This is a genomic window from Streptomyces sp. NPDC001700 (assembly GCF_053596435.1).
Map to the genome: position 1 here is coordinate 281,853 of NZ_JBSFGE010000003.1, position 111,438 is coordinate 393,290.

The window sequence follows — 111,438 nt, forward strand, 5'->3', positions numbered from 1 at the left end:
TGGCCTGTCCGTCTTCGCTCTCGGGACCTCGGAGTTCATGCTCTCCGGGCTGTTGCAACCCGTCGCCCGGGACATGGGGGTGACGATCCCCACGGCCGGGCTGCTGATATCGGCGTTCGCTATCGGGATGGTGGTTGGGGCGCCGCTGCTGGCAGCGGCCACGTTGCGGTTGCCGAGGCGTACGACGCTGATCGCGTTGCTCGCCGTCTTCGGGCTCGGGCAGGTCGCGGGGGCGGTGGCGCCGTCGTATGGGGTGTTGTTCGCGTCGCGGGTGGTGAGCGCGCTCGCGTGTGCCGGGTTCTGGGCCGTGGGGGCGGCGGTGGCCGTGTCGTTGGTGCCGGTGAACGCGCGGGCGCGGGCCATGGCGGTGATGGTCGGCGGGCTCAGCGTCGCGAACATCGCCGGGGTTCCGGCCGGGGCGTTCCTGGGCCAGAACGCGGGATGGCGCGCCGCCTTCTGGGCGGTCGCCGGGCTGTCGGTGCTCGGGCTGATCGGCGTGATCGCGCTCGTACCGCGTACGGAGGTGCCGACCGGGGAGGACCGGCCGCGGCTCCGGGCCGAGCTGCGCATCTACCGCGACCGGCAGGTCTGGCTCGCGCTGGTCACCACCGCGCTGAGCGGAGGCGCGGTCTTCTGCCTGTTCTCGTACCTCTCGCCGCTACTCACGGACGTGGCCGGGCTGGACGAGGGCTGGGTGCCGACCGTGCTGGCGCTGTTCGGGGTCGGCGCGCTGATCGGTACGGCGGTCGGCGGGCGCATCGCGGACGCGCACCTCTTCGGGACGATGTACGGCGGCATCACCGCCTCGACGGTCGTGCTGACGGTCCTCGCGCTGACCGCGCACAGCCCGATCGCGGCCGTGGGCCTGGCGCTGATGCTCGGCTTCACCGCCTTCTTCACCGCGCCCGCGCTCAACGCCCGTATGTTCAACGTCGCGAACGCCGCCCCGACGCTCGCGGGCGCGACCACGACGTCCGCCTTCAACATCGGCAACACGGTGGGCCCCTGGCTCGGCGGCCTGGTCATCGACGCGGGCTGGGGCTACCCGGCGGTGGCCTGGACGGGCGCGGCCCTGGCCGGTACGGGCATCGTGACGACGGCCCTCGCGGCCCGGCTGCATCGTACGGAGGGGGCCTCGCGGGTGATCGCCTCCGGTCAGGCCGCCACCCCCGCACACGAGACGGTCCGGTAAGACGAGCGAGACGGTCCGCCCTCAGCCCCGCGCCACCGGCTTACGGCGACGCAAGCCCGCCGCCGTAAGCCTGCGCAGCAGCTCCTTGCTGCCCACCTCCTCCGCCCCCGCCCGCACCGCCCGCGCGTAGAGGTCGCTCGGGACGTCGTAGTGGTCGCGGTCGAAGCCGCGGCGCGGGGCGCCGATGCGGGTGGCGAAGGCGTGGAGTTCGTCGTACGAGACGTCGCTCACCAGGTGGGACCACATCCGGCCGTGGCCCGGCCAGGAGGGCGGGTCGATCAGTACGGCCATCAGATCAGCCCGGAAAGAATCAGCGCCGCCATCAGAGGGTGGTCCCCAGCGAGCCCACCGGCGCCACCGCGACCGCCGTCTTGCCGCACACCCAGTGCGGATCGGGGCCCAGTTCGGGTTCCACGTCGAGGGCGTGGAGGTCGCCGCCCCGGGTGCAGACGGGGCACAGGGGCCAGCGGCCGTAGCGCTCCAGCAGGGCGTCCTGGACGTCCTGGGCGACCAGCCCGGACACGAAGGCCACGCCTTCCGGCCATTGCTCGACCCACCAGCGGCGGTGCGCGATGGCGTCCTCGACGAGCGAGACGATGTCGGCCTGGGCGACGTCTCCCGCCGCGAGGTCGGCCAGGACGAGCGCCCGTGCCGCGTGCAGTGCATGTTCGAGCTTCATGGGTCCCATTGTCACCTTTGCTTCGTCGCGCCGCCTTCCCGCGTACGGAATGGCATCGCGCGCGGTCTTGACTGACCTCGTGGCCGGAAATAGTTTTCAGATGTGAGCAGTAAGTTGAAGGAAACTTTCACTCCCCTCACCGACCCCGCCGTGCCCGCCCCCGCCGCCCTCGCGGCGAAGGTCCGCACCCTGGGCCCGTCCATGACCCGCTCGATGCAGCGCGTCGCCGAGGCCGTCGCGGGCGATCCGGCGGGCTGCGCGGCGCTCACCGTCACCGGTCTGGCCGAGCGTACGGGCACCAGCGAAGCCACCGTCGTCCGTACCTCCCGACTGCTCGGCTACCCCGGATACCGCGATCTGCGCCTCGCGCTCGCCGCGCTCGCCGCGCAGCAGGCGGCGGGCCGGGCACCGGCCGTCACGGCGGACATCGCGGTCGACGACCCGATCGGGGACGTGATCGCCAAGCTCGCCCAGGAGGAGCAGCAGTGTCTGGCCGACACCGCCGCCGGGCTCGACCCCGGCCAGGTCGAGGCCGCGGTCGCCGCGGTCGCCGCCGCCCGCCGGATCGACGTATACGGCGTGGGCGCGTCGAACCTGGTCGCCCAGGACCTGGCCCAGAAGCTGCTGCGGATCGGTCTGATCGCGCACGCGCACGCCGATCCGCACCTGGCCATCACCAACGCCACCCAGCTGCACTCCCGCGACGTCGCCCTCGCGATCACCCATTCGGGGCGGACGACGGACGTCATCGAGCCGCTGCGCGTCGCCTTCGAGCGCGGGGCGACCACCATCGCGATCACCGGCCGCCCGGACGGCGAGATCGCGCAGTACGCGGACCTCGTGCTCACCACCTCCACCGCGCGCGAGAGCGAGCTGCGCCCGGCGGCGATGTCCAGCCGCACCAGCCAGCTGCTGGTGGTGGACTGCCTGTTCATAGGCGTGGCGCAGCGCACGTACGAGAGTGCGGCGCCCGCCCTGTCCGCCTCGTACGAGGCCCTCGCGCACCGGCACGACCCCCGCCCCAGCCACCGCTGAGCCGGGTCCCGCCGAGGGACCCGCGCCCGCACCGCCATCCCCCACCGTCACGCTTACGTAGGGAAGAGCCGCTTCGCCATGACTTCCGCCGCCGATGAGCAACAGCAACAACAGCAGCAGCAGGAACGACAGGAGCAACAGCTCCGCGCCCAGCTGGAGACCCTGACCACCGAGGCGTTCCGCCCCGAACTCGCCGAGATCGACCGGCTCGACACCGTCGAGATCGCCCGCATCATGAACGCCGAGGACGCCGGGGTCCCCGCCGCCGTCGCCGCCCAGCTACCCCGGATCTCCGCCGCCATCGACGGCATCGCCGCGCGCATGGCGGGCGGCGGGCGGCTGATCTACGCGGGCGCGGGCACCGCCGGGCGGCTCGGGGTGCTCGACGCGAGCGAGTGCCCGCCCACCTTCAACACCCCGCCGGACCGGGTGGTCGGCATGATCGCGGGCGGGGCGGACGCCGTGGTGTCGTCCGTCGAGGGCGCGGAGGACAGCGCGGAGCTGGCCGCCGAGGACCTGGACCGGCTCGGGGTCGGGCCGGGCGACGCGGTCGTGGGCGTCTCGGCGTCCGGCCGCACCCCGTACGCCGTGGGCGCCGTCGAGCACGCCCGCCGCCGGGGCGCGCTCACCGTCGGGTTGTCGTGCAACACGGGCTCGGCGCTCGCGGCGGCCGCCGACCACGGCATCGAGGTCGTCGTCGGACCGGAGCTGCTGACCGGGTCCACCCGGCTCAAGGCCGGTACGGCGCAGAAGCTCGTGCTCAACATGATCTCGACCATCACCATGATCCGGCTGGGCAAGACCTACGGGAATCTGATGGTCGACGTGCGCGCGTCGAACGAGAAGCTGCGGGCGCGCACCCGCCGCATCGTCGCTCTCGCGACCAGCGCGACCGACGCGACCAGCGCGACCGACGCGACCAGCGCGACCGACGCGACCAGCGCGACCGACGCGACCGACGCGACCAGCGCGACCAGCGCGACCAGCGCGACCGACGAACAGATCGAGAGCGCGCTGACGGCCACCGGCTGGGAGGCCAAGAACGCCATCCTCACCATCCTCGGCGGCGTGGACGCGCCCACCGCCGAGAAGCTGCTCGCCGAGGCGAACGGCCACCTGCGAGCCGCCCTCGAAGCGGCCACAGAATAAGAAACGGCGGCGGGGCGGCACCCCTTGGGAGAAAGGGTGCCGCCCCGCCGTCGTCAGTGGACGGTATGACCGACCGGCGCGCGGGGCGCCGAAGCCGATCAGAAGTCCATGTCACCGCCCGGCATGCCGCCCGGGGCGCCCGCCGGAGCGGACTTCTCGGGCTTGTCGGCGATGACGGCCTCGGTGGTGAGGAACAGCGCGGCGATCGACGCGGCGTTCTGCAGCGCGGAGCGCGTGACCTTGGCCGGGTCGATGATGCCCTCGGCGATGAGGTCGATGTACTCACCGGTCGCGGCGTTGAGGCCGTGACCCGGGGTCAGGTTGCGCACCTTCTCCACCACGACGCCGCCCTCAAGGCCGGCGTTGACGGCGATCTGCTTCAGCGGGGCCTCCAGGGCCAGGCGCACGGCCTGGGCACCGGTGGCCTCGTCGCCGTCCAGCTCCAGCTTCTCGAAGACCGAGACGGTCTGGAGCAGGGCCACGCCACCACCGGCGACGATGCCCTCCTCGACGGCGGCCTTGGCGTTGCGCACCGCGTCCTCGATGCGGTGCTTGCGCTCCTTCAGCTCGACCTCGGTCGCGGCACCGGCCTTGATGACGGCCACGCCGCCCGCGAGCTTCGCCAGGCGCTCCTGGAGCTTCTCGCGGTCGTAGTCCGAGTCCGAGTTCTCGATCTCGGCGCGGATCTGGTTGACGCGGCCCTGCACCTGGTCGGTGTCGCCGGCGCCGTCCACGATGGTGGTCTCGTCCTTGGTGACGGTGACCTTGCGTGCGCGGCCGAGCAGGTCGAGACCGGCGTTCTCCAGCTTGAGGCCGACCTCCTCGGAGATGACGGTGCCACCGGTGAGGATGGCGATGTCGCCGAGCATGGCCTTGCGGCGGTCACCGAAGCCCGGAGCCTTGACGGCGACGGACTTGAAGGTGCCACGGATCTTGTTGACGACCAGGGTCGCCAGCGCCTCGCCCTCGATGTCCTCGGCGATGATCAGCAGCGGCTTGCCGGACTGCATGACCTTCTCGAGCAGCGGGAGGAGGTCCTTCACGCTGGTGATCTTCGAGTTGACGATCAGGATGTACGGGTCGTCGAGCGACGACTCCATGCGCTCCATGTCCGTCGCGAAGTACGGGGAGATGTAGCCCTTGTCGAAGCGCATGCCCTCGGTCAGCTCAAGCTCGAGCCCGAAGGTCTGCGACTCCTCGACCGTGATGACGCCTTCCTTGCCGACCTTGTCCATCGCCTCGGCGATGAGCTCGCCGATCTGGGTGTCGGCGGCGGAGATGGAGGCGGTGGAGGCGATCTGCTCCTTGGTCTCCACGTCCTTGGCCTGCTCAAGGAGCTGGGCGGAGACGGCCTCGACGGCCTTCTCGATGCCGCGCTTGAGGGCCATCGGGTTGGCGCCCGCGGCTACGTTGCGGAGGCCTTCCTTGACCAGCGCCTGGGCGAGGACGGTCGCGGTCGTCGTGCCGTCACCGGCGACGTCGTCCGTCTTCTTCGCGACCTCCTTGACCAGCTCGGCGCCGATCTTCTCGTACGGGTCCTCGAGTTCGATCTCCTTGGCGATGGAAACACCATCGTTGGTGATCGTGGGGGCGCCCCACTTCTTCTCGAGGACGACGTTACGGCCCTTGGGGCCGAGGGTGACCTTGACGGCGTCGGCGAGCTGGTTCATCCCGCGCTCGAGGCCGCGCCGCGCCTCCTCGTCGAACGCGATGATCTTGGCCATGTGAAGTGGTCCTCCCAAGACGGGGTGGATTGCTCCGGACCGCGCCTGGCGCCCGCGACGGACGGCCTGCCTGCCGTGCGGTTCCTTGCCCCGCACGACGTCGGCTTGCCTCACCGACCCGATCCTTCTGTCACTCTCACCTTCAGAGTGCTAACGCAATAATTAGCACTCGCCCCATGAGAGTGCAAGCGCCCGAGGGGCGTCAAGAGAGCCGACCGGGAGGGGCGGAGGGGGCCCTCGCGGACATGCCAGAGGGCCCGCCCCCTCGCGGGGTGCGGGCCCTCCGGCGTTTCAGTCAGCTGCCTCGCGTTCGGCGCGTCAGCCTACGGCCACGCGGACCATGTCCGCCTGCGGGCCCTTCTGGCCCTGCGAGATCTCGAACTCGACCCGCTGGCCTTCCTCGAGGGTGCGGTAACCGTCCATCTGGATCGCACTGTAGTGGACGAACACGTCCGCACCACCGTCGACCGCGATGAAGCCGTACCCCTTCTCCGCGTTGAACCACTTGACGGTGCCCTGAGCCATTCCTAACTCCCCTATTGCTGGCCCTTGCGCAGGACCGCACTCCGCGGACCCGGGTCAGACCTCACCCCCCGAGTCGAGGGGGGTGTGCGCCGGAACGCGTCGACCGCCGCTGAATGTATCCGTCCCAACGCCCTCTGCAACAGGTCAATTGGACGAGAATTCTGGGCACGGCCGATCGGTAAAAAGTGGAGAATTCCCGTGAAGCTCGGGCAAACCCGGCGGGACATAGGGCGCCAACCCGACAAATCGCGCACACACTTTGCGCACAAGTTGACGAGTTCTCATATGCGGTTCCGGCGCCGGGGCGGATGAGGTAGCCCGGGCCCATTGAGGGAAGCGGGGCAACTCTATCGCGATTCCAAACACGGAATCGCCCCGTCCGCTTTTCCCGGACGGGGCGATTTCCTGAGGTGAGCGGGGTGATGGGGCGTCAGCAGACACCCATCACCGCGGGGTCAGCCACCCGCGACCGCGGGGATGATCGACACCCCGGCGCCGTCCGGCGTGGCCGTGTCCAGGCCCTCGGCGAAGCGCACGTCGTCGTCGTTGACGTAGACGTTCACGAAGCGGCGCAGCTTGCCGGTGTCGTCCAGGACGCGGGCCGCGATGCCCGCGTGGTTCTTCTCCAGGTCCGTCAGAACCTCGGAGAGGGTCGCGCCCTCGGCACTGACCTCGGCCTGGCCGCCGGTGTAGGTACGCAGGATGGTCGGGATTCGGACGTTGACGCTCATGCGAGGCCTGCCTCTCGGAACGAGTCAAGGGTGGGGCGGATGATGGCGGAGGGGCCCGTGGTGGGGGCCACCGCGTCGAGGGTCTTGAGGCCGTCGCCGGTGTTGAGGACAACGGTCGTCAGGGACGGGTCGAGGAGCCCGTCCTCGATCAGCTTCTTGGTCACGCCGACGGTCACGCCGCCCGCGGTCTCCGCGAAGATCCCCTCGGTGCGGGCGAGCAGCTTGATCGCGTCGACCACCTGCTCGTCGGTGACGTCCTCGACCGCCCCGCCGGTGCGGCGCGCGATGTCGAGGACGTACGGGCCGTCCGCCGGATTGCCGATGGCCAGCGACTTGGCGATGGTGTTCGGCTTCTGCGGGCGCACCACATCGTGGCCCGCCTTGAAGGCGGCGGAGACCGGGGAGCAGCCCTCGGCCTGGGCGCCGAAGATCTTGTAGGGCTTGTCCTCGACCAGACCGAGCTTGATCAGCTCCTTGAGCCCCTTGTCGATCTTGGTGAGCTGGGAGCCGGAGGCGATCGGGATGACGATCTGGTCCGGCAGCCGCCAGCCGAGCTGCTCGCAGATCTCGTACGCCAGGGTCTTGCTGCCCTCGCCGTAGTACGGCCGCAGGTTGACGTTGACGAAGCCCCAGCCCTCGCCCACGGGGTCGCCGATCAGCTCGCTGCAGAAGCGGTTGACGTCGTCGTACGTGCCCTCGATGCCGACCAGCTCACCGCCGTAGACGGCGGCCATGACGACCTTGCCCGCCTCCAGGTCGTGCGGGATGAAGACGCACGAGCGGAAGCCGGAACGCGCGGCCGCGGCGCCCACCGCACCGGCCAGGTTGCCGGTGGAGGAGCAGGAGAGGGTGGTGAAGCCGAAGGTGCGGGCCGCCTGGACGGCGATGGCGACGACCCGGTCCTTGAAGGAGTGGGTCGGGTTGCCGGAGTCGTCCTTGACGTGCAGCTCGCCGGTGACGCCCAGCTCACGGGCGAGCCGGTCGGCCTTGACGAGCTGGGTGAAGCCCGGGTTCAGACTGGGGAGTGTGGCCACGTCCGCGGGGACGGGCAGCAGCGGCGCGTAGCGCCAGATGTTGTCGGGGCCGGCCTCGATCTGCTTCCGCAGCCCCTCCGGGTCGCCGCTCGGCAGCTCGTACGCCACCTCGAGCGGCCCGAAACACGATCCGCACGCGAAGATCGGGCCGAGGTCGAAGCGCTCACCGCACTCGCGGCAGGACAGGGCGACGGCGGGGCCGAAAGCGGCGGAGGCGGCGGAAGTGGTTGAGCTTTCGACAGATTGCACAGCCATGGAGGCGAGGCCCTTTCTCCTCATCTTCCTCGGGACGCATTTCGCCACGAGACGGAATTGGCACCTTCCCGAGCTGGGAGCCTCGCTACAGAACGCGAGACCAGCTGGATGGTTGCCGGGGCTTCAACGGGCCGTTCCCTCTGCCCCTCTGGATGAGCGGTATGGCCGCCGGGCCGGACCCGGGGCGTTTGTCCGCACGGTGCCCCCGACATACGAAGGTCATGTGCGCTGTTCAAGACTGTAACCGACGGCCCGGAGGGTTGAGCCAGCCGTCCGAACCGCGAGATGGATCACAACGATCATCACGACGATCATCACGACGATCACGCCGAGCGATCACAGCAGGGAGACGAAACAGGTGCTGGATGAGGTGGAGCGCTGGCTGGAGCACCGCTCCTGGTCGGCCGACGACCGTCCGCTGGACCGCCTGCTGGCCGCGAAGCGCGACACGGCGACGGCGGGGACGGCGACGGCGGGGACGAGCGTCAGCGTGGTGCTGCCCGCGCTGAACGAGGAGGCGACCGTCGGCGAGATCGCCGCCGCGATCCGCCGCGATCTGATGACCGAGGCCGTGCCGCTCGTCGACGAGCTGGTGGTGCTGGACTCCGGTTCCACCGACCGCACCGCCGAGGTCGCCGCGGCCGCCGGGGCGCGGGTGGTGCACCGCGACGCGCTGCTGCCCCGGCTGCCCGCGCTGCCCGGCAAGGGCGAGGTGCTGTGGCGGTCGCTGCTGGCGACCAGCGGCGACATCGTCTGCTTCATCGACGCCGACCTGCGCGAATTCGACGCGCGCTTCGTCTCCGGGATCGTCGGGCCGCTGCTCACCGACCCCGGGGTGCAGCTGGTCAAGGGCATGTACGACCGTCCGCTACGGGATACGGCGGGCCAGGGCGGGCGGGTCACCGAGCTGGTCGCCCGGCCGCTGCTGAACCTGCACTGGCCGCAGCTGGCCGGTTTCGTCCAGCCGCTCGGCGGCGAGTACGCGGCCCGGCGCTCGCTGCTGGAGCGGCTGCCGTTCCCCGTCGGGTACGGGGTCGAGCTGGGCCTGCTCGTCGACGCGCTGCACACCGTCGGGCTCGACGCCCTCGCCCAGGTCGACATCGGCGTGCGCAAACACCGCCACCAGGACGGCAAGGCGCTCGGCCGGATGGCCGCGGCGATCTACCGCACCGCCCAGCTGCGGCTGGCCCGCGGCCATCTGGTGCGGCCCCGGCTGACCCAGTTCGAGCGCGGCGAGAACGGCTTCGAGCCCCGGACCACGGCGGTGGACACGGAGGAGCGGCCGCCGATGATCGAGATCCCGGAGTACGCGGAGCGGCGCGCCGCCTGAGTCCGCCGACTCTTCCGGGGCAAGAAACCGTACGTACGTTTGCGCGGCATGCCCGATGGCTAGGCTCGCGACATGGCCGTTGAGCGCGCCGTCGAGCGCAGCGCACCGATCCTCGTCGCGTCCAACCGCGGCCCGGTCTCGTACGCGCTGGGCGCGGACGGTTCGCTCACCCCCAAGCGCGGGGGCGGCGGGCTGGTCTCCGGGCTGAGCGCGATCGGGCCCGACGCGGGGGCCGTATGGGTGTGCGCCGCGCTCGGCGACGGCGACCGCGAGGCCGCGCGCCGCGCCGGGGCCGGGCACTTGACCTCGGCCGACACCGGCGGGCAGCAGGTACCGCCACACCGGACACCCCCGCAGGACCGGACCGGCCATCTGCCCACCGCCCACACCGGCGGCCAGCAGGTGCGGATGCTGGACATCGCGCCGGACGTCTTCGCCGCGGCGTACAACGGCGTCGCGAACTCGGTCCTGTGGTTCGTCCACCACCTGCTCTACCAGACCCCCATCGAGCCGGTCTTCGACGCGGAGTTCGCCGCCCAGTGGGAGGCGTACGAGACGTACAACGCGGCCTTCGCCGACGCGCTCGCCCAGGAGGCGGCCGAGGGCGCGGTGGTGCTGGTGCAGGACTACCACTTGGCGCTGGTCCCAGGACTGCTCCGGGCGCGCCGCCCCGACCTGCGGATCGGCCACTTCTCGCACACCCCGTGGGCGCCCCCGGACTACTACCGGCTGCTGCCGGACGACGTCGCGGCGGGCGTGCTGCGCGGCATCCTCGGCGGCGACCGCGCCGCCTTCCTGACCGGGCGCTGGGCCGCCGCGTTCGCCGACTGCTGTGCGGCAGTGCTGGGCGCGGAGGTCGTCCGCGCGGCCGACGGTTCGGCGGCCGCCGTGCGCTTCGAGGGCCGGGAGACCCGGCTCGGGGTGCACGGCCTCGGCGCCGATGCCTCCTTCCTGCTGGAGCGGTCGCGGGCGGCCGATGTCGGCGAGCGGCTGAGCGCGCTGCGCGAGCAGATCGGACCGGACCGGAAGACGATCGTCCGAGTGGATCGCACCGAGCTGTCGAAGAACATCGTGCGCGGGCTGCTGGCCTACCGCCGCCTGCTGGAGACCCACCCCGAGTGGCGCGAGCGCGTCGTCCACGTGGCCTTCGCCTACCCGTCGCGCCAGGACCTCGCCGTCTACCGCGACTACACCGAGCGGGTACGGGTCCTCGCCGACGAGATCAACGCGGAGTACGGGACGGAGGGCTGGCAGCCGGTCGCGCTCCATGTGAAGGACGACTTCGCCCGCTCCCTGGCCGCCTACCGGCTGGCCGACGTGGCCCTCGTCAACCCGATCCGGGACGGCATGAACCTGGTCGCCAAGGAGGTCCCGGTCGTCTCCGAGCGGGGCTGCGTGCTGGTGCTGTCGCGGGAGGCGGGGGCGTACGAGGAGCTGGGCGCGGATGCGGTGGTGGTGAACCCGTACGACGTGGAGGCCACGGCCCGCGCCCTGGACGAGGCCCTGCGCACCCCGGACGGCGAGCGCGCGGACCGCACCAAGCGGCTGGCCGCAGCGGCCACAGCCCTCCCACCCCGAGACTGGTTCCTGGCCCAGCTACGGTCCCTGCAAGAGGCCTAGAGTCCCCCACCCCGCCCCTTCCCGAACCGGGGACTCCGCCCCGGACCCCGACCCGGCACCCATCCCCAGGGCTCCGCCCTGAACCGCTGCGGGCGAGCGGGGCGCCGCCGACGCGCCCCCCCCGGCGACCTCCCCGACGCCGGGGCGCCGTACGCGGCTCCGCCCCGACCCGCCCCGAGCACACCGGCCCGCGCACCGCTCACCGGGCTTCGCCACCAGCCCCCGCGTCCCGGCGCTCCGCCACACCCGGGCGCCCTTCGCGGGCTCCGCCCCGCCCGCCGGGCGCACCGACCCGGGCACCGTTCCGCAGGATCACCACCCCACTCGGGGGCCGCTCACCGGGCTCCGCCCTGAACCGCTGCGGTCGGGGCGCGCCCGCCGGGGCCGCGCCTTCCCGTCGGCGTTGCCGCGCCTCGACGTCGGGGATGGCACACCGCCGACCGGTGGGCCGGGGGTCCAGGGGGCTTGCCCCTGCCACGCGGCGGAGCCCCACGCGGCGGAGCCGCACATCGGGTGCTGCTCGGATGCTGCGGGAAGGGGCGAGGTGGGGGACTCTCAGCGCAGCGCCGCCGCCAGGGACTCCAGCAGGGCCACCACCCCCGCCGGGCCGTCGACCACCAGGTCCGCCCGCTCCGCCAGCGCCGTCACCTCCGTGCTGCCGCTGCACACCAGCAACCCCGGCACCCCCTCCCCCCGCAACCGCTCCACGGCCGCGAACGCGGCCAGATCGCCGAGGTCGTCGCCCGCGTACAGCACCGCGCCCGCGGCGGTCTCGCGCACGTACTCCAGCAGCGCGACGCCCTTGTCCATGCCCGGCGGGCGCAGTTCCAGGACCAGCCGCCCCGGTTCGACGATCAGGCCGTGGCGCTCGGCCAGCGCCCGCAGCGGGGCGCGGAGCTGGTCGAAGGCGGCCTGCGGGTCCTCGGTGCGGCGGGTGTGGACGGCGACCGCACGGCCCTTGTCCTCGGTCCAGGTGCCCTGCCAGGCACCGTTCGCCTCCAGGACGCCCGGCAGTTCGGACCGCACGGCGCCGATGCCGGGGTGGGGTTCGGGGGTCTGGACGGCGCGGCTGGACGCGTCCCAGCGCTCGGCGCCGTACAGGCCGAGCACCACGAGGTTGGCCGGGGCACCGCTGTCCCCGAAACCCCCGTAGCGGACGGCGACTTCGGCCGGGCGGCCAGTGATCACCGCGAGGGAGCGCAGCCGGGGGCCCAGCGCGGCGAGGGCCGGGACGGCGCCGGGGTGGGCGCGGGCCTGGTCGGGGTCGGGGACGATGTCGGCGAGGGTGCCGTCGAAGTCGACCCCGAGGACGGCCCGGTCGGGCCGTTCCAGGAGGGCGGCGAGGCCCTGACGTCCGGCGGCGGTGGCGGGTACGGGGAGGGGGTGGCTGCCCATGCGGCGACCCTACCCGGCCCCGCCGACAGCCACCCGCAGCGGCGAACGGCGTCAGCCACTCAAGGGAAAGTCCCACCCCACAAAAACTCAGCGGCGTTCGCGCCGCTCCGCCCGCACGCGGCGCAGCCGGTTGACCGTCACCGGGTCGTGCTCCAGCGCGCGCGGGTCGTCCAGCAGAGCGTTGAGCAGCTGGTAGTAGCGGGTCGGGGTGATCCCGAGCCGCTCCCGTATGGCCCGCTCCTTGGCGCCCGGGCCCGGCCAGCCCTCGCGCTCCACGGCGAGCACGGCCAGGTCCTCCTCGGAGAGTGGTTCGGTCGTCACGGCTTGGCCGTCTCCATGGCGTCCGCGGCCCGCTGGATCTCGCCGAGGACGCTCGCCGGGTCGCCGCCGTCGGCCACCGTCGAGCCGATCTTCTCCTTGACCATCTGGCTGATGGACGCCCACGAGGTCTTGTCCGCCGGGTAGAACTGGGCTCTGTCCATCTGGTCGAGGAAGCGCCACAGCTTCTTGTGGTCCTCCTCGCGGCGCATCGTCGCGGAGACGGACGTGGTGACCGGCAGCAGGTCGTACTGGTCGGCGAAGTCGAGCACGTTCTTGTCCTCGTAGACGAAGTCGAGGAACTCGCCGATCTGCTTCCGCTTGCCGTTCGCCTTGAAGGCCATGAGCCAGTCGGCGACGCCCATCGTCGAGGACGACTTGCCGTTGCGGCCGGGCAGCGGGGCGGTGGCGTAGTCGATGTCGTGCCCGGCGGCCTGCTGCATCAGCGTCGGGTGGCCGTTGAGCATGCCGACCTCGCCACGGGTGAAGGCGTTGAAGACGTCCTGCCGGTTGGTACGGGCCGGGGAGCGCGAGCCGGTGAGGCCCTCGCCGACCAGCTCGTCCCGCAGCCACTGGAACGTCTCGATGTTGGCGTTCGAGTCGATCGTGTAGCTGCCGTTGGTGTCGGTGTAGCCGCCCCCGCCGCTGAGCATCCACATCAGGGTCTCGGCCTGCGACTCCTCGGGGCCGAGCGGCAGCCCGTACGGGATCTTCACCCCGGCCGACTTGAGCTTCCGCGCGGCGTCCTTCAGCTCCGCCCAGCTCTCGGGCGCGGAGGATATGCCCGCCTCGTCGAACAGCTTCTTGTTGTAGAAGAGCAGCCGCGCGCTGGAGACGAAGGGCAGCCCGTACAGCACCCGGCTGACCTCGCCCGCCTGGGCGATCGAGGTGATGAACGAGGCCTGGGTGGGGATGGAGAGCATCTGGTCGGCGCGGTAGAGCTTGCCCGCGGCGGCGTAGTCGGCGTACGCGCCGATCTGCGCGATGTCCGGGCTCTCGCCGTCCTTGACCATCTTGGCGACCTTCTTGTCGACTTCGGTCCAGCTGTAGACCTTGACGTCGACCTTCATACCCCCGTGCTTGGCCTCGAAGGCCCGGGCCAGCTTGTCCCAGTACTTCTGGGAGGTGTTCTCGCCGCTGTCGCCGTAATCCGCCGCGATCACCTTCAGGGCGTTCCCGTCCGATGCGGAGCTGTCGTTGCCGCACGCGGACAGCGTGGGCATCGCCACCGCCGTCGCGGCCCCAGCCGTCGTCAGACTCAAGAACCGTCGCCGCTGCACTGCGTTTTCCCACCCTATGGCTTGATTCATCCTCCGCGATGCTTCTCGCGAAGGTCGAGCGAGTCTGCCTTGCAAACCTCCACAAGGTCTACACCATGGGCGTATCGCTTCGGTATCGGACCTCTCCTTGCCAGGTCAGACGTATCGCACACCCCTACGTGGCGTGTGTCACGTCATCACAACTCGCTTACCTGCGAAGAAGAACCGCCGGGCGAGTGGACTAGACCTCTCACGGCCGAACGCGGGAGACTGTCCCCTGTGAGACACGTCATCGCCCTCGATGTGGGCGGCACCGGCATGAAGGCCGCCCTGGTCGGGGCGGACCACACGCTCCTGCACGAGGCCAGGCGGCCCACCGGGCGGGAGCACGGACCCGAGGCCGTGACCGCCGCGATCCTCGACTTCGCCGCCGACCTGCGCGCCCTCGGCGAGCGGCGGTTCGGCGAACCGGCCGCGGCCGCCGGGGTCGGCGTGCCCGGCGTACTGGACCAGGAGCGCGGCGTCGTCGTCTACGCCGCCAACCTCGGCTGGCACGACGTACCGCTGCGCGCGCCGCTGTCCGAGCGGCTGGGCGGCATCCCCGTCGCGCTCGGGCACGACGTCCGGACGGGCGGGCTGGCCGAGGGGCGGATGGGGGCGGGCCGGGACGCCGACCGGTTCCTGTTCGTCTCGGTGGGCACCGGGATCGCGGGCGCCATCGGCATCGAGGGCCGTCTCGAACCGGGGGCCACCGGCTCCGCCGGCGAGATCGGCCACGTCGTCGTACGCCCCGGCGGCCCCCGGTGCAGCTGCGGCCAGTACGGCTGCCTGGAGACGCTGGCCTCGGCCGCCGCCGTCGGCCGCGCCTGGGCGGCGGCCGGTGGCGGGCCGGGCGCGGACGCGGCCGACTGCGCCAAGGCCGTCGAGTCCGGCGACCCGCGGGCCGAGGCGGTGTGGCGGGAGGCGACCGGCGCGCTCGCCGACGGCCTGGTGACCGCGCTTACCCTGCTCAACCCCGAGCTGATGGTCGTCGGCGGCGGGCTCGCGGAGGCCGGGGACACGCTGTTCATCCCGCTGCGCGCGGGGGTGGAGGAGCGGGTCACGTTCCAGCACCTCCCCCGTATCGTCCCGGCCGCGCTCGGGGACACCGCCGGATGCCTGGGCGCGGGCCTGCTCGCCTGGGACCTCGTCGCGGAGCAGGCCGAGCAGTCCGAACAGGCCGAACAGGCCGAACAGGCCGAGCAGGCCGAGCAGGCCGGGCAATCCCCTACCACGGAGGTATCCGACTGATGGCCCAGCGAACGGTTCTCACAGGCGCCCGGGTGGTGCTGCCGTCCGGGGTCGTCACGGACGGACGGCTGACGATCGAGGGCACCCGCATCGCCGGTACGGACACATCCCCCAGCGACACCGTCCGCGACCTGTCCGGCTGCTGGATCGTCCCCGGCTTCATCGACCTGCACCTCCACGGCGGCGGCGGAGCCTCGTTCACCACGGGCACCACCGAAGAGGCGGTGACCGTCATCCGGGCGCACCGCGCGCACGGCACCACCACGATGCTCGGCTCCACCGTCACCGGCGACCTCGACGACCTCGCCCGGCAGGCCGCCGTCCTCTCCGAGCTGACCGAGCAGGGCGAGCTGGCGGGCGTCCACTTCGAGGGACCGTTCATCTCCCCGCACCGCTGCGGCGCCCACCAGCCGTCGCTGCTGCGCGACCCCGACCCGGCGGACGTACGGAAGCTCATCGACGCGGCGCGCGGCACCGCGCGCATGATGACGCTCGCGCCCGAGCTGCCGGGCGGGCTGGAGTCCGTCCGCCTGCTGGCCGACAGCGGCATCCTGGCGGCCGTCGGCCACACCGACTCGACGTACGAGGCGACCCGGGAGGCCGTGGAGGCGGGCGCGACCGTGGCGACCCACCTGTTCAACGCGATGCCGTCGCTGCTGCACCGCGAGCCCGGGCCGGTGGCCGCGCTGCTGGAGGACGAGCGGGTCACCGTCGAGCTGATCAACGACGGGACGCATCTGCACCCCGCCGTGCTGCAGCTGGCCTTCCGGCGCGCGGGCGCGGACCGGGTCGCCTTCATCACCGACGCGATGAGCGCGGCGGGCATGAGCGACGGCAGCTACGCGCTCGGCCCGATGGGCGTCGAGGTCAAGGACGGCGTGGCGCGGATCAGCGACGGGCCCACGGCCGGTTCCATCGCGGGCTCCACCCTCACCCTCGACCACGCCTTCCGGCGGGCCGTCACGGTCGACGGGCTCGGCGTGGACCAGGCGGTCCGGGCCCTGTCCGCGACTCCCGCGAAGGTGCTGGGTCTGGACGACCGGGTGGGGTCGCTGGAGGCGGGCAAGGACGCGGATCTCGTCGTCCTCGACGCGGACTTCCGGCTGCGGGGCGTGATGCGGCGCGGCGACTGGGTGGTCGACCCGCGCTAGAGCCACCACCCCTCCCCCCTCACCGGCCCCGCTGATCCCAATTGGCCGATTTCGCACCATGATTGGGCGTCCCGGTCATCCCAAAGGGGTGGGCCGGGCGCCGAGCCTTTGGCATGATCGCTCAGGCGCGGGCGCCGCTCGGCCCCCAGCCACACGCTTTCAGCACAGGAATCTCCGTCCGGCGGGGGGACGGGAGAGGAGATGCCGGGTGATCCTGACGGTCACGCTCAACACCGCCCTCGACATCACCTACCGGGTGCCCCGACTGCGCCCGCACGCCAGCCACCGCGTGACCGAGGTCACCGAACGGCCCGGCGGCAAGGGCATCAACGTCGCGCGCGTCCTCGCCGCACTCGGCCACCACACCGCCGTCACCGGCTTCGCCGGAGGGGTGACCGGCACGGTGGTCCGTGAACTGCTGGCCGGTGATCAGGACACAGCCTCGGGCGGCGGCCGGATCACCGACGCGCTGGTGCCGATCGCCGGGACCACCCGGCGCACCCTCGGCGTCGTCGACACCGCGTCGGGCGACTCCACCCAGCTCAACGAGCCGGGCCCGGCCGTCACCGCCGCCGAGTGGGCCGCCTTCATGGACGCCTACGCCACGCTGCTGCGCGAGGCCTCGGCGGTCGCGCTGTGCGGCAGCCTGCCGCCCGGCGTCCCGGTCGGTACGTACGCCCAGCTCATCCGCGAGGCCCGGGCCGCGGGCGTCCCCACCCTGCTGGACACCAGCGGCGAACCGCTGCGCCGAGGCGTCGCCGCCCGCCCCGACATCGTCAAGCCCAACGCCGAGGAGCTGGCCGGGCTCACCGGCTCCACCGAGCCGCTGCGCGCCGCGCGCGACGCCCGGCGGCGCGGGGCGCGCGCGGTGGCCGCCTCGCTCGGCGCGGACGGGCTGCTCGCCATCACCGCCCAGGGCGCCTGGCGCGCGGCCCCGCCGGAGCGCCTGCCGGGCAATCCGACGGGCGCCGGGGACGCGGCGGTGGCGGGGCTGCTGTCCGGTCTGGTGGACGAGGTGCCCTGGCCCGAGCGGATCGCGCGCGCGGTGGCCCTGTCGGCGGCGGCCGTACGGGCACCGGCGGCGGGCGAGTTCGACCGGGCGGTCTACACGGAGCTGCTGGACCGGATCGAGGTCACCGAGCACCCGGCGGCGGCCTGAGTGAAGGAAGAGAGGGTGGCGGCGCGGAGGCGCCGCCACCGTCGCGCTCTCAGCCCCGCTTCAGCCACATCTGGTCGAGATTGACATCACACTTGTCACCGTCGCCGCAGGACAGGGTGATCGTGTTGCTGCCCTGGCTGAGCTGGACGATGGACCACGAGTACGTCCAGCCCTTCTCGAAGTCGCCCTTGGGCGCGTTCGAGAAGTTCTTCATGCTGATCGGCCGGTCCGACTTCTTGCCGTTGACCGTCAGCGACAGGCTCTGGTCCTCGCCGGGCACGCCGTAGCGCACGTACAGCTTGTACGCCTTGGCCCGGTCGACGTCCACGTCCCAGGTGGCCGAGGAGCCGGGGCTGTTGAAGCCGCCGACGTAGGTGCCGCCGTCGCCCTTGGCGCCCTTGATGTCGCTCGCCGGGGCCGCGCCGCCGCCGAGCTGCATCTTGGCCGCGTCCTCCTTGGGCAACCTGGTGGCGGGCTTCTTGGAGGGCTCCGGCTTCTCGCTGGGCTCCACGCTGGACGCCGCCGTGGGCTTGCCGCCCGCCTGGTCGCCCTGGTCCTTCTCGTCGTCACCGTTGGTGAGCATCGCCACGCCGATGCCGATGACGACCACCGCGACCACGGCGACGGCGCCGATCAGCAGCCCCCGGTTGTTGGGGCCGCGGCCGCCACCGCGCGGGGCGGGGGCGGGCTGGCGGGGGCCACCGCCGCCGGGCAGCGTCTCGGGGGCGGCGTAGTGGGCGTTCTGCTGCCCGTAGCCCTGCTGACCCTGCTGGCCGTAGCCCTGCTGCTGCTGGTTCGGGATCTGCTGGCCGTAGTTGCGCTCACCGACCGCGCGGACGTGGTTGTACGAGGTCCGGGGCACCCCCGGCTGCTGCGGTGCGGCCGGACCGGGGTAGCCGTACCCACCGGTGCGTGCGGAACCCGGCTGACCCGACTGGCCGCCCTGCCCGCCCTGATCGCCCTCCGAGCGGTACAGATAGGCGAACGGGTCGTCGTTCTCCGGTGTGTCCGAGCCGTTGTTGCCGGCCGTCATCCCTGGTCACTCCCCTATGCATATGGCCATCGGCGCTCAGGTGTGCGTACGCGCCACGACAGCTCATATCAGGGCCGACAGGGCCTCAACAGGGCGTGGGCTGTCCGGATGGCCAATATTCATGATCGGTTCACTGTCGGCGGCAGGGCCGCATCGACGCAGCGTACCTCGATCGGGGCAGGGTGGGCTGCCGCCCGTCTCGGCCACGGCCCGCCCGGCCCTTATCCGGCCCGTCTGCGCTCCTTCGAACGGGATCGCTTCTCGACGTACATACGCTGGTCGGCGGAGTGCAGAACCTCCTCGGCCGACATGCCGCAGCCCGCCCAGCCGATCCCGAAACTGGCCCCTACCCGGACCGCCCGGCCATCGACCCGGATGGGCGGCAGGATCGCGTTGCGCAGCCGGACGGCCAGGTCCTGGGCGTCCGCCCGGCCGAGGCCGTCGGCGAGGACGACGAACTCGTCACCGCCGAGCCGGGCGACGGTGTCGCCGTCCCGCACCCCGCTGGTGAGGCGGCGGGCGACCTCGATGAGGACCGCGTCGCCCGCGTGGTGGCCGAACCGGTCGTTGATCGACTTGAAGCCGTCGAGGTCGCAGAAGAGGACCGCGAGCCCCTTGTGGCCGTCGTCGACGGCGTCGTCCTCGTTGGGCGCGAAGGTGTGCACATGGTGGTCGAACTGGACGCCGCCCGCGGCGAGCGGGGGCAGCGGGCCGAAGCCCTCGAACTCGTCGAAGCCGGGCGGGAAGCCGCTCGCGGCCGGGACGGCCGGGGCGCCCGGACCGTCGCCGCCGTCCGCTCCCGGCGGCCTGTCCAGCCCGCCCAGCCCGTCGGGGAACTCCGCCCGGCCTCCCGGCGGCGGATGGGCGCACAGCCTGCTGCCGAGCCGGGCGCGCAGCTCGGCGCTGTTGGGCAGACCGGTCAGCGAGTCATGGCTGGCGCGGTGGGCGAGCGCCAGCTCATGGCGCTTGCGCTCCTCGATGTCCTCGACGTGGGTGAGCAGGAAGCGCGGGCCGTCGGCGGCGTCGGCGACCACCGAGTTACGGAGCGACACCCACACGTACGTGCCGTCCCGGCGGGCGAGCCGCAGCTCGGAGCGGCCGCCCTCGTGGGAGGTGCGCAGCAGGGTGCCGATGTCCTCGGGGTGGACGAGATCGGCGAACGAGTAGCGGCGCATCGCCGAGGCGGGGCGGCCCAGCAGACGGCACAGGGCGTCGTTGGTGCGCAGCAGATGACCGTTCTGATCGGCGCCCATCTCGGCGATGGCCATGCCGCTGGGGGCGTACTCGAACGCCTGACGGAAGGATTCCTCGCTGGCCCGCAGGGCCTGCTGCTCGCGCTCCAGCCGCAGCAGGGCGCGCTGCATGTTGCCGCGCAGCCGGGCGTTGCCGATCGCGATGGCGGCGTGGAAGGCGTACATCTGCAGCGCCTCGCGCCCCCACGCGCCGGGGCGCCGCCCGTTGCGCGGCTTGTCGACGGCGAGGACGCCGATCAGCTCTCCGCCGGAGCCGCCCGCCGCGTGCAGCGGGGCGAACAGGCGGTCCATGGGGTGCCACTCGTCGGCGAAGCGGGGCGCGGGGCCGGGGGTGTGCCACTGCGGCACGTCGTCATCGTCGAGGACCCAGCCCTCGGTGTGCGGGATGAAGCGCAGCTCACCCCAGCTGTCCCCCATCGACAGCCGCCGGTCCCATGAGGTCCGGGAGCCGACCCGCCCGGCCATCAGCGCCTCGGCGCCCGCGCTGCCGCCCACGGCGGCAACGACGAGGTCACCGTCCGGACGGACCAGATTGACGGCCGACAGCTCGTAGCCGAGCCCGGCTATGACGCCGTCGGCGACGGTCTGCACGGTGTCGGCGAGGCTGCGGGCGGTGTTCAGATCGGCGACCACCTGATGCAGCTGCCGCAGGGTCGCAAGGCGGATATAGGGCTCCGACTCGGCCTCCATCGCTCGCACTCCCCCGAGACCTCGACAGCAACTCCTGGCTTCCTGTGTCGTCCGATTGCCAACGGCCACTGAATCACAGCGAGCTGCCCACCCGGTACACAGGGTCAACAATTACTGGCTGCTGTGACTCATGTCACAGACCGTGTTCGAGGCCCATCAGAACCGCGTGGGAGCGCTCCTACTTTTTCTGAAAGCAAATCCGCAAGCGGTCCGCCTACGTCCGGAGACCTACGTCCGCACTGGTCCGGCGGCCCGATGCGGAGGGCGGCGCGACGCGGCTAGCGTGTAGAACGTGTTTCAGACGAAGCCTTCCGCTCCCACTCCCGCCCACGACCCGACCGGACCCGCCGTCCCGCATGCTGGTGGGGTGAGTGAGGACGACTTCCGCGCCGCCCTGGCGCGACTCGCGGCCGGTGTGGTGCTGGTGACCGCGCACGACCCGGAGGAGGGGCCGAGCGGTGAGGACGTCGGCATGACGGCCACCGCGTTCATGTCGGTGTCACTTGACCCGCCGCTCGTGATGGTGAGCGTTCGCAACGAGTCCCGGCTGGACGAGCTGCTCGAACGACAGCCGCTCTGGGCGGTGTCGGTCCTGTCGGAGAGTCAGCGGACCACAGCGGGACGATTCGCCATGAAGGGGCGCATCAGCGACCGGCTGCTGTTCGCGGACATGGCGGTGACGCACGGCGCGGAGTCGGGCGCTCCGCTGGTGTCCGGGGCGCTGGCGACACTCGAATGCCACACCGAGCAGCGGGTGACGGCCGGGGACCACACCCTGGTGGTCGGCCGGGTGCTGTCGGCGACGACGCCGAGCGCGGAGGGCGGGCCGCTGATGTACTTCCGCGGCCGCTACCGCACGCTCGAATAGACCGCTCTCTCGAAGAGAACGCGCACAAAGAAAAGAGGGGCCGAGCGCTCAGCCCCAGTCGCGCCCCGAGCGCCCGCGCTTGGTGTCGCTCTGCCGCTTCTTCTCCCGCAACCGCCGCTCATTGATGCCGCGCGGGATCCGGGTCGGACGGCGCGGCCTGGGCGGCGGCGCGGTCGCCTCGGCGAGCAGCGAGGCGAGCCGGACGGCGGCCGTCTCGCGGTTGCGCCACTGGGAGCGGTGCTCGGACGCCCGTACGGTCAGCACCCCGTCGGCCAGCCGCCCGGCCAGCCGCTCCAGCGCGCGCTCCTTCCATACGGGCGGCAGCGCGTCGGTGGTGGCGAGGTCGAAGCGCAGCTCGACGGCGGTGTCACTCGTATTGACGTGCTGCCCGCCGGGCCCGGACGACCGGGAGAAACGCCAGATCAGCTCGGCCTCCGGCAGGGAGACCGAACCACGGATGACATAGGGGCCGGACATGGCTCCATGGTCACCTGCCGACCCCCGCGCCGTCATCCCGTTTTGCCGGGCGCCGGGGCGGGCGCCGGGGCAGGCACCGGGCGCGGCCCCAGGGACGGCCATCAGGGTTTGGCAAAGAAAGTAAAGGTACCTGGAACCTGTGGGTGCCCTGATGGCGTTGTGGAGGATGACGGCGACTTCGCCCGGAGCCAATGGACGAAGCCCGCCGCCTCGAACCATCGAGACCACGAAAGGGACTCCCCATGGCTGTAAGCCTGTCCAAGGGCGGCAACGTCTCGCTCACCAAGGAGGCACCGGGCCTGACCGCCGTCACGGTCGGCCTCGGCTGGGACGTCCGCACCACCACGGGCACCGACTTCGACCTGGACGCGAGCGCCATCGCCGTGAACACCAACGGCAAGGTCTACTCCGACCAGCACTTCGTGTTCTTCAACAACAAGGCCACGCCGGACCAGACCATCGTCCACACCGGTGACAACGTCACCGGTCAGGGCGAGGGCGACGACGAGCAGATCAACATCAACCTGGCGGGCCTGCCCGCCGACATCGAGAAGATCGTCTTCCCGGTCTCGATCTACGACGCCGAGACGCGCAGCCAGAACTTCGGCCAGGTGCGGAACGCGTTCATCCGGATCGTCAACCAGGCCGGTGGCACCGAGATCGCCCGCTACGACCTGAGCGAGGACGCCGCCACCGAGACCGCCATGGTCTTCGGCGAGCTGTACCGCAACGGCGCGGAGTGGAAGTTCCGCGCCGTCGGCCAGGGCTACGCCTCGGGCCTGGTCGGCATCGCGCAGGACTTCGGCGTCAACGTCTGAGGTTCCACACTCGGCGCCCAGCGCTGAGCGCTCCACGCGGCGAGGGCCGCCCCCACCAAGGGGGCGGCCCTCGCCGTGTTTCTGAGCACATCCCCCTCAAAGGGACATTGCCGCAGCATGCCTCACTGACCGAATTTTGCCCTGTTATAACAACGGACGGTCAAATTCTTGTTACGTGCCTATCCGAACGGATCGTTCGATGACAATCTCTGCTCGGCTCGCCGCGCGTCGCATCTGACTCCGCGGTAAGTCCTGGTTCCGCGCGCACAGCGGCGCGGGACCCAGCGCTTGGCACCTCACGCACCACTCCTGCTCTACCGGGCAGCCCCACCCAAGGCTGCCCGCACCCCCTACGCAGGGCCGCGAGCCAGCGGCCCCTCAGCAAGGAGACCGAGTGAGACCTCACGCTTCCTCTCCCCGTAAGCAGGCCATCCGTGCGGCCGCGTTAGTCGCCTCCGCCGCCATGGTCGTCATCGGCGTCCAGACCGGCTCGGCCAGCGCCCAGCCGGACAACGCCCGCGAGGCCGGCGCGACCGCGCTGCAGCTGACCCCCGCGGAGCGCACCGCCTCGATCAAGGCGGCGCAGGCCGACGCTTCCGCCCAGGCCGACCACCTGGGGCTCGGGGCCAAGGAGAAGCTCGTCGTCCGCGATGTCATCAAGGACGCCGACGGAACCGTGCACACCCGCTACGAGCGCACCTACGACGGGCTGCCCGTCCTCGGCGGCGACCTGGTCGTCCACGAGAAGACCAGCGGCGCCCGCACCGTCACCAAGGCGACCAGCGCGAAGATAGCCGTGCCCGGCACGGCCGCCGAGGTGTCCGCCTCCGCCGCCTCCAAGGCCGCGCTGAAGGCCGCGACCACGGCCGACTCCGGCGAGAAGGCCACGTCGCCGCGCAAGGTGGTCTGGGCCGAGAGCGGCAAGCCCGTGCTGGCCTGGGAGACCGTCGTCACCGGCACCCAGAAGGACGGCACGCCGAGCGAGCTGCACGTCGTCACCGACGCCGCCACCGGCAAGAAGCTGGCCGAGAACGAGACCGTCCACACCGGGACCGGCACCAGCAAGTACAGCGGCACGGTGCCGCTCGGCACCACCAAGAGCGGCACCACGTACAACCTCACCGACGGCGCCCGCGGCAACCACAAGACGTACGACCTGAACCAGGGTTCGTCCGGCACCGGCACCCTCTTCACCGACGCCGACGACGTCTGGGGCGGCAGCCGCCAGACCGCCGGGGTGGACGCCCACTACGGCGCCGCCGAGACCTGGGACTTCTACAAGGAGGTCCTGGGCCGCAACGGCATCAAGAACAACGGCGTGGGCTCGTACTCCCGCGTCCACTACGGCAACAACTACGTCAACGCCTTCTGGCAGGACTCCTGCTTCTGCATGACGTACGGCGACGGCTCCGGCAACGCCAACGCGCTCACCTCGATGGACGTGGCCGGCCACGAGATGAGCCACGGCGTCACCGCCGCCACCGCCAACCTCAACTACAGCGGCGAGTCCGGCGGCCTCAACGAGGCGACCTCCGACATCATGGCCACCGCCACGGAGTTCTACGCCGCGAACGCCTCCGACGTGGGCGACTACCTCATCGGCGAAAAGATCAACATCAACGGCAACGGCACCCCGCTGCGCTACCAGGACAAGCCGAGCAAGGACGGCGCGTCCCGCGACTACTGGTCCTCGACGCTCGGCAACATCGACGTCCACTACTCGTCCGGGCCCGCCAACCACTTCTACTACCTGCTGTCCGAGGGCAGCGGTGCGAAGACCATCAACGGCGTGAGCTACAACAGCCCGACGTACGACGGCTCGACGGTCACCGGCATCGGCCGGGACAAGGCCACCAAGATCTGGTACAAGGCCCTGACCACGTACCTCACCTCCACCAGCAAGTACGCCCAGGCCCGCACCGCCACCCTCAACGCGGCGTCCGACCTGTACGGGTCGACGAGCACCGAGTACAAGGCGGTCGCCGCGGCCTGGACCGCGATCAACGTGAAGTGACTGACTGATCTGCCGTAAGACGCGGTAAGCGGAACGGGCCGCACCGGCGATTCCGGTGCGGCCCGATGCGGTCACCCAGAGTTCCTGTCGTAGCCCCTGATCGGCGCTTACGCTGCTCCCATGACTCAACACGTACGCGGCGTGGTGGCCCCCGGCAAAGGCGAACAGGTACGGATCGAGACGATCGTGGTGCCGGATCCCGGCCCCGGCGAAGCGGTGGTGAAGGTCCAGGCGTGCGGCGTCTGCCACACCGACCTGCACTACCGGGAAGGCGGCATCAACGACGAATTCCCGTTCCTCCTCGGGCACGAGGCGGCGGGCGTCGTGGAGTCCGTGGGCGACGGCGTCACCGAGGTGGCCCCCGGCGACTACGTCATCCTCAACTGGCGTGCGGTGTGCGGCCAGTGCCGGGCCTGCCGCCGCGGCCGCCCCTGGTACTGCTTCGCCACCCACAACGCGTCCCAGCCCATGACGCTCACCGACGGCACCGCCCTGACGCCCGCCCTCGGTATCGGCGCGTTCGCCGAGAAGACGCTCGTCGCGGCGGGCCAGTGCACCAAGGTCGACCCGTCCGCCTCCCCGGCCGCCGCCGGGCTGCTCGGCTGCGGGGTGATGGCGGGCATCGGCGCCGCCATCAACACCGGCAACGTGGGGCGCGGCGACTCGGTCGCCGTCATCGGCTGCGGCGGGGTCGGCGGCGCGGCGATCGCCGGATCCCGGCTCGCCGGTGCCGCGAAGGTCATCGCGGTGGACGTGGACGACCGGAAGCTGGAGCAGGCGCGCTCGCTGGGCGCCACCCACACCGTCAACGGCAAGACCGCCGACGTGGTCGAGTCCATCCGCGGCCTCACCGACGGCAACGGCGCGGACGTGGTGATCGAGGCGGTCGGCCGCCCCGAGACGTACCAGCAGGCCTTCTACGCCCGCGACTTGGCGGGCACCGTCGTCCTGGTCGGCGTGCCCACCCCGGAGATGAAGCTGGAACTGCCGCTGCTCGACGTCTTCGGACGCGGCGGCGCCCTCAAGTCCTCCTGGTACGGGGACTGTCTGCCGTCCCGCGACTTCCCGCTGCTGATCGACCTCTACCAGCAGGGGCGGCTCGACCTCGACGCCTTCGTCAGCGAGACCATCGGGCTCGACGACATCGAGGCGGCGTTCGACAAGATGCACCGCGGCGACGTCCTGCGCTCGGTGGTGATGCTCTGATGACCCCTGGTGGTGACTCCGCGATGACCCCTCCGCCCGTCCCTCCGCCCGTCCGTATCGACCATCTGGTCACGTCCGGCACCTTCTCGCTGGACGGCGGCACCTGGGAGGTCGACAACAACGTCTGGCTGGTCGGCGACGACCACGAGGCGTACGTCATCGACGCCGCCCACGACGCGGACGCGATCGTCGAGGCCATCGGCGACCGCCGCCTGCTCGGCATCATCTGTACGCACGGCCACGACGACCACATCGACGCGGCCCCGGAGGTCGCCGACCGCACCGGCGCCCCGATCCTGCTGCACCCGGACGACGAGGTGCTGTGGCGAATGCGCCACCCCGACCGCGCCCCGGACAAGCCACTGGCCGACGGCGACGTGCTCACCGTCGGCGGTACGCAGCTGCGCGTCCTGCACACCCCCGGCCACTCCCCCGGCGCGGTCTGCCTGCACGCGCCCGCGCTGACCACGGTGTTCTCCGGGGACACCCTCTTCCAGGGCGGACCGGGCGCGACCGGACGCTCGTACTCCTCTTTCGAGACGATCATCGAGTCGATCCGGGAGCGGCTGTTCGCCCTGCCGCCGCAGACCGTCGTCCGCACCGGGCACGGCGACCCGACGCTGATCGCGGACGAGGCGCCGCACCTGGAGGAGTGGATCGCGCGCGGCCACTGAGGCCCGCTGAGGCTACGCGCCGTAGGGCGCCCGGGCCCGATCCCGGCGCCCTACCCCCTCTCCCCCAAACCCCCCGATCCCCCATGACACCATCAACTCGTGATCGACCTGGGCTACTCCCTCTCCCGCCGCTTCCCGGACCCGCCGCAGACGGACTACCGGAGCGCGGACACCCGCGCGCTGCGCCACGACCTCTTCTGCGGCGACGTCTATGTCGCCGACACCGTGGCTGACCGCGAACTGTCCACAGCCTGGGGATGGGTGCCGGTGCTCGACTTCGCCTGGGCGCTGTGCGACATCGTGGAACGGCTGGACCGCGACCCGCGCGGCAGCCGCTCCCACCGGCGCATCAACGAGGAGCTGGACTTCACCGAATCGGCCGACCGCATGCTCTTCGAGCGCCGCTTCGGCTGGGTCGACATCACCGCCGACTGGGTACCGCTCGAAGAGCCCCCGCTGACCTTCCAGCACCGCGCGCTGCGCCGCGAGGCCCGCGACTTCCTGCAGGACCTGATCGCCGACTTGGTCGACATGCACGAGGGCCTGGGCGACAACCCGGCGATCTGGGACCTCCAGGCCCGCTACCCCCGCGTCTGACGGCTCGGCCCCTGCTCCGGCCTACTTCGCGCTGGCCGCGACATCGTCCAACACGGCGTCCGTCAGCAGCCCGGTGTCCTCCAACACCTCCATGTGGTCCATCACGGTCTCGTTGGTGATCTTGGCCAGCCGCCGGACCGTGTGGTTCTTGGTGGCGGCGCGGACCTCGCCGATGACGATGAAGATCTTCCCGTGCGCGGCGCGCAGCAGATCCACGAAGAGCTGGTCGAACTTCTCGCCCTTCGCGTTCTTCATCTGCTCGACCCACTGCTGCTGTTCGGCCGATGCTTCGTCCGGTATGGACGAGGACAGCGCCTTGGCGTCCTCGCGCACCAGCTGGTCGAGCCTGCTGTGACCGTCGAGCAGATGCGTCCCGGCCCGCTTGATCGCCTCGCTCGACGCCTGGGTCTGCGCCATCCGCCCGGCCGGGATCTCCCACAGCCCGGCCTGCCGGACCTTGACCATGAACGTCTTGTCCAGCTCGCTCAACGGCCCCGAGTTGGCGGCCTCCGACCCCGACGCGGCCGCGGCCCCGGCGTCCCCGAGACCGCCCTGCGCGGACGGCATCCCGCTGTCCGCCACCGACTGGCTCCCCCCGTCATCCGCCTGGGAGACCCAGATCCCCGCCCCCGCCACCACCGCCGCCAATGCGACGCCGACGGAGATCATGCGGGTGCGGTTCGACGCCGCGCCGTGACTGTTGCGCCCATGAGTGGTCATCGTGCCTCCAGGTGGGGGTGCGGGGAGTACGCGAAACACTAAACTTTGCCTGCTGCAAAAAACTGCGTTCGTCAGGAGTGCACAAATCCACCCGCGCCCAGCGCGAATTCCCCCTACACTCCCCCGCCCACACGGTTTTTCGACCGCATGGCTCCGCGAGGCGCGTACCTACGAGATGGGCACCTACGAGACGCGTGACTACGAGATGGGCGCCTACCGCCCCACCGCGGGCGTCTCCCGATGCGCCGCGTCCATGATCTGGCGCATCTCGGCCAGCGCCGACCCCAGGGCCTCCCGGTCCGTGGCCTCCTCCGCCACGACCTCCAGCTCCCGCAGCCGCGCGGCCCGCTCCGGAAACCGCTGAATGGCGACGAACTCGCCCCACCACTGCAGGAAGGTGCGCAGCGGAGCGATCGTGCCGTTCCGCGCGGCCTGCTCGACCGCCCGGTCCAGATGCTCGACGAAGGACGACAGCTCCCCCGGAGCGATCCGGGCGACCGCCGCCCGCAGCGCGGACGGCGTGAGCGCGGGCATCGGGATCAGGGGCCCGTCCTGGGCGGAGGACTGCTCGGTCATCTCTACGCTCCTGACACACCGGGATCTGCGCCCACGACACTCGACGGCGCGAAGCCGCGGCGAGCCTACGCCCGCGTCCCACCCGCCACTCGCCCCTGACCTCTATCGATCAATCAAGCACCACTCCAGATCACAACTGCCTCCCCCTGACCCCCGTTCGCCCACTCACGCCAAAACCGACAACACCCGCGCCCGCTCCCGCGCACGCGCGCGCGTACCGCTGCCGGTTATCCCCCGCCGAACACGGTAGTCCCGGCGCGGTGAGTGAAGCGCCGGAGAACACTGCACGTCGCATCCCCAAGGCTTTCCGGAACGACGCCCCCGCTCTATCCGGAATGCCCGCGTCTGTCCGGGCTGAGCGGCCCGCGAGGGACGTAGCGTGAGCCGCCCGTGGCCGTCCCGCCCAAGGTCGCAACCAAGGTCGCGCCCAGGTTCCGTCGGTTCCCCCTCGTGAGGATGACGCAGGTCTGATGCAGGTCAGGTTTCAGCAGCCGCTCCCCCCGGCCGTCGAATCGGCCGCCGAACCGGCCGTCGTATCGCTCGGAGACGGCACCCGCGCAGACGGCGCCCGCGGCGGCGTCGCCGTAGCCGAGCCACCGCCGCGAACGGCCCCGCCCGCCCCGCCCCGGAAGGTCCCCAGCGCCCCGCGGGCCCGGCCCCGGCTGTACGTCATCGACGGCATCCGCCTGGTCGCCGCGCTCATGGTGGCCCTGCACCACTACGTCGGCACCAACCGGGCCAACCAGCCGGGCAACGCGACATGGGGCCGTCCGGTCTCCGAGATCATGCCCACGGTGTTCCACTTCGCGTCCTTCGGCTGGATCGGCGTGGAGATCTTCTTCGTGATCAGCGGCTTCGTCATCTGCATGTCGTGCTGGGGCCGCACCCCGAAGGACTTCTTCGTCTCCCGGGTGATCCGCCTCTACCCCGCGTACTGGGTCGGCGTCATCTTCACCACCGTCGCCCTGTTCGTCCTCCCGGGCGTATGGGAACGCCCCCAGGGGCGGGACATCCTGCTCAACTTCACCATGCTCCAGTCGGGCTCCAACGTGCCGGACGTCGACATCGTCTACTGGACCCTCTGGTCGGAGCTGCGCTTCTACCTGCTCTTCATGGTCGTGGTCGCCATGGGCCTCACCTACCGCCGGGTCGTCGTCTTCTGCTGCGTCTGGGGCGCGGCCGCGATGCTCGCCCCCGTCTCCAAGTTCCCGCTGCTGGTGCTCGCGGCCGACCCCAGCGGCGCCTGGTACTTCATCGCGGGCCTCGCCCTCTACCTCATGCACCGCTTCGGCCAGGACCTCCTGCTCTGGGGAATCCTCGCCATGGCCTGGCTGATGGGCCAGCGCGAGCTGGGCCTGCGGGTCGCGTACGAAGACGTCTCCAGCTGGCGCGGCGCCGTCGTGATCTTCACGGTCTTCCTGCTCATCATGGTCGCCGTCGCCCTCGGCTACACCGACCGCATCCGCTGGAAGTGGCTGGTCACCGCGGGCTGCCTGACCTACCCGCTCTACCTGATGCACTACGTCGCCGGTACGGCCCTGATCAACCGCCTGCACGACGCCATGGACCCCCGCCTCCTCGTCGCCCTCCTCATCACCGCCTTCCTGGCCCTGAGCTGGCTGGTCCACCGCTTCGTGGAACGCCCTGCGGCCCGCCTCCTGAAGCGCGGCCTGGAGTCCTCCTTCACCCGCCTCCGCTTCTTCGGCCGCGCGGCCTGAGCCGACTCAACGGCCTGAGCCAACTCAGCGGCCTGAGCCGACTCAGCGGCGCAGCAGATCGATCACCCCGGCCGTGCCCTCGTCCCCGTACCCCGCGGCGAGACGACGCTCCATGAGCGCCATGAAGGGCTTGAGCACCTCCGGGCTGACGCCCTGCTCCTCGGCGGTACGCAGCAGCGTCCCGTTGCCCTCCACCATCATGGCGAGGTTCGACGTCACGCCCAGGGTGTAGTCGCCGGTCTCCAGCTGCGCGGCGACCCCGTACGCGGCTGGCGCCATGGCCGTGAGCCACTCGACGAGCAGCCCCGCGAACTCCTTCGGCACCACCTCCGCCTCCGCCCCGCGCATGAGCGCGAAGGCGTGCGCCATCCCGGCGAACATCCCGGTCATGGCGCTCAGCAAGGCCACGTCGTGCAGCGCGGCCGAGCCGAAATCCTCCCCGACGTACCGGGCGGCCGCCGGAACGGCCAGCACATCGCGGTGCGCCGCGAACAGCTCCGGCGACCCGCTGTAGAAGACGTACGCACCGGAGTCCGGGGAGCCGATCATCGGCGGAACGGCCATGATCCCGCCGTCCAGATACCGCGCACCGCGCGCGGCCGCCCACTCAGCCCGCTCGCGGGCCTGCCCGGGGGTGCTCGTGGTGACGTTGACCAGATCCTTGCCCCGCAGGTCGGCCTCGTCGAGCACCTCGCCGACCGAGGCATCATCGAGCAAACAAACAACCACAAGATCGCTGGCCCCCACCGCTCCGTCGACGGTCGCCGCGACCTCAGCCCCCTCCCCGAGGAGCGCCTCCGCCCGGCTCCCCGTGCGGTTCCACACACTCACCTCATACCCCGCGGCCAGCCACGCCCGGGCGAACGCGGTACCCATCGCACCAAGGCCGAGCACAGAAATCCTCTTCGCGTCATGTGTCATGCCGCAAAGCCTCATCGCTGAGCACGAGAGGCTCAAGTACCCACTTTGAAGTGGGTAGTTACCCTGACGTAAGCAACGAGCTGGAGGGCTGAAGCATGCGGACCACACGCAGACCCGGTTCCTACGTCTGCGGAATCGACGCGGCGATGGACGTCATCGGCGGCAAGTGGAAGGTCCTGATCCTCTGGGCCCTCCACGTACGCCCCCGCCGCTTCGGCGAACTCCGCAGGGAACTCCCCGGGGTGACCGAGAAGGTCCTCACCGACCACCTGCGCCAGCTGGAGCTGGACGGCATCGTCCACCGCGAGGTCCACGACGAGGTCCCGCCGCACGTCGAGTACTCCCTGACCCCACGCGGCACCTCCCTCAACGAGGCCCTGGCCCCGCTAGGCGCCTGGGGCCGCGAGAACCTCCTAGATCACGCGCCCCAAGCCTGACTCCACTCCCCGGTGCCCGCAGTCGGCATCCGCCCGTGTCCGTACGGCGGAGGCGAGCAGGGCCAGCTTGTCGGCGCTGTCGGTGCCGGGGGCCGGGTGGTGGATGACGAGCACCTGGCCGGGCGCGGCACTGACACCCAGCCGCTCCACTTGCAATCGCATGACACCCACCTGGGGATGGTCGAGCCGCATGGACGCGCCCGCACACGTACGTACGTCGTGCCGGGCCCAGAGGCGGCTGAAGCGAGGGCTGGCGAGGGAGAGTTCGCCGACCAGCTCGATGAAGCGCGGGTCATCCGTGTCCGTACCGACGGACTCGCGGAAACCGGCCACCAGATCCACGGTCGCGCTCTCCCAGCCCGGGTAGAGCGCGTGCTCGGCGGGGTCGAGGAACAGGTCCCGCATGCGGTTGGCGCCCACCGCGAGCCGCGGTGACAGGGCGGTCGCCAAGGCGTTGGCGGCGAGTACGTCGAAGTAGCGACCCTCGACGTGCGCGGGCAGCGGAAGCGTGGCGACGAGCTGGACGATGCCCGACGGAACGGTCTCCCGCCGGGGCCGACGCCGGGGCCGACGAGGCTTCGCGGCACCGAGCCGCAACAGGTGCTCCGTCGCCTCGTCGTCGAGCCGCAGCACACGGGCGAGCGCTTCGAGGACCTGCACGGAGGGATTGCGGTCGCGCCCCTGCTCCAGCCGCAGGTAGTAGTCGGCGCTGATCCCCGCGAGCATCGCGACCTCTTCCCGCCGCAGCCCCGGCACCCGCCGTAGCCCCACGGCGGGAATGCCGACCTGCTCCGGGGTGACGAGCTCGCGCCGGGCGCGTACGTAATCGCCCAGCGGGTTCGGTTCGTCGCTCATGCGTCGACGGTAGCCGCGCCGTCGCACACGTGCCTGTCCCTGCCACCCCCAGGAACGCGGGGACTCTGGCACGCCCGGCGCCCGGGCGGCAGCGTGACACTCATGTCAACGTATCTGCTGGTACACGGCGCCTGGCACAGCGGAGAGTGCTGGGAGCGCGTCGTCCCTCTCCTCACCTCAGCCGGACACCGCGCCCTCGCCCCATCCCTCACCGGCCACGGCGACCGCGCGCATCTGCTCAGCCCCGACGTAGGCCTCGACACCCACGCCGACGACATCGTCAGGCTGATCACCGACGAGGACCTCACCGACGTGATCCTCGTGGGCCACAGCTACGCGGGCCTGGTCATCTCCGCCGCGGCCAACCGGATACCGGACCGGATCGCGCACCTGGTCTACCTCGACGCGATGGTCCCGCAGGACGGTGAGAGCGCGGCCGACGTCATGCCCATCACCCAGGACCTGATCGACCGCGCCCTCCGCTCCGAGAGCGGCTGGCGCGTCCCACCCCTGCCCGAAATGCCGCGGCCCACGGGCCTGTTCGGCGTCACCGACCCGGCCGATGCCGCCTGGCTGCGTACGACCCTGTCGGACCAGTCCGTACGCTGCCTCCAGCAACCGGTCCGCCTGGACAACCCGGCCCTGAACGCCATCCTCCGGACCCACATCCACTGCGTAGTAGGCGAACCAAAAGGCTGGCCCCGCCGCCCCGTCCCCCCAACCCAGCCCAACGGCACCCCATCCCAGGTATGGCAACTGCCCACCGGCCACGACTGCATGATCACCACCCCAACCGACCTGACCGAACTCCTCCTCAAACTCGCCTGACGTCCACCGCCACGAGCAGTACCCTGCAAGCGGCCTTGCGTCGGTCGGTGCGAACTCTTCCCCATAGCACCGGCCCGTTGTGGAGGGGACCAGCCCGTTCGAGCCGGGCCAAGGAGGGGAATCCACTCAACTACCGTCGGCCGGGTCCTGCCAATACCAGGGCACCTCTGGCGGCAGCCAGGCGTTGCCATCTCTCCGCTCAAGTGCGGGCGGCTCGCAATCCTCGGGCAAGGGGCTGGAGTCGATCACAGCTTCCAAAGTGAACTGGACGTAGCGCAGGTATCCGCTTACGTCCCGAATCTGGCGCTTACGGTTGCCTTGGCCGATGCATCGCCATCCGACGTCGAAGCACAGCCGTACCAGAGTCCTATAGCGGGCCCGCACCCGATCGTCGGCTATGGAGAGAAGGTCGGTTCGCATGCCGTGACGGACCGAATCGACGGCTGAGGCACAACGCTCACGAGCCTGCGCGCTCAAGTAAGGGCGCTCCAGGCTCAGATCCGGCAAAGAAGGCAGCCAGGCGTTAAGCATCGCCAGCCGTTCCAAGAGCCGCTGCGCAGCCTCGGCGGAGCGTTGCTGCGTCCATTGACTGCGTGCCAGTGCCGCGTTGGCAGCCTCCTGCGAAGCGGCGAGTTCAGCTTGGGCCTGTATGGCCCTCGCGGTCTGCCACCGTGCCACATGCAGCGTGATGGCTCCCCCGGCCAACGTCCCTATCAACGTGCTGGCCGTTTGGCCCGCCAGATCTCCCCAGCCGCTCATGCTGGGATCCTGGCACCCGGCGAGAGCGTCAAACCCCGGCGTTGGACCGATGCCTGAGGTCGTTCAGAGAGGAGCAGGTACAGCAAGTCGACCAACTCTCCGCTGTTGACGATCCCGAGGTCGCTCCCCCGGCCCAACCGAACCCCGTCCAGGAGGCGATTCGGTCGAACCACTTCCTGGACGGGTGAGACGTACGACGCGGCACTCGCGCCTACACGGCGAACGGCGAGCTCATCTTCTGGCGAGAACGACGGCAGAAATCGCTACACCCCTGCCGCCTGGAGCGAAGGTTCCACCTACGCCTTGACACGGAAGTAGCCATAGAGGCAGACCCGTTCCGAGCCCTTCACCAGGCACACGTCGAGGGTGTACGGACTGCCCTCGATGAGGTTGCCGGTCTGCCACGGGGTTGTGTACGGGGACGAGTGCCCCCGCGTGGAAGCCTCGCGGACCAGCCAACCGGGCTCCGAGACGGTCCCCTCGACGCCCCACCCGTCGGCCGCGTCGTCCTTCGCCCGCAGCGCGTCTCCGGGGTCGTTCCCCTCCGGGTCCGCGTTCCAGTTCACATATCCGGCGTAGTCGCCGTCGGCGTAGAGGTAGACGACCACCGATTTCCCCGACTGATACCAGCTCGACTGGTAGGTGAGCTTGGGTGCTGCCACTGCGGTGCCCGCACCAGTCCCGAGAGAGACGCCGACCATCACGCAGTCGCCGCCAGCAGGGTGGCTAACCGCTTGCTCCAGTTGGACATTTGAAGCCCTTCCGTATCAGAGCGATCAAAGTAGGTCATGATCTTAGACCTCCATGGCCACCATGGCGACACGCCCGCCCGCAGGAGCAGGGGTGGGGAACTACGTGCCCCCAACCCGCGCGCTGGGAAAAGGGTGCTGCGCTAGCCGGTGGTTCTGGTGGCTCGTCCAGGAGCAGGTACAGCAGACCGACCAGGCTGCCGCTGCTGACGATCTCGCGGCGGTCGATCATCTCGCGGATGTCCGCGAGCGGGGATCCACTCGATGTGGTCCTTCAGGGGCTCCCGACCAGCGGGGGCGTCGGGCATGGGCCCAGCATGGTGTCCGGCTGATGTACGCCGGGGATGGCGAACGCCCCGGACGATCTTTACGTCCGGGGCGTCCCCCGCATTGGGGCCAGAGGTTCCACGAGTCCGTCGAGGATTTCCGCAGAAGAGTAGGGAGCCGTAAGTCTGTGCCCCTTGTGTGGCCTGCGGGCCGGGCTAGGGGGCCTTCGTCATCCTCGGCGGGATGCTCCGTCCGGCCAGACGACGTCCACCGGGATGCCTGCCTCGTGGGCCTGGTGCACCACATCTGCCGTGCCGCCGCCCTTGCCGGTGGGCGGCTGCCCGTTCCACACCGCCACCAGCCGGTCAGCACGTTCCAACAGCACGGCGTTCGCCGCTTCGTACGCCTGCCGGTTCGCCGTCTCGTGCGGCATCACCAGGACCTCGTTCGCGGCCTCCACCAGGCGGTCAAAGGTGGCGGCGTGGTCCGGCTTCACCTTCGCCTGCCGGTAGTCCTGGGACGGAATCACCACGACCAGGCTCCCCCTGGCCGCTAGGACCGCTTCGGCGAACAGGCTGTCGCTGCCCTTCGCGATGCATGACACGCCGACCAGGCCGGAGGGCTCGTAGGCGGCGAGGACCTTGTCCAGCTCGGCTCGTACCAGCGGGACCGACGCGTCGGTGAGATCCATGTGCCCGGTCACAGCGATCGTCGTCATCGCGCCCTTCCTCGTCACGTGGTGAGCAGAGTGCGGATGCTACCGCGCACATCGGCGACGGCCGGGGCACGCCATCCCCCACCGTGTACAGGTATAGCTGCGCCAGTTGAACGCGCACGCGCCCGGAGCGGATGCCGGAGGCGACCTCGACTGTCGGTGGTTCTCACGACGAGGGCACCCGCTTCTTCGGAGTATCGGCGTGGGTCGTCTGCCTGGCGGCCTGCGCCGCGATGCCGGTCGCGCTGCTGACCTATACGTACGCCAGCCGCTGAGGAGCCGAACAGGCCGTAAAGGCCGAACGCCCCGGACGGCAGGCCGTCCGGGGCGTTCGCGCAGCTCGTGCGCAGAGCCGACTGTCGGGTTCGAACCGACGACCTTCGCTTTACAAGAGCGGTGCTCTACCAGCTGAGCTAAGTCGGCGTCCCCAGCAGTGTACCCACCACACCGGGGTGCTCCGTTCGAAAATTCTGGTGTCCGGAGTAGAGACAGGGCGGGGGTGGGCGGTATAGCGTCACGCCAATCCACCTGCAGTGGACTAGACCCCTACCTTTACTCGGATCGTCCGGCACGTTCCTGCCGGTGAAGGGACCAGATCACCATGGCCACGGTCACGTATGACAAGGCGACCCGGATCTACCCGGGCACCGAAAAGCCCGCTGTCGATCAGCTGGACATCGGCATCGAAGACGGCGAGTTCCTCGTTCTGGTCGGCCCCTCGGGCTGTGGGAAGTCCACGTCGCTGCGGATGCTCGCGGGGCTGGAGGACGTCAACGGCGGGGCGATCCGGATCGGCGACCGCGATGTGACGCACCTGCCGCCGAAGGACCGGGACATCGCGATGGTGTTCCAGAACTACGCGCTGTACCCGCACATGACCGTCGCGCAGAACATGGGCTTCGCGCTCAAGATCGCCGGGGTCAACAAGACCGAGATCCGGCAGAAGGTCGAGGACGCGGCGAAGATCCTCGACCTCACCGAGTACCTGGAGCGCAAGCCGAAGGCGCTGTCCGGTGGTCAGCGGCAGCGGGTGGCGATGGGGCGGGCCATCGTGCGGGAGCCACAGGTGTTCCTCATGGACGAGCCGCTGTCGAACCTGGACGCCAAGCTGCGCGTGCAGACGCGTACGCAGATCGCGAGCCTGCAGCGGCGGCTGGGGATCACCACGGTGTACGTCACCCACGACCAGGTCGAGGCCATGACCATGGGCGACCGGGTGGCCGTCCTCAAGGACGGGCTGCTGCAGCAGGTCGACACGCCGCGCAACATGTACGACCGTCCGGCGAACCTCTTCGTGGCGGGCTTCATCGGGTCGCCCGCGATGAACCTGGTCGAGGTGCCGATCACCGACGGGGGTGTGAAGTTCGGCAACAGCGTGGTCCCGGTCAACCGCGAGGCGCTGTCCGCCGCGTCCGACAAGGGCGACCGTACGGTCACCGTCGGTGTGCGGCCCGAGCACTTCGACGTGGTGGAGGCGAACGGCTCGGCGGCGAAGTCGCTGACCAAGGCCAGCGCCGACGCCCCGGCCGGTCTCGCGATCACCGTGAACGTGGTCGAGGAGACGGGCGCGGACGCGTACGTCTTCGGTTCGGCCGAGGTCGGCGGCGAGAGCAAGGACCTGGTGATCCGGGTCGGCAGCCGCCAGGTGCCGGAGAAGGGCGCGCAGCTGCACGTCGTGCCGCAGCCGGGCGAAGCCCACGTCTTCTCCACCTCCACCGGGGAGCGGCTCAGCGACTGAGCTGAGGTCACGTTCTAAGACGAGGCGTCGTCTGCCGCGGTTGCGGCGGGCGGCGCCTCACCGCATGTGGCGCTGTAGTGGCGTTGTGGTGTTGTCGATAAATTCCCCGACATTCCGGGCTTTTCGATTTCGTTCGTCAACCTGCCCACAGCCGAAACCGGGTTTCCATCACCCGGCATGGTGACTCAATGTCGCCAAATCATCGCTCCTCGCTACGATCCCTCCCGTGAACACCGCAGCCCGCCGTATCGGCAGAACCCTCGCGCTCGTCCTCCCCGTCGTGCTCGTCCTCTCCGGAACGCTCGCCGTCACCCGCGTCCCGTGGGCCTCGCCGAGCGCCGAGTCGCAGATCCTCACCGCCTCCTCCGACCACGCCTCCACCCGCGCCGTCCACCGCGCCCCGCACGAGCTGCTGCGTGACCGGCTGCTCGCGGAACTGCAGGAGAAGGACCCGGGAGTGGCCCTCACCCACCTCCAGGTCGCCACGGACGAGCGGCCCTCGCTGGCCCGGCACTGCGCGGACATCGCCCGTGCGCTCGGCCGCGCCGCGGTCGCCAAGTACGGGGGGACGAAGGGGGCGCAGGCGTACGCCCGTCCCGTCTGCGACACCTCGTTCGCGTCCGGCATCACCCAGGCGTACCGCTGACGGCGCCACCCACACCGCAGTCGATCACCGTCAACTCCCCGTGCGGTCCCCGCGCCACCGCATATGGTGCGGTCCATGACCGATGACCTCCACCGGCGGGGGCACCACGCTCACCACCACCCGCACGCCCCGCGCCCCACGCAGGCCGTCGTCCTGGCCGGAGGCCAGGGCTCGCGGCTGCGTCCGTATACCGACGACCGCCCCAAGCCGATGGTCGAGATCCCGGGCACCGGGACCCCGATCATCGGCCATCAGCTGGCCTGGCTGGCCGCCGAGGGGGTCACCGACGCGGTCGTCTCCTGCGGCCATCTCGCCGCCGTCCTCCAGGACTGGCTGGAGTCGGCTGAACTGCCGCTGCGCGTGACGACCGTGGTCGAGAAGGAACCGCTCGGCCGCGGCGGTGGCCTGAAGTTCGCCGCCGCCCGGCTCCCCCACCCCGACCAGCCCTGGTACGCCACCAACGGCGACATCTGGACCCGCTTCTCGCTGCGCGAGATGGCCGACTTCCACCATGAGCGCGACGCCGTCGCGACCCTCGCGCTGGCCCGGCCGCGCATCCCCTGGGGGGCGGTGGAGACGGACGAGTTCGGTCACGTCCTCGACTTCATCGAGTCGCCGCCCTCCCCGTACCTCATCAACGCGGGCGTGTACGTCTTCTCCGCCACCTTCACGGCCCTGCTGCCGGGGCGCGGCGACCATGAGCGTACGACGTTCCCACGGCTCGCCCGGGAGCGCCGGCTGGCCGGGTTCCCGCTGCCCCACGGGGCGTACTGGCGGGCCATCGACACCGCCAAGGACCTCACCGAGGCCGCCAAGGAACTCTCCGCGGGCCCACCGCCGTCCGGTCGCGGGTCGCTGGAATCGACGCCGGTCCGGCCCCCGTTGCACGACTGAGCCCCCACGTACAGCGGAAGGCCCTGCGCGCCGCATTCCAGCGCGCAGGGCCTTCCGCGTACGTACGGGACGGCCTGCGTACGGTTCAGCCGAGGAGGCCGCCCAGCGCCGCCTCCTCCTGGGGCGGTTCGCCCTCGTCGTAGGAGTCGGCCGCCGGGGCGCCGCCGCCCGGGCCGATGCCCTCCGCGCCCGTACCGCCCAGGCCCGCGCCCGTGCCGCCGAGGTCCGGCGGGCCCGGTTCCGTCATCGGGGCCTCGGGGCGGCTCGGGGCGCGGGGGGTCGTACGGTCGCCGCGCCGCTCCTGGCCGGGGCTCCCGGTGCCGCTCGCCGAACCCGTCGCGCTGGGCCTGCCCGACGTGGCGGACGCCGACGGCGAGGCGGACGGGGTCGGACGGCTCGACGGGGCGCGGTGCGAGGGCGACCCGGGGGTGTCCAGCGCGCCGCCGACCCCGCCGCGCGGGCTGGTCTCGGGCTTCCGGGGCAGCGGCGAGCCGGGGAGGCTGTTACGCGGCACCTCGTGCGGCTCGGGCGCCCGTACCGTCTCCGAGGACCGTACGGCGCCGCCGATCATCGAGCCGAGCAGCAGGGTCAGCCCGGCCACCACCATCGCCATCACGGTGCCGCGGCGCAGCACCCGCCGCCGCAGCGCCCCCAGTTCGACGCGCGGGCCGAGCCGCCGCCAGGCCTCGCCCGCGAGTCGGGCGTCGGCCGAGTAGACCGGGGCGCCCGCGATGACCAGCGGGCTCCAGGCGGCGAGGTAGATGATGTCGGGCGCGTCGTAGACCGGTACGGTGCGCCAGCTCACGGTGAGGATCAGCGCGGCGGACAGCACCGCGCCGACGCAGGCCGCGAGCCGCTGCCACAGCCCGAGGACGGTGAGCACGCCGACCACGATCTGGAGGAACGCCACGGTCAGCCCGGCGCCCACCGGGTGTTCCAGGGCCAGGTCCCGCAGCGGCTCGGCGATCGGCCAGGGGTGCAGGGACTGCAGCCAGGTGACCATCGAGCCGCGCTCGCCGCCGTCGAAGTAGACGGGGTCGGACAGCTTGCCCATGCCCGCGTAGACGGAGATGAAGCCGAGGAAGATACGGAGCGGGAGGAGGACGACGCCCAGGTTCATCCGGCGGTCGGGGTAGTACGCGTGCTGCCGCACCTGCTCGGAGGGGCGCCGGGGGCGCGGAACCTGGGGTGTGCGGTGCGTCTGGGGCGCCCGGTGCGGCTGAGGCGCCTGGTGGGGCTGCCGGGCCTGGTGGGCGGCGTGGGACGGCCGGGGGACGCGTGGCGTCGGGCCGGTACGGTGCGTGGCGTCCGACTCCCGTGGCCTCGGCGGGCGCCCGGACTCCGGCCCCGGCCCCGTCTCCCGGCGCGGACCGCGCGGGTTGCGCGGCCCGATGACCGTGGGCGGGCCGTCGTCGAAGGTGACCCGTGGCAGCACCTGCGTGGTGCCCACGTCCTCGGAACCGGAACCGGGACCGGAACCGGCACCAGCACCAGCACCAGCACCGGCACCTGGGCCGTCCACCGTTTCGGAGTACCGCACGGCCTGCAGCAGTCGGGTCGCCGCCGTGTCCCCGCCGGGCCGGGTGCGGCCGCTCCACACCACGGGCGGGCGGCGCCGGGGCGCGGCCCCGGCCCCGATACCGGCGAGCCGGGCCGTGTCCGCCAGCGCGCTGCTCACGACCGGGGAGCCGAGCTGCACCCGGAAGCTGGGGGGATTGAAGGCGACCTTCGCAGGATCACACGGCACTTTGGCCATGGTCAGCTGCGGTTCGTCCTCGAATCCCCGCGCGCGTCCCGCCAGGGGCGTGCGGAATGTTCTGGTCTCCACGCCCAACTAACCGACTGACCGGCGGGAAAGACACTGCCGGGGCCGGTGTGATCTGTCGGGGGACCGTCAAGATCGTCCAGGCCGGGTACGAACCCGCCCCGCCCCCTCGTTACGGGACGGGGCAGGAGGCACGCGATTACGCCCGGCGCCGCGTCGTTTACGCCCGGCGCCGCGACGCCTCGTACAGCACCACGCCCGCCGCGACCCCCGCGTTGAGCGACTCCGCGCCGCCCGGCATCGGGATGCGGACCCGGAAGTCGCAGGTCTCGCCGACCAGTCGGGACAGCCCCTTGCCCTCGCTGCCGACGACGATCACGACCGGGCCGCCCAGCGCCTCCAGGTCCTGCAGCTCCGTCTCGCCGTCCGCCGTGAGGCCGACGACCGTGAGGCCCGCCTTCTGGTAGGACTCCAGCGTCCGGGTCAGGTTGGTGGCGCGCGCCACCGGGGTGCGGGCGGCGGTGCCCGCGGACGTCTTCCAGGCACCGGCGGTCATCCCGGCCGCGCGCCGCTCCGGTACGACCACGCCGTGGCCGCCGAACGCGGAGACCGACCGCACCACGGCGCCCAGGTTGCGCGGGTCGGTGACGCCGTCGAGGGCGACGATCAGCGGGTCCTCGCCGTCGTCGAAGGCGGCCGCGCTGAGGTCTTCGGGGTGGGCGTAGTCGTACGGCGGGACCTGCAGCACCAGACCCTGGTGGTTGAGCCCGTTCGTCATCCGGTCCAGCTCGGCCTTGGGGGCCTCCATGAGGTGGATGCCGCCTCGGTCGGCCGCGATCTTCAGCGCCTCACGCACCCGTTCGTCGCTGTCGATGAACTGCTGCACGTACAGCGTGTTCGCCGGGACGCCCTCGCGCAGCGCCTCGAACACCGAGTTACGGCCCACCACCAGCTCGTTCGTGCCCTTGGCGCCGCCACGGCGCGGGGCCGGGCGCTTGGCGGCCTGCCGGGTGCGGGCGTTGGCGATGCGCTGCTTGGCGTGGCCCTTGCGCGCCTCGGCGGGCGGGGTGGGGCCCTTGCCCTCCAGGCCCCGGCGCCGCTTGCCGCCGCTGCCGATCTGCGCGCCCTTCTTGTTGCTGGTACGGCGGTTCCTGCGCTGGCTGTTGCCGGCCATGAATGTCACCTATCTCTTCACTGCTCAGCGCGGCTCGGCGCACGGCAACGGAAAACGTCGACGTCCCACGCGTATACGGTCTTATGTATGGACACCAGTGTGCCGCCCGGCCCAGCGGGCGGCACAAAGGGCCAGGTCAGCGGGTGCCCAGCTCCCAGCGCGGACCCGACGGGGTGTCCTCGATGACCAGCCCCGACTGCTGCAGCTGGTCGCGGATCGCGTCCGCCGTCGCGTAGTCCTTGCGGCCGCGCGCGGCCTGGCGCTGCTCCAGGACCAGCCGGACGAGCGAGTCGACCACGCCGTGCAGATCCTCGCCCCGGTCCGAACCGCCCGACCAGTGCTCGTCGAGCGGGTCCAGGCCCAGCACGCCGAGCATGGCCCGCACCTCGGCCAGCCGCGCGACCGCCGCCTCCTTGTCGTCGGCGGTGAGGGCGGAATTGCCCTGGCGGACGGTGGTGTGGACGACCGCGAGCGCCTGCGGCACCCCGAGGTCGTCGTCCATCGCCTCGGCGAAGGCGGGCGGCACGTCGGCGGCGGGCTCGACGGGCCCGGCCTTCTCCATGACCCGCTGGATGAAGCCCTCGATGCGCGCGAAGGCGGACTCCGCCTCGCGCAGCGCCTCCTCGCTGTACTCGATCATGGAGCGGTAGTGCGGGGTGCCCAGGTAGTAGCGGAGCACGATGGGGCGCCAGCGCTTGACCATCTCGGAGACCAGCACCGAGTTGCCGAGCGACTTGCTCATCTTCTCGCCGCTCAGGGTGACCCACGCGTTGTGCGCCCAGTACGTGGCGAAGTCGTCGCCGAACGCCTTGGCCTGCGCGATCTCGTTCTCATGGTGCGGGAAGATCAGATCGACGCCGCCGCCGTGGATGTCGAAGGCGCTGCCCAGGTACTTGTGCGCCATCGCCGAGCACTCCAGGTGCCAGCCGGGGCGGCCGCGCCCCCACGGGGTCTCCCAGCTCGGCTCGCCGGGCTTGGCCGCCTTCCACATGGCGAAGTCGCGCGGATCGCGCTTGCCGGTCTCGCCCTCGCCGCTGGGCTGGCGCAGCCCGTCCAGGTCTTGGTTGGAAAGCTTCAGGTACTCGGGGTACGAGCGCACATCGAAGTAGACGTTGCCCTCGGCCGCGTACGCGTGACCACGGTCGATCAGGCCCCGCATCATCTCGATCATCTCGGGGATGTGACCGGTCGCGCGCGGCTCATAGGTCGGGGGCAGGCAGCCGAGGATGTCGTACGCGCTGGTGAACGCGCGCTCGTTCGCGTAGCCGATCGACCACCACGGGCGGCCCTGCTCGGCCGACTTGGCGATGATCTTGTCGTCGATGTCCGTGACATTCCGGACAAACGTGACGTCATAGCCGCGGTACGCGAACCAGCGGCGCATGATGTCGAAGTTCAGTCCCGACCTGATGTGCCCGATATGCGGGGCAGCCTGCACCGTCGCGCCGCACAGGTAGATCGAGACACAGCCCGGCGTGAGCGGGGAAAAGTCACGGATCTGCCGGGCACCGGTGTCGTACAGGCGAATAGTCACGCGTCAAGGGTAGTCGGAATCCGGCAGTGCCCCGCGACCCATTGGCCGCAGGGACACAGAAGCGTGACACTTCCCGGCGAGGACCGCCGCTCAGAGGCTGCCGACGACCTTGCGGGCGGCGATCCGCACGACGATGCGCTCGTCGTCCTGGGCGGAGGCCGGGTTGAACTCGGCGTACTTCTTGCCCGCGTACTTGAGCGACAACTCGTCGATCAGCTTCTGGCCGCCCTCGGTGGTGTAGGTCGCGGTGCCGCGGATCTCGGCGTACGTGTACGGCGCGTCCGCGGGCTGCACCAGGACCGTGACGCGGGGGTCGCGGTCGATGTTCTTCTGCTTCCGCCGTCCCATGGTGGTCGAGAACAGCAGCTCGTCGCCGTCCCGCTTCACCCACACCGGTGACAGCTGAGGGCTGCCGTCGGGCTGGGTGGTACCGATGATGACGAAGACGGGGGTGTCGAGGACGCGCTTGAGGTCGTCGGAGAGTGTGGTGGCCACGGGGTGCTTCCTTTCCTCGCGCTGAGCGGGGCGGTGGTACGGACGGGTTGCCCCGATCCGTACCCCACACTCCGTCAAGCCTTCGGTCCCGGCGTGAGGAACGGCCCGTACGGCGGAGGGTCAGCCCCGGACCACCAGCGCGGTCGCCACCGCCGCCAGGCCCTCGGCCCGGCCGGTCAGGCCCAGCCCGTCGGTCGTCGTACCGGAGACCGAGACCGGGGCGTCGATCGCCGACGAGAGCGCCTTGACCGCCTCGTCGCGGCGCTTGCCGATCTTGGGGCGGACGCCGATCACCTGGATCGCCACATTGCCGATCCCGAACCCCGCCGCCCGCACGATCCGGGCCGCCTCCGCCAGCAGCGTCACCCCGGAGGCGCCGGACCACTCGGGGCGGTCGGTGCCGAAGTGGGCGCCGAGGTCGCCGAGGCCCGCGGCGGAGAAGAGCGCGTCACAGGCGGCGTGGGCGGCCACGTCGCCGTCGGAGTGCCCGGCCAGGCCGTACTCCTCGCCCTCCCACAGCAGACCGGCGCACCACAGCTCGCGGCCCTTCTCGAACGCGTGGACGTCGGTGCCGATGCCCACCAGCGGGATCGCCACGGGAACGTCAGAAGCCATCGTTCTTCCTCCTGCGCGCGAGAACCGCCTCGGCCAGCACCAGGTCCAGCGGCCGGGTCACCTTGAACGCCTCCTCGTGGCCGGGCACGACCACGACCTCGACGCCCATGCGCTCGACCATGCCCGCGTCGTCCGTCGCGCCGTCGCCCTCCAGGACGATCTTCTCGTGCGCGGCGGCGAGCGTGGCCCGGTCGAAGCCCTGCGGGGTCTGTACGGCGCGCAGTACGGCGCGCTCGGGGGTGCCGACGACGGGCTCGGGCTCACCGGCCCGCTCGCCGGTGCGCGGCTCGACCCGCTTGACGGTGTCGGTCACCGGCAGCGCCGGTACGACGGCGGGCGCCCCGTCCCGTACGGCGGCGACGACCGCGTCCACGGTGTCCACGGGGACGAGCGGGCGCGCCGCGTCGTGCACCAGGACCGTCGTGACGCTGTCGGGGACGGCGGCCAGGCCGAGCCGCACCGAGTCCTGGCGGGTCTCACCGCCGGGGACGACGACCACTTCCGTGGTCCCGGTGAGCGGGTACGCGTCGAGCAGCCTGCGGACCTCGTCGGCACCGTCCGGCGGGGCGACCACGACCACCAGCGAGACGGCGCGGGATCCGGCCATCGCCCGTACGGCGTGCACGAGCATCGGCGTGCCGCTCAGCGGGCGCAGCGCCTTGGGGGCGCCCGGGCCCAGCCGCACACCACGGCCCGCGGCGGGGATCACGGCGGCGGTGCGGGCGGGGCGCTCGGAGTCGACAACGGATGGGGTTACGGACTTTGCGTTGGCGTTCAGGTTTGCTTCCTCGGCCGAAATGGGTATGGCCACAGCGTGCCGGGCGCGATGCCCCGACCGGCCCCTTCCGTGACGACTGGTCGTGCCAGCTGCCCGGGCCCGGCACACCTTGCACCACAACAGCGACGTGCACCACAACAGCGACACCACAAACGGTCTTGCGCCTCGGGCTTCGATGTGGTGGGCTGAGGTGCCTGTGCGCGCACATGCCGCAGCGCCCGGCGAACAGACTTACGGGGAGCAGGTCTGAATCACTCGGGCACCGCGGCATTATGTGTCAGGACGCGAGTACCTCATCCAGCAGGGCCTCGGCCTTGTCCTCATTGGTGCTCTCGGCGAGGGCGAGTTCGCTCACCAGGATCTGGCGCGCCTTGGCGAGCATGCGCTTCTCACCGGCGGACAGACCGCGCTCCCGCTCTCGGCGCCACAGATCGCGAACGACCTCGGCAACCTTGATCACATCACCGGAGGCGAGCTTCTCGAGATTTGCCTTGTAACGACGGGACCAGTTCGTGGGCTCTTCCGCATACGGTGCGCGCAGCACCTCGAAGACCCGGTCCAGCCCGTCCTGGCCGACCACATCACGCACACCAACGAACTCCGCATTGTCCGCCGGTACACGAACCGTCAGGTCACCCTGAGCGACCTTCAGCACCAAGTAGGTCTTGTCCACGCCTTTGATCTGACGAGTTTCGATGGCCTCGATCAGCGCGGCCCCGTGATGGGGATAGACCACGGTGTCGCCAACCTTGAACGTCATGTGACAGGTACCCCTTCCGTGGCTATCCAGGGTAACACGTGAACGCCTTCTTCTGAATGGCGTTTTCGCAGGTCAGGGCATATCTCGGGGCTTGACAACAGCGACCGGGACGTGCTGGGCAAGGCGGGCGGAACCGGGTATTCGCAGGTGGGAGCGGTTGTCCGGGCGGCGTGAAACCGACGCGTTACATGCCCTGGGAACATCATGCGGGTGGCCGTACGTCCCGTTTTGCCGGAGTCCGGTCGATGGACTTCCGCTACTCCGTTCGGCCGAGGAGCGACAGATCCGGCCCTGATTCCCGAATTGATCACGGCCGTACTGATCATGTCTGTGAGACATCTGTGGTCAAGTGCGTGATCAATTCTTCGGACGTCCACGGATTCCTTACCGATAATCTCCCCGATCCGTCACCGAACCGATATTCAGGGTGGTCCGGGAAGGGGTGTGAGCGGCGTGTTGGCCGCGCGCGCCGCCGTGGGAGGCGGGTCGGGTGCGGGGCCGGGAGGGCGGATCGGTAACCTAAGCGCGCTGATCCAACTTTTTTCCTCGTCCTAGGAGATGCCGCCGCCGTGAGCAGCAGCCTTCGACGCGGCGTCCTCGCCGCAGCCGCCATCGTCGTCTCGGTCGCCCCGCTCTCCGCCTGCGGAGCCGGGAACGACGCGCAGACGCTGGAGGTCAAGCCCGACAACGCCGCGACGTCCGTCGGCGATATCAAGATCCAGAACGCCACCGTGGTGACACAGCCGGACCGGACGGCGAAGGGCCCGGCCGTGGTCACGGCCAGGATCTTCAACAACGGCGACCGGGACGAGACCCTTACGGCCATCACGCTGCCCAACGCGGGCGCGACGGCGAAGCTGCACCCGGCCAAGGGCTCGGGCAAGGCCGCGAGCAAGATCGTCGTCCCGGCGGGCGGCTCCGTCGCCCTCGGCGGCGAGGGCAACGCCTCCGCCGTCATCTCCGAGGGGCGCGAGGCCGCCAAGGACGGCGACACCCAGCGGATCGTCTTCGACCTCAGCTCGACCGGCGACGTGCCGATGACGGCCTTCGTCGTGCCCGCCACGAGCTACTTCAAGGGCTGGGGCCCGTCCGAGCTGCCGACCCCGACCCCGTCGGCCACCCAGGGCGGTACGCCCTCCGGCAAGCCGGGCCAGACCACCCCGGGCCAGCCGGGGCAGTCGGGCCAGCCGGGGCAGCCGGGGCAGAGCAAGCCGGGCGACAAGCCGTCCGACGAGGCCTCCGGCACGGCGAGCGACAAGCCGGGCGGCGGCCAGAGCAACGGCATCGCCCCCGGCGAGCCGACGCCGAACGACGAGGACTGAGCGCACGCATAACGCGAGGGCGGCCCCGGGATTCCCGGGGCCGCCCTCGCGTTGTGTTCCAGGCCGCGCGCTGCGCCGGACTCCGTCCGGCGGGCCTCCGGGCCGGGCCGGTTTACGGCTCGAACTTGGCCCCTCCCCCGTGCGCACCTCGCACCGATCGGCCCTAGCGGGCCTCACGGGCTTCGGCGCGCTGCGCCGGACTCCGTCCGGCGGGCCTCCGGGCCGGGCCCGTTTACGGCTCGAACTTGTAGCCCAGGCCGCGCACCGTCACCAGGTAGCGCGGGGCGCCCGGGTCCGGCTCGATCTTCGCTCGCAGGCGCTTGACGTGGACGTCGAGGGTCTTCGTGTCGCCCACGTAGTCCGCGCCCCACACGCGGTCGATCAGCTGCATCCGGGTCAGCACCCGGCCCGCGTTGCGCAGCAGCATCTCCAGCAGGTCGAACTCCTTCAGCGGGAGGTCCACCTTGCCGCCGCCGACCGTGACCACGTGCCGGTCCACGTCCATGCGGACCGGGCCCGCCTCCAGGGCCGCGGGGGTGACCTCCTCCGGCTCGCCCCGGCGGCGCAGGACGGCCCGGATCCGGGCCACCAGCTCGCGCGACGAGAAGGGCTTGGTCACGTAGTCGTCGGCCCCTATTTCCAGGCCGACGACCTTGTCGATCTCACTGTCCTTGGCGGTGACCATGATCACCGGGACGTTGGAGCGGCCGCGCAGCTGGCGGCACACCTCCGTACCGGGCAGTCCCGGCAGCATCAGGTCGAGCAGCACCAGATCGGCGCCGTTCCGCTCGAACTCGTCGAGCCCCTCGGGCCCCGTTGCCGCGATGGCGACCTCGAATCCCTCCTTGCGGAGCATGTACGACAGCGCGTCACTGAACGATTCCTCGTCCTCGACGACCAGAACTCGGGTCACGGAAGGACCTCCGGGGCAGAAAGTTGATCATTAGTGAAGGTCTCGTACGGTCGGTCGCCGTCCTCCCCATCGAGGTCGGATCCGGAATCGTACGGCTCACCCGGCCCACCGGCCGAGCGATCCCGGTCCCGAGCCGCACCGGCCTCCGGGAGCCTCAGGGTGAACGTGGAGCCCTGTCCCTCAGCGCTCCACACCGTGACCTCCCCGCCGTGCGAGGCGGCCACATGCTTGACGATGGCGAGACCGAGTCCGGTTCCGCCGGTCTGCCGCGAACGGGCCGGGTCTACCCGGTAGAACCGCTCGAAAATCCGCTCGCGGTCCTTTTCCGAAATGCCGATCCCCTGGTCGGTGACGGCGACCTCGATCAGATCGCCGCCCGTCGCGGGGATGCGGCGGGCCGCGATGCCGACGCGGGTGCGGGCCGGGCTGTAGTTGACGGCGTTCTCGACCAGGTTGCCGAGGGCGGCGGCCAGCTGGCCCCGGTTGCCCCACACCCGCAGATCGGCGGTGCCGCCGGTGGCCATCGTGATCTGCTTGGTGCCCGCCTGATGGCGGCAGCGGTCGATGGCCTCGGCGACCAGCTCGTCCACCCGGACCGGCTCGGCGTCCTCCAGCGGGTCGTCGTTCTGGACCCGGGAGAGGTCGATCAGCTCCTGGACCAGGCTGGACAGCCGGGTCGCCTCGACCTGCATCCGCCCGGCGAAGCGGTTGACCGCCTCCGGGTCGTCGGACGCATCCATGACGGCCTCGGAGAGGAGGGAGAGCGCGCCGACCGGGGTCTTCAGCTCATGGCTGACGTTCGCGACGAAGTCGCGCCGTACGGCCTCGATCCGGCGGGCCTCGGTGAGGTCCTCGACCAGCAGCAGGACCAGCCGGGAGCCGAGCGGAGCCACTCTGGCGGACACGGCGAGGGCGTCGCCCCGGCCGGTGCCGCGCCGCGGCAGGTCCAGCTCGATCTGCCGGATCTCGCCGTCCCGCCGGGTGTCGCGGGCCATCGCCAGCATCGGTTCGACGGCCAGCTTGCCGCCGCGCACCAGTCCCAGTGCGTACGCGGCCGAGCTGGCCTTGACGACGGCGTCCGCCTCGTCCAGGACGACGGCCGAGGAACGCAGTACCGAGAGCACGGTGTCCACGCCGGGCGGCAAGACGGCATCGGTATGCAGGGATGAGCGCGTAGGCTTCGCCTGTTCGCGCTCGCTCCAGCGGAACGCCAGCATGGCGATGACACCGGTGCACAACCCGGCGAGCGCCGCCACTGCGGCGATCGCCGCGTTCACGTTCATGCATCCAGGTTATGCGGGCGGGGAGCGGCCTCCACAGCCCCGCACGGGATCCCTCGAACAGACGTTGCCGAGAGTTCACCGTCAGGTTGGCGCCGGTTCACTCCCGACGCCTCGGCGGACCCCCGCCGCACGGGGTGGCGTGGGGAGCGTTGCCGAGAGTTCACCTGGACGTCCGGGGTGGTTAACCGTGGGGCGCCGAGCCGGACGCGTTCCGATCCGAACGTGGCAGGGTGGGGCACACGAGTCCACGAAGATCCGTCAGCGAGAGTCAGTGAGAGAAGGTCAGTGATGCGCGACGCGTACCACGAGGAGCTGGATTCGATCGGGGAGGGCCTGGTCGATATGGCCCGGCTCGTCGGTTCGGCCATCGGCCGCGCCACTACATCCATCCTGGACGCGGACCTGAAGCTCGCCGAGAGCGTCATAGCCGCCGATGAGAAGGTCGACGATCTCCAGCGCGACCTGGAGAACCGAGCGATAGCTCTGCTCGCCCGGCAGCAGCCGGTCGCCACCGATCTGCGGATCGTCGTCACCAGCCTGCGCATGAGTGCCGACCTCGAACGCTCCGGTGACCTGGCGCAGCACGTCGCCAAGCTCACCCGGCTCCGTTTTCCGGGCAAGGCCGTACCGGGCGACCTCCACGCCACCATCCTGGAGATGGGCCAGCTCGCGCAGCGGCTGATGGCGAAGGCGGCCGAGGTCATCGTCACCAAGGACGTCGACCTCGCCGCGCAGCTGGAGCAGGACGACGACGCGATGGACCTGCTGCACCGCACCCTCTTCCAGCACCTGATGGACGACCGCTGGAAGCACGGCATCGAGACGGCCGTCGATGTCACCCTGCTGGGCCGCTACTACGAGCGGTTCGCGGACCACGCGGTGTCGGTCGCCAAGCGCGTCATCTACCTGGTCACCGGCGAGTACGCGGACGAGATCGCCCAGGACGGCGCCCAGCAGGCCTGACGCCCCGGGGTGCCGCAGCGCCGACGGCGTGCGGCGACGGCGTGCAGCGCGACGGCGTGCCTCCGCGCGCCGTCGATGCGCCCCTGTGGGCGGGCCGTGGACCGGGACCATGAGCAGCAGTGACCCCTCTCCGAGGAGGCGACTCATGGCGGACATCACCCGTCGTCCCGAACCCCATCCCACCCACCCCGTCGGCGCCTGCGGCTGCGGCTCGGGCTGCGGCTGCGGCTGCCAGTCCGGCGGCTCCTGCTCGTGCGGCGGCAACTGCGGCTGAGCTGATCCGAGGAGCGGGGCCCGGGGCCGTATCGAACGGCCCCGGGCCCCGTCCCGTCTCCCCTCCCCGAGGTGCGAGCGGCAGTCCCTGCGGCGAGCCTGGTCATATGAACGATGGGACCCCGGCCCGGCCGCGCGTAGTGGTGGAAGAGCCACACGACGGCCGCCGCCGTGTGCGAATCGACGGCCAGGACGTGGGCGTCGTGGTGAACGCCGACGAACTCCGCGGCCTCCTGACCCGCGCGGGCCTGACCACCGCCATCGACGACCCTCGCCAGATCGACTGGCAGGGCGGCGGCCCGGACGACTGGCCCGCCGCGTAGGCCCTGAGCGCTTCTCAGGCGTTCTCAGGCGTTCTCAGGCGTGCTCAGGCGTTCGAGGACCGGCGCGTCAGTTGCTGGATGTGGTAGTGCTGAACCCGCGCCGTGCGCTGCAGGGCCATCACCGCGATGAGGAACTGATCCATCTCGGTGGCCCGGGTGAGGATATCGTCGGGCACGTGTTCGTCCCGCAGGCAGGCTTCCGCGTCCTGGCTGAGCACGGCCCGCGCCCAGCCATGGGTGATCGGCTTGAACAGGCCCGGGTGGTTGGCCACGATCCGCGCCCGGATGGCCAGATCGTTCTCGGCGGCCTCCACGTGCAGCCCCGTGTCCTTGTTACGCGCCCCGAACAGCGGCTCATGGATGTGGTGGGCGTCGAAGCCGTGCTCGACACAGCCGACCCAGAAGTCCCAGTCCTCTCCGGCCCGCATGCTCTCGTCGTAGCCGCCGACGGTCTGCCACACCTCCCGGCGGAACAGCGAGCAGTAGAACATGATCAGCCGCTGCAGCATCAGTTCCCGGCTGTAGGCGGGGAGGGACATCGCCTGCGGGGGCAGATCATCGTCGGTGAAGGTGAAGACGTCCGTGGAGGCGATCGCGATGCCGGGGTCGCCGTCCAGGACCGCGACGGTCTTCTCCAGCATCGTGGGAGCGATCACGTCGTCGGCGTCCAGCGGAAGGACGTAGCGACCGGTGGCCGCCTCGATCCCGGTGTTACGGGCGGCCGAGACGCCGCCGTTCGCCCGCTGGACGAGGCTGATCCGCCGGTCGGGGTGGCGGGCGATCAGGGACCGGGCCACCTCGACGGTGTTGTCGGTGCTGCCGTCGTCGACGATGAGCAGCTCCCAGTCCGGATAGGTCTGGGCGAGGACGCTGGCCACGGCCTCGGGCAGATAGCGGGCGTAGTCATGGCAGGGGATGACCACCGAGACCACGGGGTCGGGGTTGTGTGACATGCGCGGTCTTTCGGCTCGGGGCGGGTGTGGGCATGAGAGTGGGGCACCGGCCGTCCCCCGGGGGCCACTTCCGCGGGCCCACGGCCGGGCGTAGCGACGGAGTCGTGCGCTAGCTGTGCTCGCGCTCCGCGCGGTGGTGGCTGAACCCCTGGCTGAACCCCTGCTCACGTCCGGGGTCCTGATCGGTCACGCAGATCCACCCCCAGTCGGGGATGGTGACGTTGCCGACGTTGCAGCAGTGCCCGTAGTCCGTGATGGTGATGTTGCCTACGGGCGGGCAGCAGTGCCCGTAGTCGGTGATCGTGACGTTGCCTATCGGCTCGCAGGGGTGCATGGTCCCGGGAGTGAGGGTGGGGTCGTCGCCTATCGGCTGTCCTGCGGACCCGTACGCCGCCGTCCCTGTCTGCGCGTCCGGAGTGATGGCGGCGTAGGCCGCCTCCGCGGTGCCGAGCAGTCCGGCCGTGGCCAGCGCGGCAGGCAGAGCCAGTGAGGTCATGACACGGGATTTCACGGTGGCACCTTTCTTTTGGGTGCGGTGCGGGAGAGCTGCCCGGACATACCGGTGTAGACATACCGGCGTATTTCATGACAGGGGCAGCAAAGCCACCGTAAGTTTTGTCACTCCATGCGTCAAAACGATTACTCACTGTGCGTGACAGCCAGGGTGGCGGGCTTCGGCTGGGATGCGCCGTGGTGCGGATGAATCACTTCCAGATCGGGCAGAGCCCAGCAGGCGGTTCCCATGTCCAGGGCCATCGCGGCCAGCCCCTCGGTCTCGATGAACTGCCGGTAGGGGAAGGACGGGAAGTTGAGGCCGTCGCGGTGCAAGTCCGCACGGACCAGCAGCGCGGTTCCGCCGACCGAGTCGACGCGGACGAGTCCCCGGCCGCGCAGCTCGTCGAGGTACGTCCGGCCGAACCCCCTGGGCGGCTGAAGGATGCCGTCGCGCAGCCACTGCGTCCAGTTGAGCGCGCCCGCTCCGGGCTTGAGGACGAAGGTGTTGAGGTCGTACGTCGGCCCGCCGGGTGCGGTGGCGCAGTGCGGGACGACGATGTCCTTGCGCGCGCCGAGCAGGCGCTGGATGAGGTCCGCCGGGTAGCCGGTGACGTCGACGTCGAGCCACAACACCCATTCCTCATCTGCGCCTGCGCCCCCGTCGGACAGGGCTCGGGTGAGGAGATGGTTGCGCACCTTGGCCAGCACCGACCGGCGCCGCCGCTGGACGCCCTGCTCCCAGCGGGGTCCGGCCAACTGGAGTCCGTAATCGCGGTGGACGAGGGTCACCCGCCGGAACTCCGCCTCGATGGTGGGCAGGACCTGCCGCAGCAGTTCCGGGGTCGCGTCCCTGCTGTCGCCCTCCAGCAGGCCCAGCGAGATCGCCTCGCGCGGGTAGTCCAGCGCGCGCAGACGGTCCAGATAGCCGGGCAGGAACGCGGCCGCGTCCTTGAGCGGCGTGAGCACCAGCACGCGGGGCCGCTCGCTCGCCGGTGCCACGGCGGCGGGCCCGGGGACCGGCTGCGGCTGCCGCTCGTACGTCTCGGGGACCTCGGGGGTCTCGGCGTGCGCGATGTCCCCCGGTTCGAGCGGCAGCCGGGCCGCCATGGCGAGCAACTGCTCGGCGTAGGGGCCGGGTTCGTCCCACGACTGGGTCGCCACCTGGAAGTGCTCCGCGAAGTGCGACTCGTCGAAGGTGTTGTTCCCGTGGCATACGTACGTGTACAGGGCGGGCGCGTCCACCGAGACGACCCGGCAGCCGCGGACCAGCTCCTCGGCCACCGGGGTGTCCTCGCCACGGCGCTCGGCCGGATAGCGCGGCAGCCGGTCCTTCGCGCACACCATCGACCCTTCCCAGACCCGCGCGCAGGAGATGGCGAGCTTGCGGCGGGCGGGCCACCACAGCCGCTCACGGGCGAGGAAGCACGCGTCGGCGCCGAGCGCGAAGATCGCCGCCATCTGGGCTTCCACCCGCTCCGGGTCGTACAGATCGTCGTCGTCCCACTGGCATACGTACGCCCCGGTGGCCCGGTCCACCGCCTCGTTGCGCAGCTCCCCCAAGGTCCGTCGCTCCGGGGGCAGCCGGTGATGGCGGATCCGCGCGTCGCCCAGTTCACGGATGTGCTGCTCCAGGGCGTCGTCGGTGCCGTCCTCCAGCACGACCAGCTCCAGGTTCGGGTAGGTCTGGGCGGTGAAGCACCTGATCGCGCGGCGTGCCGTCGCCGAGCGGTCCTTGGTCACCATCAGGCAGGACACGGTCGGCGCCGCCGCCCCCGACGCCCAGCGGTTGCGCTGCGCCTCCAGACTGAGCAGCCCGTCCGCGACCGGCTGCCGCTCCTGGCTCGCCCAGAACGGCAACCGCCTGCCCGCCGAGACCCTCGGCGCGCTCGCCGTGTCGCAGGCCCAGCTGCCCGACCAGTGGTGCACGGCGTAGGCACGGCCGTAGTCGGCCTCCTGCGGACCGAACAGCTCCGTCGCGTACGGGCTCACCTCCGGATACAGAACCTCCGGGCCGACCACCGTGATCGACTCCGGCTCCGGCGCACTGTCGACCGCCCTGGTGAGGAAGAACGGCCCGGTCGTATCGAGCGTCCCCGGCAGCTTGTGGGCCCCGACCAGCCGTCGGTGCACATGGGCCGCCCAGAAGGGATGCCCCGGCCGCGACGCGATGAACGCGTTGCCGACGATGCGCGCGAATCCGCGCTGCCGGGCCAGCAACAGGCGCGTATGCACCTCGGGTTCACACCCGAGGACGAGTTCGCGCCCGTCGAGGAGTTCGGAGACCGGCTTCAGGCACTCGAAATCCAGATCCACGTAGAGCCCGCCGAAATGGTCGAGCAGAAAATAACGGATCGCGTCGGCCCGCATGATCGGTTCGGGATAGCCGTCGTAGACCGGCAGGAACCACGGATAGTGCTCCTGAAGAAAGGCCCGATTATCCGCATCCGTCCACAGCCGATACCCCCAACCGGGGTGGTGCGCCCGCCAGGACTCGGCCCACGTCTGCCAGGCCGGGGGGAGGTCGGCGTCTTTCCAGGTCTGGTGAATCAAGGGCGGAATTGTCTTTTGTGCAGTCATTAGCACAGTATGTCCAGCTCCCCGCCAAGCCGGATATCCGGCGTTGCCCGGCGCCGGATACCTTCACCCGAACGGCGGGCTCGGCGCCTCGGGCACCGCGTAGCCCCTGCGGGCCCCAAAGCACACCCGGCTCAACGGCCTGTGGAGAGCATCCAGATCGCGACGGCCGTGAACGTGACGCCCATCCCGAGAGGAAGCACAATGCTCCACAGTCGCTTTGAGGCGAGGTCGAGTCGTGCGATCTTCGGGTTGCCGGGCAGGTAGATCACTGGGGCATTACGGCCGACGGGCAGGCCCTCGACCCCGGATACGTTGGCCTGGAACTCGTGCCGATTTCCCTGGGCATCAACGAAGTTGACCACCGCGAAGTCGTTGGTCGTCTTCCCCGGGCCCTTCGTCTTGTGGTGGCGGACCACCAGGCCGTCGGTGCGGTTCCCTTCACGTTGGAGGCGGTTCCGGTGCGCGGCCTCCCAGATGCCGAGTCCGATGAGGACGGGACCTGCCAGTAGCAGCACCGGCAACCACAGGGTCATCTCTACGCTCAAATCCTCTTGGTTCGTCGAGCGAAGGTGAACGGATCATTCGCTTCCCTTGGGGTGCGAACGATCCGTTCATCATCCGCTCCGCAGGTCACACGCTGGGGGCTCAGGTCACGCGCCGAGCGTCCAGCAGGCTCCCCGCATCAATCAGAAGACGCGCAGCGTATACAGCCCCTTCTCGTTCAGATTACAAACCCATCCGTCGGTGCGTGGGGAACCGAGGTAGAACAAGAAGCTACCCATCGCGTTGCACTGGGCCTTGGTCTTGAAGTTCGTACCCACGATCGCCTGCGCTCCGACAGTGGTTTCCGTGTGCTGGGCGGACGCCGATGCGGTGCCCGCACCCGCCATTCCGATCGCCGCCACGCACCCGAGTGTGATCAATGCCTTGCGAAGAAACACGCGTTCCCCCCTAGAAGTCGATTGCAGCAGACAGCGATGGCCGCCCACTGCTGAGTTCAGTTCGCGGTGACCACAACAGAACATCACGTAGATCCGCCGGGATCATCAGTCAAAATTGTTCTGAACCATGCGCCCGCCCGGCTACGCGCTGGATGTTCCGAGCCACCTGCCGGTGCGCGACGAGCTTGCCGTCGGCTCTGGCGGCCACCGGCCTGCATGAGCGGGCCCAGTACCATCGAACGAATGCGTTCTGATCCCGCAATCCCTCATGGCGCTGAGCGGAGCGTGGCATCAAGTGGAGGTTCGATGGAGATCCGCCTGCTGCGCTACGTGGTGACTCTGGCCGAGGAACTGCATTTCGGGCGGGCGGCCCAACGGCACCACATCTCGCAGCAGCCCTTCGGGCAGTACATCCGGCGTCTCGAACGCGAGGTGGGGACTGCGCTGTTCGAGCGGACCAGCCGACGGGTGACCCCGACCCCGGCGGGTGTGCGGTTCGTGGCCGAGGCCCGGGTGCTGCTCGACGCGGTGGATCAGCTCGCCGAGCACGCCAGGTCCGAGGGCGTGGAACGGGACGGGCGGACGCTGCGCCTCGGGGTGCTCGGATTCGGAGCGGCACAGAGGTGGGATGACCTGCGTGAGGCGCTGAGGGCTCAAGTGCCCGGGCTGCGCATCGATTACGTCGACCTGGACTGGGCCACGCAATTCAGCGCCGTACTCGACCACACCGTGGACGCCGGGATCATGTGGCACGCCGGTCCGATGGAAGGGTTGCGGTCCGACGTCGTCCTGTCGTCACCCCGCGTCGTGGTGGTGCCCGCCCGGTCGCTGCTTGCCGACGCCACCTCGCTGACCATGGACGACGTCGCAGACGGGCCATGGCTGGCGACTCCGCCCCTGAGCCCGGTGATGCGCGAATGGCTCGGACCCGCCGTCCAGCCGGGGCCGAACGCACCACTCGTCCGTCATCCGGCCGTCATCCCGACCGCCGTCGCCACCAGCGGATACATCGCGCTCGCACACGAGGAGGCACGCGACTTCTATCCGCGCCCCGACGTACGGTTCGTTCCCTTGGAGGGAGAAGCCCCTCAGATCGCCGTCGTCACACGAGCCAACGACGAGCGGCCGACCATCGCCGCCCTCCGGCGAGCGGCGCACTTCGCTCAGTCGGACGCGGCCGCAGCCGACCCGAGGTGCTGAGGGCCCACAGTGGGCCCAGGCCGTGAAAATGCCCCCGATCCGCGCCATACGCGCAGTTCGGGGGCATGATCACAAAGGTTACTTCTTCTTGCCCTGGTTCTTTACCGCCTCGATCGCGGCCTTCGCCGCCTCCGGGTCGAGGTAGGTGCCGCCCGGGTTGAGGGGGCGGAAGTCGGCGTCGAGTTCGTAGGAGAGCGGGATGCCGGTGGGGATGTTGAGGCCCGCGATGTCGGCGTCGGAGACGCCGTCCAGGTGCTTGACCAGGGCGCGCAGGGAGTTGCCGTGGGCGGCGACGAGGACGGTGCGGCCGCTCAGGAGGTCCGGGACGATGGCGTCGTACCAGTACGGGAGCATGCGGACGACGACGTCCTTGAGGCACTCGGTGCGGGGGCGCAGCTCCGGGGGGATGGTGGCGTAGCGCGGGTCGGCGCTCTGGGACCACTCGGCGCCGTCCTCGAGCGGGGGCGGCGGGGTGTCGTAGGAGCGGCGCCACAGCATGAACTGGTCCTCGCCGAACTCGGCGAGGGTCTGGGCCTTGTCCTTGCCCTGGAGGGCGCCGTAGTGGCGCTCGTTGAGGCGCCAGCTGCGGGCGACCGGGATCCAGTGGCGGTCGGCGGCCTCCAGGGCGAGCTGCGCGGTGCGGATCGCGCGCTTCTGGACGGAGGTGTGGACCACGTCGGGGAGCAGGCCGGCGTCGCTCAGCAGCTCACCGCCGCGGACTGCCTCCTTCTCGCCCTTTTCGTTGAGGTTCACGTCCACCCAGCCGGTGAACAGGTTCTTCGCGTTCCACTCGCTCTCGCCGTGGCGGAGGAGGATCAGCTTGTACGGTGCGTCGGCCATGCGGTCGAGCCTACTGGACGGGTTCGGGGCGGTCGGTTGACGGACCTGGTCAATTGAGTGGCGGTGGGGGGCGTGGGGTCGTAAGTTGCGAGGGCTGTCAGCGCCTCTTACATGGGGGTGCTCATCCGTGGGGGGTTCGCGATGTCCGTCGTCCGGTGGAGATTGGCTGCGAAGGAGAGCGTTTCGGGGTTGCCCCGGGCGTTCTGGTGGTTGTGGACCTCCACGCTGGTGAACCGGCTGGGCGGGTTCGTGGCCACCTTTCTTGCCATGTACCTGACGGTGGAGCGCGGCTACTCGGCGACGTTCGCCGGGCTGGTCGGAGCGCTGCACGGGCTGGGCGGGGTGGTGTCGGCGGTGGTCGCGGGGGTGCTCACCGACCGGCTCGGGCGGCGGCCGACGCTGCTGGTGGCGCAGGTGTCGACGGCGGTCACGGTGGCCGTGCTCGGCTTCGTGCAGCATCCGGTGGCGATCGCGGTCATGGCCTTCCTGGTGGGCATGGCCACCAACGCGTCGCGGCCCGCGGTGCAGGCGATGATGGCCGACATCGTCGCCCCCGAGGACCGGGTGCGCGCCTTCTCGCTCAACTACTGGGCGATCAACCTGGGGTTCGCGTTCTCGGCGATGGCGGCGGGGCTGATCGCCCGGAACGGCTATCTGACGCTGTTCCTCGCCGACGCGGGGATGACGCTGCTGTGCGCGCTGATCGTCTTCGTCAAGCTGCCGGAGTCCCGCCCGGAGGGGGAGAGCGCGGGGCGTGGGGAGAACGGGAAGGGGGCGGTCGGGCTCGGGACGGTGCTGCGCGACCGGCGGTTCATGACCCTGGTCTCGCTGACGTACCTGCTCGCGACCCTCTTCCAGCAGGGCTACGTGGCGCTGCCGGTCGCGATGGGCGAGGACGGGCTGTCCAGCACGGACTTCGGGCTCGCGATCGCGACCAACGGGGTGCTGATCGTGTTCCTCCAGCTCCCGGTCACGCGGTTCATCGAGCACCGGGACCCGGCGCGGCTGCTGGTCGTCGCCGCGCTGCTGACCGGGTACGGCTTCGGGCTGACCGCCTTCGCCGGGTCGGTGGGGATGTACGCGCTGGCCGTGGCCGTCTGGACGCTCGGCGAGATCATCAGCTCGCCGACCCAGATGGGGCTGGTGGCCCGGCTCTCACCGGTCCACGGGCGCGGCCGCTACCAGGGGATGTACGTGCTGGCGTGGTCGCTCGCCTCGCTGACCGCGCCGCTGGCGGGCGGCGCCGTGATCGACAGCTACGGGGCACCCACGCTGTGGGCGGCGAGCGCGGTGGTGGGCACGGTGGCCGCGATCGGTTACGCGGTGCTGGGGCGGCGGCTCGGGGACGACGACGTACCGGAGGCGGGCGTACCGGAGGCGGGCGTACCGGAGACGGGCGTACCGGAGGCGGACGTACCGGAGACGGGGGAAGCGGTGGGGATGGAGCGCGCGCGGGTGGCGGGCTGACCTGCGGGGGCGTACGGGCGCGGTGCGCAGCGCGGGGGTCCGCGCACCGCGCCCGTACGTCAGCACCGTCACCGTCACCGCAGGGCGCGCTGCGCCTCGTACAGGTTGCGGGGGCGGACGGACTCGGGGTGGGCGTAGGACTCCAGGCGGGTGTGGAGGGGGCCGGGGAAGTCCGGTACGTCGGTCTGGCCGAAGTCGCGGACCTCGCTGATGCCGACCGTCGCGCTGTACGGGGCGATGCCGTCGATCCTGACGCAGCCCGCGCGCTGATTGGTGACGGTGACGTTCCAGTGGGTGAACCGGGCGCCGTACAGCGGGCCCGCGACCGCGTCGCCGCCGTGGGAGCCGGTGTTGTCGACGGTGATCTCGGTGCGGACATTGGCGAACGGCATCCCGCGGTGGGTGTCGAAGGTGCCCATCTCCATGTGGCCGCGTGACCAGACGTTGTAGCTGGACAGGCCCTCGACGTTGATGCCGTGCAGCTGCGTCCCGGCGGGCGCGGGCACGGTGCGGCGCGCGAGGACGAAGTCCTCGACCAGGTTGTCGTGCGAGCCCTCGCGGCAGCAGTACGGATGGTGGCTGCCGCGCCCCGAGACGGTGACCCGGCGCAGGGTGCAGGCCTTCGCGGCGACGAGCAGGAAGCCGTTGTCGGCGTTGTGGACGGTCACATCGTCGACCCAGCAGTCCCACGCGCATTGCAGCGCGACGCCGTTGTAGCCCTTGTCGAGCAGGTGGGGGGCTTGGGGAGTCTCGTCCACGCGAAGGGTCAGGCCTTCGACTCCCGCGCCGGTCACCGGGCGGACCAGGGTGGTGAACCTCGGCTTCCACGCGGGCCGGGCGTCGAGCGGCAGCGGGCGGTCCAGGGTCACCCGGCGGCGGCGCCGGTCGACGGCGGTGATGCGGCACGGCCATTCGTACGGGACGTACGAGGTCAGCTTGGTCTTGTCGGCCCAGGGGTACGCGGCGGCGCCCTCGACGTCCCCGGCCATGTGCTGGAGCAGGGTGTGCGCGCCGTCGTCCGCGAGCTGGAACAGCACCCGGTCGCCACGGCGGAGGGCGGCGGTGCTCGCGACGGGCACGGTCCGGTCGCCGCGCCGGGCGGGGCGGTCGACGGCGGCCAGCGTGCGCCACTCGTCGCGCCGGTTGCCGGTCCAGCCCTCGAACGGCCACGCCTGGGCGCGGATCGCGGCGGTGAGGGAACGCCAGCGGGCCTCCGGGCACACCCAGATGAGGCCACCGGCCCAGGACCAGGACGACTTGGTGCCGCCGTACCGGCTGCCGTACGGCCCGATCAGCTCGGTGAGGTGGCGGGTCGCGTGCAGCGTGGTCCGCCCGCTGCCCGCGCCGCGCAGCACGACGTTGTCGTAGCCGATGCGGATGACGCCGTCGACGCGGTACGTCCCGGGCGGCACGACGACCGTGCCCCCGCCGCGCCGTCCGACGGCCTCGATGGCGCGGTTGATGGCGGGGGCGGCGTCGGCCGAGCCGTCGGGGCGGGCGCCGTAACGCCGTACGTCGGCGGCGACGGGGTAGCGGGGCAGCTCCGCGCGCCCGCCGAGGAATCCGGCGCGGCCGACGTAGGGGATCTGGGGGTGGCGGTACGGGTCGGCGCGGAACTCGCGCCAGAGGTCCGGTGGTTGTCCGGCCGCCGCGGCGGGGGTCGTGCTCAGCAGCCCCACCGCGGTGCCCGCCGCCGCGCCGAGAACCGTGCGTCTGCCGAGAGCCGTGCGTCTGCCGAGAGCCGGGCGTCTGTCGATTTCCCTGTCCATGAGGCCCACACCTTCCATGGATGTGAACGCCGTTCAGATGAGCGACGGCGTGAGCATGCCATGGGGTCGGCGGGTGCGGAAGGGGGTGGGAGGGCGTGGGAGGGCGTGAGAGGGGCGGAGAGCCGGTCAGGGGCGTTCCGTCGCGAGGCCCGTCGACACCAGCGCCGGTCGCCCTTCCCCGTCCACCAGGTCCGCCAGCGCCTCCACATACGCGCCGACGCCCGGGTTCCAGCCCACATACGTGGCGAAGTCGACCACGTGCGCGAGACGCCTGAGCGTGGCGACCCGGCCCAGAAGGGCGAGGTCCGGCGCGTCGTCGCGCGCCTCCAGCAGGGCCGCCGCCATGGCGTCGAAGGGCGGCAGCTCCGTCCGCCGCCCGGCCGGAACGTGACGGCGCCCGATGTCCGCCATCTCGGCCAGCTCACCGATGAGCCAGCCCGGGTCGAACTCCCACGGCCCCAGGGACAGCGTCTCCCCCGTCAGCAACACGGCGCCGGGCCCCGAACCAGGCCCGTCCGGGTCCGGCACCGGCACCGGCACCGACACCGGCACGACCAGGCCGAGCGACGGCTCACCGTGCAGCAGCACCGGCCGCCGGTGCGGTTCGGTCAGCTCCCGGCACCACTCGCGCAGCACGTCCAGGCGTGACGCACCCAGCCGGGAAGCGCACAGCGCGTGCAGCCGGGCCGAACCTTCCCCGTCTCCGCCCGCCCGCAGCCAGTGGACCAGGCGCGACAGGGCCGGGGGCGCTCCCGAGACGCCCGGGAACGCGGGGCGGCTCGCGGCGAGATCGCGCAGAGCACGACCGGCGGCACGCATGGCGGCCGTGGCCGGTTCCGGTGCTACGGGGCCCTGGCCGGGCGGCCAGACGGTGTGCGCCAGAGACCGGTCGGCGGGAGCGACGTAGTCGACGGTGTGCCCGCTCCGGGTGCCGAGCAGCACGTACGGGCCCACTTCGGGTGCGACGGGAGCAGCGTCCGGAACGGGGCCCGCCACCAGCCGCTCCCTGCTCCACCGGAAGCGGCCGTCCTCCCGCGACGTGATGCGGGTACGCAGCTGCCGGGTGCCGTACTCGCGGGCCCCGGCCGCCCCGGGCTCCTCACTCACGCGTTCGTGCCCTCCAGCTCCGCCCGCTTCCGTTCCAGGCGCTCCAACACCACCGGCAGCGGTGGTGGCGCGGCGCCGTCCTCCCGCCCGGTGGTGACGCTGCGTCCCGGCACGGGCGGGATGACTGTGACGCTCCTGCGGGTCTCCAGCGTCGCCAGATGCCCCTGGTACGCGTCGCTGTCCTGACCGCCCGGCGGCAGCGCCGGGGCGATGGCGACGGGCGCGCGGGTGCACTGGAGGGCGAGGGTCACGGGCGTGTCCGTGATGCCCAGGGCGAAGCGGCTGACGAAGTTCATGGTCGCCGGGTACACCGCCACCGCGTCGGCCCACTCGGCGAGTTCGACGTGGAGCGCCCCCGGCTGCGGCCCGTCGGGCCAGGCGTCGAGCAGTACCTCGCCTCCTCCGATGGCGGTGAGCGCGGCACGGGAGACGAAGCGCTCGGCGCTCCGGGTGATCACCGTCCGTACGTCGAGCGCGGGGTACGAGGCGCGCAGCCAGGTGGCCCATGTCGGCAACAGGGCGACGTGCACCGCTCCGGTGCAGACGAGCAGCAGCCGGTCGGCGCCGAAGCGCGGTATGGCGACCGGGGCGGGGCCGGTGGAGCCGACGGTCACAGCTCTTCTCCCTCAGGGGCGGGGGTACGGGGTGTCGGGCGGTATCCGAAGGGGGCCAGCGGGCGGGACAGGGCCTCCACGTCACCCACGACGACGCCGTGCGACGGACCGGCGCCGAAGATCTCCGCCGCGACGGCCGCGACATCGGCCGGGGTGACCTCCAGCAGGGCGCGCGGATAGCTCTCGATCCAGTCGAGGTCGATTCCCCAGCAGCTCAGCGAGGAGATGAGGTTGGCGAGGTCCGACTGGGACGCGGTCGCCATGAGGAGCGAGCCACTGAGGAAGCGTCGCGCGCTGTCGACCTCGCGCTCGTCCGGAGGTTCGGTGATCATGCGCCGCATGGCCGCCTCGGTCCGGGCGACCACCTGCTCGGCGGCGGCGGTGGCGCAGACGGCCTCCACCACGATCGACATCTCGCCGAGGGTCCGTTCGAAGCGCGACTGGGCGTGGTACGTGAGCCCTTCCCGTTCCCTGATGTCCGTCACGAGCCGGGACGAGAAGTACCCGCCGAACACCGCGTTCGCCACCGCCTGTGCGGGGTAGCGGGGGTCCTGCGGGCCGAGGGCGGGCAGGGACATCGCGATATGCGCCTGCACCGCGTCGGGCCGGTCGACGAGAACCCGGCGCTCCGGACGGTCCGCCGGGGCAGGGGCACGGGGTGGCGCGGCCGGGCGGCCGGACCAGTCCGCGAGCGCCCGCTGTACGGCGTCGGCGGCGGCCTCGCCCTCGGTGTCACCCTCGACGTCCCCCACGACCAGCACATCGGCCCGGTCCGGGACCAGGATCCGTTCATGAGCCTTACGCACGTCCTGTGCGGTGAGCCGGTGCACCACGTCGGCGGACGGCAGTTCCTCGAAACAGCCCAGCCGCCCGTACCGGCCCTGGTTGAGCGCACGCAGGACGGTCCGGCGCGGCTGGGCCCGGAGGATCCCGGCCGCCTCGGCGATCCGCCGCACTTCCTGCCGTACCCGCTCCTCCGCGTAGTGCGGACGGCGCAGCCGCTCGGCGAGCAGGCCGAGGAGCGCGGGCATCTCGGCCGCCTCGCAGTGGCCCGCCAGGATCAGCCACTCCGTGGTCCGCGCGGTCTGGAACCGGCCGGTGGCGAGTGCCGTGTCCCAGGAGACCTCCCGGTCCCCCAGCCGCGCCGTCCCCGCGAAGAGGACGGCGGACAGCAACTCGGCCACCGCCGTCTCCTCGGGGCCGGAGGCCACGAAGGGGAGCTGGACCCGCACCTCGACCGTCGACGCGCCGGAGACGGGGACGGTGACGATCCTGGGTCCCCCGCGCGGACGCCGTTCGACGGTCCGGGGGAAGGACAGCGCGTCGGGGGCCCCGAACGGCGGGAGCGGCCGAGGGCCCCCGCCGCCGTCCGCTATCTCCTCCGCCCGCCGATAGGCGCCGGACGGCATCAGCATCGGCTGTGCGTCCGTCATACCGGGGTTGCCGCTCATGCCGGGGTTGCCGCTCATGCCGGGGTCGCCGCTCATACCGGGGTCGCCGCTCATGCCGGGGTTGCCGCTCATACCGGGGTCGCCGCTCATACCGGGGTCGCCGCTCATGCCGGGGTCGCCGCCTTTCCGGGACGTACGGTGAGCAGCGCCGGAGCGCTCCCAGCCAGGTCCGCCGCCGCGCCCCGGATCGCTTCGGGAGCGAGCGCCCGCAGCCGCTCGGGGACGGTGTCCACGAGCGCGGGGTCGTCGTGCAGCAGCTGGTACGCGCCGAGCGCCCGGGTACGGGCGAGCAGGTTGTCGTGGGTACGGCGCCACCGCGCGGCGAGTCGGCCCGTCGCGTCCGCCAGTTCGCCGCGCGGCGTGCCGTCGGCGGCCAGGGCGTCCAGCGCGCCGCGCGTCAGGACCGGGAGCAGCTGGTGCGAACGCTCGGGATGGCGCGCGGTGATCACGAACGTATCGGGGTCCCTGGCGTCGAACGGACCGAAGAAGCCGCACTGCGCGGCGACCGCGGTGAGCCGGGCTCCCGCCGCGTGGGCGCGGTGCCGCAGGCCCAGCGGGCCGTCACCGGCCAGGAGGTGTGCCAGCACCAGGTGGGACAGATAGCCGTCCCGGTCCGGGTCCGTGGCGGTGCCGGGGAGCCGGTGGCCCAGCGCGGTGGCGGGCAGCGGAGCGTGCCGGTCGGTGTGCTCGTGGTGGACGGTCTCCGCCGGACGCGGCTCCGCGAGGTCCTGGGGAGCGGCCGCCGGGCGCGGCGGTATGTCGCCGAAGTGACGGTCCACCAGGGCGCGGGTGTGCTCGGGGTCGATGGCTCCGGCGATCGTGAGCACCGCGTTGCACGGGGTGTAGTAGGCGTCGAAGAAGGCGGCGCAGTCGTCCGCGGTGGCCTGGCCGAGGTCGCTGAACTCGCCGTATCCGTTGTGGGCGTTGGAGAACTTCCGGTAGAGCGCCGCGGGCAGGACCGTCCAGGGAAAGCCGCCATAGGCACGGTCGTGCACATGGAGCCGGATCTCCTCCTTGACCACCGCTGTCTGGGTGGCCAGCGCCTCCTCGGTGAAGCGCGGGGCGCGCATGCGGTCCGCTTCGAGGAACAGCAGTCGCTCCAGGGCCGAGGCCGGGGCGATCTGGTAGTACTCCGTGTAGTCCTGCCGCGTCGAGGCATTGGCCGCGCCGCCGGAACTCTGCACGATGCGGATATGTTCCGAGCGCGCCACATTCGCGCTGCCCTGGAACATCAAGTGCTCGAAGAGATGGGCGAAACCGCCGCGGCCCGCCGGTTCCGAACGGAATCCGACACCATAATGCACGCTGACGGCCGTGAGCGGGGTGAGCGGCCGGTGACAGAGAACGACCCGTAGCCCATTGGGCAAGGCGTAGCGGAAAAACGCGTCCGATGACATGTGCGGTAATTCGTCCCAGCGGTGCACGGGGTAAGAGAAACCTTCCCGGGCCGGGCTCCGGAATTCCCGGCCCGGGAGGATACCGATGCCTGGATCGGCGTCAGTGCGCCAGGATCAGCAGCTGAGGCCAGCCGTGAGGGTGACGCAGATCTCCGACGAGGTCACCGTGGTCGTGATGGCCGGTGCGTCGGTCGACTCCGAGGCGTTCAGCTCCTCGGGCGTGGTGTAGGCCGCGTAACCCTCGATCAGCTCTGCAGACTCCATGATTTTCCCCTCGTTAGAAAAGCACGCCTGAGAACCGCTCAACTCATTGGATGGGCGGCTCCCCTGACGGAAAGAATTAGATCACCTCTTGATCATTTACGCCAGTCACATTCGGATATCCGGAGAGTCCACATTGCGGTACACGGCGGCCGGGTCCACGTTGGCCTCTTTCAGCCGACGCACCAGGAATTCACCGGGAGAGGTGTCCTTCGCCGCGCTCTCCGCCGCGCTCTCCACCGCGTCGAACAGCGCGTCCACGACGGCGGCGGCACGGTGCTGGCCGAAGCTCATCCCCTGGCGGCCCGGGCGTTCGTCCCGTGGCTCCCAGGCGATGGCCACGCCCGGTGCGAGGTTCTTCGCGAACGAGGAGGCCAGATCGGACCGTCCGGCCTTCGCGGGCTGCCGTACCGCCGCCACCAGACCGGGGAGGACGCCCCTGGCTCCGTGGCCGAGGTACACCACCAGGCCGTCCCGGCGCGGGAAGAGCCGCGGTGAGGACGTCACCTTGGCCCGGTAGCGCACGGCGGCGTCTTCGAGGTGCCGCAGCGTCGCGCCCCACAGCCGTTCGGCCTCGTCGGGGTCGTCCAGGTGGAGGTAGACCCGCAGTACCGGGCCGGGCTCGACCGTTCCGCGCGAGCCGTCCACCAGGAAGAACCCGGGCGACAGACCGGGCCGGGCGGCGGGCAGCCGCACCGTGCCGTCGTCGGCGTACGCGACATCGTCCGGCAGCCGTAGCCGGATGCCCCGCACGACGGCGATACGGGAGTCCTTGGTGCCGTCGTCCCCGGGCCGGTACGGGACGGCGGGTACGGGGGTGGTGGTGTGCGGTGTGCACGCGGCCAGCCGCTCCTCAAGGCGGGCGTCGCGGAACGAGCGCGGGCGCTCCTCGTCGAACACATGGCCCACATGGAACGTCTCGTAGACGGCGCCGATGAGTTCTTGGCGAAGCCGTCGGCCGGTGTCCGCGCTCAGCGACCGGCCCGCGACGTCCGCGCGCAGACCGTCCGGTGACAGGGTCACCGCGTCGAGGACGGCGGCCAGGCCCGGGTCCGTGCCCGTGTCCAGTGCGCTCTCGGTGGAGGCGGTGTCGGTCGTCATGCTCAGTCCTCCAGTCCGAGGGTGGCCGCGAACCTGGCGGGCCGCAGGACGGCGGTCCGGCCGATTCCGGCGGCGGCCCGGTCAAGGGCCGTCAGTTTGGGGCGCTGCTCCGCCGCCGCGAACATCCGGTCCACCAGATGCCAGCCCGCGAACGCCGTGGCCCGCGCCGGGAGTCCGGGGTCGACGGCCCCGGCTTCCTCTCGGTAGCCCTTCCAGAAGGCGACGTTCCTGGTCCGCAGCCGCTCCAGCTCCCGCACGCCCCGCTCCACCACGTCCCGGTGGGACAGTTGCGGCGCCGGACCCGCGATGGCCGGGTCCTGGGACGGGATGTCCAGTACGGCGCGGTGCAGCCACTCCCCGACGAAGCCGCCGATGTCCCGGGCCGGGTCGGCGGCGGGCCGGAACTCCTCCCAGTCGCACAGATGAAGCGCGTCCCCTTGCCGGAGGAACTGATCGAGCCGCAGATCGCAGTGGGCCGGACGGTGTTCGGCCGCGGCTTCCTCCCGGCGCAGTTCCCGCAGTCCCGCGATCAGCTCGGCGTCGTTCTGCAGCAGCCCCCACGCTTCGAGGGAGGCTCCGCTGGCCTGGGTGTGGTAGGTGAGGGGCAGCGCATCGAAGAAGTCCAGCGGCGGCAGCAGCGGCTGGTCCTCCGTAGCCGGATCCGAGGGCGGATCCGAGGGCGGAGGGTCCGTCAGGGGCAGGGAGTGCAGGGCGCCCACGGCCCGGCCCGCCAGGTGGGCGAGGTCGTCGTCGAACGCCTCCTCCTTGGCCAGGTCGGAGCCGGACCGCGCGTCCCTCAGCCACGCGAAGACGACGATCAGCCCGTCCTCGTCCCAGCCCAGACAGGGCGGCGCCGTCAGTGGCCCGCTCACGGGGGCGTGCCGCTCGAACCGCACCAGCCTGCGGAACCGCGCGACCGCGTCGGGCTGCGCGGGATCGAGGCGTTTGATGAACACCGGCTGGCCGGTGCTCGTCACCCCCACGCGATTGTCATTACGACCGGCCCGGGACGCCCCGTCACCGACGTCCTCCAGCGCCCCCAGCCCCAGCCGCCGCAGAAGCGGATCCCATTCCGGCATGCTCGACCAACCCCCGTAGATCTTCTGATGTCTCAACTCGCCGGTGGCCGCGTCGTCGGCCACCGGTTCTCAGCCCGCGTACAGCCGGTGGGCCGTCCTGCGGACCCACCACACGCCCGCGGCGGCGACCAGCAGTGGCCACCCGAGCTGCAGCGGGTGGAGGGCGCCGCTGTGGGTGGTCCGCACCAGCACCGGGGCCGTCAGCACCAGGGCGGCGAGCGGCCCCCGCAGGTACCAGACGGCGGCCTGCATCGCCCCCGTGTTGCCCATCGGGGTCTCGGACCCGATCAGGATGTGCAGTGGGACGGTCCCCCGGTACGAGCTGACCAGCGCCGCCGCCACCAGCGCCGGGGCGCAGACGACGAGCAGCACGAGCCCGGGCCGGTACCAGCCGCCGAGCGCGGCGGCCACGCCGCCCACGGCCGTTCCGGCGAGCAGCAGGAGGCCGGGCACGAGCGCGTGCCACAGGGCGAGGGACCGGGCCGGGTAGGGCAGGTTCGCGGACCGGCGGACATCATCGCTCTCCCGCCGCGCGGGCTCGGTCAGCTGGGCCGCGGCGAGGTAGCCCGCCAGCAGCGCCCCGACGGCGGCGACGGCCTGGGCCCGTTCCCGCAGCTCGGGGGCCATGGCGGTCAGCGCCACGGCGGTGGCGGTCCACAGCGCCGCCCAGCCCAGCCGCCCGGGGGTGCGCAGCAGCCCGGTCGCGTCACGCCAGGGGACGACGAGCCAGCGGCGGCGCGGCATCGGCAGCCGCAGAGCGGGACGCGAACCGCGCTCCCGCAGCGCCGGGAGCCCCGCCTTAGCCTGCCGCAGGTCCAGTGCGAACAGTGACGCGCCGAGCTGCGAGGCGACGGTGGCCCGCAGCCGCAGGGCCCGCTGCGGGATGGCCGCCGCTTCCCGGCGCGCGTACACCAGCGCCACCACGACGAAGACGGCCGACAGCGCGGCGGCCACCGCCCAGCCGGGGGCCGGTCCGCCCGCGGCCTTCACGAGTGGCTGCGCGGCCCACCCCCACGGCCCCGACCACAGGTAAGCGGCGCCGAGCCACGAGGGGTACCGCCCCTGAGCCGCCGACACCGCCGCGACGGCGGCCAGGAGGGCGACGGCCACCCCGGCCGCGCCGAAGATCCGGGCGCCGTGGCGCGCCATCAGCCGGTCCCGGCGCTCCACGGCGGCGCCCGCCGCGGTGCCGGTCAGCGCGGCCACCGCCCCGGCCCACGCCCCGGCCCCGGTCGCCACGGGCCAGGAGCCCGCGCCCGAGGCGTACACCAGGAAGCCGAGGACACCGCCCGCGACCGCCCCCGCCGCCCCCGCCACCAGGGCGGACGACATCAGCCGGGGCAGCAGCAGAGGCGCGCGCGACAACGGCGCGGGCAGCAGCCACGAGACGGTCGGCAGGTCGAGGAGCACCGGCCCGCGCCAAACGGCGCCGCGCGCCATCAGCAGCACGATCAGCGCCACCACGATCGGTGCGGTCAGGGGCAGGCTGCTCAGGACGTGCGTGGCGAGGGCGCCGTGGTGCCCGCCCGCGCGGCCGACCCGTGCGGCCGAGATGAGCAGGGGTATCCCCCATGCCGCCCCGAGCAGGGCGATGGCGTAGAGCGTGAACGCCCCGCTCTTGCGCTTCTCCCGCCGGTAGTCGCTGCGCAGGGCGCGCAGATAGGCCAGCGTCTCGGCGGAGGTGTCGTAAGTCCCCTGCCCCTCCGCCGCGTCGGCGGTCGTCGTCCGCGTCGGCCCGGGGCTCATCGGGAGCCACGTCCCGACGGCTGGTCCGGCGGTGCGGTGACCGGCACTCCGCCGTCGAGCGTGAGCACCCGGTCGGCGACCTCGGCCAGCGCACCGTGGTGCGTGGCCAGCAGGACGGCGGTGCCACGGTCCCGGTGGTCGGCCAGCCGCGCGGCCAGCTCCTGCCGCGCGTGCGCGTCCAGCCGCTGTTCGGGTTCGTCCAGGACGAGCAGGTCATGGGGGCGTACGAAGGCGGCCGCCAGCAGCAGCGCCTGGGTCTGCCCCGACGACAGCGCCGAGGGCACCACGTCTCCGTGCCCGTCGAGGCGGTGGTCTTCCAGCACCGCCTGGACCGCGTCCTCGGCCTCGTCGCCGAGCCCGTGGGCGAGCGCCACCAGCATCAGGTGCTCGCGCACGGTCAGATCGGGGTAGTGCGCGCCGGGGTCCATGACCGTGGCGACGCGGGCACGCGTCACGGCGTCGTCCTCGTCGATCGGCACACCGTCGAACAGCACCTCACCCGAGGTCGGCCGTTCCCGCCCGGCGGCCAGCCGCAGCAGGGTCGACTTGCCCGAACCGTTGTCCCCCATGAGCACCACGCACTCCCCGGGTGCGACGTCCAGGGTGACCGAACGCAGCACCTCCCGGTCCCCGTAGGAGCGGCTGACGTCGGCCAGCCGCAGGAGCGCGGCATCGGTCTGCTCCGCCATGCGCGCGGTCACACGGATCCGTGCCGGTCGCCCTGGCCATCGGGCGCGTCGTCCCCGGCCGCCTCGTACACCGATACGTGGCGCTGGCTCTGCGGGCCGTACGGCTCGCCCTTCCAGCCGCCGAAACGGTCCACCAGGCGCAGCCCGGCCAGCCGGGCCATCATGTCGATCTCGGACGGCCACGCGTACCGGATGAGTTCCTGGGTCGGGCGCGGCTCGCCGCCGTCCACCACCGTGTGAATGACCAGGATCAGCTGCCGGTCACGCATCACATGGGTGCTGTCGATCATGACCGACCGGGGGGAGAGGTAGCGCGTGCTGGTCTTCTCCCCCTCCTGCTGGTGGTACGGGAGGGGGTCGAAGGCCTCGATGACCACCCGGCCGCCCTCGGCCAGCTGCTCGCGCATCCGGCGCAGGCACTCGACCTGCTGATCGGCCGAGGTCGGCGCGAAGAAGGTGTTGAGCGCGATGAAGACGGTGTCGTACGTCTCGCCGGTGGTGATCGCGGTGAAGTCGCCCGCGGTGGTGACGACCTTCCCGTCCGCGTCCCGCTCCGCGAGCTTGGCGAGCATCTGCTCGGAGCCGTCGATGCCGTGAACGGTCAGGCCCCGCTCCGCGAGGGGGAGCGCGATGCGGCCGTTCCCCACCCCGAGTTCCAGTACCCGCCCCGAGTCGGGGCTGAGCTTCGCGATGAAGTCGACGGTGTCGGCTATATCGGGCGACGCGATCGGGTACATCAGGTCGTACACATCGGCCAAAGCGTCGTACGTGACGTGCGAATCCATGGTGCCTCTTCCCCCGGCGACGGACAGGTCGTTCATGATCGACGCTACAACGCCCAGGTCAGCGGGTGCACAGCGGGCATGCCGTCAGGAGCCGGGGCAGCCGGTCGAGTTGAGGCGGAGCCACCCCTACTCGGGGGTGACGTCGCGGGTCAGGTTGGTGAATGCTTCGAGGTTGCGGGTGGACTCGCCGCGCGACGTCCGCCAGGCGTACTCCTTGCGGATGGCGGTCGCGAAGCCCATCTCCAGCAGGGTGTTGAAGCTGCCGTCCGCGTTCTCCAGCACCGTGCCCAGCAGGCGGTCCAGCTCCTCCGGGGTGACGGAGGCGAGCGGGAGGCGGCCGACCAGGTAGATGTCGCCGAGCTGGTCGATCGCGTAACTCACCCCGTACAGGCGGGTGTTGCGCTCCAGCAGCCAGCGGTGCACGGCCTCGTGGTTCTCGTCCGGGTGGCGGACGACGAAGGCGTTGATCGAGAGCGAGTGGCGGCCGACCCGCAGGGAGCAGGTCGTCGACAGCTTGCGGGTGCCGGGGAGCTTGACGACGTACGTGCCCGCCTCCGGGCTCTCCCACTCCAGCTCGGCGTCGTTCAGCGTCCGCTCGATGACGGTGTGGGAGTCGGCCTGGGAGGTGGTGTCAGCCATGAGCCGATCGTAGGTGACGCCGGTCCCGCATCGCGTCCGTGTACACCACAGTGTCAGCCATGGGCCGATCGAAGGCCTCGCCGGTCCCGCATCGCGTCCGTGTACACCTCCGCCGTGGCGGCCGCGGCCGTGTCCCAGCCGAAGGACTGGGCGTGGCGGGCGGCGGCCGCGCCCATCCGGGTCGCCCGGCCCGGGTCGTCCGCGAAGGGGCGCAGGGCGCGGGCGTAGTCGGCGGGGTTGTGGCCGTCGACCAGGGTGCCGCTGACGCCGTCCCGTACCGCCACCGGAAGGCCGCCCACCGAGGCCGCGACGACCGGGGTGCCGCAGGCCTGGGCCTCGACCGCGACCAGGCCGAACGACTCGCTGTACGACGGCATTACCAGCACCGAGGCCGCCCGGTACCAGTCCGCCAGCTGGTCCTGCGCGACCGGCGGCTGGAAGCGGACGACGTCGCCGATGCCCAGGCGCGCCGCGAGCTTGTGCAGCCGCTCGGGCTTCGCGAGGCCGGTGCCGCTCGGGCCGCCGACCACGGGGACGACGATCCGCTCGCGCAGCGACGGCTGCTCCTCCAGGAGGTGGGCGACCGCGTGCAGCAGGATGTCCGGGGCCTTGAGCGGCTGTATGCGGCCCGCGAAGAGGGGTATCAGCGCGTCGGGCGGCAGCCCGAGCCGGGCCCGGGCGGCGGCGCGGCCGTCGGCGGGGCGGAACCGGTCCAGGTTCACCCCGGGGTGGACGACGGCGGTCAGGTCGCGGTCCGCGTCGTAGTGGCGCACCAGCTCCTCCGCCTCCTCGGCGGTGTTCGCGATCAGCCGGTCGGCGGCGCTGACGATCTGCTGCTCGCCGATGACGCGGGCGGCCGGTTCGGGGGTGTCGCCGGTGGCGAGGGCGGCGTTCTTGACCTTGGCCATGGTGTGCATGGCGTGCACCAGCGGCACTCCCCACCGCTCGGCGGCCAGCCAGCCGACGTGGCCGGAGAGCCAGTAGTGGGAGTGGACGAGGTCGTAGTAGCCGGGCCGGTGCCCGGCCCACGCCTGCATCACCCCGTGGGTGAACGCGCACAGCTGCGCGGGCAGCTCCTCCTTGGCCAGCCCCTCGTACGGGCCCGCGTCCACATGCCGTACGAGCACGCCGGGCGTCAGCTCGACGGTCGGGGGGAGGGTGCCGGTGGTGGCCCGCGTGAAGATCTCCACCTCGATGTCGATGGCGGCGAGGCGGCGGGCCAGCTCGACGATGTAGACGTTCATCCCGCCCGCGTCGCCGGTGCCCGGCTGATGCAGCGGCGAGGTGTGCACGCTGAGCATCGCGATGCGGCGTGGACGCCGTGGGATGCGCCGAAGACGCTGGTGGGGCGGGCCGCCGAAGGGCGTATGGGCGCGGCCACGCAGGCCGCCGAGCCGGGACGCGTGCTGGCTCACCGCGCGATACCTCCTTCTTCGGGGCGAGCTTCCCCTGCCAGCCGTCAACACCGGAAGACTTCGTTCCATTTCCGTTTTGCCAAAGTGTGACCGTTCGAGGGCATCCGAAGGCGCTTCGGGGGCGTCCGAGGGCGCTCGGGGGGCGTCCGGAGGCGGCGACGCGCGGTCAGAATCCGCCCACGCACCGCATAGGGTGCTGCCCATGTATGCCCGTGTGCCGCCGCCGATCCGCCCCATCGGATCCGCCACGCGCGGGACCACCAACCCCAACCGGCTGCGCCGCATGGACCGCTGGATCGCCGCCGCCCACGGGCCCGTGCTGCGGCGCGCCGAGCCGGCGGTGGCCGTCGACCTCGGCTACGGGGCCGCGCCCTGGACCGCCGTGGAACTGCTGCAGCGGCTGCGCACCGTACGGCCCGGCGCCCGCGTGGTCGGGGTGGAGATCGACCCGGCGCGGGTCGCCGCCGCGCGGCCGTACGAGCGGGACGGGCTCGCCTTCGCGCACGGCGGGTTCGAGGTGCCCCTGCCGGGCGGCGTGCGGCCCGTGCTCATACGGGCGGCCAATGTGCTGCGCCAGTACGACGAGGACGAGGTCGCCGACGTCTGGCGACGGCTGTGCGCGCGGCTGGCGCCGGACGGCGTGCTGGTGGAGGGCACCTGCGACGAGGTCGGGCGGCGGCACGTCTGGGTCGCGCTCGGCCCGGCGGGCCCCCGTACGGTGACCTTCGCCGCCCGGCTCGGGTCCCTGGACCGCCCCTCCGACCTGGCCGAACGGCTCCCCAAGGCGCTCATCCACCGCAATGTGCCGGGCGAGCCGGTGCACGCCTTCCTCCGCGACTTCGACCGCGCCTGGGCCTCGGCCGCCCCCTACGCGGCGCTCAGCGCCCGGCAGCGCTGGATCCGCAGCGCCCAGGCACTCCACGCGGCGGGCTGGCCCCTGACGGACGGCCCCCGGCGGTGGCGCCAGGGCGAGATCACACTCCGCTGGGAGGCCCTGGCCCCGCGCGGCACGTGATCGCGGGGGCGTTATGTCGGGGCGCCCGCGGTGGCCTCGGCGGCCTCGGCGGCCTCGGCGGCCTCGGCGGCCTCGGCGGCCAGGATCGCCGCCAGGGCCCGTAGCGCCTTCTCACTCGCCGAGCCCTTCTCCGCCGTGTACGTGCACAGCACCTGGCCCGGGTCGGCGGGCAGCACCAGCGCCTCGTACGTCACGACCACCTCGCCCACGTCCGGGTGCTGGTACCGCTTCGTACCGCGCATCCGCTCCCGCACCGCCTGCGCCTCCCAGCGCTGCCGGAACTCCTCGCTCCGCTCCCGTAGCTCCTGGACGACCCGGCACAGCCGCGCGTTGCCCGGGGTGCGGCCGATCTCGGCGCGCAGGCTTGCCACCGTGTCGTCGGCGACCTCGAGCCAGTTCGGGTGCAGCTCCCGGGTCCGGGGGTCGAGGAAGATCAGCAAGGCGCCGTTGCGCTCGTCCTCCGCCATCTCGCCGAAGTCGAGGCCGATGCGGCCGCCGAGCCGGTTCCAGGCCAGGACGTCCATGCCGGGGCCGAAGACGAACGCCGGAGCCGTACCGGCGTCCAGCGCCTCCAGCAGCCGCAGGATCTCCGGCCGCACGCGCGGGCGCGGGTCAGGGGGCGCGCTGCCGTGCCGCCTCGGCAGGGTGATGTTGCGCAGATACGTGTGCTCGGACGGGGTCATCCGCAGCGCCCGCGCCAGGCCGTCCACGACGGAGTCCGAGACGGCCGGGGCCCGGCCCTGTTCGATGCGGGTGTAGTAGTCGACGCTGATCCCGGCCCGCTGCGCGACCTCCTCGCGGCGCAGGCCCCGCACCCGGCGCCGGACGACGCCCTCCGGCAGCCCCACCTCGGCCGGGTCGAGCGCGGCGCGCCGCGCCTTGAGGAACGCCTTGATCTCCGGTTCGGAATCGCCCATCGGTCCATTATCCCGGGGGTCTCCCCCGGGTGGTTCTGGCAGACCCAGGTTGGGTCGGGCCTGGTCCGGTACTCGTCACGGCCGGAGGCTGTGTCCAGTCGCTCCGGACCACCACCGGACCACCCAGCGAAAGGACCCCCATGAAGCGCAGGATTCTCGGCGGCACCGGCATCTCGGTCAGCGAATACGCCCTGGGCGCGATGATGTTCGGCGCCATCGGCAACCGGGACCACGACGACTCGGTACGGATCATCCACCGCGCCCTCGACGCGGGCATCAACTTCGTCGACACCGCCGACATCTACTCGCAGGGCGAGTCGGAGGAGATCGTCGGCAAGGCCCTCAAGGGCCGCCGCGAGGACGTCGTCCTGGCGACCAAGGCCCATGGCTCCATGGGCGACGACGACAACCACAGCGGGAACTCGCGCCGCTGGATCACCCGCGAGATCGAGAACAGCCTGCGCCGCCTCGGCACGGACTACATCGACCTCTACCAGATCCACCGCCCCGACCCGACGACCGATATCGACGAGACGCTGTCCGTCCTGTCGGACCTGGTCCGGGCGGGCAAGGTGCTGGCCGTCGGCTCGTCCACCTACCCGGCGGAGCAGATCGTCGAGGCCCAGTGGGTCTCCGAGCGCCGCGGCCACGTGCGGTTCCGCACCGAGCAGCCGCCGTACTCGATCCTGGCGCGGAGCGTGGAGGCGGCGGTGCTGCCGACCGCCCAGAAGTACGGCATGGGCGTGCTGAGCTGGGGGCCGCTCTCGGCGGGCTGGCTCTCGGGGCGCTATACGAAGGCGTCCGACATCGACCTGGCGGGCGGCAGCCGAGCGGCGATGGAGCAGTTCAAGTTCGACCCGTCGCGGCCGGAGAACGCCCGGAAGCTGGAGGCCGTCGGCGAGCTGAGCAAGCTGGCGTCGGACGCGGGGCTGTCGCTGCCGCACCTGGCGGTGGCGTTCGTACGGGCGCACCCCGCCATCACGTCGGTGATCATCGGGCCGCGCACGATGGAGCAGCTGGAGGACCTGCTCGCCGGGTCCGAGGCGGAGCTGAGCGCGGACGTCCTGGACCGCATCGACGAGATCGTGCCGCCGGGCACCGACCTCAACCGGGCGGACAGCTACTACGTCCCGCCGTCACTCGCCGACAAAACGCTGCGCCGCCGCTGACCGGGAGACGTCCCCCACCCCGCCCCTTCCCGCTGCCTCCGATGTGCGGCTCCGCCGCATGACGGGGGCACAGCCCCCAGACCCCCGGCCCCGCCGGGCCAACGGCGGCCGGGGGGCGCTCAGGCGACATCCACCCGCACGACCGCACCCTCGCGGACGCCCACGTGCACCCGCTCTGGCTTTCCCCAGCTGCGCGCCGCAACCGCCTCGCCGCGCGGCTCACGGCGCCGGGGGTCTGGGGGCTGTGCCCCCAGTTTCGGGAAGGGGCGGGGTGGGGGACACCTTCAGGACCGTGAGCCGCGCGGCCACCAGCGGGCCGCCGTGGGCGGTGGTCAAGGGGCGTTCAGGGTGGTGAGGAGCGCGTCTATCAGGGTGCGGTCGTGGTCGTAGGTGAGGCGGGTGCGCGCCGCGGCCGGGGGCAGCCAGAGCAGCCGGTCGACCTCCCGGTTCGGCACGAACACCTCGTCGGGGACCGCCTCGGCGGCCCAGTAGCGGACCTCCTTCGGGCGGCCCCTGGCGACGTAGCGCTGGGTGGGCAGCTCCGCGCCGGGCGTGCAGCCCATCCCGGTCTCCTCCACCACCTCGCGCACCGCGCCACGCAGCGCGTCCTCGCCGCGCTTCAGCTTGCCCTTCGGGTGCGACCAGTCGTCGTAGCGGGGCCGGTGGACGAGGGCGATCTCCAGCCCGTCCCCCCGCCTGCCCCGTGGCGTGTGGCGCCAGAGCACACAGCCCGCCGCCAGCACGGTGGTCGTCTCGTCGTCCCGGGAATCGCTCATCAGACCCGTCTCGCCTCCCCTGGCGTCGTCTGGCGTCCGTCGTCAGGAAGCCTGGCCCACGACCCGCCGCCACATCCGGCCGAACGCGAACCGGGCCGCCTCCACCTCGTGCCGCTGGTCCGCGTGCAGCACGCCGAGCGCGTACGCCGTCGCCGGGGCGATCCGCGGCGTACGGGCCGCCGCTGCCGCCGCCGCTGCCGCCTCGGCGGCGTCGCGGTGCCGCTCCAGCGCCTGCCCGGCGGCCAGCAGCCGGGTGGCGGTGGACGGCTCCGCGTCCGTCCCCGGCAGCTCTCCCAGCACCTCCAGCGCGTAACGCCGCATCCGCACCAGCCGCCGCACCTGATGCCACGGCGCGTCCTGCCGGTCGCTCGCGGGCGGCGAGTCGGCGGCGGGCGTCGCGGCGAGCCCGTGGACCAGCGCCTCCGCGTTGTACGGGTGCCCGGCACGGCCTAGCGGAAGCGCGTCCACCGCCTCCAGCAGCCGCCGGTTCGCCAGCTCGGCGAGCGGCGGCAGCACCTGCTCGGCGGGGCGCGCGGCGGTCGCCTCGTCGAGCGGCACCTCGGAGGCGAGGAGCGCGACGGTGTCGGCGACGGCGTGGAAGCGGGACGAGCCGAGCGCCTGGAGCGCGGCGGTGTGCGCGCGGGTCTTGGCCAGGGTGAGCTGACGTTCCAGCAGCGCCCCGGCGCGCGCGGCCCCCACGGTCAGCGCCCCGCCCCGGGCCTCCTCCGGGTCCCCGGCCCGCTGATGCGCCGCCGTACGGTCCTCCCCGGCGCCGCCGCCCCGGGCGCGCCGGGCGGTACGGCCCGTACGGCCGGAGGCAGCCGCGTCGCCGCTCGTCCGGGCCGCCGGGCCCGTCCCCTCCTCGTTCCCGGCGGGCTCCGCGTCCTGTGCGGCGTACGCACCCGGTGCGTCCGGGCGCTCCGCCGAGGGGGCGCCGCCCCACTCCTCGTACGGGCGGCGCGGCGCCTCCGCGTCCTGGTCCTGGGCACGGCCGCCCGAGGCCTCATCCGACGCCGGGGCGCCGCGATTCGCGCGGGGCGACGGGTCCGGGGCGCCGGTGGCCAGGGAGACGCTGCGGCGGGCGGTACGGGACGAACGAGGGGCGGCGGCGTCGACCCCCGCCGTGACCCCGCCGCGCCCGGTGCGGGCCGCGAGTGTGGTGGACCCGGAGGCCCCCACAGCCTCCGGATCCACGCCGGTGGCCGCCGGTTCCCCGGGCGCCGCGTCCCCTGGCGGCGTCCGGTCCGGCGGTCCCCCCGCGCCCGAGAGCCGGTGCAGGGCGTCGCGCAGCCGGGCGAGCCGCCCGGCGTACGCGTGCTCCAGCGCCAGCGTCCCCGACAGCCACGCCAGCTCGGCGCGCAGCTCGTCGGACCAGGCCGTGTCGGTGATCGGGCGGTAGACGGAGAGCGCGCCGCTGATCCGGCGCGCGGCCCGGCGCAGCAGGCGGGCGGCCTCGGCCGCCTCCTCGACGTCGGCGCCGCTCTCGCCGTGCAGCCGCAGGCTGCGCAGGAAGTCCCCGGCCTGGGCGTGCAGATAGGCCGACAGCACCTCCCCCGCGCTGGCGGGAGCACCGGTGGCGATCCCGTTCGTGGAGGGTTCCGGTGGCGCCGTCGCCACGGGCGACTCCGTCGCCCGGTCCGCCGCGTGCTTCGTCATGTCGAACCCCCCGTCGTACCCCCCGTCGTACCCCCCGGGACCCACGGCTGCCGCGGCGGCGGTGCGGGGCGGGGTGCCGGGTGACCCACCGCCCCCGGTAATCCCGACCAGCGGCAGGTCATGTCGTCGAACCACGCCGTCGCCTCCGGGCGTCTATGAGCATCTCCTGTACGTTCCGCAGCGGCGCTCCGTCCGCGTCCGTCGCATGCCGGGTCCAGCCGCCGTCCGGGCCCAGGTGCCAGGAGGAGGTGGAGTCGGACATACCGGTCTCCAGCAGACGGGTGAGCGAGGCACGGTGGCCGGAGTCGGTGACCCGCACCAGCGCCTCGATCCGGCGGTCCAGATTGCGGTGCATCATGTCCGCGCTGCCGAGCCACACCTCCGGCTCGCCCCCGTTCCCGAACGCGAAGACGCGCGAGTGCTCCAGGAACCGGCCCAGTATCGAGCGGACCCGGATGTTCTCCGACAGCCCCTCGACGCCCGGCCGCAGCGCGCAGATGCCGCGCACCCAGATGTCGACCGGCACCCCGGCCCGCGACGCCCGGTAGAGGGCGTCGATGACGGCCTCGTCCACCATCGAGTTGACCTTGATCCGCACGAAGGCGGGCCGCCCGGCCCGGTGGTGGGTGATCTCCTTGCTGATGCGGGAGACGAGCCCGTCGCGCAGCGACCTGGGGGCGACCAGCAGCCGCCGGTAGTTCTCGCGCCGCGAGTAGCCGCTGAGCCGGTTGAACAGGTCGGAGAGGTCCGCGCCGACCTTGGCGTCGGCGGTGAGCAGCCCCAGGTCCTCGTACAGCCGGGCCGTCTTGGGGTGGTAGTTGCCGGTGCCGACGTGCGCGTAGCGGCGCAGCGTGTCGCCCTCCTGGCGGACCACCAGCGACAGCTTGCAGTGGGTCTTCAGCCCGACCAGGCCGTAGACCACATGGCACCCGGCCTCCTCCAGCTTGCGCGCCCACTTGATGTTGGCGTGCTCGTCGAACCGGGCCTTGATCTCGACCAGCACCAGCACCTGCTTGCCGGACTCGGCGGCGTCGATGAGCGCGTCGACGATCGGCGACTTGCCCGACGTCCGGTAGAGCGTCTGCTTGATCGCGAGGACGTCCGGGTCGGCGGCGGCCTGCTCCAGGAACGCCTGCACCGAGGTCGAGAACGAGTCGTACGGGTGGTGCAGCAGCACATCGCGCTCGCGCAGCGCGGCGAAGATGTCGGGCGCGGAGGCGGACTCCACCTCGGCCAGGTCGCGGTGGGTGCCCGCGACGTACTTCGGGTACTTCAGCTCGGACCGGTCGGAGGCGGCTATCGCGAAGAGCGCGGTGAGGTCGAGCAGGCCGGGCAGCGGGTACACCTCGGCGTCGGAGACCTTCAGCTCGCGGACCAGCAGATCGAGGACGTACGGGTCGATCGACTCCTCGACCTCCAGCCGCACCGGAGGCCCGAAGCGGCGCCGCAGCAGCTCCTTCTCCAGGGCCTGGAGGAGGTTCTCCGTGTCGTCCTCCTCGACCTCCAGGTCCTCGTTGCGGGTCACCCGGAACATGTGGTGCGCGAGCACCTCCATGCCGGGGAACAGCTCCTCCAGATGCGCCGCGATCACGTCCTCCAGCGGCACATACCGCTGCGGGGAGGCCTCCAGGAACCGGGAGAGCAGCGGCGGAACCTTCACCCGCGCGAAGTGATCGTGCCCGCTGACCGGGTTGCGGACCACCACGGCGAGGTTCAGCGACAGCCCCGAGATATAGGGGAACGGATGCGCCGGGTCCACCGCGAGCGGGGTGAGCACCGGGAAGATCTGCTGGCGGAAGAGGGTGAAGAGGCGGGACTGCTCCTTCTCCGTCAGGTCCGCCCAGCGGATCAGGTGGATGCCCTCCTCGCCGAGCGCCGGGGCCACGTCCTGCTGGTAGCAGGCGGCGTGCCGGGCCATGAGCTCGCGGGACCGGGTCCAGATCAGCTCCAGCACCTCGCGGGGCTGCAGCCCGGAGGCGGAGCGGGTGGCCACGCCGGTCGCGATGCGCCGCTTGAGCCCGGCGACCCGCACCATGAAGAACTCGTCCAGGTTGCTGGCGAAGATCGCGAGGAAGTTCGCCCGCTCCAGCAGCGGGGTCGCCGGGTCCTCGGCCAGCTCCAGCACCCGCTCGTTGAACGCCAGCCAGCTGCGCTCACGGTCCAGGAACCGGTTGTGGGGCAGCTCGGTGCCGTCCAGGTCCGTCCCGCCGCCGTCCTCCTCCTCGTAGGTGTCCGGATCGGCGTCGAGATCGGGATCCAGCGCCCGGACGGGAGGGGCGGCGACCGCGTGCGGACGGTGCGCCGCGATGGACCCGACCGACGGCTGGGGCTGGGGGACGTTGACCGGTGCCTGACCGCTGGACTCGTTCATGACCTCATTGTTCCGCGCCGCGACGGAACGCGGCGTGGCGGAAGGCGGCGCGGGAGCGGCACGGAGCCTCCGGTTCGAGGGATCGGGCACAGCGGGCTGCATTCAGTGATGCTTGCAACCGAGATTGAACCGTCGGTAACGGAGACATGGCGCTTAGGAAATCGGGACTCGACCCACAGGAGTCCCGACCGCCCCTCCCGGATACCCTCTGACGCCCTTACCCCCCGACTCCGCTTACCCCCTGACTCCCTGCCCTCAGGTTTCGGTTCGATACATCAGATCCGTCTCATGCGTGACAAAGCCGATCCGGTCGTAGACGGACACGGCGGCGAAATTGTCCGCGTCGACGTAGAGCATCGCGGTCGGCAGCCCCTGCGCGGCCAGATGCCGGAGCCCGATCGCGGTCAGCGCCCGGCCGAGGCCGCCGCCCTGCGCGTCCGGCCGCACCCCCACCACGTACACCTCGCCGAGCCGCTCCTCGGCGTGCGTCTTCGTCCAGTGGAAGCCGACGATCTCGCCCGCGCGCTCGGCCAGGAAGAACCCGGCCGGGTCGAACCACGCCTCGCCCTTGCGGTCGTCCAGGTCGCGCTGGGTCAGCGAGCCCTGCTCGGGGTGGTGGGCGAAGGCGGCGGCGTTCGCGGCCAGCCACGCCGCGTCGTCCTCGCCGGGCCGGAAGGTCCGTACGGTCACGCCCTCCGGAAGCGTGGGCTCCGGGATGCCCAGCTCGTCCGGCGCCCCCAGCGGCCGCCGCATCTGCCGCAGCTCGCGGAAGAGCGTCAGCCCCAGCACCTGCGCCAGATGGCGCGCTGAGGCGTGGCCGCCGTGCGCCCACACCCGCAGCCGCTTCCCGGACTCCTTCAGCAGCGTCACGCCCAGCGCCCGGCCGTGCCCCCGGCCCCGGTGCGCCGGACGCACCACCAGCTCGGCGGCCGGGGCCTCCACCGGGTCGGTGTCCTCCAGCTGCGCGTAGCCGACCAGCTCCCCGCTCGGCTCGCGCAGCACCAGATGCCGCACCCCCTCCCGGCGCCCCCGCAGCTGCAACCGCCCCTGCTCGGACACCGCCTGCTGGCCGTCGGCGTGCGCCGACTCGGCGATCAGCCGCAGCACGTCCTCCACCACGGCGGGCGCCAGCTCGTCCAGCACCTCGATCCGGCGGGCACCGGCCGTCTCGTTCACCACGTCATCCATGGGACCGAGCCTACGACCGCCCCCTTCCCCGGCAAGCCGCCGGACTCCCTGGCTCCGGGACGGGTCACCCGGTTGACCACCGGCAACCAGCTCGTAACCTCCATCCCCCTGCCCCGCTACGCGCGTTGACCGTAAGCTGCCGCCCACCACACACCCACGGGGCACACAAGGGGACGACATGTCAGCGAGACTTGGGCGGCGCGGTGCGGCACGCCGGTTGGCCACGGGAGCCGCGGTGCTGGCCGCCGCGGCCGGGGTGCTGTCCACCGCGATCCCGGCGGGGGCCGACGCCAAGGGCGCCGACTCGAAGGGCTCCGAGCGGCACCGGCCCGCCCGCACCGTCGACGTACAGCTGCTGTCCTTCAACGACCTGCACGGCAACCTGGAGCCCCCGCAGGGCTCCTCCGGCACCGTCACCGAAGCCCAGCCGGACGGCACCACCAAGACCATCCCGGCGGGCGGCGCCGAATACCTCGCCACCGCGCTCCGCCAGGCCCGCAAGGGCCACGAGTACTCCGTCACCGCAGCCGGCGGCGACATGATCGGCGCGAGCCCGCTGATGTCCGGCCTCTTCCACGACGAGCCGACCATCGAAGCGCTCAACAAGCTCGACCTCGACGTGACCTCCGTCGGCAACCACGAATTCGACGAGGGCCGCGCCGAGCTGACCCGTATGCAGAAGGGCGGCTGCCACCCCAAGGAGGGCTGCTACGAGAAGGGCAAGACCTTCCGTGGAGCCGACTTCCCCTACCTGGCCGCCAACGTCACCGACGAGAAGACCGGCAAGCCCGTCCTCAAGCCGTACACCGTCTGGCGCCACAAGGGCGTGAAGGTCGGCTTCATCGGCGTCACCCTGGAGGGCACACCCGACATCGTCACCGCCGAGGGCGTCAAGGGCCTGAAGTTCCACGACGAGGTCCAGACGATCAACAAGTACGCCAAGGAACTGCAGCGCAAGGGCGTGAAGTCGATCGTCGCCCTCATCCACGAGGGCGGACTGCCCGCCTCCGCCGCGTACAACGCCGACTGCGACAACGGCGGTGCGGGCAAGGGCATCTCCGGTCCGATCGTCGATATCGCCAAGGACATCACCCCGAAGGTCGACGCCCTGGTCACCGGCCACACCCACCAGGCCTACGCGTGCACGATCCCGGACCCCTCCGGCACCCCGCGCACCGTCACCTCCGCCGCCTCCTTCGGCCGCCTCTACACCGACACCACCCTCACCTACGACCGCCGCACCAACGACATCGTGCGCACCACGGTGAAGGGCGCCCACGCGGCGAACCACGTCGTCGACCGCGACCGCGCCAAGGCCGCCGACATGACGTCCCTCATCGGCCGCTGGAACACGCTCGCCGCCCCCATCGCAGGCAAGCCCGTCGGCTACGTCTCCGCCGACATCAACGGCCGCGGCGCCTCGACCTACGAAACCCCGCTCGGCGACGTCATCACCGACGCCCAGCTCGAAGCACTCGCCCCGGCCGACAAGGGCGGCGCCCAGATCGCCCTGATGAACCCGGGCGGCATCCGCTCCGACCTCGCCCACAAGGCGTCCGGCGGCGAGGGCGACGGGGTCGTGACGTACGGCGAGGCGTTCACCGTGCAGCCCTTCACCAACATGATGAACGTCCTCGACCTGACCGGAGCCCAGCTCATCACCGCGCTCCAGCAGCAGGTCAGCGGCTCCAACGAGGCCTCCCCCAAGATCCTCCAGGTCTCGAAGGGGCTGACCTACACCCTCGATCTGACCAAGTCCGGCAAGGACCGGATCGTCTCCGGCACGGTGAAGCTGAACGGTGAGCCCATCGACCCCGCCAAGACCTACCGCGTCGCGATGAACGAATTCCTCGCGGGCGGCGGCGACGGCTTCCCCGCCTTCAAGGACGGCAAGAACAAGCTCGTCGGCGCCTCCGACCTGGAGGCCCTGACGACCTACCTGGGGGCGCACTCGTCGGCGTCCACGCCCCTGGCCCCGCCGAAGGCGGACCGCATCACCATCGTGAAGTAGTAGGCGCACCTGCGGCCCGGCCCGGCTGACGGGCCGGGCCGCAGGCATGTCCCGGGTGGGATCGCTGGATCAGACCAGCATCTCCTCGATCAGATCCGCGGCCCGCGCCGTCCCGCCCTCGGCCCGCACCTGATCCCGCAGCGCGGCCGCCCGCCGGGCCACCGCCTCGTCCGTGGTGAGGTCGAGCAGCGCGGTGCGCAGCACCTCGGCGGTCGCGTCCGCCGTGTCGACGCGGCGGGCGACGCCGAGTTCGACGAGCCGGTCGGCGTTCATCGGCTGCTCGGCCCCCTGCGGTACGGCGATCATGGGCAGCCCGCAGTACAGGCCCTCACCGCTGCTGCCCATCCCCGCGTGGGTGAGGAACGCGTCGGCCTGCTCCAGGATCGACAGCTGCGGCACCCACCGGTGGACCTCGACGTTGGCAGGGACCTGCCCCAGCTCCGCCGGGTCGACGTAACGGCCGATCTGCAGCACCACATGCCACCCGGGCAGCTCGCCGAAGGCGGCCAGGCACGCCCGGTAGAAGCCGGGCTGCCGGGTGTAGGCCGAGCCCAGGGAGACCAGCAGCACCTTCTCCGCGCCCCCGGGACGCTCCCACTCGCCCTGGTCGGCGCGGTCGCCGAGGCAGGGCCCGACGAACGTCACCACGTCCCCGTCCACCCGGTCGGCGTTCGGCTGCATGGCCCGGGGGATCACCGCGACCGCCCGCCCGGGCGGCCCGCAGAAGGCCTGCACATCGGTGGTCACCGCCCCGCAACCGGCCAGCCACGCGGCGAACTTCGCCTGGTACGCGTCGGCCCCCGGCAGCGCCATGAGGTGCGCCGCGACCTCCTGTTCGTAGCCCTCCCAGGCGACGAACGACGGCGAGATCTGCACCGCCGGACGCCCCTGCGCCTCGGCGAGGGCCCGCCCGGCGTACCCGCCGATGTCATACAGATAGAGGTCGGCGGGGTCGTTGTCGTACGCGGCGCGCAATTGCGGCAGCGCCTGGATCGCGTCGTCCAGGAAGACGGTCATCGCGGCGATGGGGTCCTCGGGCCAGTCGTTGTCGGCGACGGGCAGGGTCGATTCATAACGCACCAATGCGGCGCCGGTCGGCTTGATGACGTCCGCCAGGTACGAGTCATTCGCGTACGTCACGCGATGACCGCGCGCCACCAGTTCCCGGATGACTTCAAGGCCGGGCAGGGTGTGGCTGATGGCGGGAATGCCGACCATCGCGATATGGGCACGGCGACGGGACATGAGAGATCACTCGATTCAGGTCTGCGGCGAATGGGACACGGCGGCCCGGCGCAGCGGCATCTCACCGGTGCGCTGGAGGGAGCGGCGTGTCAGCCGTAGATCTGAAGAAACGAGTCCATGCGCGCACCGTACCCGGGCGGCGCACCCCACCGCGCCCCTTTTTCCGCCCCCTGCGAGCGGGTTCAGCCCGCCATAAGCGCCCGCTCAGCGCGCGGCCTTAGGGTCACCCCTGCGACGGGCCGCCCGTTCTCCCCCCTCTCCCGGCGGGCCGTCGCCCTCACGCCCCGCTCCCCGCCCGGCCCCGGGAAATGCCCCGGCCCATTCCTTATCCCGTATCCGCGCCTTTCAGGACTGAATGCGGCGGCATTTCGCCACGGCCCTGCGAGCAGAAGGCCCGCAGACGCGCCAGAACGGCCCAGGATGGCCCACAGGGGCCCGGAAGGGCCGCCGGACAGCAAAAGGGGCCGCTGGACCGTGCGAAACGGTCCAGCGGCCCCTCAGCCGCTCACAAGGTGACGCTCAGGCTTCCTTGCTCAGGTTCGGGCCTCCGCCGGCGGCGGACTCGATCGGCGGGGTGTCCGGCAGTGCCGACTTCTCCTCGCCGCGGAAGGTGAACTTCTTCTCTTCACCCTCGCCCTCGACATCCACGACCACGATGTGGCCCGGACGCAGCTCGCCGAAGAGAATCTTCTCCGACAGCACGTCCTCGATCTCGCGCTGGATGGTCCGGCGCAGCGGCCGGGCGCCCAGCACGGGGTCGTAGCCCCGCTTGGCGAGCAGCTTCTTGGCGTCACCGCTGAGCTCGATGCCCATGTCGCGGTCCTTGAGCCGTTCGTCCACCTTGTCGGTCATGAGGTCGACGATCTGGATGATGTCTTCCTCGGTGAGCTGGTGGAAGACCACGGTGTCGTCGACACGGTTCAGGAACTCGGGGCGGAAGTGCTGCTTCAGCTCCTCGTTGACCTTGTTCTTCATCCGCTCGTAGCCGGTCTTCACATCGCCCTGGGCGGCGAAGCCCAGGTTGAAGCCCTTGGAGATGTCCCGGGTGCCGAGGTTGGTGGTCATGATGATCACCGTGTTCTTGAAGTCCACGACCCGGCCCTGGGAGTCGGTCAGCCGACCGTCCTCCAGGATCTGCAACAGCGAGTTGAAGATATCCGGGTGGGCCTTCTCGACCTCGTCGAAGAGGACCACGGAGAACGGCTTGCGGCGCACCTTCTCGGTGAGCTGGCCGCCCTCCTCGTAACCCACGTATCCGGGCGGGGAGCCGAAGAGCCGCGAGACGGTGTGCTTCTCGCTGAACTCCGACATGTCGAGCGAGATCATCGCGTCCTCGTCGCCGAAGAGGAATTCGGCGAGAGTCTTGCTCAGCTCGGTCTTACCGACACCGGACGGGCCCGCGAAGATGAAGGAGCCGCCGGGGCGCTTCGGGTCCTTGAGGCCCGCACGCGTACGCCGGATGGCCTGGGAGAGCGCCTTGATGGCGTCCTTCTGGCCGATGACGCGCTTGTGCAGCTCGTCTTCCATGCGCAGCAGCCGGGAGGACTCCTCCTCGGTGAGCTTGAAGACCGGGATGCCCGTGGCCGTGGCCAGGACCTCGGCGATCAGCTCCTCGTCGACCTCGGCGACGACATCCATGTCGCCGGCCTTCCACTCCTTCTCCCGCTTCGCCTTCGCGGCCAGGAGCTGCTTCTCCTTGTCGCGCAGGCCCGCGGCCATCTCGAAGTCCTGCGAATCGATCGCGGACTCCTTCTCCCGGCGCACGTCGGCGATCTTCTCGTCGAACTCGCGCAGGTCCGGCGGCGCGGTCATCCGGCGGATCCGCATCCGGGAACCGGCCTCGTCGATCAGGTCGATCGCCTTGTCCGGCAGGAAGCGGTCCGAGATGTAGCGGTCGGCCAGGGTGGCGGCCGCGACCAGGGCCGAGTCCGTGATCGAGACGCGGTGGTGCGCCTCGTAGCGGTCCCGCAGGCCCTTGAGGATCTCGATGGTGTGCGGCAGCGACGGCTCGGCGACCTGGATGGGCTGGAAACGGCGCTCAAGGGCCGCGTCCTTCTCCAGGTACTTGCGGTACTCGTCGAGCGTCGTCGCGCCGATGGTCTGCAGCTCGCCCCGCGCCAGCATCGGCTTGAGGATGCTCGCGGCATCGATCGCGCCCTCGGCGGCGCCCGCACCCACCAGGGTGTGGAGCTCGTCGATGAACAGGATGATGTCGCCGCGGGTGCGGATCTCCTTGAGGACCTTCTTCAGGCGCTCCTCGAAGTCACCGCGGTAGCGGGAGCCGGCGACCAGGGCACCCAGGTCCAGGGTGTAGAGGTGCTTGTCCTTGAGGGTCTCGGGCACCTCGCCCTTGACGATGGCCTGGGCCAGTCCCTCGACGACCGCCGTCTTGCCGACGCCGGGCTCGCCGATGAGGACCGGGTTGTTCTTGGTGCGGCGCGACAGCACCTGCATGACCCGCTCGATCTCCTTCTCGCGCCCGATGACCGGGTCGAGCTTGGATTCGCGGGCGGCCTGCGTGAGGTTGCGGCCGAACTGGTCCAGGACGAGCGAGGTCGAGGGAGTGCCCTCGGCCGGACCGCCGGCGGTGGCGGCCTCCTTGCCCTGGTAGCCGGAGAGCAGCTGGATGACCTGCTGCCGCACCCGGTTCAGATCGGCGCCCAGCTTCACGAGGACCTGGGCGGCGACGCCCTCACCCTCGCGGATCAGGCCGAGCAGGATGTGCTCCGTACCGATGTAGTTGTGACCGAGCTGAAGGGCCTCGCGGAGCGACAGCTCCAGGACCTTCTTGGCACGGGGGGTGAAGGGGATGTGCCCGGACGGGGCCTGCTGGCCCTGACCGATGATCTCCTCCACCTGCTGGCGGACCGCCTCGAGCGAAATCCCGAGGCTCTCCAGGGCCTTAGCGGCGACACCCTCACCCTCGTGGATCAGGCCCAGGAGAATGTGTTCGGTGCCGATGTAGTTGTGGTTGAGCATCCGGGCTTCTTCCTGAGCCAGGACGACAACCCGCCGCGCGCGGTCGGTGAACCTCTCGAACATCGTTAATCGCTCCTCAGAGCGGTCAGAAAGATCGGGGACGATCCCCTCCCTGTCCTTCCGCATGCTAGTCCCGCAACCCGGGACAGCTCATTCCAACTGCCGACAACCGTCCGGATCGGCCCCACTCTCACAGAGCCCACAGCAGATGCCCTCCTGCCCGAACAGCCGACAACTGCTCCAACCCGATGGTGCGAGACGATGTTCCCGCAGGCCAGGCATATACGCCCACCGTCACTACGCCGATGGCGAACGCCCCTTTCTCCCGACACGCGGACCGCCCCTCCCACTAGGGATGTCTTACCCGCAAGGACGGACACTCCATGCCGGGAGGGCCGGTTCCCTCCGCTACGGGCGAACAACCTTGTGCCCGTTCACCACCCCTGCACGCCCCCATCCGATCACGCCGCGCGCTGATACGCCTACGGGACGTAACCTTCGGGGAGGGAGACAGTTTCTCTGGGCATGATCTCCACCGCCGCGGCACCGTGCGGCCGCTCACACGACCGCCCGGCCCCCGGGCCGTGCTCAGGGGAACCGGGCGCACCGGAACAGGGCACACCGGGGTGCGCGCGGTGGTACGAGCGGGAGCTGGGCTGGCCGACGACCGGCAGCGACCCCGTCGAGCTGCTCACGGGGGTGGCATTCGACGTACTGGAGCTGCCGGCCGCCGCCGGTTTCGCGCTGCTGCGGCGCGTACCGCGGACCGGTCCGGTCGCGGTGGAGGGCCCGTGGATGCGGCTGCTGGTGGCCGCGGGCGGCGCCGACGAGCTGCCGGGGCTGCTCGACTGGCTGGAGTGGGGCGGAATCCCGCTCGATCTGACCGCGCTCGGCGCCGGCGGCCGGATCACCGCTCCGTGCCCCTCCGCCTCCTGGCCTCCACCTGTCCGTACGCGGGCCGGGGAACCCGGGGCGCCCGGCGGACGGTGCCCGCAGGAGGCCGCCGTCTGGCTGCGGCCTCCCGAGCCGGAGGGCGGGGTGGAGCCGACGCTGCCGGTGACAGGCTTCGGGGGCGATGGGGGCGCCCCCGATCTCGTGCGGCTCGTGGGTGCGGCGGCCACGGAGTGCCACCGAGCCCGGTTGCTGCGCGCCCGGCCAGTGCCCGGACAGCGGCGAGCCGGGAAAGGGTGACGCGTTCAGCCGTTGGCCTTCTCGTACGCCTCACGAACGGTCGCCGGAACACGGCCGCGGTCATTGACCTCGTAACCGTTCTCCTTCGCCCAAGCGCGAATCTTCGCGGTGTCCTGACCGCCGCCCGACGCCGCACGCGCCTTGCCACGGCCACCGGAAGCACGACCGCCGGTGCGACGGCCGCCCTTGGTGAACGGCTCCAGGGCGTCACGGAGCTTGTCCGCGTTCACCGTGTTGAGGTCGATCTCGTAGCTCTTGCCGTCCAGCGCGAACGTCACGGTCTCGTCCGCCTCGCCGCCGTCGAGGTCGTCGACAAGAAGGACCTGAACCTTCTGTGCCATGGGGTTCCTTTCAGGGGAAACGGGGGGCTCGGGGGCGCGGCGTTAGCCGCTGATGTCTCACCCCCCAGGTAATTACACTACGGGAGAATAGGAAACCGCTTTTCCCGGAAAAACACAAACCCTCCGGGAAGGTTCGACCGATCGACCATGCGGGAAGGCTGATGGAACCCACTGTTCCGGAGCTATGTGATAGGGGCGCGATTCGGACATAGGGCCCGCGATCACAGTTGCAGAAGCATCCGGCTGTTGCCAAGGGTGTTCGGCTTCACCCGTTCGAGACCGAGGAACTCGGCGACGCCCTCGTCATAGGAACGCAGCAGCTCGCTGTAGACATCCCCGTCGACCGGCGTCTCGCCGATCTCCACGAAGCCGTGCTTGGTGAAGAAGTCGACTTCGAAGGTGAGGCAGAAAATGCGCCGCACACCGAGCCAGCGCGCCGTCTGCAACAGCTTGTCGAGCACCAGGTGGCCTACACCACTCCCCTTGTGAGTGGGATCCACCGCGAGAGTACGAACCTCCGCGAGGTCTTCCCACATGACGTGGAGTGCCCCGCAGCCAATGACCTCAGCGTCCTCGTCGCGCTCCGCGACCCAGAACTCCTGGATGTCCTCGTAAAGGGTCACCATGGCTTTGTCGAGCAGGATGCGATCGCTCACGTAGGAGTCGATGAGCCGGCGCACGGCTCGTACATCGCCGGTCCGGGCTCGGCGGACGGTGACTACTTTTGATAGTGCAGAGGACATGGCCGGACGCTATCGCCCCGGCTCATCGCCCCGACTCACCGGGGCTCTCCCCGGGCTCACCGAGTTGTGCGACGCGCATGGCATCCCGCAGTGCGTCTCGCTGCTCTTCGGACATCATCCCGAAGAACGCGACGAGGGCCGCCGCCGGGTTGTCACTGGTTGACCACGCTTCGTTCATCAGTGCGGCCGAGTAGGCGGCCCGGGTGGAGACCGCGGCATATCGATAGGCGCGGCCTTGCACCTCCCTGCGGAGCCAGCCCTTGTGATGGAGGTTGTCCATTACGGTCATGACCGTCGTGTAGGCGATCGAGCGTTCTCGCTGAAGGTCTTCCAGGACTTCTCGGACCGTGACCGGGCGGTTCCACTTCCACACCCGCGTCATGACCGCGTCTTCCAGCTCTCCCAATGGCCGAGGCACATGTGAATAATAGTGGGAGATGTACCGAATGTTGGGGGATGTGTGCGGCGAAAGGCCGCACGCCCCGGGATGCGGGTGCATCCCGGGGCGTGCCGGTGAAGCTGCGGGGGCCGGTGTCAGGACGCGTCGCGGCCCGGTGATGTACCGGCCGACGCCGTGCCGTCCGCCTCGGCGCGGGCGAGCGCCGCGTCCACCAGGTGGTCTTCTTTCGCCTTGTTGGCGCCACCCTGGCTCTTGATGATCGTCACGATCAGGAAGGTGAAGGCCACGGCCATCACCAGGGGCGGCACCAGCGCGGAGACGTAATCCATGGCTATCGGCCTCCTTATGCTCGATGCCCCCAGATTACGCGGCGCCCGCGTCGGCCCCGGCGCCGGGCCTGACCCCGGGACCGCCGATGCCGGGCCGCGCCCCCGGGACGAGGCGGGACTCCTGATCCGGCGGCGGGGAGGGGCGGCGGCGCTTGGGCGGGAAGACCTCGGCGGGCGTCGGCACCGGCCGCTGCGGCCGTCCGGTGCCACGGCCCGGCTCGCGCCGCTTCGGCTCCTCGCGGTCGCCGCGGTCGGGGGCGGGGGTGGGCTTCTTCCCCGGCTCCCGCTTCGGCTCCTCGTCCTTCAGGACCGGCCCGCCCGCCGATCCGGCCGACCCGCTTCCTGTTCCGGTTCCGGTTCCTGTTCCTGTTCCGGTTCCAGCGCCGGCGCCGATGCCGCCCGGCAGGGCGCGCAGCCGGGCCTCCACGGGCCTCGCGCCCGGCGGGACGGCCACGGCGCGCGTCGCGAGCCGGGCGCGCACACAGCGCTCGGCCAGGCGCTCACAGTGGCTCAGCAGCGCGCGGCGGCGCTCGGTCTCGCCGTCCGAGGCGGTGGCCCGGCACAGCGCGCGCAGCGCGGCCAGGTCCTCCGGGAGCGGCTCGTAACCGGCGGCCAGAGCGCCCTCGAGCTGCTCCAGATAGCCGACGGCGGCGCCGGGGAGGGCGGTGCGGTAGCGGGTCAGCTCGTCGAGCAGGAACGCTCGCAGCCGCCCGCCCTCGCGGACCGCCTCGTCCACGGCCTCGGCGAGCCGGAAACAGTCCTGGACCTCCTCCGCCCGGTCCGGGCCGAGGGGGCCGGGGGGAGTGACGGGTTCGGGTTGGAGGGCGATGGCGAGGGCGCGTCGGAGCACACGCAGCTCATCCGCACTGAACGCCATTCCGCCGCGGGATCCATAGGGCGTGGGCATGGGAGGACTTTAAGTGCTAAGCGGACAAATTTCGCTGAGCGGCGGGCGGTGCGGCGCGTTGCGGACGCGGCCATTCGGCGGTGGCGGCCCGGGTGCGGGACCGCCTTCGCATCGGCGTCCGCCCGGCCCCGGGCAGACGGCTCCGCCGGAGCGAACGGGCTCCGGTCGGGCGCACTCCGCTTGTCGGTGCCGAATTCGGCGCGACGGCATTCCTCGACTACGCCTCGGCAGTCGGTGGAGTGGACTCACCGGCCGTGCCGAATGAACAGTGCGCGGAATTCGTTTCGTAATGCCGCCAATACTGCCGAGTTCGCAGGTGAACGGTGTTTTCGCGGAGCGATCAGGCGTGATCGGGCGCGATCAGGCGCCGATGAACGCGATCCGCGCCGATCAGCCGCGCGCGACGTTGCGCTCGTAGACCAGCCGCAGACCGATGAGGGTGAGCCAGGGCTCGTGTTCGTCGATCACCGAGGCCTCGCCCAGCACCATCGGGGCGAGACCGCCGGTGGCGATGACCGTCACGTCCTCGGGGTCCTGGGACAGCTCGCGCGCCATGCGCCGGACGATTCCGTCGACCTGGCCCGCGAAGCCGTACAGGATGCCGGACTGCATGGCCTCCACGGTGTTCTTGCCGATCACGCTGCGCGGGCGGGCCAGCTCGATCTTGCGCAGCTGCGCACCCCGCACGCCCAGCGCCTCGACCGAGATCTCGATACCGGGCGCGATCACCCCGCCCACGTACTCGCCGCGCGAGCTGACCGCGTCGAAGGTGGTCGCGGTGCCGAAGTCGACGACCACGCACGGGCCCTCGTACAGCTCGACGGCCGCCAGCGCGTTGATGATCCGGTCCGCGCCGACCTCCTTCGGGTTGTCCATCAGGATCGGCACGCCGGTCTTCACGCCCGGCTCGACCAGGACGGACGGCACATCGCCGTAGTAGCGGCGGGTGACCTCGCGCAGCTCGTGCAGGACGGAGGGGACGGTGGAGCAGATCGAGATGCCCTCGATGCCGTCGCCCAGCTCCTCGCCGAGCAGCGGATGCATCCCCATCAGGCCCTGCAGCAGGACGGCGAGTTCGTCGGCGGTGCGGCGGGCGTCGGTGGAGATCCGCCAGTGCTCGACGATCTCGTCCCCGTCGAAGAGGCCGAGGACGGTGTGAGTGTTTCCGACGTCGATGGTCAGCAGCATGGGTCAGCTCGCCTCGGCGTCGCGCAGGTCCAGGCCGATGTCCAGGATCGGGGACGAGTGGGTGAGCGCGCCGACCGCCAGGTAGTCGACGCCGGTCTCGGCGTACGTACGGGCGTTGGCGAGCGTCAGGCGGCCCGAGGACTCCAGCGCGGCCCGGCCCGCGACCAGTCCGACCGCCTCGCGGGTGCGCTCCGGGGTGAAGTTGTCCAGCAGGATCAGGTCCGCGCCCGCCTCCAGGACCGGCGGGATCTGGTCCAGGGTGTCGACCTCCACCTCGATCGGCAGGTCCGGGAACTCGGCCCGTACGGCGCTGAACGCCTGCGCCACACCGCCCGCGGCGACCACGTGGTTGTCCTTGACGAGCGCCGCGTCCGACAGCGACATGCGGTGGTTGACGCCACCGCCGCAGCGCACCGCGTACTTCTCCAGGGCGCGCAGCCCCGGCGTCGTCTTGCGGGTGTCGCGCACCTTCGCCTTCGTCCCCTCCAGGGCGTCCGCCCAGGCACGGGTCGCGGTCGCGATGCCGGACAGACGGCACAGCAGGTTGAGCGCGCTGCGCTCGCCGGTGAGCAGGTCGCGGGTGCGGGTGCGGACGCTCAGCAGCCGCTGGCCGGGCTCCACCCGGTCACCGTCCTCCACATGGCGCTCGACCTCGAACTCGTCCGTACAGACGACGGACAGGATCGCCTCGGCGATCCGCAGCCCGGCCACGGTGCCCGCCTCACGGGCCGTGAAGTCGGCGGTGGCGAAGGCGTCCTCGGGGACGGTGGCGACGGTCGTCACGTCCACGCCCTGGTCGAGGTCCTCCTCGATCGCCATGTGCGCGATGTCCTCGACCTGGACGGGGTCGAGCCCGGCGTCGGCCAGCAGCTGGGCCAGGTCGGGGTCGAGGCCGCACTCCATCGGGTCGAGCCCGTACGCGCCGTCGTCGGCGCCGCCGCCGCAGCCGCAGGAGCTGCCGCAGCCGCCGCCCTCGCCGCCGCCGTCCGGAAGGCCGATCTGGAGCAGCGGAAGGGCCTGTGGGGGGCTCTGCTGGCGGTCGTCGGAGGTGCTGCTCACGGGTGGGACTCCGTCTCGGGTCGGGTGGTGGGTGACGGGAACGCCGCAGAGTCCGTCGTACGGACGCCGAGCGAGCCGTCGGGGCCGAGGGTGACCAGGAGGTGGCGCTGCCACGCCGCGTCGTCCCGGTCGGGGCGGTCCTCCCGCCAGTGGCAGCCGCGGGTCTCTTCGCGCCGGAGCGCGGCGGCCACCAGGACCCGGGCGACGAGGAGGAGGTTCGTCGCCTCCCAGGTCTCGACGCCGGGCTCGGCCGTCTTGCCGTCGCGGTGCAGGGTCTCGACGGCGTCGCCTTGGACGCGGTCGAGCTGCCCGGCGGCCCGGGCGAGGCTTTCGGCGGAGCGCAGGACTCCGGCGCCGGTGGTCATGATGCGCTGGACGGCGTACCGGGCTTCGGGGGCGAGCAGGGCCCCTCCCCCGCCCTGCCCCGGCCCTGGCGCCGCGTTCTGGGGCGCGCTCGCCGGTATGGAGGGCCGCTCGGCGATGTCCGCCGCTATGCGCTCGGCGAAGACCAGGCCCTCCAGCAGCGAGTTGGACGCCAGCCGGTTCGCGCCGTGCACGCCCGTGCAGGCCGTCTCCCCGCACGCGTACAGCCCCGGCACCGTCGTCCGCCCCCGCTGGTCCGTCCACACCCCGCCGCTGGCGTAGTGCGCGGCGGGGGCCACCGGGATCGGCTGGGTGACCGGGTCGATGCCGTGGGACCGGCAGGCGGCCAGGATCGTCGGGAAGCGGTGCTCCCACATCCGGGCGCCGAAGTGGCGGGCGTCCAGGTACATGTGCTCGGCGCCCCGCTCGCGCATCCGCCGCATGATGCCCTTGGCCACGATGTCACGGGGCGCCAGCTCGGCCAGCTCGTGCTGGCCCACCATGAAGCGCACCCCGTCCGCGTCCACCAGATACGCGCCCTCGCCGCGCACCGCCTCGGAGACCAGCGGCTGCTGCCCCTCGGCCTCCGGGCCGAGCCACAGCACCGTGGGGTGGAACTGGACGAACTCCAGGTCGCTCACCTCCGCCCCGGCGCGCAGCGCGAGGGCGACGCCGTCGCCCGTGGAGACGGCGGGGTTGGTGGTGGCGGAGAAGACCTGGCCCATGCCGCCCGTCGCGAGGACGACCGCGCGCGCGTGGACCGCGCCCACGCCGTCCCGCGCGCCCTCGCCCATGACGTGCAGGGTGACGCCCGCGGCGCGGCCGGAGGCGTCCTTGAGGAGGTCGAGCACCAGGGCGTTCTCGACGGTGTCGATCCCGGCCTCGCGCACCGCGCCGACCAGGGCGCGGGAGATCTCCGCGCCGGTCGCGTCGCCGCCCGCGTGGGCGATGCGGCTGCGGTGGTGGCCGCCCTCGCGGGTCAGCAGGATCTCGCCGGTGTCGTCGTCGGCGTCGAAGCGGGCACCGGTGGCGATGAGCCGCCGCACGGCGTCGGGGCCCTCGGTGACCAGCATCCGCACGGCCTGCTCGTCACACAGCCCGGCGCCCGCGACGAGCGTGTCGTCGAGGTGCTGGGCGGGGGTGTCGCCCTCGCCGAGGGCGGCGGCTATGCCGCCCTGGGCCCAGCGCGTGGAGCCGTCGTCGAGCCGGGCCTTGGTGACGACGGTGACCTTCGCCCCGGCGGCCGCGCAGCGCAGCGCCACGGTCAGGCCCGCGACGCCCGAGCCGACGACCACGACGTCGGCCTCGGTGGCCCAGCCGGGCGCGGGGGCGCGCAGGGCCGGGCGGTTCAGCGGTTCGCTCATCGGTTCGCTCATCGGTTCGCTCATCGGTTCGCTCCGAACCACAGCCGGATGTTGTCGATCAGCCGCGTGGAGCCGACCTTGGCGGCGACGGCCAGGATCGCCTCGCCGGTGTGGTCCTCGGGGGCCTCGGTGAAGTCCTCCGGGGCGATCAGGCCGAGGTAGTCGAGGACGAGCGGGGGTTCGAGGAGGGCCGCCTCCGCCAGCACGGCGCTCGCGGCGTCCCGTACGGCGCCGGGCGAGCCGACCCGGACGAGGCCGCCCGCGTCCCCGCCTGTGGCGCTCTCGGCGCTTCCGGTGGACCGCGCCGCCGACAGCCCCGCGTCACGCCCCGCGAAGAGCGCCCTGGGCAGGGCCAGCGCGGTGGCCCGCTCCCGCGCCGAGAGGTAGCGGTTACGGCTGGAGAGGGCCAGCCCGTCGCCCTCCCGGACGGTGGGGACGCCGACGATCTCCGCCGGGAAGTCCAGGTCCCGCACCATCCGGCGGACCAGGGCGAGCTGCTGCGCGTCCTTCTCGCCGAAGAAGGCGACGTCCGGGCGGGTGAGGTGGAGCAACTTGGCGACGACGGTGAGCATCCCGTCGAAGTGGCCGGGCCGGGAGGCGCCCTCGTAGCCCGCGCCCATGGACCCGGCGGCCATCCGTATGCGCGGCTCGCCGCTGCCGTACACCTCCTCGGCCGAGGGGGCGAAGACGATGTCCGCCCCGGCGGCGGCCGCGACCTCCAGGTCGGCGTCGAGCGTGCGCGGATAGCGGTCCAGGTCCTCGCCCGCGCCGAACTGCAGCGGGTTGACGAAGACGGTGACGGTGACCAGGCCCTTGGCGCCGACCCGGGCGCGCGCGGCGCGGATCAGCGCGGCGTGCCCGTCGTGCAGCGCGCCCATGGTCATGACGACGGCCGTACGCCCCGGCACGGCGAAGTGCGCCAGCGCCGCGTCGAAGTCCGTGCGACGCCCGAACAGCTCCACATCCGGCTCCCCGGGACTCGGCTTGGTCCACAGCTTCGGGCTCACGATCCCGCTCCTCCCCGGCCCCGGGCGTCCGAGATGTCCGACAGCACGCCCAGCAGGTTCTCCGCCAGCTCCGGCTTGAGCGTCCCGTGGGCGAGCGCCCGGTCCGCCGTGGCACGGGCCATGGCGAGATATCCGGCGACGGCCTGCGGTGCGTGCCGCCGCAGCTCCTGGACGTGCGCGGCGACCGTGCCCGCGTCGCCGCGCGCCACCGGGCCGGTGAGCGCGGCGTCGCCGCTGCGCAGCGAGTTGTCGAGGGCGGCGCCGAGCAGCGGGCCGAGCATCCGGTCGGGCGCCTCGACCCCGGAGGCGCGCAGCAGCTCCATGGACTGGGCGACCAGGGTGACCAGGTGGTTGGCGCCGATGGCGAGGGCCGCGTGATACAGCGGACGGGACTCCTCCGCGACCCACTCGGGCTCGCCGCCCATCTCGATGACCAGCGCCTCGGCCGCCAGCCGCAGCTCCTCGGGGGCGGTGACGCCGAAGGAGCAGCCCGCGAGCCGCTGAACGTCGACCGGGGTGCCGGTAAAAGTCATCACGGGGTGCAGCGCGAGCGGCAGCGCACCGGCCCGCAGGGCGGGCTCCAGCACGGCGGTGCCGTAGCGGCCGGAGGTGTGCACCATCAGCTGGCCGGGGCGCACCGCGCCGGTCTCGGCGAGGCCCTGGACCAGCTCGGGCAGGGCGTCGTCGGGGACGGTGAGCAGCACCAGCTCGGCCCGCGCCAGCACTTCGGCGGGCGGGACGATCGGGACCTCGGGGAGCAGGGCGGCGGCCCGGCTCACGGAGGCGTCGGAGACGCCGGAGGCGGCGACGGGCCGGTGCCCGGCCAGCCGCAGCGAGGCGGCGAGCGCCGGACCGACACGACCGGCGCCGACCACGCCGACGGTGAGCCGGGCCGGGCGGTCCTGCGGCTCGGGAAGTGGTTGTGCGTTCACGCGACTGCGGCCTTCCGTTCCAGTCCTCAGGGGGTACCGGACGATTCCCCGCCATGCTACGCGAGTGTCCCCGAGGGGCCGGGGGTGTACCAGGCCTGTGGATAACCGGCCTGTGGATAACTCCGGGGGTGACCTGGCCGTGGGTCATCATCGGGTCATGGCAGACATCGCGGATGCGGGGGGAAGTGGTGGATGTGACGGACGCGGCTGACATGACGGAGGCGGCGGAAGCGGTGGATGTGGCAGGTGCGGCGGATGCCGCGGATGTGGCGGATGCCGCCGAGCAGGCCGCGCGGGAGCGCAGGCTCGCGGCCTGGCACGGCTCCGCGCGGATGCTCGCTCGGGGCCCGCTGGAGCGGCGGATCGGTGAGCGGCTGGCGGACCTGACCGCCGCCGCCCCGGGCCTCGACGGCGCCCTCGGCGACTGGGTGGACATGTACGGGGACGGGGTGGTCGAGAAGCTGGAGCGGCGGGTCGCCGACCTGCTCGGCATGGAGGCCGCGGCCTTCTTCCCCACCGGCACCATGGCCCAGCAGGTCGCCCTGCGCGCCTGGGCCGGGCGCACCGGCAATCCGGTGGTGGCCGTCCATCCGCTGGCCCATCTGGAAGTGCACGAGCGCGACGCGTATCTGACGGTGAGCGGGCTGCGCGCGGTGCGGCCGACCAGCGCGCCCCGGCTGCCCACCGCCGCGGAGATCCGCGACCTGGAGGAGCCGTTCGGCACCCTCGCCCTCGAACTGCCGCTGCGCGACGCGGGCTATGTGCTGCCGGAGTGGGACGACTTGGTCGCCGTCGTGGAGGCCGCCCGGGAGCGGGAGGCCGTGGTCCATTTCGACGGGGCCCGGCTGTGGGAGTGCACCACGCACTTCGGGCGCGGACTCCCGGAGATCGCCGCCCTCGCGGACACGGTGTATGTGTCCTTCTACAAGTCGCTCGACGGCATCGCGGGGGCCGCGCTCGCGGGCCCGGAGACGTTGATCGCCGAGGCCACGGCCTGGCGCCACCGGTACGGCGGCCAGATCTTCCAGCAGTGGCCCACGGCGCTCGCCGCCCTGGCCGGGCTGGACCGCGAACTGCCCCGGCTGCCGTCGTATGTGGCCCATGCGGCCGTCGTGGCGCGGGCGATGCGCGAGGCGTTCGCGGAAGCCGGGGTGGCCTGGTTCCGGGTGCGGCCGGAGGCGCCGCACACCCATCAGTTCCAGGTCTGGCTGCCGTATCCGGCGCGAGTGCTGGACGAGGCGGGCATACGGCTGGCCGAGGAGACCCGCACGACGCTGTTCCGGCGCTGGTGGGAGGAGGGACCGCCGGGCCTGGCCGTCTCCGAGGTCACGGTGGCCGCACCCGCGCTGGACTGGACGGCGGAGGACGTGAAGGAGGCGGTCACGGCATTCCTGACCCGAGTGCGGGCGGTCCTGGCCGAGGACGACACGGCCAACACCTGACTACCGAGCCCGGCCCGGCTGACGTGCCGCACGCGCTGCTTGGCGCGCAGGCCGGGCGGGCTGGCACGAGGACGGCTCCGCGGCCGGGCGGACGGGCACATCCCCGCCCGGCGGCGCGCCAACAGGCGGGCGAGCGCGGCGGCTGGTGGGCTGGCGGCCTCGGCCGCGCTTGCCGGAGCTGCGTGCAGACAGGCGGGCGTGCGCCGCGTGCTGCTCGGCGCGCGGCTCAGGTGGTGGGCTGGCATGTGGACGGGTCGGCGGGCGAGCGGCGTACGGCCTGGGCGGCGCGGGATGTTGCCGTTCGTAGTGCTCGCCGCAGGGCGCTGCGGCGGCGCCGCCGGGCCGGGCGTTCGGCGGCCACGGACTGGAAGTCGCGGTACTCGCGCAGCGCCCGGAGGGCGCGCCAGTCGCCCTGGCCGGGGGCGGGCGGGGCGGGCTCACCGCGCTGGGCCGCCCGGTACAGGTCGAGTGCGTACTGCTGAGTGATGGACATGAAAGGAGCGTCGGACGGCGCACCGCCGCCCGTCACCTCGTTTGACGATCGCCGTCAAACGAGGTCGGGGCGCGGCGCGGCTGCCGCACCATAGGGGTCATGGCCAATGTCGTGGACATCACCGGGCTGCCGCCCGAGCGCATCGTCTTCTGTCCGTCGCCGCTCGCGGAACTGGGCGCGGCGCTGCACGTGCTGTCCGAGCCCGGCCACCATCCGGGGCAGCACGGCTGGGCGACCGCGACCGCCGCCTCGCTCAAGCCCGACCTCGCCGACCGGCTGTGCGAGGCGGACTTCCTGTGGGGCACGGCCCGTTCCGACCTCCTGCTCCCGTCCGCGCCCGGGGCGACGCTCGCGGAGGATCTGGACTCGCTGGACCGCATCGACGACGAGGCGTTCGTGGCGGCCGCGTTCGAGATCAGCTGCTCCGCCTCGTACGACCGGCCGACGCCGTCGCCGCTGGTCGACCGGGGCGAGCGGGACCGGGTCCGGGACATGGCGCGGGCCCGTGGGCCCCGGCAACTGGCGTTCGTGGACCGCATGCTGGTCGACCCGGACGGGCTGCGGGTGTGGCTGCGGCGGCTGCTGGAGGACTGCGACGAGGCGTTCTTCGCGGACACCTGGCGGCGGGTGCGGGTCCAACTGGCCGCCGACGCCCGCCACAAGGGCGAGCTGCTGCAGCGCAAGGGGCTCGCGGAGGCGCTGGGGGCGGCCTCGGCCGCGCTGTCGCTGGAGCAGGGGGCGGATGGGCGGTCGCGTGTCCTGGCCGACAAGCTGGCGGCGGGGCGGACGACGGCGGCCGGGTGCGGGCTGACGCTCATCCCGACGACGTTCGGCTGGCCCCATTTGCTGCTGGTGCACGCGCCGGGCTGGCACCCGGTGATCCAGTACCCGGTCGCCGGGCCGGAACTCGCCCCGCCCGCCGCCCTGGAGCTGGTCCAGCACCGGCTGGAGGCCCTTGCCCACCCGATGCGGATGCGGATCTGCCGGGCGCTGGCCCGGGGGGCGCACACCACGGGTGAGCTGGCCGAGGCGTACGCCATCACGCCGCCGGAGGTCTCCCGGCACATCGCCGTCCTGAAGAAGGCCGGGCTTCTGCAGACGCGGCGGCGGGGGCGGTATGTCCTGCACCAGCTGGAGCTGTCGGCGGTGGCGCGGCTGGGGAGCGACTTCTTGGAGAGCGTCCTCCGGTAGGCGGCGGCCTTTCCCCCCACCCCGCCCCTTCCCGAACCCGGGACCCCCGGACCCCCGCATGCGGGGCTCCGCCCCAGCACTCCGCCGCTGAGGCCCGGCGGGGGCTAGCCCGGGCGGGGTCAGCGGGGTGGGCCGCCTGCTCGGACCAGGCCCGTTTCGTAGGCCATGACCACCACCTGCACCCGGTCGCGGAGTTCCAGCTTGGTGAGGATGCGGCCCACGTGGGTCTTCACCGTGGCCTCGGACAGCACCAGGCGGCCCGCGATCTCGCCGTTCGAGAGGCCCTGGGCCACGAGCATCATCACCTCGCGCTCGCGGTCGGTGAGGCGTTCCAGCTCGGGGCGGGAGGGGGCGCCGGAGCGGGTGCCGCCGGTGCCCGGGAGCATGGGGGCGAAGCGGTTCAGGAGGCGGCGGGTGGTGCTGGGGGCGACGACCGCGTCGCCGCTGTGGACCGCGCGGATCGCGGCGAGGAGTTCGCCCGGCGGCACGTCCTTGAGCATGAAGCCGCTCGCGCCCGCCTTGAGGGCGGAGAAGGCGTACTCGTCCAGGTCGAAGGTGGTCAGAATCAGGACGCGGGGCGCGCCTTCGACCTCGCAGATGTGCCGGGTCGCCTCGACCCCGTCCAGCTTCGGCATGCGGACGTCCATCAGGATGACGTCCACCTCGGTGGAGCGCACCGCCTCCAGCGCCTCAAGACCGTCGCCCGCCTCCGCGACGACCTCCATGTCGGGCTGGGCGGCGAGCACCATGCGGAAACCGGTGCGCAGCAGCACCTGGTCATCGACGAGCATGACGCGGATCGACATCCGGTCGGGTCCCTTCCCTCGGCTCCCTCGGCGCGCGCTCCGTAGAGGAGGCGCTCACCGCGTACGTACGCGTGGACGCGGGTCCGCGGCTCACCCCGACGCCTTCAGCGGCAGCAGCGCGCTGATGCGGAAACCGCCGCCCGGGCGCGGGCCCGCGTCGAGCGTGCCACCGACCATGCCGACGCGCTCGCGCATCCCGATCAGCCCGTGGCCGCTGCCGTCCGCGCCGCCGTCCTCGTACAGCTCGCGCTGGGCGCCCCGGCCGTCGTCCTCGACCAGCAGGCCGAGCCCGTCGTCGAAGTAGGTGATGCGGACGCTGGCGCCGACGTCGGGGCCGCCGTGCTTGCGGGAGTTGGTGAGCGCTTCCTGCACGATGCGGTACGCGGTCAGCTCCACGCCGCTGGGCAGCTGGCGCGGGCTGCCGACGACCTTGAAGTCCACCCGGAGCCCGGAGCCGCGCGCCTGCTCGACCAGTTCGTCGATCTGCTCGACGTCCGGCTGCGGCACATAGTCGCTGGCCTCCCCCGGCTCCCCGGTGCGCAGCACACCCAGCAGCCGCCGCATCTCGGCGAGGGCCTGGCGGCCGGTGCCGGAGATCGTCTCCAGCGCCTGCCGGGCCTGGTCCGGGGAGGCGTCGAGAACGTACGCGGCGCCGTCCGCCTGAACGACCATCACCGACACATTGTGCGCGACGACATCGTGCAGCTCGCGCGCGATCCGGGCGCGCTCGGCGGCGACCGCGACCTTCGACTGCGCCTCGCGCTCCTTCTCCAGCCGGGAGGCGCGCTCCTCCAGCTGTTCGTAGTAGGCGCGGCGGGTGCGGATCGAGTCGCCGAGCACCCAGGCCAGGACGAAGGGGATGGTGACGAAGACCGTCGAGACCGCGGCCGCCCCCACCGACTCGTGTTCGTCGGGCCAGCGGACGGTGGCGAACGACGGGGCGCAGACCGCGGCGGCCAGAGCGGCCCGGGAGGTGCGGCGCCCGGCGTCGGACGCGGCCGTGTAGACGATCACCAGCATCGCGAAGTCGACGATGTTGATCCTGACGTCCAGCGCGAGCTGGCCGAGGCCGCACGCGATGACCAGCCCCAGCATCATCGCGGGGGCGCGGCGGCGCAGCGCGACGGCCGTGCACAGCGCCAGGGTGATCGGCACGGCCGCGAGCGGTGGTTCGTAGCCCGGGGTCGCCTGCACCAGCCACAGGAGACCGCAGCCGAAGAGGATGACGCCCCAGAAGGTGTCCACCCCTGTCGGATGGCGGCGGAGGAAGTCGTAGAGGCGCTGCACGTCACCCAGAGTAGGCAGTGGGGGTACCCGGGCGGGTCAGCCCGAGGGGCGATCCGTATCTCCCCGCCCTACTCCCCAAGGTGGATACCGGTCCGCTTTAGCGTGGGGGCGTGGCGAGTGAACAGCGGGAATGGTGTGGGTGGCGGGAAGCGGCCGAACGGGCGCTGTACGGGCCGGACGGCTTCTTCCGGCGGACGGAGGGGCCTGCCGGTCACTTCCGTACGTCGGTGCACGCCTCGCCCCTGTACGCGCGGGCGGTCACGGAGCTGCTGCGGCGGGTGGACGAGGCGCTGGGGCGGCCGCCGAAGCTGGCCCTGGTGGACCTGGGCGCGGGCCGCGGCGAACTGCTGACCGGGGTGCTGGCGGCGGCCGCCGGGCTGCCGCACGGGCTGGCCGCGCGGCTGCGCCCGTACGCGGTCGAGCGGGCGGCGCGGCCCGCCGGGCTCGACGGGCGGGTGGAGTGGCGGGAGACGGTGCCGGAGGGCTTCACCGGGCTGCTGTTCGCCAATGAGTGGCTGGACAACGTCCCCGTCGACATCGCCGAGACCGACCCCGACGGCGTCCCGCGCCGGGTCGAGGTCTCGGCGGCCGCCGACGGCGCCGAACGGCTCGGCGCCGAGGTGACCGGCGAGGACGCGGCGTGGCTGGACCGGTGGTGGCCGCTGGCGGGCGCCGAGCCGGGGCTGCGGGCCGAGATCGGCCGCCCGCGCGACGCGGCCTGGGCCGGGGCCGTGCGGTGCGTGGGCGCCGGGCTCGCGGTCGCCGTGGACTACGCCCATGAGCGCGCAGCCCGGCCGCCCTTCGGCACGCTGACCGGCTTCCGGGAGGGCAGGGAAGTGCGGCCGGTCCCGGACGGCTCGTGCGACATCACGGCGCATGTGGCGCTGGACGCGTGCGCCGCCGGGACGGACGCCCGTCTGATCCCCCAGCGCGACGCGCTGCGCCACCTGGGCCTCGACGCCGCCCGCCCGCCGCTCGCCCTGGCCTCCACGGACCCCACCGCCTACGTACGGGCCCTGAGCGCGGCGGGCGAGGCGGCGGAGCTGCTGGACCCGGGGGGCCTGGGCGGCTTCCACTGGCTGGCCCAGCCGGTGGACCTGCCGTACGACGCGCTCGCCCTCGCCTAGGGGGTGCCTTCCGGATCAGGCCGGATCAGCGAGCGGCGTCAGGGGGCACCTCCCAGCGGTAGCTGGGGGAGGCTCGCAACCCGCGTGAGGAGAGCGCAGCGGCGCTGCGTGCGACGAGCGCGGGGCGGCGAGGTGCCGTGCCAGGCGTCGGGAGCCCGGCATGATCCGGAAGACACCCCCTAGGGTCCAGGGGCTGGACCCGGTTTCTGGACGGGGCGGGGGTCGAGACAAACTGTTCCCATGACGGAGACGACAGTCGGCATCGGCGGCGCGGCGGAGAGCACCGACATGGTGCTGAACATCGGCCCGCAGCACCCGTCCACCCACGGCGTGCTGCGGCTCCGGATGGTGATCGACGGGGAGCGCGTGCAGCACGCGGAGCCGGTGATCGGGTACATGCACCGCGGCGCCGAGAAACTGTTCGAGGCGCGCGACTACCGCCAGATCATCATGCTCGCCAACCGCCACGACTGGCTGTCCGCCTTCTCCAACGAGCTGGGCGTCGTCCTCGCCGTCGAGCGGATGCTCGGGATGGAGGTTCCGGAGCGCGCCGTCTGGGTACGGACGCTGCTGGCCGAGCTGAACCGGGTGCTCAACCATCTGATGTTCCTCGGCTCGTACCCCCTGGAGCTGGGCGGCATCACGCCGATCTTCCACGCGTTCCGGGAGCGCGAGGACCTCCAGCACGTCATGGAGGAGATCTCCGGCGGCCGGATGCACTACATGTTCAACCGGGTCGGCGGCCTCAAGGAGGACCTGCCGGTGGGCTGGCTCGGCCGGGCCCGCGCGGCCGTGGCCGAGGTGCGGTCGCGGATGGACGTGTACGACGGGCTCGTGCTCGGCAACGAGATCTTCCGGGGGCGCACCCGCGGCGTGGGCGCCCTCTCCCCCGAGGCCGTGCACGCCTACGGGGTCAGCGGCCCCATCGCCCGCGCCTCGGGCGTCGACTTCGACCTGCGGCGCGACGAGCCGTACCTGGCCTACGGGGAGCTGCAGGACACCCTCAAGGTCGTGGTGCGCGAGGAGGGCGACTGCCTGGCCCGCTTCGAATGCCTGCTGGAGCAGACGCACAACTCGCTGGCGCTCGCCGACGCCTGCCTGGACCGGCTGGCCGAGCTGGAGCCGGGGCCGATCAACCAGCGGCTGCCGAAGGTGCTCAAGGCCCCCGAGGGCCACACCTACGCCTGGACCGAGAACCCGCTCGGCCTCAACGGCTACTACCTCGTCTCCAAGGGCGAGAAGACGCCGTACCGGCTGAAGCTCCGCTCGGCCTCGTTCAACAACATCCAGGCGCTCACGGAGCTTCTGCCGGGCACGCTCGTCGCCGACATGGTGGCGATCCTGGGATCGCTGTTCTTCGTCGTCGGCGACATCGACAAGTAGGCGGCGACACGCAGGCGACGCGCAGGGGCCGGAGGGGCCCCTACGAGATCGCGCTGCGCAGCTCCTCGATCCCGATGGGCTCGTTCTCCTCGTGCGCGGTCAGGTCGATGACCTCGCCGACCGCGCCCTTCCGGTTCTCTTCGAGGGTCTCCGCGCCGATCACATCGGCGAGGTCCTCCTCGGCCTCCGGCTCGGGCTCCTGCTGCTTCGGCGGGGTCTTCTGGGTGCCGAAGTAGTCGAAGCCGCCCACCGAACGGGAGGCGGCCCGGCGTGCCGCGGCATACGGCACCACGGCGGAGGCGGCCGTACGAGCGTGCGGAGGCGGCACCGGGGAGCTGTCCGGGCCATCACGCTCGTCGGCCGCCGGGCGCTTCCCCGGGACAGTCGCACCGTCCTCGTCCGGGTCCGCGGCCGCTCTTCCGGCCTTGCTGTCCTTCGCTTCCGTTTTCTCCTGGCCCTTGGCCTCGGCCTCGGCCTTCTCCCGCTCGACGGCCAGGGACCGCGATTCCGCTTCGGCCCGCTCGCGTTGCTGCCGCGCGCTGGCGACCAGGCGGCTGAGCGCCTCGTCGGCGCGGGCGTACGCGTCCAGGGCGAGCGCCTCGGATCCGGCGGACTCCGCCGACTCCGCCGACTCGGCCTCCGCGGCCGCCTCGTCGGACGGCTCCGCGGCGGTCAGCTCCTTCGAGGGGACCCCGGCCTCCAACGCGAGCCTGCGGCGCCCCTCCAGGGCGCTCGCGCGCTCGGTCTCGGCCGTGGCGTAACGGCGCAGCAGCTCGGCGTGCTCGTTGCGCAGCCGGGCGAGTTCGGCCCGCTTGGCGCGCAGCCGGGTGTTGAGCGCGGTGCGCAGCTCGGCCGCCTTCTCGGCGTCCGCTTCCAGCTCCGCGATCCGCTCTTCGTACTTCATCTCCTGGCGGGCGGTCTCACTCGCGGCCTCCGCGACCCGGCGGCCGGCCGCGCGGTCCCAACGGCGTGTCAGGACCGAGCCGACGACCGCGGCGGCGGCCGCGGTCGCGGCGAGTCCACGGATCACGACCGTATCGCCGACCAGCCAGGCACCGGCGGCGCAGGTTATTGACGCGGCTGCGACCGACAGAGGGGGAAGTAGCCTGTGCAGGGGTGGGGATTGGCGGTGGCGTCCACGTGGCATGGGCCGAAACTTACCGTGCGTACGGCTGGTTTGGGGGGTCGGCAGGCCAGATCCGTTGTCAATCCGTTGGCAAACTACTTCACGAGACCCTTCTCCTTGAGGTAGTCGGCCGCGACATCGGCGGGCTTGAGCCGCTCGGCGTCAACTTTCTTGTTGAGTTCGGTGAGATCGGCCGTGGTGAGCACGCGGCCGAGCTTGTTCAGCGCGTTTTCGATCTTGGGTGAACCGGCGGACTTCGCATTCACCACGGGAAGTACGTTGTCGGCATTCTGCAGATTTTTGTCGTCGTCGAGCAGGACAAGTCCGAACTGGTCCAGTGTGGCGTCCGTGGTGGTGGTCAGGAGCATCTGGTCCTTGCCGTCCTTGACCGCCTGCTTGGCCTGCACACTGCCGATGTCCAGCGGGTCGATGCCCGCGATGTCGATGCCGTAGCGCTTCTCCAGACCGGGCTGGCAGAACGGCCGCTTCGGGCATTCGTCGCCCGCCGCCAGCTTGACCTTCTGCCCGGACTTCCCCAGATCGGAGAGCGTCTTGAGGTCATGCTCCTTGGCGAACTCACCGCTCACCGCGAAGGCGTTCTGGTCGACCGCCTCGCCCGCGTCCAGCACCTTGAGTCCGCGCGGCTCGGCGAGCTTCTTCAGCGCCTTCACCGTGTCGTCCACGTCGGACGAGGCCACGGGCTTGGCATTCGGCCCGTTCTTCTTCTGGTTGAGGAATTCGGCGAGCGTCGCCGCGTACTCCGGTACGACATCCATCTGACCCTTCTCCAGGGCCGGTTCATAGAGTTCGCGGGTGTCGACCGTCTTGAGGGAGGTCGAGTATCCGGCGTGCTCCAGCAGACCCGCGTACAGCTCCGCGAGGATCTTCGACTCGGCGAAGGAGGCGGTCCCGATAACCAGCGATCCCTTGCCGGACTCGCCCGATCCTTCGCCGCCGGACTTCTCCAGGCTCTCGCCGCCGCACGCGGTCGCGCCGACCGCCAGCGCCACGGCGCTCGCCGCCGCCCCCGCCACTCTCCAGAACGTCCTCATGGGTTCCCCATCCATCGATATATGTACGGCCATAGATATGTACGCGCGGTTCGGATCAGCGTGCCGACGTCAGTGTGACGACGTCAGCGCGGGCGCCTTGGGCGTCTGGTCGGCGGGCGGGCGGCGGAACGCGGCCGACCGCCGCCCCGTCTTCCGCCGCATCGGGTCCAGCGCCAGCCCGAGAGCGACGAACACGCCCTCGACCAGCAGCGCGAGCGCCGCGACCAGCACCGCCCCGGCCACCACCTGGGGCGTGTCGGTGATCCGGAAGCCCGCCGTGATGATCCGGCCGAGCCCGCCGCCGCCGGGCAGCGCCGCCAGCGTCGCGGTGGCCACGACCTGGACGGCGGCGGTCCGTACGCCCGTCATGATGAGCGGGAACGCGAGGGGCAGTTCGACCCGGCGGATCAGCTGGCCACCCGTCATGCCCATGCCCCGGGCCGCCTCCACGACCTCCCGGTCCGCCTCGCTCACCCCGACGTACGCGTTGGTGAGCACCGGCGGGATGGCGAACAGCACCAGCGCGATGATCGTGGGCCACTGGCCGTGGGTGCCCAGCGGGCTGAGGAGCAGCAGCACCAGCACGGCGAAGGTGGGCACGGCCCGGCCCGCGTTGGAGATGTTGATCGCGATCGCGCCGCCCTTGCCGATGTGGCCGAGCAGGACGGCGACCGGCAGCGCGACCGCGCACGAGATCGCCAGGCAGACGAACGTCAGGAACAGATGCTGGCCGAGCCGGTGCCACACCCCGTCCGCGCCCTGCCAGTGCGACCCGGTGGCCAGCCAGGTCCACGCCTCGCCGATGACGCCCATCAGGCCCTCCTCCTCTTACGCGCCCAGGGCGTCAGCACCCGCTGGACGCCGAGCAGAGCCAGGTCCGCCACGACCGCCAGCGCCACGCACAGCACCGAGGCGGTGAGCACCTGCGCCTTGAAGAAGCCGCGCATGCCCTCGTAGATGAGGTTGCCGAGCCCTCCGTAGCCGATGATCGCGCCGACCGTGGTGAGCGAGACGGTGGAGACCGTGGTGATGCGCAGCCCGGCCATCAGGGCGGGCAGCGCGAGCGGCAGCTCGACGCCGAAGAGCAGCCGCAGCGGCCCGTACCCCATGCCGCGCGCGGCCTCCCTGGCGTCCTCCGGCACGGAGGCGAGGCCCGCCATGATGTTGCGCACCAGGATCGTGAGCGAATACAGCACCAGACCCGTGACCACGACCGCCTGGGACACCCCGAAGACGGGCAGCAGCAGCGAGAACATCGCGAGCGACGGCACCGTGTAGAGGATCGTGGTCAGCCCCAGCACCGGGCCCGCCACGCTCTGCCTGCGGCGGGCCAGCAGCGCGAGCGGAAAGGCGATCACGAGGCCGATCGCGACCGACGCGAGGGTGATCCCGACATGCTGCAGCGTCGCGTCCGTCAGCTCCTGACCGCGCGTGCGCACATACTCGCCGCATATCCATTCGTTACTGATCAGACAGTTCTGGTCCGCCATACGCTCACCTCCCCCGGGCACGTGGTCGTCCAATTCCTGGGTGACCCTATCCCCGGGAGATGACAATCTCGTCCGATCGCCACACAACAGCAACAATGTCTGCCACGAATGCGGCAACAATGGGGAGCCATGATCCGTTTCGAGCATGTCACCAAGCGCTACGCCGACGGCACGACCGCCGTGGACGACCTGTCCTTCGAGGTCGCGGAGGGTGAGCTGGTCACGCTCGTCGGACCCTCGGGGTGCGGCAAGACCACCACGATGAAAATGGTCAACCGGCTCATCGAGCCGACCTCCGGCCGGATTCTGGTGGAGGGCGAGGACATCGCCGAGACGGATCCGGTCGCGCTGCGGCGCCGTATCGGCTATGTCATTCAGCAAGTCGGTCTCTTCCCGCACAAGACCGTGCTGGAGAACACCGCGACCGTGCCGCATCTGCTGGGGTGGCAGCGGAAGAAGGGGCGGGAGCGGGCCGCCGAGCTTCTCGATCTGGTCGGACTCGACCCTTCCGTATATGGCGACCGCTATCCCGACCAGCTCTCCGGCGGCCAGCGGCAGCGGGTCGGGGTGGCGCGGGCGCTGGCGGCCGACCCGCCGGTGCTGCTGATGGACGAACCGTTCGGCGCCGTCGACCCGGTCGTCCGCGAACATCTGCAGACCGAATTCCTCCGGCTTCAGTCACAGGTGCGGAAAACCGTGCTTTTCGTGACGCACGACATAGAGGAGGCGGTGCGGCTCGGCGACCGCATCGCGGTGTACGGCTCCGGGCGCATCGAACAGTTCGACACCCCGGCGGCGGTGCTGGGCACGCCCGCCTCGCCGTACGTGGCCGACTTCGTCGGCGCGGACCGCGGGCTCAAGCGGCTC

General features: G+C 71.7%; 108 protein-coding genes, 1 tRNA gene, 2 pseudogenes and 1 riboswitch (2 of these 112 running past the window's edge). Of the genes and pseudogenes, 36 read left to right on the forward strand and 75 right to left on the reverse strand.

Features of this window, described 5'->3' with window-relative positions:
• Positions 1-1,192, forward strand: the 3' portion of a protein-coding gene (locus ACWC5C_RS06960; protein ID WP_450874707.1) for a Cmx/CmrA family chloramphenicol efflux MFS transporter. It extends 23 nt beyond the left edge of the window; 1,192 of the gene's 1,215 nt are visible here — the last part of the coding sequence; its start codon lies beyond the left edge, outside the window; the stop codon is at positions 1,190-1,192.
• Positions 1,193-1,213: 21 nt separating this feature from the next.
• On the opposite strand, the gene ACWC5C_RS06965 is transcribed toward ACWC5C_RS06960, so the two are convergent.
• Positions 1,214-1,483 (reverse strand): DUF4031 domain-containing protein, encoded by a 270-nt coding sequence (locus tag ACWC5C_RS06965; RefSeq protein WP_450874449.1) that lies wholly within the window; start codon positions 1,481-1,483, stop codon positions 1,214-1,216.
• A 31-nt stretch (positions 1,484-1,514) separates the two neighbouring features.
• A complete protein-coding gene (locus ACWC5C_RS06970) occupies positions 1,515-1,871 on the reverse strand; it encodes a hypothetical protein (protein ID WP_385446139.1) in 357 nt (118 codons plus the stop codon).
• Positions 1,872-1,973: 102 nt separating this feature from the next.
• Here ACWC5C_RS06970 and ACWC5C_RS06975 point away from each other — a divergent pair, with 102 nt between their 5' ends.
• Together ACWC5C_RS06975 and murQ are read left to right on the forward strand one after the other, a co-directional pair.
• Positions 1,974-2,906 (forward strand): MurR/RpiR family transcriptional regulator, encoded by a 933-nt coding sequence (locus tag ACWC5C_RS06975; RefSeq protein ID WP_450874450.1) that lies wholly within the window; start codon positions 1,974-1,976, stop codon positions 2,904-2,906.
• Between the two features lie 78 nt (positions 2,907-2,984).
• Positions 2,985-4,055: an N-acetylmuramic acid 6-phosphate etherase gene (gene murQ, locus ACWC5C_RS06980; protein WP_450874451.1), complete on the forward strand. Its 1,071-nt coding sequence runs from the start codon at positions 2,985-2,987 to the stop codon at positions 4,053-4,055.
• 98 nt (positions 4,056-4,153) lie between these two features.
• On the opposite strand, the gene groL is transcribed toward murQ, so the two are convergent.
• The 4 genes from groL to thrC form a co-directional block, all read right to left on the reverse strand.
• The gene (groL, locus tag ACWC5C_RS06985; RefSeq protein ID WP_450874452.1) at positions 4,154-5,779 is read right to left on the reverse strand and encodes a chaperonin GroEL; all 1,626 of its coding nucleotides are present in this window, start codon (positions 5,777-5,779) and stop codon (positions 4,154-4,156) included.
• 318 nt (positions 5,780-6,097) lie between these two features.
• Positions 6,098-6,304: a cold-shock protein gene (locus ACWC5C_RS06990; protein WP_009716982.1), complete on the reverse strand. Its 207-nt coding sequence runs from the start codon at positions 6,302-6,304 to the stop codon at positions 6,098-6,100.
• A 455-nt stretch (positions 6,305-6,759) separates the two neighbouring features.
• Positions 6,760-7,035, reverse strand: a complete 276-nt coding sequence (locus tag ACWC5C_RS06995) for a MoaD/ThiS family protein (RefSeq protein WP_450874453.1) — start codon at positions 7,033-7,035, stop codon at positions 6,760-6,762.
• A complete protein-coding gene (thrC, locus tag ACWC5C_RS07000; RefSeq protein WP_450874454.1) occupies positions 7,032-8,324 on the reverse strand; it encodes a threonine synthase in 1,293 nt (430 codons plus the stop codon). The genes ACWC5C_RS06995 and thrC overlap by 4 nt, the downstream gene beginning before the upstream one ends.
• Positions 8,325-8,341: 17 nt before the next feature.
• Positions 8,342-8,483, reverse strand: a riboswitch (SAM riboswitch).
• A gap of 199 nt (positions 8,484-8,682) precedes the next feature.
• On the opposite strand from thrC, the gene ACWC5C_RS07005 reads away from it, so the two are divergent.
• On the forward strand, positions 8,683-9,654 hold the full coding sequence (locus tag ACWC5C_RS07005; RefSeq protein ID WP_450874455.1) for a glucosyl-3-phosphoglycerate synthase: 972 nt from the start codon (positions 8,683-8,685) through the stop codon (positions 9,652-9,654).
• Between the two features lie 72 nt (positions 9,655-9,726).
• The gene (locus ACWC5C_RS07010; RefSeq protein WP_450874456.1) at positions 9,727-11,274 is read left to right on the forward strand and encodes an alpha,alpha-trehalose-phosphate synthase (UDP-forming); all 1,548 of its coding nucleotides are present in this window, start codon (positions 9,727-9,729) and stop codon (positions 11,272-11,274) included.
• Between the two features lie 555 nt (positions 11,275-11,829).
• On the opposite strand, the gene otsB is transcribed toward ACWC5C_RS07010, so the two are convergent.
• The 3 genes from otsB to ACWC5C_RS07025 all read right to left on the reverse strand — a co-directional run bounded on the left by otsB (position 11,830) and on the right by ACWC5C_RS07025 (position 14,267).
• The gene (gene otsB, locus ACWC5C_RS07015; protein WP_450874457.1) at positions 11,830-12,669 is read right to left on the reverse strand and encodes a trehalose-phosphatase; all 840 of its coding nucleotides are present in this window, start codon (positions 12,667-12,669) and stop codon (positions 11,830-11,832) included.
• Between the two features lie 87 nt (positions 12,670-12,756).
• Positions 12,757-12,990, reverse strand: coding sequence for a DUF3263 domain-containing protein (locus ACWC5C_RS07020; RefSeq protein WP_450874458.1), 234 nt, complete (start codon positions 12,988-12,990; stop codon positions 12,757-12,759).
• Positions 12,987-14,267 (reverse strand): extracellular solute-binding protein, encoded by a 1,281-nt coding sequence (locus tag ACWC5C_RS07025; RefSeq protein WP_450874459.1) that lies wholly within the window; start codon positions 14,265-14,267, stop codon positions 12,987-12,989. The genes ACWC5C_RS07020 and ACWC5C_RS07025 overlap by 4 nt, the downstream gene beginning before the upstream one ends.
• A 258-nt stretch (positions 14,268-14,525) precedes the next feature.
• On the opposite strand from ACWC5C_RS07025, the gene ACWC5C_RS07030 reads away from it, so the two are divergent.
• The 3 genes from ACWC5C_RS07030 (at position 14,526) to ACWC5C_RS07040 (ending at position 17,846) form a co-directional block, all read left to right on the forward strand.
• A complete protein-coding gene (locus tag ACWC5C_RS07030; RefSeq protein ID WP_450874460.1) occupies positions 14,526-15,536 on the forward strand; it encodes an ROK family protein in 1,011 nt (336 codons plus the stop codon).
• Positions 15,536-16,687, forward strand: coding sequence for an N-acetylglucosamine-6-phosphate deacetylase (nagA, locus tag ACWC5C_RS07035; RefSeq protein ID WP_450874461.1), 1,152 nt, complete (start codon positions 15,536-15,538; stop codon positions 16,685-16,687). Before ACWC5C_RS07030 ends, nagA begins: the two co-directional genes overlap by 1 nt.
• Positions 16,688-16,895: 208 nt before the next feature.
• Positions 16,896-17,846 carry a 1-phosphofructokinase family hexose kinase gene (locus ACWC5C_RS07040; protein WP_450874462.1) on the forward strand — a complete coding sequence of 317 codons (951 nt, stop codon included), beginning with the start codon at positions 16,896-16,898 and terminating at the stop codon, positions 17,844-17,846.
• A gap of 49 nt (positions 17,847-17,895) precedes the next feature.
• Here the strand turns inward: ACWC5C_RS07040 and ACWC5C_RS07045 are convergent, their stop codons facing one another.
• Both ACWC5C_RS07045 and cdgB read right to left on the reverse strand, forming a co-directional pair.
• Positions 17,896-18,879 carry a CBM35 domain-containing protein gene (locus ACWC5C_RS07045; protein WP_450874463.1) on the reverse strand — a complete coding sequence of 328 codons (984 nt, stop codon included), beginning with the start codon at positions 18,877-18,879 and terminating at the stop codon, positions 17,896-17,898.
• 221 nt (positions 18,880-19,100) lie between these two features.
• The gene (gene cdgB, locus ACWC5C_RS07050; protein ID WP_450874464.1) at positions 19,101-20,822 is read right to left on the reverse strand and encodes a diguanylate cyclase CdgB; all 1,722 of its coding nucleotides are present in this window, start codon (positions 20,820-20,822) and stop codon (positions 19,101-19,103) included.
• Between the two features lie 367 nt (positions 20,823-21,189).
• On the opposite strand from cdgB, the gene ACWC5C_RS07055 reads away from it, so the two are divergent.
• Positions 21,190-21,690, forward strand: a complete 501-nt coding sequence (locus ACWC5C_RS07055) for a flavin reductase family protein (protein WP_450874465.1) — start codon at positions 21,190-21,192, stop codon at positions 21,688-21,690.
• 48 nt (positions 21,691-21,738) lie between these two features.
• Here the strand turns inward: ACWC5C_RS07055 and arfB are convergent, their stop codons facing one another.
• Positions 21,739-22,167, reverse strand: coding sequence for an alternative ribosome rescue aminoacyl-tRNA hydrolase ArfB (arfB, locus tag ACWC5C_RS07060; protein ID WP_450874466.1), 429 nt, complete (start codon positions 22,165-22,167; stop codon positions 21,739-21,741).
• Positions 22,168-22,409: 242 nt separating this feature from the next.
• Here arfB and ACWC5C_RS07065 point away from each other — a divergent pair, with 242 nt between their 5' ends.
• The 5 genes from ACWC5C_RS07065 (at position 22,410) to ACWC5C_RS07085 (ending at position 27,476) form a co-directional block, all read left to right on the forward strand.
• Entirely contained in the window at positions 22,410-22,985 is a 576-nt protein-coding gene (locus ACWC5C_RS07065; RefSeq protein ID WP_385445628.1) for a TerD family protein, read from the forward strand.
• Positions 22,986-23,379: 394 nt separating this feature from the next.
• Complete coding sequence (locus ACWC5C_RS07070) at positions 23,380-24,999, forward strand: M4 family metallopeptidase (protein ID WP_450874467.1); 1,620 nt, start codon at positions 23,380-23,382, stop codon at positions 24,997-24,999.
• A 120-nt stretch (positions 25,000-25,119) separates the two neighbouring features.
• A complete protein-coding gene (locus ACWC5C_RS07075) occupies positions 25,120-26,205 on the forward strand; it encodes an S-(hydroxymethyl)mycothiol dehydrogenase (protein ID WP_450874468.1) in 1,086 nt (361 codons plus the stop codon).
• 23 nt (positions 26,206-26,228) lie between these two features.
• Positions 26,229-26,879: an MBL fold metallo-hydrolase gene (locus ACWC5C_RS07080; RefSeq protein WP_450874469.1), complete on the forward strand. Its 651-nt coding sequence runs from the start codon at positions 26,229-26,231 to the stop codon at positions 26,877-26,879.
• A 99-nt stretch (positions 26,880-26,978) separates the two neighbouring features.
• Positions 26,979-27,476, forward strand: a complete 498-nt coding sequence (locus ACWC5C_RS07085) for a hypothetical protein (RefSeq protein WP_385445624.1) — start codon at positions 26,979-26,981, stop codon at positions 27,474-27,476.
• A gap of 21 nt (positions 27,477-27,497) precedes the next feature.
• Here the strand turns inward: ACWC5C_RS07085 and ACWC5C_RS07090 are convergent, their stop codons facing one another.
• On the reverse strand, positions 27,498-28,196 hold the full coding sequence (locus ACWC5C_RS07090; RefSeq protein WP_450874470.1) for a DUF4142 domain-containing protein: 699 nt from the start codon (positions 28,194-28,196) through the stop codon (positions 27,498-27,500).
• Between the two features lie 213 nt (positions 28,197-28,409).
• Entirely contained in the window at positions 28,410-28,772 is a 363-nt protein-coding gene (locus ACWC5C_RS07095) for a DUF6247 family protein (protein WP_385445622.1), read from the reverse strand.
• 470 nt (positions 28,773-29,242) lie between these two features.
• Between ACWC5C_RS07095 and ACWC5C_RS07100 the strand changes: the two genes are divergently transcribed.
• The gene (locus ACWC5C_RS07100) at positions 29,243-30,490 is read left to right on the forward strand and encodes an acyltransferase family protein (RefSeq protein ID WP_450874471.1); all 1,248 of its coding nucleotides are present in this window, start codon (positions 29,243-29,245) and stop codon (positions 30,488-30,490) included.
• A 42-nt stretch (positions 30,491-30,532) separates the two neighbouring features.
• On the opposite strand, the gene ACWC5C_RS07105 is transcribed toward ACWC5C_RS07100, so the two are convergent.
• Positions 30,533-31,426, reverse strand: a complete 894-nt coding sequence (locus ACWC5C_RS07105; RefSeq protein ID WP_450874472.1) for an NAD(P)-dependent oxidoreductase — start codon at positions 31,424-31,426, stop codon at positions 30,533-30,535.
• A gap of 80 nt (positions 31,427-31,506) precedes the next feature.
• Between ACWC5C_RS07105 and ACWC5C_RS07110 the strand changes: the two genes are divergently transcribed.
• The gene (locus tag ACWC5C_RS07110) at positions 31,507-31,848 is read left to right on the forward strand and encodes a winged helix-turn-helix transcriptional regulator (RefSeq protein ID WP_450874473.1); all 342 of its coding nucleotides are present in this window, start codon (positions 31,507-31,509) and stop codon (positions 31,846-31,848) included.
• On the opposite strand, the gene ACWC5C_RS07115 is transcribed toward ACWC5C_RS07110, so the two are convergent.
• On the reverse strand, positions 31,825-32,703 hold the full coding sequence (locus tag ACWC5C_RS07115; RefSeq protein WP_450874474.1) for a helix-turn-helix domain-containing protein: 879 nt from the start codon (positions 32,701-32,703) through the stop codon (positions 31,825-31,827). The genes ACWC5C_RS07110 and ACWC5C_RS07115 overlap by 24 nt on opposite strands.
• 102 nt (positions 32,704-32,805) lie before the next feature.
• Here ACWC5C_RS07115 and ACWC5C_RS07120 point away from each other — a divergent pair, with 102 nt between their 5' ends.
• Positions 32,806-33,531 carry an alpha/beta fold hydrolase gene (locus ACWC5C_RS07120; protein WP_450874475.1) on the forward strand — a complete coding sequence of 242 codons (726 nt, stop codon included), beginning with the start codon at positions 32,806-32,808 and terminating at the stop codon, positions 33,529-33,531.
• A gap of 126 nt (positions 33,532-33,657) precedes the next feature.
• Here the strand turns inward: ACWC5C_RS07120 and ACWC5C_RS07125 are convergent, their stop codons facing one another.
• The 4 genes and pseudogenes from ACWC5C_RS07125 to ACWC5C_RS07140 all read right to left on the reverse strand — a co-directional run bounded on the left by ACWC5C_RS07125 (position 33,658) and on the right by ACWC5C_RS07140 (position 36,024).
• Positions 33,658-34,290, reverse strand: coding sequence for a hypothetical protein (locus ACWC5C_RS07125; RefSeq protein WP_450874476.1), 633 nt, complete (start codon positions 34,288-34,290; stop codon positions 33,658-33,660).
• Positions 34,291-34,586: 296 nt separating this feature from the next.
• The gene (locus tag ACWC5C_RS07130; RefSeq protein ID WP_450874477.1) at positions 34,587-34,952 is read right to left on the reverse strand and encodes a hypothetical protein; all 366 of its coding nucleotides are present in this window, start codon (positions 34,950-34,952) and stop codon (positions 34,587-34,589) included.
• Between the two features lie 250 nt (positions 34,953-35,202).
• A pseudogene (locus ACWC5C_RS07135) lies at positions 35,203-35,311 on the reverse strand (NUDIX hydrolase); the annotation flags it as partial.
• Positions 35,312-35,535: 224 nt separating this feature from the next.
• Positions 35,536-36,024 carry a hypothetical protein gene (locus tag ACWC5C_RS07140; protein ID WP_450874478.1) on the reverse strand — a complete coding sequence of 163 codons (489 nt, stop codon included), beginning with the start codon at positions 36,022-36,024 and terminating at the stop codon, positions 35,536-35,538.
• Positions 36,025-36,155: 131 nt separating this feature from the next.
• Here ACWC5C_RS07140 and ACWC5C_RS07145 point away from each other — a divergent pair, with 131 nt between their 5' ends.
• Positions 36,156-36,296, forward strand: a complete 141-nt coding sequence (locus tag ACWC5C_RS07145) for a hypothetical protein (protein WP_450874479.1) — start codon at positions 36,156-36,158, stop codon at positions 36,294-36,296.
• Between the two features lie 75 nt (positions 36,297-36,371).
• On the opposite strand, the gene ACWC5C_RS07150 is transcribed toward ACWC5C_RS07145, so the two are convergent.
• Positions 36,372-36,444 (reverse strand) — tRNA-Thr (locus tag ACWC5C_RS07150).
• 178 nt (positions 36,445-36,622) lie between these two features.
• Between ACWC5C_RS07150 and ACWC5C_RS07155 the strand changes: the two genes are divergently transcribed.
• The 3 genes from ACWC5C_RS07155 (at position 36,623) to ACWC5C_RS07165 (ending at position 39,299) form a co-directional block, all read left to right on the forward strand.
• Positions 36,623-37,759 carry an ABC transporter ATP-binding protein gene (locus tag ACWC5C_RS07155; RefSeq protein WP_385445597.1) on the forward strand — a complete coding sequence of 379 codons (1,137 nt, stop codon included), beginning with the start codon at positions 36,623-36,625 and terminating at the stop codon, positions 37,757-37,759.
• A 226-nt stretch (positions 37,760-37,985) separates the two neighbouring features.
• A complete protein-coding gene (locus ACWC5C_RS07160) occupies positions 37,986-38,405 on the forward strand; it encodes a hypothetical protein (protein WP_385445596.1) in 420 nt (139 codons plus the stop codon).
• 75 nt (positions 38,406-38,480) lie between these two features.
• Positions 38,481-39,299, forward strand: a complete 819-nt coding sequence (locus ACWC5C_RS07165; protein ID WP_385445595.1) for a nucleotidyltransferase family protein — start codon at positions 38,481-38,483, stop codon at positions 39,297-39,299.
• Between the two features lie 85 nt (positions 39,300-39,384).
• On the opposite strand, the gene ACWC5C_RS07170 is transcribed toward ACWC5C_RS07165, so the two are convergent.
• The 7 genes from ACWC5C_RS07170 to ACWC5C_RS07200 all read right to left on the reverse strand — a co-directional run bounded on the left by ACWC5C_RS07170 (position 39,385) and on the right by ACWC5C_RS07200 (position 46,420).
• Entirely contained in the window at positions 39,385-41,055 is a 1,671-nt protein-coding gene (locus ACWC5C_RS07170; protein ID WP_450874708.1) for a DoxX family membrane protein, read from the reverse strand.
• A gap of 229 nt (positions 41,056-41,284) precedes the next feature.
• Positions 41,285-42,238 (reverse strand): 23S rRNA (guanosine(2251)-2'-O)-methyltransferase RlmB, encoded by a 954-nt coding sequence (gene rlmB / locus ACWC5C_RS07175; protein WP_450874480.1) that lies wholly within the window; start codon positions 42,236-42,238, stop codon positions 41,285-41,287.
• Between the two features lie 136 nt (positions 42,239-42,374).
• Positions 42,375-43,772, reverse strand: coding sequence for a cysteine--tRNA ligase (gene cysS, locus ACWC5C_RS07180; RefSeq protein ID WP_450874481.1), 1,398 nt, complete (start codon positions 43,770-43,772; stop codon positions 42,375-42,377).
• Between the two features lie 90 nt (positions 43,773-43,862).
• On the reverse strand, positions 43,863-44,267 hold the full coding sequence (locus tag ACWC5C_RS07185) for a PPOX class F420-dependent oxidoreductase (RefSeq protein WP_385445592.1): 405 nt from the start codon (positions 44,265-44,267) through the stop codon (positions 43,863-43,865).
• A gap of 120 nt (positions 44,268-44,387) precedes the next feature.
• The gene (gene ispF / locus ACWC5C_RS07190) at positions 44,388-44,882 is read right to left on the reverse strand and encodes a 2-C-methyl-D-erythritol 2,4-cyclodiphosphate synthase (RefSeq protein WP_385445591.1); all 495 of its coding nucleotides are present in this window, start codon (positions 44,880-44,882) and stop codon (positions 44,388-44,390) included.
• Positions 44,872-45,660 carry a 2-C-methyl-D-erythritol 4-phosphate cytidylyltransferase gene (gene ispD, locus ACWC5C_RS07195; protein WP_450874709.1) on the reverse strand — a complete coding sequence of 263 codons (789 nt, stop codon included), beginning with the start codon at positions 45,658-45,660 and terminating at the stop codon, positions 44,872-44,874. Before ispD ends, ispF begins: the two co-directional genes overlap by 11 nt.
• A gap of 277 nt (positions 45,661-45,937) precedes the next feature.
• Positions 45,938-46,420, reverse strand: coding sequence for a CarD family transcriptional regulator (locus tag ACWC5C_RS07200; RefSeq protein ID WP_009716930.1), 483 nt, complete (start codon positions 46,418-46,420; stop codon positions 45,938-45,940).
• Between the two features lie 569 nt (positions 46,421-46,989).
• On the opposite strand from ACWC5C_RS07200, the gene ACWC5C_RS07205 reads away from it, so the two are divergent.
• Positions 46,990-47,742, forward strand: coding sequence for a copper chaperone PCu(A)C (locus ACWC5C_RS07205; RefSeq protein ID WP_450874482.1), 753 nt, complete (start codon positions 46,990-46,992; stop codon positions 47,740-47,742).
• Positions 47,743-47,974: 232 nt separating this feature from the next.
• On the opposite strand, the gene ACWC5C_RS07210 is transcribed toward ACWC5C_RS07205, so the two are convergent.
• Positions 47,975-48,655 carry a response regulator transcription factor gene (locus ACWC5C_RS07210; RefSeq protein WP_009716928.1) on the reverse strand — a complete coding sequence of 227 codons (681 nt, stop codon included), beginning with the start codon at positions 48,653-48,655 and terminating at the stop codon, positions 47,975-47,977.
• On the reverse strand, positions 48,652-49,938 hold the full coding sequence (locus ACWC5C_RS07215) for a sensor histidine kinase (protein ID WP_385445589.1): 1,287 nt from the start codon (positions 49,936-49,938) through the stop codon (positions 48,652-48,654). The genes ACWC5C_RS07210 and ACWC5C_RS07215 overlap by 4 nt, the downstream gene beginning before the upstream one ends.
• Before the next feature lie 288 nt (positions 49,939-50,226).
• Between ACWC5C_RS07215 and phoU the strand changes: the two genes are divergently transcribed.
• From phoU to ACWC5C_RS07230, 3 genes are all read left to right on the forward strand, one after another.
• Positions 50,227-50,901, forward strand: coding sequence for a phosphate signaling complex protein PhoU (gene phoU, locus ACWC5C_RS07220; protein ID WP_450874483.1), 675 nt, complete (start codon positions 50,227-50,229; stop codon positions 50,899-50,901).
• Positions 50,902-51,046: 145 nt separating this feature from the next.
• Positions 51,047-51,175, forward strand: coding sequence for a hypothetical protein (locus tag ACWC5C_RS07225; RefSeq protein ID WP_385445587.1), 129 nt, complete (start codon positions 51,047-51,049; stop codon positions 51,173-51,175).
• Between the two features lie 106 nt (positions 51,176-51,281).
• The gene (locus ACWC5C_RS07230) at positions 51,282-51,497 is read left to right on the forward strand and encodes a hypothetical protein (protein WP_450874484.1); all 216 of its coding nucleotides are present in this window, start codon (positions 51,282-51,284) and stop codon (positions 51,495-51,497) included.
• A 44-nt stretch (positions 51,498-51,541) separates the two neighbouring features.
• Here the strand turns inward: ACWC5C_RS07230 and ACWC5C_RS07235 are convergent, their stop codons facing one another.
• The 5 genes from ACWC5C_RS07235 to ACWC5C_RS07255 form a co-directional block, all read right to left on the reverse strand.
• Positions 51,542-52,450 (reverse strand): glycosyltransferase family 2 protein, encoded by a 909-nt coding sequence (locus tag ACWC5C_RS07235; protein ID WP_450874485.1) that lies wholly within the window; start codon positions 52,448-52,450, stop codon positions 51,542-51,544.
• A 109-nt stretch (positions 52,451-52,559) separates the two neighbouring features.
• Complete coding sequence (locus ACWC5C_RS07240; RefSeq protein WP_450874486.1) at positions 52,560-52,946, reverse strand: hypothetical protein; 387 nt, start codon at positions 52,944-52,946, stop codon at positions 52,560-52,562.
• A gap of 143 nt (positions 52,947-53,089) precedes the next feature.
• Positions 53,090-55,495 (reverse strand): glycosyltransferase, encoded by a 2,406-nt coding sequence (locus ACWC5C_RS07245; RefSeq protein ID WP_450874487.1) that lies wholly within the window; start codon positions 55,493-55,495, stop codon positions 53,090-53,092.
• Between the two features lie 158 nt (positions 55,496-55,653).
• The gene (locus ACWC5C_RS07250) at positions 55,654-56,055 is read right to left on the reverse strand and encodes a DUF3592 domain-containing protein (protein ID WP_450874488.1); all 402 of its coding nucleotides are present in this window, start codon (positions 56,053-56,055) and stop codon (positions 55,654-55,656) included.
• A 153-nt stretch (positions 56,056-56,208) separates the two neighbouring features.
• Entirely contained in the window at positions 56,209-56,427 is a 219-nt protein-coding gene (locus ACWC5C_RS07255; protein ID WP_450874489.1) for a hypothetical protein, read from the reverse strand.
• A gap of 342 nt (positions 56,428-56,769) precedes the next feature.
• On the opposite strand from ACWC5C_RS07255, the gene ACWC5C_RS07260 reads away from it, so the two are divergent.
• The gene (locus tag ACWC5C_RS07260; RefSeq protein ID WP_450874490.1) at positions 56,770-57,663 is read left to right on the forward strand and encodes a LysR family transcriptional regulator; all 894 of its coding nucleotides are present in this window, start codon (positions 56,770-56,772) and stop codon (positions 57,661-57,663) included.
• 78 nt (positions 57,664-57,741) lie between these two features.
• On the opposite strand, the gene ACWC5C_RS07265 is transcribed toward ACWC5C_RS07260, so the two are convergent.
• Both ACWC5C_RS07265 and ACWC5C_RS07270 read right to left on the reverse strand, forming a co-directional pair.
• Complete coding sequence (locus tag ACWC5C_RS07265) at positions 57,742-58,503, reverse strand: phosphoglyceromutase (protein ID WP_450874491.1); 762 nt, start codon at positions 58,501-58,503, stop codon at positions 57,742-57,744.
• Between the two features lie 107 nt (positions 58,504-58,610).
• Positions 58,611-58,772, reverse strand: a complete 162-nt coding sequence (locus tag ACWC5C_RS07270) for a hypothetical protein (RefSeq protein ID WP_385445637.1) — start codon at positions 58,770-58,772, stop codon at positions 58,611-58,613.
• Between ACWC5C_RS07270 and ACWC5C_RS07275 the strand changes: the two genes are divergently transcribed.
• Positions 58,753-59,970, forward strand: coding sequence for an MDR family MFS transporter (locus ACWC5C_RS07275; protein ID WP_450874710.1), 1,218 nt, complete (start codon positions 58,753-58,755; stop codon positions 59,968-59,970). The two genes, ACWC5C_RS07270 and ACWC5C_RS07275, sit on opposite strands and share 20 nt — an antisense overlap.
• A gap of 74 nt (positions 59,971-60,044) precedes the next feature.
• On the opposite strand, the gene ACWC5C_RS07280 is transcribed toward ACWC5C_RS07275, so the two are convergent.
• From ACWC5C_RS07280 to mshA, 13 genes are all read right to left on the reverse strand, one after another.
• Entirely contained in the window at positions 60,045-61,739 is a 1,695-nt protein-coding gene (locus ACWC5C_RS07280) for a glycosyl hydrolase family 28-related protein (protein ID WP_450874492.1), read from the reverse strand.
• 126 nt (positions 61,740-61,865) lie between these two features.
• Positions 61,866-62,846, reverse strand: a complete 981-nt coding sequence (locus ACWC5C_RS07285) for a hypothetical protein (protein ID WP_450874493.1) — start codon at positions 62,844-62,846, stop codon at positions 61,866-61,868.
• Positions 62,843-63,460, reverse strand: coding sequence for a flavoprotein (locus ACWC5C_RS07290; protein WP_450874494.1), 618 nt, complete (start codon positions 63,458-63,460; stop codon positions 62,843-62,845). Before ACWC5C_RS07290 ends, ACWC5C_RS07285 begins: the two co-directional genes overlap by 4 nt.
• Positions 63,457-65,019: an insulinase family protein gene (locus tag ACWC5C_RS07295; RefSeq protein ID WP_450874495.1), complete on the reverse strand. Its 1,563-nt coding sequence runs from the start codon at positions 65,017-65,019 to the stop codon at positions 63,457-63,459. The genes ACWC5C_RS07290 and ACWC5C_RS07295 overlap by 4 nt, the downstream gene beginning before the upstream one ends.
• Complete coding sequence (locus ACWC5C_RS07300; protein WP_450874496.1) at positions 65,016-66,215, reverse strand: M16 family metallopeptidase; 1,200 nt, start codon at positions 66,213-66,215, stop codon at positions 65,016-65,018. Before ACWC5C_RS07300 ends, ACWC5C_RS07295 begins: the two co-directional genes overlap by 4 nt.
• A gap of 207 nt (positions 66,216-66,422) precedes the next feature.
• Complete coding sequence (locus ACWC5C_RS07305; protein ID WP_385445572.1) at positions 66,423-66,572, reverse strand: LxmA leader domain family RiPP; 150 nt, start codon at positions 66,570-66,572, stop codon at positions 66,423-66,425.
• 105 nt (positions 66,573-66,677) lie between these two features.
• Positions 66,678-67,670, reverse strand: coding sequence for a T3SS effector HopA1 family protein (locus tag ACWC5C_RS07310; RefSeq protein ID WP_450874497.1), 993 nt, complete (start codon positions 67,668-67,670; stop codon positions 66,678-66,680).
• A 2-nt stretch (positions 67,671-67,672) separates the two neighbouring features.
• Positions 67,673-68,812 (reverse strand): class V lanthionine synthetase subunit LxmK, encoded by a 1,140-nt coding sequence (gene lxmK, locus ACWC5C_RS07315; protein WP_450874498.1) that lies wholly within the window; start codon positions 68,810-68,812, stop codon positions 67,673-67,675.
• Positions 68,813-68,818: 6 nt separating this feature from the next.
• The gene (locus ACWC5C_RS07320; RefSeq protein WP_450874499.1) at positions 68,819-70,495 is read right to left on the reverse strand and encodes a DUF6297 family protein; all 1,677 of its coding nucleotides are present in this window, start codon (positions 70,493-70,495) and stop codon (positions 68,819-68,821) included.
• Positions 70,492-71,184 carry an ABC transporter ATP-binding protein gene (locus tag ACWC5C_RS07325; protein ID WP_450874711.1) on the reverse strand — a complete coding sequence of 231 codons (693 nt, stop codon included), beginning with the start codon at positions 71,182-71,184 and terminating at the stop codon, positions 70,492-70,494. Before ACWC5C_RS07325 ends, ACWC5C_RS07320 begins: the two co-directional genes overlap by 4 nt.
• A gap of 8 nt (positions 71,185-71,192) precedes the next feature.
• The gene (locus tag ACWC5C_RS07330; RefSeq protein ID WP_450874500.1) at positions 71,193-71,969 is read right to left on the reverse strand and encodes a class I SAM-dependent methyltransferase; all 777 of its coding nucleotides are present in this window, start codon (positions 71,967-71,969) and stop codon (positions 71,193-71,195) included.
• Between the two features lie 126 nt (positions 71,970-72,095).
• Positions 72,096-72,608 carry a YbjN domain-containing protein gene (locus ACWC5C_RS07335; RefSeq protein ID WP_450874501.1) on the reverse strand — a complete coding sequence of 171 codons (513 nt, stop codon included), beginning with the start codon at positions 72,606-72,608 and terminating at the stop codon, positions 72,096-72,098.
• 53 nt (positions 72,609-72,661) lie between these two features.
• Positions 72,662-74,023, reverse strand: coding sequence for a D-inositol-3-phosphate glycosyltransferase (gene mshA, locus ACWC5C_RS07340; RefSeq protein ID WP_450874502.1), 1,362 nt, complete (start codon positions 74,021-74,023; stop codon positions 72,662-72,664).
• Positions 74,024-74,225: 202 nt separating this feature from the next.
• On the opposite strand from mshA, the gene ACWC5C_RS07345 reads away from it, so the two are divergent.
• On the forward strand, positions 74,226-75,038 hold the full coding sequence (locus tag ACWC5C_RS07345) for a class I SAM-dependent methyltransferase (protein WP_450874503.1): 813 nt from the start codon (positions 74,226-74,228) through the stop codon (positions 75,036-75,038).
• A gap of 11 nt (positions 75,039-75,049) precedes the next feature.
• Here ACWC5C_RS07345 and ACWC5C_RS07350 read toward each other — a convergent pair whose 3' ends face one another.
• On the reverse strand, positions 75,050-75,955 hold the full coding sequence (locus ACWC5C_RS07350; protein ID WP_450874504.1) for a helix-turn-helix transcriptional regulator: 906 nt from the start codon (positions 75,953-75,955) through the stop codon (positions 75,050-75,052).
• 140 nt (positions 75,956-76,095) lie between these two features.
• Here ACWC5C_RS07350 and ACWC5C_RS07355 point away from each other — a divergent pair, with 140 nt between their 5' ends.
• A complete protein-coding gene (locus tag ACWC5C_RS07355) occupies positions 76,096-77,124 on the forward strand; it encodes an aldo/keto reductase (protein ID WP_450874505.1) in 1,029 nt (342 codons plus the stop codon).
• Positions 77,125-77,456: 332 nt separating this feature from the next.
• Here the strand turns inward: ACWC5C_RS07355 and ACWC5C_RS07360 are convergent, their stop codons facing one another.
• The 5 genes and pseudogenes from ACWC5C_RS07360 to mshD form a co-directional block, all read right to left on the reverse strand.
• Entirely contained in the window at positions 77,457-77,900 is a 444-nt protein-coding gene (locus ACWC5C_RS07360) for an NUDIX hydrolase (RefSeq protein ID WP_450874506.1), read from the reverse strand.
• A 42-nt stretch (positions 77,901-77,942) separates the two neighbouring features.
• Complete coding sequence (locus ACWC5C_RS07365; RefSeq protein WP_450874712.1) at positions 77,943-79,079, reverse strand: CHAD domain-containing protein; 1,137 nt, start codon at positions 79,077-79,079, stop codon at positions 77,943-77,945.
• A gap of 81 nt (positions 79,080-79,160) precedes the next feature.
• Positions 79,161-79,556: pseudogene (locus tag ACWC5C_RS07370) on the reverse strand (CHAD domain-containing protein); the annotation flags it as partial.
• Positions 79,557-79,674: 118 nt separating this feature from the next.
• Positions 79,675-81,927: an RNA degradosome polyphosphate kinase gene (locus ACWC5C_RS07375; protein WP_450874507.1), complete on the reverse strand. Its 2,253-nt coding sequence runs from the start codon at positions 81,925-81,927 to the stop codon at positions 79,675-79,677.
• Positions 81,928-82,182: 255 nt separating this feature from the next.
• Entirely contained in the window at positions 82,183-83,115 is a 933-nt protein-coding gene (mshD, locus tag ACWC5C_RS07380) for a mycothiol synthase (protein ID WP_385445560.1), read from the reverse strand.
• Between the two features lie 178 nt (positions 83,116-83,293).
• On the opposite strand from mshD, the gene ACWC5C_RS07385 reads away from it, so the two are divergent.
• Positions 83,294-85,126 (forward strand): bifunctional metallophosphatase/5'-nucleotidase, encoded by a 1,833-nt coding sequence (locus ACWC5C_RS07385; RefSeq protein ID WP_450874508.1) that lies wholly within the window; start codon positions 83,294-83,296, stop codon positions 85,124-85,126.
• Between the two features lie 69 nt (positions 85,127-85,195).
• On the opposite strand, the gene ACWC5C_RS07390 is transcribed toward ACWC5C_RS07385, so the two are convergent.
• Positions 85,196-86,371, reverse strand: a complete 1,176-nt coding sequence (locus tag ACWC5C_RS07390) for a macrolide family glycosyltransferase (protein WP_450874509.1) — start codon at positions 86,369-86,371, stop codon at positions 85,196-85,198.
• Positions 86,372-86,890: 519 nt separating this feature from the next.
• A complete protein-coding gene (locus ACWC5C_RS07395; protein WP_450874510.1) occupies positions 86,891-89,413 on the reverse strand; it encodes an ATP-dependent Clp protease ATP-binding subunit in 2,523 nt (840 codons plus the stop codon).
• Positions 89,414-89,875: 462 nt separating this feature from the next.
• Here ACWC5C_RS07395 and ACWC5C_RS07400 point away from each other — a divergent pair, with 462 nt between their 5' ends.
• Positions 89,876-90,541 (forward strand): SCO3374 family protein, encoded by a 666-nt coding sequence (locus tag ACWC5C_RS07400; protein ID WP_450874511.1) that lies wholly within the window; start codon positions 89,876-89,878, stop codon positions 90,539-90,541.
• 5 nt (positions 90,542-90,546) lie between these two features.
• Here ACWC5C_RS07400 and ACWC5C_RS07405 read toward each other — a convergent pair whose 3' ends face one another.
• The 10 genes from ACWC5C_RS07405 to ACWC5C_RS07450 form a co-directional block, all read right to left on the reverse strand.
• Positions 90,547-90,882: a histone-like nucleoid-structuring protein Lsr2 gene (locus ACWC5C_RS07405; RefSeq protein WP_450874512.1), complete on the reverse strand. Its 336-nt coding sequence runs from the start codon at positions 90,880-90,882 to the stop codon at positions 90,547-90,549.
• Positions 90,883-91,103: 221 nt separating this feature from the next.
• Positions 91,104-91,625, reverse strand: coding sequence for an amino-acid N-acetyltransferase (locus tag ACWC5C_RS07410; protein WP_450874513.1), 522 nt, complete (start codon positions 91,623-91,625; stop codon positions 91,104-91,106).
• A gap of 22 nt (positions 91,626-91,647) precedes the next feature.
• On the reverse strand, positions 91,648-92,043 hold the full coding sequence (locus ACWC5C_RS07415) for a BlaI/MecI/CopY family transcriptional regulator (protein ID WP_009716896.1): 396 nt from the start codon (positions 92,041-92,043) through the stop codon (positions 91,648-91,650).
• A gap of 116 nt (positions 92,044-92,159) precedes the next feature.
• Positions 92,160-92,354 carry a hypothetical protein gene (locus tag ACWC5C_RS07420; protein ID WP_385436358.1) on the reverse strand — a complete coding sequence of 65 codons (195 nt, stop codon included), beginning with the start codon at positions 92,352-92,354 and terminating at the stop codon, positions 92,160-92,162.
• Between the two features lie 34 nt (positions 92,355-92,388).
• Positions 92,389-93,261: a hypothetical protein gene (locus tag ACWC5C_RS07425; protein WP_450874514.1), complete on the reverse strand. Its 873-nt coding sequence runs from the start codon at positions 93,259-93,261 to the stop codon at positions 92,389-92,391.
• 390 nt (positions 93,262-93,651) lie between these two features.
• The gene (locus ACWC5C_RS07430; protein ID WP_385436356.1) at positions 93,652-94,449 is read right to left on the reverse strand and encodes a type III pantothenate kinase; all 798 of its coding nucleotides are present in this window, start codon (positions 94,447-94,449) and stop codon (positions 93,652-93,654) included.
• Between the two features lie 3 nt (positions 94,450-94,452).
• A complete protein-coding gene (nadC, locus tag ACWC5C_RS07435; protein ID WP_450874515.1) occupies positions 94,453-95,508 on the reverse strand; it encodes a carboxylating nicotinate-nucleotide diphosphorylase in 1,056 nt (351 codons plus the stop codon).
• Positions 95,505-97,247 (reverse strand): L-aspartate oxidase, encoded by a 1,743-nt coding sequence (locus ACWC5C_RS07440; protein ID WP_450874516.1) that lies wholly within the window; start codon positions 97,245-97,247, stop codon positions 95,505-95,507. Before ACWC5C_RS07440 ends, nadC begins: the two co-directional genes overlap by 4 nt.
• Before the next feature lie 8 nt (positions 97,248-97,255).
• A complete protein-coding gene (panC, locus tag ACWC5C_RS07445) occupies positions 97,256-98,242 on the reverse strand; it encodes a pantoate--beta-alanine ligase (RefSeq protein WP_450874517.1) in 987 nt (328 codons plus the stop codon).
• The gene (locus ACWC5C_RS07450; RefSeq protein WP_450874518.1) at positions 98,239-99,174 is read right to left on the reverse strand and encodes a Rossmann-like and DUF2520 domain-containing protein; all 936 of its coding nucleotides are present in this window, start codon (positions 99,172-99,174) and stop codon (positions 98,239-98,241) included. Before ACWC5C_RS07450 ends, panC begins: the two co-directional genes overlap by 4 nt.
• Before the next feature lie 212 nt (positions 99,175-99,386).
• On the opposite strand from ACWC5C_RS07450, the gene ACWC5C_RS07455 reads away from it, so the two are divergent.
• Positions 99,387-100,616 (forward strand): threonine aldolase family protein, encoded by a 1,230-nt coding sequence (locus ACWC5C_RS07455; RefSeq protein ID WP_450874713.1) that lies wholly within the window; start codon positions 99,387-99,389, stop codon positions 100,614-100,616.
• Positions 100,617-100,842: 226 nt separating this feature from the next.
• On the opposite strand, the gene ACWC5C_RS07460 is transcribed toward ACWC5C_RS07455, so the two are convergent.
• The gene (locus ACWC5C_RS07460; protein ID WP_450874519.1) at positions 100,843-101,109 is read right to left on the reverse strand and encodes a hypothetical protein; all 267 of its coding nucleotides are present in this window, start codon (positions 101,107-101,109) and stop codon (positions 100,843-100,845) included.
• Between the two features lie 99 nt (positions 101,110-101,208).
• Here ACWC5C_RS07460 and ACWC5C_RS07465 point away from each other — a divergent pair, with 99 nt between their 5' ends.
• A complete protein-coding gene (locus ACWC5C_RS07465; protein ID WP_450874520.1) occupies positions 101,209-102,300 on the forward strand; it encodes a DUF5937 family protein in 1,092 nt (363 codons plus the stop codon).
• Between the two features lie 119 nt (positions 102,301-102,419).
• Here ACWC5C_RS07465 and ACWC5C_RS07470 read toward each other — a convergent pair whose 3' ends face one another.
• Together ACWC5C_RS07470 and ACWC5C_RS07475 are read right to left on the reverse strand one after the other, a co-directional pair.
• The gene (locus ACWC5C_RS07470) at positions 102,420-103,106 is read right to left on the reverse strand and encodes a response regulator (protein WP_450874521.1); all 687 of its coding nucleotides are present in this window, start codon (positions 103,104-103,106) and stop codon (positions 102,420-102,422) included.
• Positions 103,107-103,196: 90 nt separating this feature from the next.
• A complete protein-coding gene (locus tag ACWC5C_RS07475; protein WP_450874522.1) occupies positions 103,197-104,393 on the reverse strand; it encodes a DUF7134 domain-containing protein in 1,197 nt (398 codons plus the stop codon).
• 110 nt (positions 104,394-104,503) lie between these two features.
• On the opposite strand from ACWC5C_RS07475, the gene ACWC5C_RS07480 reads away from it, so the two are divergent.
• The gene (locus tag ACWC5C_RS07480) at positions 104,504-105,520 is read left to right on the forward strand and encodes an SAM-dependent methyltransferase (RefSeq protein ID WP_450874523.1); all 1,017 of its coding nucleotides are present in this window, start codon (positions 104,504-104,506) and stop codon (positions 105,518-105,520) included.
• Positions 105,521-105,760: 240 nt separating this feature from the next.
• Positions 105,761-106,903 (forward strand): NADH-quinone oxidoreductase subunit D, encoded by a 1,143-nt coding sequence (locus ACWC5C_RS07485; protein ID WP_450874524.1) that lies wholly within the window; start codon positions 105,761-105,763, stop codon positions 106,901-106,903.
• 40 nt (positions 106,904-106,943) lie between these two features.
• Here the strand turns inward: ACWC5C_RS07485 and ACWC5C_RS07490 are convergent, their stop codons facing one another.
• The 4 genes from ACWC5C_RS07490 to ACWC5C_RS07505 form a co-directional block, all read right to left on the reverse strand.
• On the reverse strand, positions 106,944-108,050 hold the full coding sequence (locus ACWC5C_RS07490) for a hypothetical protein (protein ID WP_450874525.1): 1,107 nt from the start codon (positions 108,048-108,050) through the stop codon (positions 106,944-106,946).
• 74 nt (positions 108,051-108,124) lie between these two features.
• Positions 108,125-109,081 (reverse strand): ABC transporter substrate-binding protein, encoded by a 957-nt coding sequence (locus ACWC5C_RS07495; RefSeq protein WP_450874526.1) that lies wholly within the window; start codon positions 109,079-109,081, stop codon positions 108,125-108,127.
• A gap of 69 nt (positions 109,082-109,150) precedes the next feature.
• Complete coding sequence (locus tag ACWC5C_RS07500; protein WP_450874527.1) at positions 109,151-109,894, reverse strand: ABC transporter permease; 744 nt, start codon at positions 109,892-109,894, stop codon at positions 109,151-109,153.
• On the reverse strand, positions 109,894-110,571 hold the full coding sequence (locus tag ACWC5C_RS07505; RefSeq protein WP_450874528.1) for an ABC transporter permease: 678 nt from the start codon (positions 110,569-110,571) through the stop codon (positions 109,894-109,896). Before ACWC5C_RS07505 ends, ACWC5C_RS07500 begins: the two co-directional genes overlap by 1 nt.
• A 129-nt stretch (positions 110,572-110,700) precedes the next feature.
• On the opposite strand from ACWC5C_RS07505, the gene ACWC5C_RS07510 reads away from it, so the two are divergent.
• On the forward strand, positions 110,701-111,438 hold the 5' portion of the coding sequence (locus ACWC5C_RS07510) for a betaine/proline/choline family ABC transporter ATP-binding protein (RefSeq protein ID WP_450874529.1). Its footprint extends 420 nt past the window's final position; 738 of the gene's 1,158 nt are visible here — the first part of the coding sequence; the start codon lies at positions 110,701-110,703; its stop codon lies beyond the right edge, outside the window.

Excerpts from the sequence above, each read along its gene's own strand:
- ACWC5C_RS06965 (WP_450874449.1), bottom strand. The coding sequence starts at position 1,483 with ATGGCCGTACTGATCGACCCGCCCTCCTGGCCGGGCCACGGCCGGATG.
- ACWC5C_RS06970 (WP_385446139.1), bottom strand. The coding sequence starts at position 1,871 with ATGAAGCTCGAACATGCACTGCACGCGGCACGGGCGCTCGTCCTGGCC.
- murQ (WP_450874451.1), top strand. The coding sequence starts at position 2,985 with ATGACTTCCGCCGCCGATGAGCAACAGCAACAACAGCAGCAGCAGGAA.
- groL (WP_450874452.1), bottom strand. The coding sequence starts at position 5,779 with ATGGCCAAGATCATCGCGTTCGACGAGGAGGCGCGGCGCGGCCTCGAG.
- ACWC5C_RS06990 (WP_009716982.1), bottom strand. The coding sequence starts at position 6,304 with ATGGCTCAGGGCACCGTCAAGTGGTTCAACGCGGAGAAGGGGTACGGC.
- ACWC5C_RS06995 (WP_450874453.1), bottom strand. The coding sequence starts at position 7,035 with ATGAGCGTCAACGTCCGAATCCCGACCATCCTGCGTACCTACACCGGC.
- thrC (WP_450874454.1), bottom strand. The coding sequence starts at position 8,324 with ATGGCTGTGCAATCTGTCGAAAGCTCAACCACTTCCGCCGCCTCCGCC.
- ACWC5C_RS07010 (WP_450874456.1), top strand. The coding sequence starts at position 9,727 with ATGGCCGTTGAGCGCGCCGTCGAGCGCAGCGCACCGATCCTCGTCGCG.
- otsB (WP_450874457.1), bottom strand. The coding sequence starts at position 12,669 with ATGGGCAGCCACCCCCTCCCCGTACCCGCCACCGCCGCCGGACGTCAG.
- nagA (WP_450874461.1), top strand. The coding sequence starts at position 15,536 with ATGGCCCAGCGAACGGTTCTCACAGGCGCCCGGGTGGTGCTGCCGTCC.
- ACWC5C_RS07045 (WP_450874463.1), bottom strand. The coding sequence starts at position 18,879 with ATGACGGCCGGCAACAACGGCTCGGACACACCGGAGAACGACGACCCG.
- cdgB (WP_450874464.1), bottom strand. The coding sequence starts at position 20,822 with ATGGAGGCCGAGTCGGAGCCCTATATCCGCCTTGCGACCCTGCGGCAG.
- arfB (WP_450874466.1), bottom strand. The coding sequence starts at position 22,167 with ATGTCCGGCCCCTATGTCATCCGTGGTTCGGTCTCCCTGCCGGAGGCC.
- ACWC5C_RS07065 (WP_385445628.1), top strand. The coding sequence starts at position 22,410 with ATGGCTGTAAGCCTGTCCAAGGGCGGCAACGTCTCGCTCACCAAGGAG.
- ACWC5C_RS07075 (WP_450874468.1), top strand. The coding sequence starts at position 25,120 with ATGACTCAACACGTACGCGGCGTGGTGGCCCCCGGCAAAGGCGAACAG.
- ACWC5C_RS07080 (WP_450874469.1), top strand. The coding sequence starts at position 26,229 with ATGACCCCTCCGCCCGTCCCTCCGCCCGTCCGTATCGACCATCTGGTC.
- ACWC5C_RS07090 (WP_450874470.1), bottom strand. The coding sequence starts at position 28,196 with ATGACCACTCATGGGCGCAACAGTCACGGCGCGGCGTCGAACCGCACC.
- ACWC5C_RS07095 (WP_385445622.1), bottom strand. The coding sequence starts at position 28,772 with ATGACCGAGCAGTCCTCCGCCCAGGACGGGCCCCTGATCCCGATGCCC.
- ACWC5C_RS07100 (WP_450874471.1), top strand. The coding sequence starts at position 29,243 with ATGCAGGTCAGGTTTCAGCAGCCGCTCCCCCCGGCCGTCGAATCGGCC.
- ACWC5C_RS07105 (WP_450874472.1), bottom strand. The coding sequence starts at position 31,426 with ATGAGGCTTTGCGGCATGACACATGACGCGAAGAGGATTTCTGTGCTC.
- ACWC5C_RS07110 (WP_450874473.1), top strand. The coding sequence starts at position 31,507 with ATGCGGACCACACGCAGACCCGGTTCCTACGTCTGCGGAATCGACGCG.
- ACWC5C_RS07115 (WP_450874474.1), bottom strand. The coding sequence starts at position 32,703 with ATGAGCGACGAACCGAACCCGCTGGGCGATTACGTACGCGCCCGGCGC.
- ACWC5C_RS07120 (WP_450874475.1), top strand. The coding sequence starts at position 32,806 with ATGTCAACGTATCTGCTGGTACACGGCGCCTGGCACAGCGGAGAGTGC.
- ACWC5C_RS07125 (WP_450874476.1), bottom strand. The coding sequence starts at position 34,290 with ATGAGCGGCTGGGGAGATCTGGCGGGCCAAACGGCCAGCACGTTGATA.
- ACWC5C_RS07140 (WP_450874478.1), bottom strand. The coding sequence starts at position 36,024 with ATGACGACGATCGCTGTGACCGGGCACATGGATCTCACCGACGCGTCG.
- ACWC5C_RS07145 (WP_450874479.1), top strand. The coding sequence starts at position 36,156 with ATGCCGGAGGCGACCTCGACTGTCGGTGGTTCTCACGACGAGGGCACC.
- ACWC5C_RS07155 (WP_385445597.1), top strand. The coding sequence starts at position 36,623 with ATGGCCACGGTCACGTATGACAAGGCGACCCGGATCTACCCGGGCACC.
- ACWC5C_RS07165 (WP_385445595.1), top strand. The coding sequence starts at position 38,481 with ATGACCGATGACCTCCACCGGCGGGGGCACCACGCTCACCACCACCCG.
- ACWC5C_RS07170 (WP_450874708.1), bottom strand. The coding sequence starts at position 41,055 with ATGGCCAAAGTGCCGTGTGATCCTGCGAAGGTCGCCTTCAATCCCCCC.
- rlmB (WP_450874480.1), bottom strand. The coding sequence starts at position 42,238 with ATGGCCGGCAACAGCCAGCGCAGGAACCGCCGTACCAGCAACAAGAAG.
- ispF (WP_385445591.1), bottom strand. The coding sequence starts at position 44,882 with ATGGCTTCTGACGTTCCCGTGGCGATCCCGCTGGTGGGCATCGGCACC.
- ACWC5C_RS07200 (WP_009716930.1), bottom strand. The coding sequence starts at position 46,420 with ATGACGTTCAAGGTTGGCGACACCGTGGTCTATCCCCATCACGGGGCC.
- ACWC5C_RS07215 (WP_385445589.1), bottom strand. The coding sequence starts at position 49,938 with ATGAACGTGAACGCGGCGATCGCCGCAGTGGCGGCGCTCGCCGGGTTG.
- phoU (WP_450874483.1), top strand. The coding sequence starts at position 50,227 with ATGCGCGACGCGTACCACGAGGAGCTGGATTCGATCGGGGAGGGCCTG.
- ACWC5C_RS07225 (WP_385445587.1), top strand. The coding sequence starts at position 51,047 with ATGGCGGACATCACCCGTCGTCCCGAACCCCATCCCACCCACCCCGTC.
- ACWC5C_RS07230 (WP_450874484.1), top strand. The coding sequence starts at position 51,282 with ATGAACGATGGGACCCCGGCCCGGCCGCGCGTAGTGGTGGAAGAGCCA.
- ACWC5C_RS07235 (WP_450874485.1), bottom strand. The coding sequence starts at position 52,450 with ATGTCACACAACCCCGACCCCGTGGTCTCGGTGGTCATCCCCTGCCAT.
- ACWC5C_RS07240 (WP_450874486.1), bottom strand. The coding sequence starts at position 52,946 with ATGACCTCACTGGCTCTGCCTGCCGCGCTGGCCACGGCCGGACTGCTC.
- ACWC5C_RS07250 (WP_450874488.1), bottom strand. The coding sequence starts at position 56,055 with ATGACCCTGTGGTTGCCGGTGCTGCTACTGGCAGGTCCCGTCCTCATC.
- ACWC5C_RS07260 (WP_450874490.1), top strand. The coding sequence starts at position 56,770 with ATGGAGATCCGCCTGCTGCGCTACGTGGTGACTCTGGCCGAGGAACTG.
- ACWC5C_RS07265 (WP_450874491.1), bottom strand. The coding sequence starts at position 58,503 with ATGGCCGACGCACCGTACAAGCTGATCCTCCTCCGCCACGGCGAGAGC.
- ACWC5C_RS07270 (WP_385445637.1), bottom strand. The coding sequence starts at position 58,772 with ATGGCAAGAAAGGTGGCCACGAACCCGCCCAGCCGGTTCACCAGCGTG.
- ACWC5C_RS07280 (WP_450874492.1), bottom strand. The coding sequence starts at position 61,739 with ATGGACAGGGAAATCGACAGACGCCCGGCTCTCGGCAGACGCACGGCT.
- ACWC5C_RS07295 (WP_450874495.1), bottom strand. The coding sequence starts at position 65,019 with ATGAGCGGCGACCCCGGTATGAGCGGCGACCCCGGTATGAGCGGCAAC.
- ACWC5C_RS07305 (WP_385445572.1), bottom strand. The coding sequence starts at position 66,572 with ATGGAGTCTGCAGAGCTGATCGAGGGTTACGCGGCCTACACCACGCCC.
- ACWC5C_RS07310 (WP_450874497.1), bottom strand. The coding sequence starts at position 67,670 with ATGACGACCGACACCGCCTCCACCGAGAGCGCACTGGACACGGGCACG.
- ACWC5C_RS07320 (WP_450874499.1), bottom strand. The coding sequence starts at position 70,495 with ATGAGCCCCGGGCCGACGCGGACGACGACCGCCGACGCGGCGGAGGGG.
- ACWC5C_RS07325 (WP_450874711.1), bottom strand. The coding sequence starts at position 71,184 with ATGGCGGAGCAGACCGATGCCGCGCTCCTGCGGCTGGCCGACGTCAGC.
- ACWC5C_RS07330 (WP_450874500.1), bottom strand. The coding sequence starts at position 71,969 with ATGGATTCGCACGTCACGTACGACGCTTTGGCCGATGTGTACGACCTG.
- ACWC5C_RS07335 (WP_450874501.1), bottom strand. The coding sequence starts at position 72,608 with ATGGCTGACACCACCTCCCAGGCCGACTCCCACACCGTCATCGAGCGG.
- ACWC5C_RS07345 (WP_450874503.1), top strand. The coding sequence starts at position 74,226 with ATGTATGCCCGTGTGCCGCCGCCGATCCGCCCCATCGGATCCGCCACG.
- ACWC5C_RS07350 (WP_450874504.1), bottom strand. The coding sequence starts at position 75,955 with ATGGGCGATTCCGAACCGGAGATCAAGGCGTTCCTCAAGGCGCGGCGC.
- ACWC5C_RS07355 (WP_450874505.1), top strand. The coding sequence starts at position 76,096 with ATGAAGCGCAGGATTCTCGGCGGCACCGGCATCTCGGTCAGCGAATAC.
- ACWC5C_RS07360 (WP_450874506.1), bottom strand. The coding sequence starts at position 77,900 with ATGAGCGATTCCCGGGACGACGAGACGACCACCGTGCTGGCGGCGGGC.
- ACWC5C_RS07375 (WP_450874507.1), bottom strand. The coding sequence starts at position 81,927 with ATGAACGAGTCCAGCGGTCAGGCACCGGTCAACGTCCCCCAGCCCCAG.
- mshD (WP_385445560.1), bottom strand. The coding sequence starts at position 83,115 with ATGGATGACGTGGTGAACGAGACGGCCGGTGCCCGCCGGATCGAGGTG.
- ACWC5C_RS07385 (WP_450874508.1), top strand. The coding sequence starts at position 83,294 with ATGTCAGCGAGACTTGGGCGGCGCGGTGCGGCACGCCGGTTGGCCACG.
- ACWC5C_RS07390 (WP_450874509.1), bottom strand. The coding sequence starts at position 86,371 with ATGTCCCGTCGCCGTGCCCATATCGCGATGGTCGGCATTCCCGCCATC.
- ACWC5C_RS07395 (WP_450874510.1), bottom strand. The coding sequence starts at position 89,413 with ATGTTCGAGAGGTTCACCGACCGCGCGCGGCGGGTTGTCGTCCTGGCT.
- ACWC5C_RS07400 (WP_450874511.1), top strand. The coding sequence starts at position 89,876 with ATGATCTCCACCGCCGCGGCACCGTGCGGCCGCTCACACGACCGCCCG.
- ACWC5C_RS07405 (WP_450874512.1), bottom strand. The coding sequence starts at position 90,882 with ATGGCACAGAAGGTTCAGGTCCTTCTTGTCGACGACCTCGACGGCGGC.
- ACWC5C_RS07410 (WP_450874513.1), bottom strand. The coding sequence starts at position 91,625 with ATGTCCTCTGCACTATCAAAAGTAGTCACCGTCCGCCGAGCCCGGACC.
- ACWC5C_RS07420 (WP_385436358.1), bottom strand. The coding sequence starts at position 92,354 with ATGGATTACGTCTCCGCGCTGGTGCCGCCCCTGGTGATGGCCGTGGCC.
- ACWC5C_RS07425 (WP_450874514.1), bottom strand. The coding sequence starts at position 93,261 with ATGCCCACGCCCTATGGATCCCGCGGCGGAATGGCGTTCAGTGCGGAT.
- ACWC5C_RS07430 (WP_385436356.1), bottom strand. The coding sequence starts at position 94,449 with ATGCTGCTGACCATCGACGTCGGAAACACTCACACCGTCCTCGGCCTC.
- ACWC5C_RS07440 (WP_450874516.1), bottom strand. The coding sequence starts at position 97,247 with ATGAGCGAACCGATGAGCGAACCGCTGAACCGCCCGGCCCTGCGCGCC.
- ACWC5C_RS07455 (WP_450874713.1), top strand. The coding sequence starts at position 99,387 with ATGACGGAGGCGGCGGAAGCGGTGGATGTGGCAGGTGCGGCGGATGCC.
- ACWC5C_RS07460 (WP_450874519.1), bottom strand. The coding sequence starts at position 101,109 with ATGTCCATCACTCAGCAGTACGCACTCGACCTGTACCGGGCGGCCCAG.
- ACWC5C_RS07465 (WP_450874520.1), top strand. The coding sequence starts at position 101,209 with ATGGCCAATGTCGTGGACATCACCGGGCTGCCGCCCGAGCGCATCGTC.
- ACWC5C_RS07470 (WP_450874521.1), bottom strand. The coding sequence starts at position 103,106 with ATGTCGATCCGCGTCATGCTCGTCGATGACCAGGTGCTGCTGCGCACC.
- ACWC5C_RS07485 (WP_450874524.1), top strand. The coding sequence starts at position 105,761 with ATGACGGAGACGACAGTCGGCATCGGCGGCGCGGCGGAGAGCACCGAC.
- ACWC5C_RS07490 (WP_450874525.1), bottom strand. The coding sequence starts at position 108,050 with ATGCCACGTGGACGCCACCGCCAATCCCCACCCCTGCACAGGCTACTT.
- ACWC5C_RS07495 (WP_450874526.1), bottom strand. The coding sequence starts at position 109,081 with ATGAGGACGTTCTGGAGAGTGGCGGGGGCGGCGGCGAGCGCCGTGGCG.
- ACWC5C_RS07500 (WP_450874527.1), bottom strand. The coding sequence starts at position 109,894 with ATGGGCGTCATCGGCGAGGCGTGGACCTGGCTGGCCACCGGGTCGCAC.
- ACWC5C_RS07505 (WP_450874528.1), bottom strand. The coding sequence starts at position 110,571 with ATGGCGGACCAGAACTGTCTGATCAGTAACGAATGGATATGCGGCGAG.